The organism is Pseudarthrobacter sp. J1738 (genome assembly GCF_050490315.1).
Classification (GTDB): Bacteria; Actinomycetota; Actinomycetes; order Actinomycetales; family Micrococcaceae; genus JBNPEO01.
Genome location: NZ_JBNPEO010000002.1, coordinates 115,344 through 230,686 on the forward strand (window position 1 = coordinate 115,344; position 115,343 = coordinate 230,686).

Below are 115,343 nucleotides of genomic sequence, written 5' to 3' on the forward strand. Positions count from 1 at the left end.
TCGAGTTGGCCGGATTCGATGGCCCCTTTAATGGCCGTGAATACGGCTTCCGCAGCACTGACACGCACAATCTGTTGCTGTCCGGCTGTCCAGCTGTCTGACAAGTTCACGCAACGAATATGACATGACTCACAGCCCAATGTCAACGCTGCAGCCCCTCTTAAGGTGCTGCTAACAGCCCGCACTGACCATACGCAACGGCGCCTGGCGGTAGATGTAACGGCCAGTCTCAACGAATCCAGCCTGGGTATAGAGGGCCTGAGCCCCTTGATTTGCAGCTGTGACCAAAAGCCACATCACGCTGTGCCCTTGAGCCTGACTTGCAGCGGTCAGTGCCTCAAGAACCCGGCGAGCGTGGCCTTGGCGCCGGAATTCCGGGTACGTTGCCAGAGAATACAAACCGCCATACGAGTGACCTTCCACCTCACCTAGGGCAAGACGTCCGACGGCGGCGGCTGCCCCTCCAGGTTCACGCACCAAGGCGTACACGGACGGACTTGAGGTCAAAATCCGCCGGGCAATGGCACGTTCCGCAGCACCTCCGCGGCCGTCCACGGACCACCACAGATCCATCCATTCCTCGCTCGGCTCAGAGGAAAATTCAGCCCCAGAATCACTCAGCGCCTGGTCCTGGGCCGGCTGTTCAGCTCCACTCTCAGGAAATGCGCCGCTGTCAGGAAACGAGCTACTGTCAGGAAAAGATTTGACCATAATGATGGTCTCGCTCTGACGGGTATAGCGCTGGCCATCCAAAACCTTGTTCAGGGAATCGTTGGCGGGTGAATCGGTGAGCTGGAAAATCAACGGAAGTTTGCGGTCCCGGTACCACAAGCGCGCCTCTTCAATGGCAGGTTCCACCGGGGTAACTGCGGTTCGTGGCCACACCGAATTGGCGCGCTGGGTGACACCCTCTGCTGCCCGCAGCAACCAGGCTCCCGTGTCCTTAACGTCCAATCCCGGCCACGCTGCATTCATCAGTTGCTCGATGGGCAGGGTGACCGGGACAGAGGACATATTTTTTTGGGCCCTAAATTAGTTCTGGGCGGAAGCTTCGCCTGAGACCGATGCCTTGACTGTTGCCTTTGCTTCGGGTTTGAAGTCCACACCAGCTTCCTTGCGCTGCTGCGGGGTAATCGCAGCAGGCGCACCGGTTAGTGGATCAAACGCACCAGCCTTCGGGAACGCAATAACGTCGCGGATGGAAGCTGATCCGGTCAGGATGGCCATAATGCGGTCCCAACCGAAGGCAATTCCACCGTGCGGCGGGGCGCCGAACTTGAAGCCCTCGAGCAAAAAGCCGAAGTTGCGCTCAGCGTCCTCTTGGGACAGGCCCATAACTTCGAATACCCGCTCCTGCAGCTCACGCTGGTGGATACGGATGGAACCGCCACCAATCTCGCTACCGTTGCAGACGATGTCGTAGGCCTGAGCCAATGCCTCGCCCGGGTTGGTATGGAAGGTTTCAGCTATCTCAGGCTTCGGTGAGGTGAAGGCGTGGTGCAGGGCAGTCCATGCACCCGCACCCACCGCAACGTCTCCTGCGGCCGTGGCAGCTGCTGCAGATTCGAACATCGGGAAGTCAACAACCCACAGGAACGCGTATTCGCCTTCCTTGATCAACCCAGCACGCTGAGCAATCTCTACACGAGCTGCCCCAAGCAGCTCACGGGCAGGGTTCGATTCGCCAGCCGCGAAGAACACACAGTCGCCGGGCTTGGCGCCAACAAATTCAGCCAAGCCGGCCTTTTCGGTCTCGGACAGGTTCTTAGCCACCGGACCGGCGAGCTCGCCATCTTCCTGAATCAGCACGTAAGCCAAGCCCTTAGCACCACGCTGCTTAGCCCATTCCTGCCATGCGTCCAGCGCACGACGAGCCTGAGAGGCACCGCCGGGCATCACCACAGCGCCGGTGTATTCGGCCTGGAACACACGGAAAGTGGTGTCCTTGAAGAACTCCGTCATGTTGGTCAATTCAAGACCAAAGCGCATGTCCGGCTTGTCTGAGCCGTACTTCTCCATGGCATCCGCGTAGCTCATACGCGGGAACGGAGTCTGGACCTCGACGCCGATCGTCTTCCATACGCTTGCCAGGATGCGCTCGGCCAAAGCGATAACGTCATCCTGCTCCACGAAGCTGGCTTCGATATCGAGCTGGGTGAATTCGGGCTGGCGGTCAGCGCGGAAGTCTTCATCGCGGTAGCAGCGGGCGATCTGGTAGTACTTCTCGAATCCACCAACCATCAAAAGTTGCTTGAACAGCTGCGGGCTCTGCGGCAAGCCGTACCAGTTACCCGGGGACAAGCGGGAGGGAACCACAAAGTCACGTGCACCACCGGGGGTGGATAGCGTGAGCGTTGGGGTCTCGATCTCAACGTAACCGTCAGCATCAAGAACCTCGCGGGCAGCCTTGTTGACCTGGCTGCGCAAACGAATGTTGTGGGCCATGTTCGGGCGGCGCAAATCAAGGTACCGGTGTTTGAGGCGCGCTTCTTCGCCCACCTCAACGTGCTCGTCAATCTGGAACGGAAGCGGCTCGGAGGTGTTAAGAATGGTGACCTGATCAGCGATCACTTCTATCTCACCCGTTGCCAGCGCGGGGTTTTCGTTGCCTTCAGGCCGCTTGGACACTGTGCCGGTGACCTGCAGAACGTATTCGTTGCGCAGACCGTGGAAAACTTCTTCTTCACGGACAACCACTTGAGCCACGCCGGATGCGTCGCGGAGATCCACAAAGGCCACCCCACCGTGATCGCGACGGCGGCCCACCCAGCCAGCCAAGGTAACGGTTTGTCCAATGTGCTCGGAACGAAGGGATCCGAGGTCATGTGTGCGCAGCACAGCATTCCTTTCCGCAAAGTTGAATAGGATCAAAGCAGCGTTCGATCCCGTTCGAGTTTACCCGTGATCTTGTCTCAGCACGGCAACCCTAGAGAGAGGCCCTACTGATGCCCGGCACTGGAGAGCTTCGCCGCAGCCTAGGGGTGCGCGATGCCACGGCGATCGGCCTGGGTTCAATGCTGGGTGCTGGGGTCTTTGTTGTTTTTGCACCTGCAGCAGCCTTGGCCGGTCCTTGGTTGCTGTTTGCGGTCGTTTTGGCCGGGGCCGTGGCCTATGCCAACGCGGTTGCGTCGGCACAATTAGCCAGCGTCTACCCGGCCAGTGGCGGAAGCTACGTTTACGGGCGCAAACAGTTGGGCCAGTGGCCAGGATTTATTGCCGGCTGGGGCTTTGTCACCGGTAAAACAGCGTCGTGCGCTGCCATGGCCCTCGTTTTCGCTGGGTACCTTGCACCGGGCTTCAAAATCCCAGTGGCCATTGCGGCCGTGGTGGCGCTGACCGTAGTCAACCTGTTCGGAATAACCCGCACGGCCCTTTTAACCCGAATTTTGCTTGCACTCACCCTAGCCACCTTGGTCTTCGTCCTGATTGCCTGCCTACTCCCCTACAACCAGTCAGTCCCCGCGGCCGCCAGTTCGGCCACAACTGAAACGCTCGGTAGTTTTTGGGGAATATTTCCGGCCGCAGGGTTGATGTTCTTCGCCTTTGCTGGCTATGCGCGGATAGCAACGCTAGGTGAAGAGGTGAGAGACCCTGCGCGCACCATCCCGAAGGCGATCTTGGGCGCGCTGGCAGGGGCCCTTTTGCTGTACCTCGTAATAACCATTGCTCTGTCAGCCCATTTAGGCACAGCGCAACTGGCTGGTAGCAGCGCGCCGTTACTGACCGCCGTCGAACATTCACCCTTGAGCCCCGCAGCGCCGATTGTTCAGGCCGGTGCTGCAGCAGCCAGCCTCGGAGCGCTTTTGGCGCTCGTCACCGGTGTCGGCCGCACTAGCCTAGCCATGGCTCGCGAAGGGGATCTGCCCAAGCCTTTAGCTCGGGTCAGTCACCGCCTAGCAGTTCCGTATGTCGCCGAGATCAGTGTTGCGGTGGTGGTGATTCTGCTGCTGCTCGGGGGAACCACCAATAGCATGATCGGTTTCTCCAGCTTTGGCGTTTTGGTGTACTACGCCGTCACCAATTTAGCCGCAATGACTCTGAGCGAACGGCCTAGCTGGGGACCCAAGTGGCTCAACCTTGTGGGCCTGTGCGGCTGCGTACTTTTGGCGCTGACCCTGCCTTGGCAATCCAGCCTGGGTATGACAGCTGTGCTGTTGCTCGGAATTGCTGCGCGGTGGGTTCTCCGCACAGTTGCTAATCTACGCAATCCGTAAACAGGGAACCCACCACTAAGGACTTAGCTGGCGTCTGCTGTTTTCACCACAATTTGTGGTGTGAGATCCTCTGCAGCCGGCATCCACGTTGTGGGATCGGCGTCGTACTGCTCGCCTGAGCGAATGTCCTTGATCTGGTGCGTACCGTCCTCGGAAGTGAACCAGACAAAGGGAATGCCTCGACGGTCAGCAAACTTAATCTGCTTACCGAACTTGTCTGCCTTGGCAGCCACCTCGGTGCTGATACCTCGTGAACGCAAAGCCGCCGCAACGTCTTGTGCTGAACGCCAGCTATCCTCATCACTCAACGCCACCAAAACAACAGTGGGCACTGCGCGGCTGGGAGAAGCAAACTCTTGGCTCAAAATCCTAGAAACCAGACGAGTCACACCAATGGACAATCCAACCCCCGGGAACTTCCGGTTGCCTTTGGTCGCTAGCGCGTCATACCGGCCGCCGGAGCAAATTGAGCCTAGCTGTTCGTGCCCAACCAGGACCGTTTCAACCACCGTTCCGGTGTAATAGTCCAGCCCACGCGCAATGCTGAGATCCGCGATGACCTTGCCCGGTGCTCGGTCAACCGCCGCTGCCACCACTGCTTCAAGTTCGCTCAGGCCCTCTTCGAGGAGATCGTCAGTGACGCCCAGGGCACGAACTTTCTCCACAAAGGAAGTGTCGGTGGTTTGGATACTTGCCAATGAAAGAGCCGCATTGGCCTGCTCATCTGTGGCACCCAACTCAGACTTGAGCAGTTCAGCAACTTTCTCAGCACCGATCTTCTCAAGCTTGTCAATGCTGCGAAGCACCCCAGCTGTGTCAGTCAATCCGATACCCCGGTAGAAACCCTCGGAGAGTTTGCGGTTGTTGATGCGCAAACGGAAATCGGGGATCGGCAGTGCCGAGAGCGCTTCGGCGATGACCAACGCAATCTCCACGTCGTAGCGGAACGGCAGTTCGCCGTCACCCACCACATCAATGTCTGCCTGAGTAAACTCGCGGGCGCGGCCCTCTTGGGGACGCTCGCCGCGCCACACTTTCTGGATTTGGTAGCGGCGGAACGGGAAGGCCAAATAGCCCGCGTTCTCAACCACGTAACGAGCAAACGGAACCGTGAGGTCAAAGTGCAAAGCCAAAGCATTCGGATCGGATTTGGCGCCCGCGGCTTCCTCATCCTGCAAACGGCTCAGACCGTAGACCTCTTTATCGATCTCGCCCTTGCGCAGCAACTGCCCCACTGTTTCGACGGCACGGGTCTCAATGGAGGAGAAGCCGTGAAGCTCAAAAATTCTCCGCAAAGTGTCCAAAACATGCAACTCCACGAGCCGTTCCTCAGGAAGCCATTCGGGGAAACCGGACAGTGAGGCGTTGCGTGCCATGGTGGGAGTACTCCTTAGGAAATGTGCTTAACAAAGTGCAAGCAACACGGGTCCGCGTGTTGGCCTAACGGCGGGCACACAGCGGACCGTGCATAAACTATGTGCGGCAGTCAGTTTATGCGTTACGCCGGTGAAACTCTAATGTGCCCTGCGGCAACGCCAATGGTTCAGGAGGGCCCATGGCCGGCACCGGCAAGCAATTACGCGAGCAGAAGCGTCGAATCGCGCAGATGGAAGCCAAGCGTGCCCTCCGTACAGACCAACTGGCCAGGCGCAAGCGGGATAACTTTCTGATCGGTATTGTGGCTGCAGTAGCCGTGGTTTTGGCGGTTGTTCTTCAGCTAACAGCATTTGCCTCCAACCCCACGGAGGCAGAATTTGCCGCGGCCGAGGCCGGCCTGGGTGGCGCCTCGGCTAGCCCCTCGGCCAGCGCGTCCCCAACGAATGGGGCCAACATTCCCAAGCCTGAAACCGCCGCAGGCAAAAAATTTACCGGACAGTTGAGCCTTAACGGCAAAGCAGTGGGTGTTGAACTTGACGGCACCACAGCACCACAGGCCACGGCAGTTTTTGCTTCATTAACCCAACAGAACTTCTTTAAGGGCCTCAGCTGCCACCGGCTCACCACGGGCTCGGCAAGTATTTTGCAGTGTGGTTCAAAGGACGGCAAAGGCAGTGCTGACACCAGCTACGAGTGGGGACCGGTAGAAAACACCCCGGCAGACGGGAAGTACCCAGCTGGCAGCATCGCCGTAGCCCGAGGCGCCACCACCGCCAGCAATGGGACGCAGTTCTTTATTGTCTACAAGGACACCGTGTTGGATCAAAGCACTGGCGGCTACACCATTATGGGCAAGGTGACCTCTGGCCTTGATGTGGTGACACAGATTGCTGCTAAGGGCATCAAAGGCGGGGGCACAGCCACAGACGGCGCCCCTGCTGCGGCCGTCACGATAGACTCGTTCTCTCTGAAGTAAATCTGGGCGCAGCAAGCCAACTACGCACCGGCAACTCGGGCATTATCCTCCAAGCGAAAGACTTTTAGCGGTGACCAACAGTCAGCAATCCGACGAAACACGTGAAGCAGCCAGCACTGAAGAGCAGGTGACTTCTTCCCAAACCGATGCACCCGAGAGCGCAGCGACAGCAACGCCTGCTGCACCAGCTCCTTCTGCGCCTGCTGGCCCTCGGCCCAGCCCTGCCGCCTTTGCAGCACGCCCCAAGCCCGCCGCAGTGGTGCCAGCACCAGCTGCCGCAGCACCCACTGTCAACCTCGTAGAGGCAGCAAAGTGGGGTCGAGTTGAAGGGGACGGTCACGTCTTTCTAACGGTCGACGGCGTTGAGCAGCCAGTGGGTCAGTACCCGGATGTTAGTGCCGACGAGGCCCTGGCATATTTTGCGCGGAAGTACGAAGACGTTGCAGCTCAGATTCTCTTGCTGGAACAGCGTGTGGAATCTAAGGCACCCACCACAGATATGAATAAAACCGTGGGTCACTTGCGTGAAGTCCTCGCCGAGCGACACCTGGTGGGAGACGTCTTGGGTGCTGAGGCCCGCTTGGACGCCTTGTCCACCAAGATTGCTGAACTTGAAGCTGCTGAAAAAGCAGCTCATGAAGCAGCCCGGGCCCAAGAGATTAGCTCCCGTGAGGCGATCGTCGCTGAGGCAGAAGAAATCTCTTCGCAAGACCCGGCTTCTATCCAGTGGAAGACCTCAAGCGCCCGGATGAACGAACTCTTCGAGAGCTGGAAGACGGCACAGAAGTCCGGTTTGCGATTGGGCCGTGCCACTGAGGACGCTTTGTGGAAGCGATTCCGCCATGCACGCACCGTCTTCGACAAGCACCGCCGCGCATACTTCTCTCAGCTGGACAGCACCAACGCGGCCGCCAAAAACGCTAAAGAGCAACTGATTACTCAGGCCGAAGAGCTGGCTAGCTCAACTGACTGGGGTTACGCCGCAGGTGAGTACCGTCGATTGATGGACCAGTGGAAGGCCGCTCCGCGTGCCAGCCGCAAGGAAGATGACGCTCTCTGGGCTCGTTTCCGTGCCGCCCAGGACGTTTTCTTCAAGGCTCGCCAGGCAGCCAATGACGAAATCGATCAAAGCTACGCCGCCAACCTTGTGGTGAAGGAAGAGCTTCTTGTGGAAGCTCAGTCCATCCTCCCGGTGAAGGATCTGGCTGCAGCTAAGAAGGCTTTGCAGTCCATTCGTGACCGCTGGGAAGCTGCCGGAAAGGTTCCGCGCGCAGACATGGGCCGGGTGGAGGCTGGGCTGCGCAAGATCGAAGATGGAGTACGTCAGGCGGAGGACGAGAACTGGCGCCGTACCGATCCTGAAACTAAGGCACGTACCAACAGCATGCTGGACCAGCTTGAGGCTACGATCGCTGGACTGAAGGAAGATCTGGCAGCGGCCGAGAAGTCTTCAGACCAGCGCAAGATCAAGTCGGCTAAGGAAGCTCTTGAAGCACGCGAAGCTTGGCTCGAGACCATTCGTAAGTCAGCTGATGAACTGGCCTAACAGCTTTTTGCAAGCCCCCACGGCGGCTCTGAGCCGCTGAAGATCAAACATTCGCAGGGATCCTGCCCCGTTTTCCACATACGGGGCAGGGTCCCTGTACTCGTTGGCGGGCACACGCCAAGATGTAGTAATGAATTCCGCCTCCGCCACCAGCGCAGCTGACCCGCCTCCCCCAGCATTCGTTCCAAACCCGGACGCAGTGCTGATGCCGGGGACACCGTTCACTTCTGCGGAACTTCAGTCCATGGCTAACGACGGCGTCCTGCAGGCGCTTTACGGGATGAGTTACGTTTCTGCCGCTCTGCCTAAGGCTGCTCGCCTACGTGCCCGTTCGGCCAGCCTGCAAGTGCCAGAACGCGTGCGCCAAAAGGTAGTAGCCGGCCGAATGACAGCTGCGTGGATTCACGGGTGTGCTGATGTTCCAGAGCGGCTAACACTCCTTGTAGACGCCAACCGGAGGCTCTCTAGTCTGCGTCCACACATTCGCTGCAACCTCCACGAAGTTCATCTGGGGCAAATGGATGTTCAGAGCTTGGGCGGGCTGATGGTCACAAGCCCACTGCGAACAGCAGTTGATCTGGCCATGCACGTCCGGGCAGAGGACAGTCTCCCTGCCCTGCGATTGTTCTTGGACAACCCAGAATTTGGACTAAGCCAACGATTGCTGGTGAGCGCTGTCTCTGCCACACCGCGTGTGCCCAACAAACTCAAGGCCCTCCAAGCACTCTGGTACCTCGAAAATGAAACCGAGCCCTTCACCGCGAAGAAACTGCACCATTGCCAGTCGGTTTAACGCCGCCGATTTCCAGTGGTGCGGTAGACATCAAACACACCGTCGATCCGGCGCACTGCGCTAAGCACGTGGCTGAGGTACTTAGGATCTCCCATTTCAAAGGCGAACTTGGAAATCGCAACACGCTCGGTGGAAGTATGGACACTAGCCGCCAGGATATTCACATGGTTCTCGGAGAGAACGCGTGTCACATCGGAAAGAAGGCTCTTACGGTCCAAGGCTTCAACTTGAATCTCCACCAGGAACACACTCGATTGGGTGGGTGCCCACTCAACTTCCACAATGCGGTCCGGCTGCTCACGCAAACCTGAGACGTTAGTGCAATCAGTGCGGTGCACAGAGACACCCGAGCCACGCGTCACAAAACCCAAGATGGGATCCGGCGGAACGGGGGTGCAACAACGTGCCAGTTTGACCCACACATCGTCCACACCGCGGACCACCACGCCGGAGTCTGAGACGCGCGCCCTGGCTTTGTGGACCGGGACTGTCATCTCCACGAGGTCATCGTCTGGGCTCTCGTGACCACCAAGATTGTCCAGGATCTTTTCAACCACAGACTGGGCTGAAGTGTGCCCGTCGCCCACGCCTGCGTAGAGGCCGGAAATGTCTACGTACTTGTAGTCTTCGGCTACTGCCATCAGCGCGTCGTGTGTCATGAGCTTTTGAAGCGGCAGGTTTTGTTTGCGCAAAGCGCGGGTCAGGAGATCCTTGCCCTTTTCAATGGCTTCTTCACGGCGTTCTTTGCTGAACCACTGACGGATCTTGTTACGTGCCCGTGCACTCTTAACAAAGTTCTGCCAGTCCTGGCTGGGCCCGGCGCCTTCTGCCTTGGAGGTGAAGATCTCTACCCAGTCGCCTTGGTTGAGTTCACTGTTGAGCGGCACCAATTTGCCGTTGACGCGCGCACCAATGGTGCGGTGACCAACATCGGTGTGCACGGCATAGGCAAAGTCCACGGGCGTTGAACCAGCCGGCAAAGCCATCACTTCACCCTTGGGGGTGAAAACAAATACTTCTTGAGTTTTGATCTCAAAACGCAGCGAATCGAGGAACTCGCCGGGATCCGAGGTTTCTTCTTGCCAGTCAACTAGGGACCGCAACCAGCCCATGTCGCCGTCGCGCGGACTACCAGGGCCTTGGGCCGTTCGGTTGGGCTGGTCTTTGTACTTCCAGTGGGCCGCCACACCGTACTCGGCGCGGCGGTGCATCTCGTGAGTTCGGATCTGGATCTCAACGGGTTTACCACCCGGCCCAATCACCGTGGTGTGAAGTGACTGGTACATATTGAACTTGGGCATGGCGATGTAGTCTTTGAACCGCTCAGGCAAGGGATTCCAACGCGAGTGCATGGTGCCCAAGGCCGCGTAACAGTCTCGAACGGTATCCACCAAGACTCGGATACCCATCAAATCATTGATGTCATCAAATTCTTTGTTCCGCACAATCATCTTTTGGTAAATCGAATAGTAGTGCTTGGGGCGGCCGCTGATGGTGGCCTTGATTTTGGACTGTCGCAGATCCTCCGTGATCTGGTTGCGGATAACCGCAATGCTCTTTTCGCGTTCCGGCGTCCGGTCCCCCACCATGCGCACAATTTCCTCGTACACACGCGGGTACAGAGCTGCGAAGGACAAGTCTTCGAGTTCCCACTTGATGGTGTTCATACCCAAGCGGTGTGCCAGAGGTGCAAAAATCTCAAGAGTTTCGCGGGCTTTCTTCGCTGAAGACTCAGCCGAAACAAAACGCCATGTGCGGGCGTTGTGGAGGCGGTCGGCAAGCTTGATCATCAGCACACGAATGTCTTTGGCCATGGCCACAACCATTTTGCGCACAGTCTCGGACTGGGCAGCATCACCAAAGGTGACCTTGTCTAACTTGGTGACCCCGTCCACGAGCATGGCAACTTCAGGACCAAAGTCCTTCGTCAGCTGCTCAAGGGAGTAGTCCGTGTCCTCCACCGTGTCATGCAATAGGGCTGCTGCCAGAGTAGTGCCGGTCATACCCAGTTCAGCGAGGATTGTTGCCACCGCCACCGGGTGAGTGATGTACGGGTCCCCACTCTTGCGCTTTTGGCCTTGATGTTGGCGCTCAGCCACCAAGAACGCGCGCTGGAGTTGTTCTAGGTCCTCTTTGGGGTTGTTGGCCCGCACAATACGCAGGAGTGGTTCCAGAATGGGCGAATAGCCCACCGCTCCCCTGCCCGTAAGTCTTGCCAAGCGAGAGCGGGTACGTTCGCGGCGGCCCGGGAAAGTTGGGCGCATACCGGATCTATCCACGGCTACACCTATGCTTGTGGGCGCAGCGGCAGCGGCGTTTGCTGCGGCATTCGCCGTAGCCTCGCCCGCACTGGAACTAGCACTCTGCCCAGGCGTACGGGACGTGCCCGCACCGCTGTCCTGAGCTGCCGCCGTCGTACTATCTTTCACAGTTGAGCCCTCCGCGCCTGACTTAATTTACCCAGTCTATTCCGCAACAGGGACTAGTGCAGAATGAAGACACCAAAGGGGCCGGTGACTGAGACTTTACCCAGTCACCGGCCCCTTCTGCGCCTGTTCTAAAACGTGTCCAACTACACCGTTGCAGCTTCTGATTCGCGGCGAGCCTCAACCTTGTTCGCCTGCTTGACGAGTTCCGGTTCACCCTCGCGCAGCCACGCGTAGAGCGGGGCGGCGATGAAGATGGTGGCCAAGGTACCGATGAAGATGCCCACAAACAGGGCCAAGGACAGGTCGCGCAGGGTTCCAGCACCCAAGAGCCCGGCACCGATGAACAAAATCGCACCCACCGGAAGGATTGCCACCATCATGGTGTTGATGGAGCGCACCAGGGTTTGGTTGACGGCCAAGTTCACTTCTTCGCCAAAACTACGGCGCATGGATGTGGAAATGTGTGCGGTGTTCTCGCGAATCTTGTCGAAGACCACCACTGTGTCATAGAGCGAGTAGCTGAGAACCGTCAGAAATCCGATGATTGCCGAGGGAGTCACCTCAAAATCACTCAAGGCGTACACACCGGCTGTGATGAACATCGTTACCAGCATGCCCGCCAGAGCGGAGACGGACATCTTCCACGTACGGAAGTACAAAGCCATCAGCACGGCGGCGAGCACCACAAAGACCACCAAACCAAGGAGTGCCTGTTGGGTGACGTCCTGACCCCAGGTGGGGCCAACAAAGCTTGAAGTGACTTCGTTTTGGGTCACACCGTAGGCCTTGGCCAAAGAAGCTTTCAGATCCACTGTCTGTTCAGCAGTGAGCTTGTCCGTCTGAATGCGCATGGTGTTGCCAGCAACATTGGCAACACGCGGTACGGAACCGGACACCACATCATGAACCGCTTTTTCGCCCAAGAGAGAGTCGGTGGTTTTGACCTGGGAAACCGTGAATTCGGATCCACCGCGGAACTCGATGCCAAGGTTAAAACCACCCTTGAGGATCGGGACCAAGATGGAGATGAGAACCAGCACCGCTGCGATCGCGAACCAGATCTTTTTGGAATTCACAAAGTTGTAAGAGCGCTTTCCGGTGTAGAGCTCGTTACCGAAGGTTGAAAAGAAGCTAGACATTACTCGCCATCCTTCGCAGTGTTCTTAGCGGAACCGGAAAGCTGGTTCTGCCGTTCGGCCAAGCGTCGCTCGGCAATGGTCATGCGTCGCTCAGCCTCAGCTGCAGCTCCAGCGTTCTTGGGGCGTACGACGGCGGGACGATCGCCCGGTTCGCGTAGCCGGCCAGCGCCACGGTACAGCGGCACAGCGCCCAAACGTTCCGGGTCAAGTCCCGAGAAGCGGTGGCCCTCGCCGAAGAACTTGGTGCGAGCCAAGAGCTGCAGTGTGGGGTGCGTGAACATAAAGACCACCAAGAGGTCAGCCAGTGCTGTCAGACCCAAAGTGAAGGCGAAGCCTCGGACGCTACCTACAGCCACAAAGTAGAGGACCACGGCTGCCAGAAGGTTCACTGCTTTGGACGCTAGAACCGTACGCTTGGCACGCTTCCAACCATTTTCAACGGCGGACACTAGTCCGCGGCCCTCGCGTAGCTCATCACGAATACGCTCGAAGTAGACAATAAACGAGTCAGCTGTCTGCCCGATCGCCACGATGATACCGGCCACACCAGCCAATGACAGACGGTAGTTTTCCGTCCAGCCCAGAATCGCGATAGCGAGGTAGGTGAGGACACCAGCCACCACAAGGGAGGCAATAGTGACAAGACCAAGAGCACGGTACTGGAAGAGAGAGTAAACAACCACCAGCAGCAAACCGATCAAACCGGCCAAGAGACCCATCTTAAGTTGCTCGCCACCAAGGGTTGCCGATATCTGCTGATCAGACTGGATCTCGAAACTGATCGGCAAAGCACCGAACTTCAGCTGATCCGAAAGTGCCTTAGCGGAAGCCTCTGTGAAGTTACCGGTGATCTGCGGCTTGCCGTCGGTGATAACAGCCAAAGAACGCGGGGCAGAGATGACCTTGTCATCGAGAACAATCGCGAACTGAGAACGCGGATCTGTTCCTTGCTCGCCACCAGCAGCAATGTAGAACTGGTTCAAGCGCTGAGTAACTTCTTTGAACTTAGCGGTACCTTCAGCGTTGAACTGAATGTTGACGGCCCAGTCATTAGTCACTGCACCTTGGCGTCCCTGCTGGAGTTGGAACGATGAACCGGAAATATCCTGGCCCTTCACTTCAACCGGTCCAAGGATGTACTTGATCGCAGGTGTGGTAGCCGTTGCTACTTCACAGGTGACTAGTGGTTTGGCCGGATCTGACCGGGCAGCCTTTTGGGCTCCGGTCAGGGTGGAGCAATCCAATGCCTCGAACTGCTTATAAACGTCTGCTGTCACCCAGTTCTGATCGCTGCCATTGGTGGGCTTGGCAGTTGGCTGGGGCAGCTTATCTGCGGCCGTGCGTGAAGCAGCAGGCACAGCTGCCCCGTCGCCGCTCTGAATGACGGGACGGAAGTTCATGTCGGCAGAAGCCTGAATCAAGGCACGAGTCTCGGCGCTGGGAGTGCCGGGAAGGCTCACTACAACATTGCGGCCAGACTGCGTGCTAATTTCAGCCTCGGAAACACCTGAACCGTCAACGCGTTGGCGGATGATTTCCACCGCTTGGTTCAGTTGTTCCTCGTTGACTGATCCGCCGCCCTCTACCCGCGGTGCCAGGATCATCTGGGTTCCGCCTTCAAGGTCCAAAGCGAGCTTGGGCTGCCACGTAGCATTGTTAGTAACCACACCGCCGGTCAACACCGCCGCGAGGGCCAACAAGATAACGCCCAGCCACAGCAGCGTGCGCCGCGCGGGGTTCTTCGGGCCTTTTCGTGCCATCATCGATCTTTCTTTTGGGTGCCGTCAGAGCGGCAGGATACTCAGAGAATCTTGGACCCATGGAAATTCGACGGCGCGTTCTCGCACCGCCGAATTCCGATCCAGATTGCTGGGTTGACTACTTGTCCTTGTTGCCTTCCTCGTTGAGACGGTTGATGGTTTCCTCAGGCGTTTCATTGGCAACCGGCGCATCTGCAACGGGGCCCTTGTTCAGGGTTGCATCGTTAGCAGTGGTGTTTTCCTCGGCGACAACCTCATCGGCGGTCAGCGAGGAAGCGTCGTTGGGAACAGCGGCGGTTTCCGGCTCAACAATCTTGGTAACGGCCTGACGGTGAACGGTGGCTAGGTTACCGGGGGAAAGTTCCAGCACTACCTTGTTGTTCTCTTCGTCCATGGACACGATGGTGCCGTAGAGACCAAAGCTAGTCATAACGTCCACACCCGGGGCGAACTGGGACTGAAGAGTCTGTTGAGCCTGCTGCGCCTTCTTATTGCGGCGGAACATCATAAAGATGAACACGGCGAAGATGACAAAAAGCAAGATGGTGGTGATATCCACAGGGAAAATTCCGTTCTTAGATGCAATTCGGTGGTGATACTACCCGTAGATTCCAATGGATCGCAGGTCAAACGGCCGGACAACGAGGCGAAAACGTGCCGAGCGTCATATCAGTCTAAGCGGAAACCCCGTACACAAGGAGTTCCAACAACCCCTAGCCGCGTCGAAATGTCTGGCTATCACCGTAAGCAATGGGTGTCTGCGGCTCGATTGAGCCCTCGGCAGAATCCTCGAACACTTCGCCAAAGAGCTCTGCTTGACGTGCCGCCGAACCAGCCTGGCCAAAACTCCCTTCGGGGGCAGTGAGACCTAGGTGTTCCCACGCGGCCGCCATAGCTATACGACCCCGAGGGGTTCTACCGAGGAGTCCTTCGCGCACCAAAAATGGTTCGGCCACGGTTTCTACAGTTTCGGGTTCTTCACCAATGGCGATGGCGAGCGTGGACAGGCCCACTGGACCGCCACCAAATTTGTGAACCAGAGCTTCTAGGACTGCACGGTCCAGACGGTCCAACCCCTTGTGGTCCACTTCGTACATATCCAACGCGGCAGAGGCCGTGCGGGCATCGATCTGCTCGATTCCGTGAACCAACGCCCAGTCACGGACACGGCGCAAGAGCCGGTTCGCGATACGCGGTGTACCACGTGAGCGGCCCGCAATCTGGGAAAAGCCAGCGGAGTTCACCTTCAGGTCCAGCAAACCAGCTGAACGGCGCAAGACCAGTTCCAGTTCTTCCACCGCATAGAACTCCAAGTGCCCGGTAAACCCGAAACGGTCGCGGAGAGGGCCAGGCAGCAAACCGGCGCGCGTAGTTGCACCCACCAGAGTGAAGGGCGGCAGTTCTAGTGGGATGGCCGTTGCGCCTGCGCCTTTGCCCACCACAATGTCCACCCGGAAATCTTCCATGGCCATGTACAGCATTTCCTCGGCCGGACGGGACATCCGGTGGATTTCATCGAGAAACAGCACTTCGCCATCGGAGAGCGAAGACAGAATGGCTGCTAAGTCGCCCGCGTGTTGAATCGCCGGACCACTACTGATGCGCAGTGGGGCATTCATTTCGGCAGCAATGATCATAGCCAGAGTGGTTTTACCTAAGCCTGGCGGGCCGGAAAGCAAGACGTGATCAGCGCTGCGCCCACGCATACGGGAGGCTTGCAGGACCAAGTCCAGTTGTTTGCGGACACGGTGCTGGCCCACAAAGTCATCAAGGTTTTTGGGCCGAAGAGCTGCCTCAATGAGCCGCTCCTCCGGTTCCTCTCCCCCGTTCATCAGGGACGGTTCACTCACGAGTGCCTACCCCTGCCTTGCCGCAGGTGCGCGGCTTGAGGTTCGGGCGCCATCTTGACCCAACCAACGCAAGGTGGCTCGCAAAATTTCGGCAACATTGCCGCCCTCTGCGATCTCGGGGGAATCCGCCATCGCCTTGTCCACACTGGCGCCAGCATCCTTTTCCGACCAGCCAAGCGATGCCATGGCGGCCACAACTTTGGGTTTCCACAGCGCTTCGCCCACAACGGCAGGCGTTGCTGGGGCGCTGGCCGGTGTGCCGTGAGGGACAAGCTTTCCAGCCAGTTCCAGCACAATCCTGCCGGCGACTTTGGGCCCGATGCCAGGAACTTTGGTAAATGCTTTGCCGTCACCAGAATGGGCAGCCACCCGAATGGTCTCTGGATCGTGAACGGCGAGCACTGCCAACGCCAAGCGCGGCCCCACACCGCTAACGGTGAGGAGAATATCGAAAACTTCGCGTTCGTCGTCGTCCTTAAACCCGAACAGCGTCAGTGAATCCTCGCGGACAATCATCGACGTGAACAGCTTGGCTTCCTCGCCCACCCGCAAGGTCCCAAGGGTTTGCGGGGTGGCGTTCACTGACATACCCGCACCGTTGAGATCGATGACCGCAGTGGACAAACCAAGGTGCGCCACGGGGCCGCGTAGAAAACTGATCACAGAGTTTCTCCTGAACTGCTATCCGAACATATCTACGAATAGCGTAGCGTGCGGCCCTGACAGAAAGAGCCATTCAGTGTTTGCGGCGTGCCTTAGCTTCGGCCTCAGCCCAAGCCCGCTGGGCTGGTGTGAGCGAGTCACTGCCGGGTCCCGTCGTCGAAATCGCTGCGCCGCTTCCAGCCCGCCAAGCGTGCGTAATCGCCAAGGCTAAGGCGTCAGCAGCGTCAGCTGGACGCGGCGAATTTTCCAGCCGCAGGATCTTGGTGACCAGTTTGGTGACGGCTTCTTTATTGGAAGTACCGCTACCGGTCACAGCAGCTTTAACTTCCGACGGCGTATGGAGAGCCACCGGGATACCACGACGCGCCGCCGCCGCAATCACCACGCCTGACGCCTGGGCCACACCCATCACAGTGCTCACGTTGAGTTGGGAGAACACTCGCTCCACGGCAAGGACATCGGGCTGGTAGCGGTCTAACCACTCATCAATGGCGTTGGCAATCACGAGCAATCGCTGATCCAACGTCTGGTCAGGCGTGGAGCCAACAACTCCCACGTCCACCATGGTTGCGCGGCGGTTACGTTCGACATCCACCACGCCCAAACCGCAACGAGTAAGGCCCGGGTCAACTCCCAAAACGCGCAGGGTCAACTCCGGGCCTCCTCAAATTGTTTGCGATTAGTGCACTGTGTTAAGTCCTACTCCGCTTCGAGGGCGGCCTGAACTTCTTCGCTCAAATCGGCGTTGGTGTAGACGTTCTGAACGTCATCCAACTCCTCGAGAGCATCAACGAGCTTCATAAACTTCTTGGCACCCTCAACGTCCAAAGGAACTTCCATGGACGGAACAAACTCGGCTTCATCGGTGTCATACTCGATGCCAGCTTCTTTGAGTGCGTCACGGATAGCCTGCAGGTCCTGCGGCTCGGAGAGGATTTCCCAGGTGTCGCCGTCGTCTTTAACTTCCTCGGCACCTGCGTCCAAAACAGCCATCAGAACGTCGTCTTCACTCAGACCGTTCTTCTGCAGCGCTACAACACCCTTGCGGCTGAAGAGGTAGCTGACCGAGCCGGGATCTGCGATGGTTCCGCCGTTGCGGGAAATGGCCAAGCGAACCTCAGAGGCTGCACGGTTCTTGTTATCGGTAAGGCACTCAATCAACAGTGCAGAACCCTGCGGGCCGCGGCATTCGTACATAATCTCGGTGTAGTCAACAACCTCACCGGTGAGGCCAGCGCCGCGCTTGATGGCGCGGTCAATATTGTCAGCGGGCACCGAAGTCTTTTTTGCCTTGGTCACGGCAAGTTCCAAACCAGGGTTACCGGAGAGGTCCGGGCCGCCCATACGTGCAGCAACTTCAATGTTCTTGATCAGCTTGGCAAAGGACTTCGCGCGGCGGCTATCGAGGATGGCCTTCTTGTGCTTAGTGGTTGCCCATTTGGAGTGGCCTGACATGCTTTACGCTTCTCCTCTGATCATGCGAATAAAAAGTTCGTGGACGCGCAACTCCCCCGTCACTTCCGGGTGGAAGGAGGTAGCCAGCAATTGGCCGGAGCGCACTGCCACAATTCTAGCCTTTCCATGCAAAGTCTCGGTGTGTGCGGCGTTTCGCGGTTCAACTTGGGCCAAGATTTCTACCCCGTCGCCCACACGTTCCACCCAAGGCCCACGGATAAATACTGCATGGACTTTCTCTACCTCGGGGTTGCCGTTACGGCCAGCGCTGAATTCAAGACCAGCGAAGTCTAGGTCCGTTTCAAAGGACTCGCGTTGGCGGCCAAAGGCGTTGCGCCGGACCGTAATATCCAGTCCACCAAAGCTGCCTTGTGGGACACCTTTAAGGTCAGTGGTGGGATCAGCGATCTCATCTGCCAACAAAATCATGCCCGCGCACGAGCCGTAGACCGGTAGCCCCTCACGGATCCGTTCCTTGATGGGCTCAGCCAGATCAAAGATCCTAGCGAGTTTGTCAATGGTGGTGGATTCCCCGCCCGGGATGATCAGCCCGTCAACGCTGGCCAGTTCGCTGGGCCGGCGGACACCAATGGCTCTGGCGCCGGAACGCTCTACGGCCTGGATGTGTTCACGAACATCGCCTTGGAGGGCAAGAACTCCAACAAGTGGATCAGCAGTGTGTGCAACTTTCACCTGAACATTCTAGGCGTGTGGTGCGCCCCGGAGCTGCGGAGCACTGAACCCAGTAGCATTGACAAGGATTCAAAAGACGAGCGAAGAGGTAGGCACTATGTGCGGAATCGCCGGTTACCACGGTTTTGGTGAAGATGAAGCGATGTTGCGGGTTATGAATGACTGCATCGAGCACCGCGGCCCCGACGGCGAGGGCTACTTCACCGAAGGCAACGTGGGTTTGGCCCACCGCAGGCTCTCGATTATCGACGTCGCGCACGGCCAAGAGCCGATGATTAGCGCCGATGGCGACACCGTTTTGGTGTACAACGGCGAGGTGTACAACTACCAAGAGTTGCGCGCCGAGCTCGAGGCTTTGGGCCGGTCCTTCCGTACACAATCGGACACTGAAGTGGTGCTGCAGTCCTATGAGCAGTGGGGCACTGAAGCGTTTGACCGCTTTAACGGTATGTTCGCTTTCGCCATCCTGGACAAGAAAAAGAACGTCACCGTTCTGGCACGCGACCACTTTGGTATCAAACCTCTGTACTGGGCTAACGCCGGAACCGATGCAGCGCCCAAGATCATTTTTGCCTCAGAAATCAAGCCGATTCTTCAGACCGGCAAGGTGGCCCGCAAAGCCAACGAGCGCATTTTGTACCGCTACTTGCAGTACCGCATCCACGATGACTCTTCAGAGACCTTCTTTGACGGCGTCTCCAAGTTGCAGCCCGGCGAGATGATGCACATCAACAATGAGACTGGCACCTTCCAGATCAGCTCATTTACCCGCCTGCGTGAAGAACTCGAAGAGCTCTCCACGGTCAACCGCGAATACACACCGGCTGTGACCGAGGAGTACCGTCAGCGTTTCACCGAGGCCATTCGCCTGCGCCTGAAATCTGAAGTTCCTGTGGGCTCGGCCCTCTCCGGTGGTTTGGACTCTTCGGCGGTGGTGGTCGCCATCAACAAGCTGATGCAGGAGAACGCCGAGTCAACCTCTTCGATTGGTGCAAAGCAGAATACCTTCAGTGCTGTTTTCCCCAATTCGATCAACGACGAAGAGCACTACGCTGACGCAGCTATTGCCAAGTGCAGCGGCAACATCCAAGCCCACAAGATCCTTCCCAAGGCAGAGAATTTTGCTGCTGACTTGGATGACTTTGTGCGGACCATGGAAGAGCCCATCATTTCCTCCGGCCCGTACGCGCAGTACTGCGTGATGAAGGAAGCCTCCAAGCACGTCACTGTGTTGTTGGATGGCCAGGGTGCCGACGAGATGATGGCCGGCTACATTCCGTATTACTTCGCTTACTTGCGCCAGCTCAAGGCCAAGGGTGACTACAAAACCTTCCTGAAAGAAGCCACGTCCTCGCTGGACATCTTCTACCGCTTGGGCCGTTTCCGCCTACAGTCCAAGCTCACCGCCAAAAAGACTGTGGCCATGAGCTCGCTGCTGAACAAGTCCTTCACTGGCCAGTACAAGGGCGAGTCTTTCAGCAACATTGCTGACAACATGAAGCTGCGCCTGATTGACGATTTGTTCCACAAGTCCTTGCCGTCGCTGCTGCGCTACGAGGACAAAAACACCATGCGCTTCTCCCTGGAGGGCCGTGTGCCGTTCTTGGACAAGGAAGTGGTGAAGTTCCTGTTCAGCCTTTCCGATGAAGCGATCATCAAGGGTGGTTGGAACAAGCGAATTCTCCGGGACGCAACGCGTGGTTTGTTGCCTGAGAAGATCAGCAACCGCCGCAACAAGATCGGTTTCACCACCCCCGAGGCGGAGTGGTTCAAGCTGATGAAGGAGCGGATTTACCAGGTCTTTATGTCTAATTCCTTCGCTGAGCGTCCGTATTGGAACCGCGAAGCAGTTCTGACGGCTTTTGAGGAATACCTCAATGACAAAAACGACGCCGACACCATGATTTTCTGGCGTCTGCTTAACGTTGAGTTGTGGTTCCGTGAGTTCATTGATCAGAACGAAACCCCGGCTGACGTTAAGGAAAACAAGAGCGACTACGAACCGAACCCGGGCAAGAACCTGGACATCACGGTTCCGGCTGAGGCTGGTGGGGCAACCTTCCGCCGCTACCCGCTTCAGACTGGTGTTTTCAAGCGTGAAACGGATCTGGATCCCGAGGTTTTGGGTTACGTTCAGCGCTTCTTCAGCGGCCTGGCGGAGGCAGACGAGGCGACTCGAACCGCCGTCGCACAGCAGCCTTGGTACCTACTCGTGAGCGAAAAGATCGTAGCTATAACTCAGGGCCGTTCCTTCCCGGTCTGGGAGATCAATGTTTCCCCCGCAGCCCGTGTACTCAGCAAGTTTGTGAAGCGCACCCCGGCAGGGATCGGTTTGGGCAGCCCGTGGTCCATGCAGATCGCCATCAACGAGGTGGGTTTGCCGCTGATTGTCAAAGCTGCTGCTGCCAGTGTTGTGGGCAAGTTCCAGGGCAAGAGCGGCGTATTCTACAACGTGGTGGGTAACAACATCAACGCCATCGACGGCGCCACCCCCTACTCCTTGGGATCTTCGGCTAACTCGGTGAAGTTGGCTCCCAAGGATCCGGAGCTGGTGGCTCAGCGCTTGAGCAAGCTGATTCGCGCGAGCGTCCCGGCCGAGTTCGCTGCAACCTTCGCTGGCACTGCAATCATGGATGCCAACGATCTCGGTGTAGTTGCCATGGGTCATGACACTGACTTGCCCAAGGAAACCATCCAGGCGATCTTCAAGGACAACCCGCAGGGTCAGGGCGCGCAGGCCACCCCGATGTCTTTGGTCTTCAAACAGAGCTAATTACGCCGAACTAGCTCGCGTTTGTGGCTCTACCCAGCTTAGGGTGGAGCCACAAACGCGAGCTTTTTTGTTTACTGTCTTGTTTCTTTAGGTCCTGGTTTCTAGAGGCTCTAGGCACGAGCACCTTGGGTATGAAAGTCTTATTTCATGACTAATCCTCTCCTGAGCCCCAGCACGCTGCCGTACCAGCTTCCCCCGTTTAACGAAATCACCACCGCACATTACGCCGAGGCAGTGGAAGCCGGGCTTGCTGAACATCTCAACGAGATTAACGCGATCACTAGCAATCCTGACGCCGCGAATTTTGAGAATACTGCGCTGGCTATGGAGCGTTCCGGAACCCTGTTGCAACGTGCCGCAGCAGGGTTTTTTACTCTAGTTTCGGCGGACGCTACGGATCAGATTCGCGAGCTCGAAACCAAGCTTTCCCCCCTGTTCTCCCAGCACCAGGACGCAGTGTTTATGAATCGAGATCTCTATGACCGGTTCGCAGCAATTCCTACCCAGAACATTGATCCTGAGTCAGCACGGCTCGTGGAGGATTACCTCAAGGAGTTCCGTCAGTCCGGCATCCAGCTCGAGACCGGTGCTCAGGGCCGTTTACGCGAGTTAAATACCGAGCTTTCGCACCTTGGCACCGACTTCGGCCAGCGGGCCAAGGAAGCCATGAAAAAGGCTTCGTTAATGCTCGACGACGTTGCAGACTTGGACGGTCTGCCCGCCGACGATGTAAACACCGCAGCCGAGGCAGCAAGCGCCGCAGGGCACCCAGGCAAATACCTCCTCACGCTGATCTTGCCCAGCAACCAGCCAGCCATGGCCAGCCTGAACAACCGTGAGGTCCGTCAGCGTCTCTACCAAGCTTCGATCGGGCGTGGGATTGATGACTCGGACTTGGACGTAAGGGCCACTGTTCTGGAACTCGTCAAGCTCCGCGCCGAAAAGGCAGCACTTCTTGGGTTCGCAAATTACGCGGAACTGGCCCTCGAGGACCAAACTGCTCCTGGCATCAACCAGGTTCAGGAAATGCTCCAGCGCTTAGCGCCGGCGGCTGTCCGCAACGCCAACGGCGAGGCAGAGGCTCTCGCCGAAATCGCTGGCCATCCGCTCGAGGCCTGGGACTGGGCGTACTATTCGGCCAAGGTCCGGAGCAGCCGTTACAACGTGGATGAGCAGGCGTTGCGGCCCTACTTTGAGCTGGAGACCGTCCTGCGCGATGGTGTGTTCTACGCTGCCGAAAAGCTTTACGGTGTCACCTTCACCGAGCGCCCGGACCTCAAGGGCTACCACCCCGACGTTCGTGTGTGGGAAGTCTTTAACGCTGACGGTAGCGGTCTCGGCCTGTTTTTGGGTGACTACTACACCCGTGAGTCCAAGCGCGGCGGTGCGTGGATGAATTCATTGGTGGATCAGTCTGAATTGCTCGGCGGAAAACCAGTGGTGATCAACAACCTGAACATCTCCAAGCCGGCCGCCGGTGAGCCAACTTTGCTCACTTTGGACGAGGTGCGGACGGCGTTCCACGAGTTCGGTCACGCCTTGCACGGACTGTTTTCCAACGTCACCTACCCGCGGTTTTCCGGGACCAGCGTGCCACGTGACTTTGTGGAGTACCCCTCGCAGGTGAACGAAATGTGGATCCTGTGGCCGGAGGTTTTGGCCAACTATGCCAAGCACTACCAGAGCGGTGAGGCTTTGCCGGCTGCAGACGTTCAAAATCTGGTTGATTCCCAGGTATGGGGCGAAGGCTTTGGCACCACCGAATACTTAGGTGCTGCACTGTTGGACTTGGCCTGGCACACCGTCACGGCCGCTGACGTTCCGGGCGATGCCCTTGCTTTTGAGGAATCTTCGCTCGCCGCTGCCGGGTTGGCCCACGATCTCATTGCCCCGCGTTACCGCACGGGCTATTTCCAGCACATCTTCGCCGGCTCCGGCTACTCTGCCGGCTACTACTCCTACATTTGGAGCGAAGTCCTGGACGCTGACACCGTGGAATGGTTCAAGGAAAACGGCGGCCTCACGAGGGCCAACGGCGATCACTTCCGCAAAGAACTACTCTCCCGCGGAAACAGCCGCGAACCGTTAGACAGCTTCCGCGCCTTCCGCGGCCGCGACGCAGCCCTACAGCCGCTGCTAACCCGCCGCGGTTTGGACTAGAAAAATACGACGGCGGCCGGTCACCTCATGAGGTGAGCGGCCGCCGTCGTTATTTAAGGCTTTTTACCAGCCGCGATCAGCTAAACGGGTGAACGCGGTGTTGGTCAACTGGCTGGGGTCCTGCGGAGCCTGCGACGGCGGCACGTTGATGCCCACCATGGCCTCGCCCAAACCGCGGGAAACCTTGGCAATAACGTCAGGGTCGTCGTAGAAGGTGGTGGCCTTCACAACCGATGCTGCACGCTCTGCCGGGTTGCCTGACTTGAAGATACCGGAGCCAACAAATACACCATCGGCGCCGAGCTGCATCATCATGGCTGCGTCAGCGGGGGTAGCAATACCACCAGCGGTGAACAGCACCACGGGAAGCTTACCGGTGGCGGCAATTTCCTTAACCAGTTCATACGGTGCCTGAAGTTCCTTGGCGGCAACGTAAAGCTCGTCTTCCGGCATGGAGGAAAGCTTGGCGATCTCAGCGCGGATCTTGCGCATGTGACCCGTAGCGTTGGAGACGTCACCGGTACCGGCTTCGCCCTTGGAGCGAATCATTGCGGCACCTTCATTGATGCGACGCAGTGCTTCACCAAGGTTAGTGGCGCCACAAACGAAGGGAACAGTGAAGTTCCACTTGTCGATGTGGTTGATGTAGTCGGCCGGGGTGAGAACCTCGGACTCGTCGATGTAGTCAACACCGAGGGACTGAAGGACCTGAGCCTCAACAAAGTGACCGATGCGGGCCTTGGCCATGACCGGGATGGAAACGGCATCAATGATGGCGTCGATCATGTCCGGATCAGACATACGAGACACGCCACCTTGAGCGCGAATGTCAGCTGGCACACGCTCGAGGGCCATAACGGCTACGGCACCGGCGTCTTCGGCGATGCGCGCCTGCTCTACGTTGACAACGTCCATAATGACGCCGCCCTTGAGCATTTCCGCCATGCCGCGCTTAACACGGCTGCTGCCGGTAACTGCGGCAGCGGCGTTGCCGGATTCGCCGGTTACTTCAGGTGTAGACACAAAAACCCCTATGGGTAGAAAAATTGGACTTCGCTGGTGCCGAGCAGCAGCAAAAAGCTGGACGCACCGGATGATCTGACCGAGAAGCCAGACACAAACCATAGTAGTCCCCGCCACACTCCGGGGCTGAATCAGATTACCGAGATTGCTTGTACACGGTAGAAATGCGCTGAACCACTGTCACCAAGCTGGCCGCACCGAGCAGGCAGAGTGTCACAAACAGGACGACTTCCGGCAAGCCCAGACCGGTAAACCCGGTCACCACCAGCACCGAAACCAAACGTTCAGCCCGTTCAGCAATACCAACGTTGGCGGTGAATCCAAGCGATTCCGCTTTGGCTCGAGCGTAGGAAACCACCATGCCAAGGACCAAACAGACGACGGCGGCAATAGCAATCGCGTGATTGTCACCCCGGGTGAAAAACCAGATGGTCACACCAGCAAAGAGAGCACCGTCGGCAATGCGGTCCAAGGTTGAGTCTAAAAAGTTGCCCCAAGGGCCGCTGCGTCCCTGAATTCTGGCCATCATGCCGTCAAGGACGTCTGAGAAAATGAACGCCGTTATAAACAGGGTCCCCCACCAGAGCTGACCAAGTGGGTAGAACACCAAGGCGCCCACCACAACCCCCAGTGTGCCCACGATCGTCACAGCGTCAGGAGAGACGCCGATCTTCAGGAGCCAACGCGCAAGAGGGCTAAAAAGTCGCGTGAAAAAGCCACGCGCATAGCGATTAAGCATCAGCTGGCCACGCCTCGGCCACTAGCTGGCGTACCTCGCCAAGTGTTTGAGTGATGGCTTTGGTTTGGGCGATGATGGGGAAAAAGTTTCCGTCCCCACCCCAGCGCGGAACCACGTGCTGGTGCAAGTGAGCCTTGATTCCGGCGCCGCCCACCGCCCCTTGATTCATTCCGAGGTTAAAGCCGCCCGGGTTAGACACTTGGCGCAGTACACGCATGGCCGTCTGGCTTAGTGCTGCAAACTCTGCCGTTTCTTCCACCGTGATGTCAGTGTATTCAGGAACGTGCCGGTACGGGCACACCAAGAGGTGACCAGGGTTGTACGGGTACAGGTTCAAAACCACGAAGCAAGTTTTGCCCCGGTAAACGATCAAGGAATCTTCGTCGCTTCGTGATGGCGCAACGCAGAACGGGCAGTCGTCCTTGCCCTTGAACTGGTCCTGCCCACCTTTGATGTAGGCCATACGGTGTGGGGTCCACAGGCGCTGAAAAGCGTCAGGAACGCCGGGCAGCTGAAAGTCATCGCTCACTTCAGCATCGCCCGGATACTGTTGCTGTGCGCCTGTGGACTCCACCATGTACTTAGGCCGTTCGATTCTTGACGGCGTCCACAATGCGCTGCACGGCTTCTTCAACCGGCACACCATTATCTTGGCTACCGTCACGGAAGCGGAAGGAGACAGCTCCGGCTTCCGCGTCTTCCCCACCGGCAATTAGAACAAATGGAATCTTGTCCTTGCTGGCGGTGCGGATCTTCTTCGGGAAGCGGTCCGAGGAAATATCCACCTCGGCACGGATACCCGCAGCCTTAAGGCGAGCGACGACGTCGAACATGTAATCGTTGAAGGCCTCAGCCACGGGTATACCTACCACCTGGACTGGCGCCAGCCAGGCAGGGAACGCACCGGCATAATGCTCGGTCAAAACACCCATAAAACGCTCTACCGAACCAAACAGCGCGCGGTGAATCATCACCGGACGTTGACGGGTTCCGTCGGCAGCCTGATACTCCAATTCGAAGCGCTCCGGCAGGTTAAAGTCGAGCTGAATCGTGGACATCTGCCAAGTACGCCCCAGCGCATCCTTGGCTTGTACCGAGATCTTGGGACCGTAGAACGCAGCTCCCCCGGGATCCGGAACCAGTTCCAGTCCTGACGCTTCTGCTACCTCGGACAGAGTGCGAGTTGCTTCTTCCCAGATGGCATCATCACCAACGAACTTTTCTTCATTCTTGGTGGAAAGTTCCAGGTAGAAGTCGTCCAAACCGTAGTCCTTGAGCAAACCAAGAACAAAGTTCAGCGTGGTGGTGAGCTCATCCTTCATCTGCTCTTTGGTGCAGTAGATGTGAGCATCATCCTGTGTCATACCGCGCACACGAGTCAGACCGTGCACCACGCCTGACTTCTCGTAGCGGTACACGGAGCCGAACTCGAACAATCGCAGCGGCAGTTCACGGTAAGAGCGGCCGCGTGAGCGGAAGATCAGGTTGTGCATGGGGCAGTTCATCGGCTTGAGGTAGTAGTCCTGGCCGGGCTTGCGAACCGTGCCGTCCTCGTTGAGTTCCTCATCCACGTGCATGGCCGGGAACATTCCGTCCTTGTACCAGTCAAGGTGCCCGGAAACTTCGTAGAGGTGGCCCTTGGTGATGTGCGGGGTGTAAACGAACTCGTAGCCTGCATCAACGTGGCGCTGACGGGAGTAGTCCTCCATGGCCTTGCGGATGATGCCGCCCTTGGGGTGGAACACCGGCAGGCCGGAGCCCAGCTCGTCCGGGAAGGAGAACAGGTCCAGTTCCACACCGAGCTTGCGGTGATCGCGGCGCTCGGCCTCGGCCAGACGCTCTTGGTACTCCTTGAGGGCTTCCTTGGTGGGCCACGCTGTACCGTAAATGCGCTGGAGCTGCTGGTTGTTCTGGTTTCCCAGCCAGTAGGCAGCCGAAGAACGAGTCAGCGCGAAAGCGTTGGAGATCATCTTGGTGTTGGGCAGGTGCGGGCCGCGGCACAAATCGCACCACACACTGTCGCCGCTCTTGCGGTCAACGTTGTCGTAGATGGTGATCTCGCCAGCACCAACCTCAACGTTCACACCTTCGGCGGCGTCGACGTCGTCACTGTTGTTCTTTTTGCCCAGCAGTTCGAGCTTGTACGGCTCGTTCTTCATGGCTTCGCGGGCTTGGTCCTCGGTGACCACACGGCGAACGAACTTTTGGTTTTGGTTGACGATCTTGAGCATCATCTTCTCGAGGGTTTTCAGATCCTCGGGAGTGAACGGCTCAGCAACGTCAAAGTCGAAGTAGAAGCCGTCACGGATGTACGGGCCAATGCCCAGCTTGGCATCGGGACGCAATTGCTGCACGGCTTGGGCCATCACGTGGGCAGTTGAGTGGCGCAAAACGTTCAGGCCATCGGGAGAATCAATGGTGACGCCTTCAACCGTTGCACCTGCAGGCAAGGGCTGGTCTAAATCTTTGAGTTCACCATTAACCCGGGCCACAACTACATCGCGGCGCTCAAAAAAGAGTTCCGCGCCGGTGGTCCCGGTAGTCACCATTTTCTCTTCGCCGTCGACGTTAAGGGTGATCTGCTGGACTTCTGACACGGGTGTCTCCTATTCATGTTGAGGCTTCATAGCTTGTGGCATACGTTGACCACAGCCAGCCTCTGTAATCGTATCGGTTCCAGTTGGAGGCGACCAACCGAGCAATTGCCGGAGTTTGAGCCCGGGTTAAAGCCCGACGGCGGTTCGCTTCAGTTCAGGGCTCGAGGCACGGATGCCGCTCAGCTCGCTGGTATTCAATGCGCTGTTATTCAGCTCAGCAAGGTCCCATGCCATGGATGCGGACAGGCTAATCCCCCGGTCCCCTGTCCGGCGTGTGGTTCCTCGAATCAGGAGCAAACGGGTGCCAAAAAGTAACGGTCCCGCCTGTTCTTGGGCTTCGTGGAAGAACACTGAATCCACACACCCTGTGCCGTCATCAATACTGATAAACACCACTCGGCGCCCACCGCGCATGGGCGGGGTTTGGGTGGCCACCCGGATACCAGCAACCAATACCTCGGTTCCGTTGCGCAAGGCCAAAAGCTGGTTTGCGGTGGTGACACCCAGCTGTTCAAGCAACGGTTTGTAGCTTTCCAGCAAGTGGCCGCTGACGTCCATGGCCATAAGGTCCAGTTCGGAGCGGACTTTTTCTCTTTGGCTAGGTTCCGGCAGTTCTGCTTTGAGATTGCGTAGCTCAACATCGCCCAGTGGAAGAGACAGTTGCCCTTCGATGGGGCCGTGCCCCCGTGCGGAGGTGGTTTTGGTGGATAGCTGCTGCAAGTGCTGGACCAAGTCCGCCCGGCTAGAGCGCCCGCCGGACTCTTTATGCAAGGCGTCAAAGGCACCCAACTGGGCGAGGCGTTTGATGTTGGGTTTGGAGATGCGTGCCCGCACCCGCAAGTCCGCCAAAGAATCGTAGGGTTGCCCGGCCACTAGCCGTTTAAGCTCGGCACCAGAGAGTCCGTAGATCCCTTTGAGACTCAGACGGATGCCCAGTTTGCCAGCATCCGGGCCGGTGTGGACCCGTTCTACCCGGTATTCTTCACCGCTTGAATTGATGTCCAAAGGGAGGATGGGAATACCCAAACGTCTGGCCTCAGCCACAAGGAGCCGTTTGGGGTACATGCCTGGATCGTGTTCCCACAGGCCAGCCAAAAATGCTTCTGGGTGGTGAGCTTTAAGCCACGCTGATTGGTAAGTGGGCACGGCAAAAGCAGCTCCGTGGGCTTTGCAAAAACCAAAACTGCCAAAGGCCTTCAGTGTTCCCCAGACTTTGTCCACTACTTCAGGGGTGTAGCCGCGTTTGCGGGCTTCTCGACGGAAAAATTCCTCCACCGCGGGTTCACGATTTTCATTGCCGAGCGCCCTGCGGAACTCGTCAGCTTGGGCCAGATCACAATCGGTCATCACGTTGAAAGTTCGGATGATTTGTTCGTGAAAAACCGTCACTCCGTGGGTTTCTTTGAGCACCTCGCGCAGATCAGGGTGCGGGTATTTTTCTGGAGCGAAGCCGTGCCGGTATTCCAAGAAGGGCCGCACCATGTCAGATTTCATGGGGCCTGGCCGGAACAAGGAAATATCGATGATCAGGTCATTAAAGTTTCGGGGTGCTAGCTTCCCCACCAGCTCACGCTGACCCGGGGATTCGATCTGGAAACAGCCCAAAGTGTGAGTACTGCGAATGAGTTCAAAAGTGGGTTCATCATCCAGCGGAACATCGTTGAGCTCAATGTGCCCGTCTTCGCGGATAAAGCCTGGCGGGTTTCCGTGTTGATCCTTGGGGTGGTTTCCGGCGGCCATCACTTCTTCCCGGGAGGGGTGCAACCGAATCACTTCCCGGACGGCAAAAGCCATGGCACTTTGCATCCGGACGCCCAACACATCGAGCTTGAGCATGCCCATCGGGTCCATGTCATGTTTGTCGAACTGACTCATGGGCAGGCCTAAACCACTGGGTTGCACGGGCGTCCGGTCTAAAAGACCAGCATTTCCCAGGATCACCCCACAGGGATGCATGGAGATGTGGCGAGGTAGGCGGTCCAACCTTTCAGTGAGGTCCACCAACAAATCCAGTTGGGGCTCCCGCACATCCAGATAGTTGCCGTCCCTTGTGGGCACACCGGCACCACCTACGCGTGCAGCAAAGTCCCGAAGTTCTGGTTTTTCTACAAGTGCTTCGCGGAAATTACGGGCCGAAAAACGCCAGAGCTGTTTAGCGATCTCACCGATTTCTTCCTCCTCCATTCCCAAGGCCAGCCCGGCATCACGAACAGCACCGCGAGCGCGGTAGCCGTTTTGCATGCTCATGAGGGTGACTCGTTCGTTGCCGAAGCGGGAAAAGATCTTCCGGTAAACGTTGTGCCTTTCGGCGCTTTCCACGTCGATGTCTATGTCCGGGAGGGTTGACCTATCCCGGGAGAGGAAGCGTTCAAAAAGTAGATCGTGGTGGAGTGGGTTTACGTGGCTGATACCGGTGAGGTAGTTGACCAAGCTGGACGCTCCGGACCCTCGGGCTGCGGCTCTGACGCCCATGTCCGTGATCATGGTGGAGACTTCGGCAACGGTGAGGAAGTAGGAGGCGAAGCCTAGTTTTCCGATGGTCTCTAATTCCATCCCCATACGTTCTTGGACGTGTTCGAGTTCCTTGGCGGATGCGCCGGCAAAGCGCCGCCCTATTCCGCCTTCACAGCGTGCTCGGAGTTCGGTGAGTGGATGGTTGGTGATTCCGAGTACTGAGGCTTCGGGCACTTGGGGTTGCTTCCAGCCCATGTCCGTTACGGGGTCTATCCGGCAGCGATCTGCGAGCGCCTCTGTGGTTTTGAGGAGTGCTGTGAGTTCTTCGGTTCCGGCTGAGGCTGCGTGCATGATTTCTTGGGCGAGGTCACGCATTTGTGCGCTGGTTTTGAGCCATGCTTGCCCGTTGGGTTGCAGGAGCGGTGCTTGGGATAGTTCGGGGAGGGATTTGAGGGCGCGTGCTGCGTCTAGGACGTCTGCGGTGGCGGCGCCGTCTTCTTCGAGGTACCGGACGGCGTTGCTGAGTACTGCTGGGGTGCTGTGTTCGCGGGCTAGTTTGAGCATTCGGACTGCGTGGGCGGTGCTGTAGGGGCGCCCGGGCGCGCTGAGCTGTGTGACAACTTCGGCGGCGAGTGTCCCGATGGGCATAATGCTGAGCCAGTGTTTGAACAGGCTGCGTGGGCGCAGGTATTTGCGCCCTGCCATGGCGCGGCCTACGTCTGAGTCTGGTCCCAGGAGGACGGTGAGTACGGGCTGGAGGGTGTTGGGGTCTAGTGTTCTGGAGGCCAGTTCTCTTCGTGTGACGGCTACGGCGATGCTGCCACCGGCCTTGCCTGAGGTGTGGGCGTGCGCGTCGGAGATCAGCCGGCACAGTGCCTTGTAGCCAGCCCCATTGTTTCCACCGTGGGCTAGTACAACGACGCGTCCGGCTACGCGGGTTCGGTCGCCACCGTCGTCGTCTTCTAGGACCGCAAGGTCCACCCCGACGATGGGGTCTATCCCTGCATCCATACATGCTTTGAGGTGTTTGACTGTGCCGTAGAGGCCGTCCCTGTCTGTGCAGGCGAGCGCGCTTGCACCATCTGCGGCGGCTGCTGCGGCGAGTTCTGCCGGCCAGGAGACCCCGTAGTGGGCGCTGAATGCGGTGGAGACGTGAAGGTGGGTGAAGCTCATTGACGTTTTCGCCTCTAGGCGCTGCGGGAGTCGAGGGTGTGGTGTGTTTTGAGTAGTCGCCAGCGGTTGGCCGCTACGTAGTGGACTAGTTCTACGGTGATTTCTTGAGTGCCGGCCTGTAATTGCAGTCGCCAGATTTTGTGGTCAACCAGCCCGGCGCCGCTGCCCAGTGGTGCCCGTGATTCTTCTGCCCACCATTGGCGGCGTTCAAACCATCGCAGGGGTTCGGCACAAACGAGGTATTCCGTTCCTGCCCAGGTCACTGTGAGCGGCTGGCCGGAGGGTGCACATTCAACATGTAGTCCCTCTGAAAAGACGCCCATGGCCTTCTCCTCCTATCCGTGTGGTCTCAGATAACTCATACATTCGAACGTATGTTCGAATGCGTTAACTGTACCCCTCGGGTCAGACAAGAGCACCCGGCTTTTCAGAAAAGAGCTTCTTCCGGGGTGATCAACTCGGCGGAATTATTGCGTACATTCCCCACTGCGGAACCTACTGCATCCAATGTCCACGTTGTTGCAACCTCGTTGGCTTGGGCTCTGATAAGTTCCACAAGTCCCGGAATGTCCTTGGCTTCTGGGTCTAACCAGTCACCGAGCGCCTCTTTGCTTAGCGGAACGGGAAGCCGGTCGTGTAAAGCGCCGAGCTCTGCGAGGACCGGGTCCTGCGAGTCCGGGCTGGGCGCCGCCGTCGTAATAATGGACGTAGACAAGACCCAACGGTCCGGTGCACCGTCTTCTTTGGCCGGGTCTTTCCACCATTCGTAGAGCCCTGCAAAAACGATCCCTGAACCGGTAGCCGGGTGAACGTAATAAGGCTGCTTGGTTTTCCCTTCGCCCTTTTTCCATTCGTAATAACCGTCGGCTGGCACGGCGCAGCGGCGAGATTTAATCGCCGCCCGGAAGGACGGTTTTTCTAGGACCGTCTCGCTGCGGGCGTTGAACATTTTGACGCCGATGCCGGGATCTTTGGCCCAGCCAGGGATCAGACCCCAACGGGCAACGTGTAACTGGCGGTGCTTCTCGCCGTCCACTAAGCGCTCTAGCAGGATAGGCACGTCAGTGGTGGGGGCAATGTTCCAACTGGGCTGCAGCTGGAACTCTTCTTCGAGTTCGGCGCCGAAATCCGCCACCAAATCCCCTACCGCACGGGCCATCACGTAACGTCCACACATGTCACCAGCATAGGCTTTCACCGCTCCGAAGACCCGGCCTAAAGAGTGGCTGCGTGGAATACTAAGCCGCCGGATATCGTTGGGCACCAAGGAAGCGAACCATCAACACTAAGGAGTTCTCATGGATTTCACCCCAGAGGCCGGCACCATCACCATGTTTTCCACCACGTGGTGCGGATACTGCAACCGTCTGAAGAAGCAATTGGATGCTCAGGGAATTGGCTACACCGAGGTCAACATTGAAGAGGTTGAAGGCACCGCGGCCCTGGTTGAGCAGCTCAACGGCGGCAACCAGACAGTTCCTACCGTGTTGTTCCCGGATGGCACGGCCGTTACCAATCCTTCCGCGGCTGAGGTCAAAAAGCGCCTCGCCGTCTAAGCGCGATTCCCCACGACAAACACGTCCGGGCGGTTGTTTTAGATACTTGCCTGAAGCGTCTAAGGCATCCGCCGGGGCTCTTGTGATAGACAAGCAGAGGTATTGCTGTCGTCGAAGGGACCAATCGTGGCTCACAAGGTCAAGGGAATTATCGCCAAGTCCAAGGGCGCTCCCGTCACTCTAGAAACCGTTATTGTTCCGGATCCAGGGCCCGGCGAAGCACTCGTAGACATCATCACCTCCGGTGTCTGCCACACAGACTTGCACTACAAGCTCGGTGGCATCAGCGACGACTTCCCCTTCCTCTTGGGACACGAAGCCACAGGTGTTATCGCCGCTGTAGGCCCAGACGTTACAGACTTAGTTCCCGGGGACCGTGTGATTCTGAACTGGCGTGCCGTGTGTGGCAGCTGCCGTGCTTGCCTCAAGGGCCAGCCGCAGTACTGCTTCAACACTCACAACGCCACCCAAAAAATGACTCTCGAGGATGGCACCGAGCTCAGCCCCGCTCTGGGCATTGGTGCCTTCATTGAAAAGACTCTGGTGGCCGCCGGCCAGTGCACCAAGGTTGATCCTGAAGCTGACGCAGCTGCCGTGGGACTCCTCGGTTGTGGTGTGATGGCTGGAATCGGCGCAGCCATCAACACTGGAAACGTCAAACGCGGCGATTCGGTGGCCGTGATCGGTTGCGGCGGGGTGGGCACTGCTGCCATTGCCGGGGCTGCGCTCGCCGGTGCAACCACCATCATCGCTGTGGACATTGATCCGCGGAAACTTGAGCGCGCCAAAACCTTGGGCGCCACCCACACCATCGATTCCTCTGGCACTGACCCGGTTGAGGCCATTCAGGCGTTGACCGGCGGTTTTGGTGCAGACGTGGTCATTGACGCAGTGGGACGGCCTGAAACCTACAAACAAGCTTTCTACGCCCGTGATCTGGCCGGGACGGTGGTGCTTGTGGGTGTTCCCACCCCTGAGATGAAGATCGAGTTGCCGCTCCTGGATGTGTTTGGTCGGGGCGGTTCGTTGAAGTCTTCGTGGTACGGCGATTGCCTGCCCTCCCGCGACTTCCCCATGCTGGTGAGCCTGTACCAGCAAGGCAAGTTGGATTTGGATGCGTTTGTGACTGAGCGGATTGGCATCAATGACATTGAAGCCGCGTTCGAGAAAATGCACAACGGCGACGTGTTACGTTCGGTGGTGGAGCTCTAGTGGGTGCCCGTATCGACAACGTGGTCACCTCAGGAACGTTCTCCCTGGACGGTGGCACGTGGGACGTTGATAACAATGTATGGATTGTTGGCGACGATTCGCAGTGCCTGATCATTGACCCGGCGCATAACCCGCAGAAGGTGAGTGACGCCGTCGGGCAGAGAAAAGTCACGGCAATCCTGCTCACTCATGGGCACGATGACCACGTCCGTGCAGCACTTGAGGCACAGAAGCTTTTTGATGCTCCCGTGTATTTGAGCCCGGCTGACCGGATGCTGTGGGACACGGTTCACCCAGATACCGCTCCGGACGCTGAGATGAGTGACGGGCAGAAGTTTGAGGTGGCAGGAACGGAGTTGGTGGCTCTGGCTACGCCGGGGCACTCACCAGGCTCGGTGAGCTTCTATATCCCGGAGTTGAGTACCGTCATTACTGGCGACACTCTCTTTAAGGGTGGGCCCGGAGCCACGGGGCGTTCTTTTAGTGATTTCCCCACCATCATCGAATCCATCAAGAGTCGATTACTAACCTTGCCAGGTAATACCAAGGTGCTGACCGGGCACGGGGATTCAACAACCATTGGTGCTGAGGCGCCGGATCTGCAGGACTGGATAACCCGCGGGCACTAGCCTGCTTCTTATCCGCAGGCGTTTCTCACCCGCAAACGGACTATTCACCGCGGGATTCCCAGGTGATTAGTCCGTTTGCCGGTGAATACCTTCGAGCCAGTCGAAGCTTTTGAAGCTCAACTGGGTGGTGGCTGCGTAGGCGGCGATCACTGCTTCTTCAATATCGTCCACACCAACATGTGGCACCAAGTCATCCACGGACCCGGCTGTGGTGGGATCCCAATCAAGCCCCAGCTCCGAGTACACGTCTTCTAAAACTCGTCGGATGGGCTGGGAGCGTTCCACCACAATCACCGAGCTGAACAGCCACCCTCCGGAAACAACACGTTGGGCAGTGCCCACAAGTTTGAGCCGGTGCTGGGGGAATATCGGGTCCACCCCGTGAACGCTGAACTCACCGGGGCAATATTCGCCCGGGATCTCCCCCACCCCGGCCACAACTCCGGTGGCCACCAGCGAGTTGGCGAGCAGTTCGCCAAACTGGGCGAACCGTCGTCGTGCTCCAGCAATAGCATCCGGACTGGGTTCCACGTGGTCCACCACTAGGCAGCCTTGGTGGTACGCGGCAGCGCGGCCGCCGGCGCGCCGGACTAGTGGCTCAAATCCGGCGTTGCGTGCGGCAATTTCGGCGGCGGGGAAACCGGGAAGTTTGGTGTCTCGCTGCCCAAACGCCAACGTTGGCTGGGGGCGGTAGAGCCGGACGGTGGGGCCCAACTTTTCTTGCCGGGCGGCGGCCAGCATTTCCAAGGCAAAGTCTAGGTCGGCTTCGGCACCCAGGCTCCGGTCCTGACGAACGATGGAGAGCACTGTTACTTAGACCTTTCGCACGGTAAGAATTTGCTCGGAACGGCCAAAGGGTCCCTGCTCATCGTGCAGGACAGTGGAGGTCAGGCCAATTCCATCGGTGCCAAAGGTAACGGAATTATCCAAGCCCAACCATTCGCCCTCCGGTATCCGGTACATGTGGATTTGCAGGTCCAAGTTGGGGAACGCATAGGTGTTTTCGCCCGGAGCAACGCGGGCAGCGATGCCGTTAGAGGTGTCCACTAGGCCGATGAGTCGCGCGAGATCGGTGCTATCTGCAGCGTCGGTGAGCGGGTATCCGGGTTTGATCCACACTTGGCCGCTGCCTGGCCGGTGATTGGGAGCCACCGCCATCTCGAGGGATTGGATGTATCCGCCTGGCCACACGGTGCTTCCGTCCCAAACTTCGCATTCGCTGCGCGGCGCCATGGTGGTGTCCTCCACAGCTGCAACCTCGCTGGTGTCGCTGGTCATCATGCGCCATGCGGTGGCGCGGATGGCGGTGCGCCCGTTGGCGATCATTTCTGCTTGGATGAGTTCGATGGTTTTGCCGGGCCGCAGAGTGGTGGTTTCAAGGTGGAATTCGCCGCCGGGGATGAGACCTAGAATTTCGTAGCTGATGCGGGCCATGCGCAGATCTTCGCGAGGCTCATGACGAAGTAGCGCTTCGGCGAGCAAACCGGAAGCGGGAGCCATGTGTTGTTCGTGGGGATTCCACGCGCCTTGAACGTGAATCGTGGAGCGATATTTTCCGTCCCCCAGCGATTGGTAGTAGAAGTCACCTTCGGCCAGTTCTGGCAAATCCACCGTTTGCTCCTTCGCTTGTGCAGTATTTACGGCTCCACTCTAGCGTCAAGTGGTTCGCTTCTTTCCGCAGGTGTTGCGCGTCTGCGGCGGACAATAATGGTCAGCGCAATCACTACTAGCAGGAGCCCTAAGCCAGCGAGTGTCCACGGCGATTTGCCCGCCAAAGTGATCCACGCGTCGATCGCGGCCAGCCCTACGGTGGCGTACAGAAACGCCCACATGAGTGAACCTACGACGACGGCTGGCACGTAGCGTTTGAGTGGCATCTTCCCTGCCCCGGCGGTGAGGTTCACCGCGGTTTGGATGCCGATGGTCAGGAACGAGAACATCACGGCCCAGGGCCCCCAACGGGCTATGAGTTTGCGTGCCGTATCGGCTTTGGGACCGGTGAGGTGACGGCCAAGTTTGCTGCGTGCAGCCCCGGCGGTGGCGCCTCGTCCTAGCCAATAGGTGGCGTTGGCGCGCAGCATCACAATCACAAAGAGCGCTGCGACTGCCACTTCGAAGGGCAAGGACATGATCTGATCCACCAATACAGGCTACCGACACTGAGGTAGGTAGACTCAAAAGCGGTCCTTCACACACAACGGGAAGAGGTGGCCAGCTGATCCGGGTCATTAGCTATAACTTGCGCAAACATGCGGCCAGCGGCGAGCTTGAAGAGTTGGTTTCAACGTTTAAGGTCGATGCTTTGTGCATTCAGGAATGCACCACCGCTGACATGCCTGAGGCGATTGGCCACTTGCGTTTGGCGGATGCCACCCGTGGGAATCGTTTGGGTTTGGCGATTTATTACGACGCCGAACGCTTCACTGACGCGCACACCAAGGCTTTTTCACTCAAAAAGTCCATGCATGACCATGTCCTCTCCCCCGCCCATGAGCGGCTTTTGGGGACTCGGCTGGTGGATATCGCCACGGGCCATGAACTGGTGCTGGGCTCTTTCCACGCCGCACCGCTGACCGCATCGAACTCTTTGCGGCGTAAGCAGATCCATGCCGCGCATGCGGAACTTTTGGGTTTGGGTGGCGAGAAGATGACACTGATGGTGGGCGACTTCAACTATCCGCTGTTCACCAATAGCCTGACGCGGCACGTGCGGGACACCGGCTTTGATCTTTCACTCAGTGACCGGAAAACGTACACACGATACCGGGTGTTTAAGGGTCACTTCGACTTCGCAACCTCGCAGGGTTTGAAGATCAGTAAGGTCCAGACGCTGCCTCGTGGCGCGTCAGATCATTTGCCGATTATGGTGACGGCCGAATTCGGCGACTAGCTCTTCCGCACAAAAAGCGAGTGGGCTACTTTCTCTGAGGTGGCGAATTCGGCCAGTTCCAGCGCTGTGGTGTCCACGCCGTCGAACAGGCTGGCGCCGCCGCCTAGAATCACCGGGACTGTGGCTACGTGCAGTTCGTCCAAGAGTCCGGCGTTGAGGTATTCGCGGACTGTTTCCGCGCCACCGCCTAGGCGCACGTCTTTTCCGGCTGCGGCTTCCATCGCTTGGTCATAGGCGCTCTGGATGCCTTCGGTGACAAAGTAAAACGTGGTTCCACCTTCCATGGGTAGCGGGTCCCGGGCGTGGTGGGTGAGCACAAATACGGGGTGCCCGTAGGGTGGGGTTGGGCCCCACCAGCCGTCCCAGGTTTTTGATTCAGGGGTGTCCCAAGCGCCACGGTATGGGGTGAACATGTTCCGGCCCATGATGGTGGCCCCAATGTTTTCTTCTCCCCGGCGCAGCCACTGATCATCAATGCCTGTGGTTCCGCCTTCTTGGCCCATCATGCCCCGGCCAAAGGAGGTTTCAAACACCCATGCGTGGAGATTCTCGGTGCCGATGCCTAACGGGGCTTCCAGGCTCTGTTCCGGTCCGGCCATGTAGCCGTCTAGGGACGTGGCCAGGCTGTGGGCGCGTAGTCGGGGCATTAGTGTTTCGCCTTTGAGTTGGTGTTGGGTGCTAGAAATTCGAGCAGAAGCGGCGCCAGTGCAGCGGGGTCGGCGTTGTGGGTCTGGTCTTCGAGTTCCGCTGTGGAGCCGTGTTGAACGGCAGCGGCAACTTCCCGGGCAGATTGTTGGGCCCACGCGGGACTATTTCCGCCGTGGACAACTAATACCGGGGCCTTGATGCGAGCTAGCCGTTCCTGAGGGACTACCGCGTCGCCGACTATGTGAAGGTCGTAGAACAAGGTGTGAGCAACGGCAGTGAGTTGGGGCCACCACGGCGCCTTGACCATGTCAGGATCGGTGGGCGCTCCAACGTGTGCCATAAATGCTTGGACGGCTTGGTCTCGTTGATCGTTTTCCACTAGTTGTTGTACACGTTGGGCGAAGGCATCCCACGGTTCATCTGGGTCCTGCGGTGTGCAATAGGGCGGTTCGTAGGCAAGTATGCCACTGAACGGAACGCCTGCGGCTGCGGCCTCGAGAGCAAGAATTGCTCCAGAAGAGTGTCCGTAGACTGCAACGTTGCCGCCGATTGCCTGGACAACTGCGGCGATATCTTCAATTTCACGGTCGACGGCGTAGGGCTGAGTATCGGTGCTTTCTCCCCTGCCGCGCCGGTCCAGTCCGTAGACGGTGAATGCGTCCTGGAGGAACGGTACATAGGGCTGTACGGCGTGGCGGTTGCTGAGCGCCCCGCCGATGATTAGCAACGGATCACCGCTTCCGGCAGCCTCAAAGGCAATCGAGCTCCCATCAGAGGAGGTGACGTGCTCAACCATTGTCTGACCTGCCTTTGGCGTCGGTGAAGTACCCAAAGAATATGTCTACGCCTGGGTGGGCTGTTGGGCAAGACCCAGCCAGGCGTAGCCACGAATCGGCTTAGGCCAATACGGTGTTCTCGACCTTCCAGCGGGTCAGGCGCGGGTAGACCCAAAAGTTGTGGTGCAAACTAGGCGGCGGCCCGGCCGTGGAACTCGTAGATCTGGTGCCCGGGATTGGCCCCGAAGACAAAGTTCCTGGTTGTTGTTGCTGGATGGCTTTGATGTTTCCCTTACTTCTTAGCCAACGTAACGATGAGTTTCACACCTGAGTCCGGGTGATAAGTCCATGATGCTTCCAATCCGTCCCATTCGGCGGTTTGGCGTCCTTGCAGGGAGCTCGTTGAGTCCATCTGCTCGATGACGGCATCGGGCGTATGGAGTGCCTTGACGATGCATGCATAGTCAGCGATAGATGCTCCGTCCGAATCATCCTGGCCTTTGGTGTCCACACTGAGAGAAGTGTTTTTATCGCCCAGACTCACACCAGACTGATCGGTCAGATTGCAGCTTTTGACAGCATCAGGAAGGACAGTGGACACGGTTGATGTAGCTATGACACCAGCAATTCCAGCCACCAAAACGCTGAACAAAACCCCTCCGGCGAAGCCCGAGGCTAACCCAATCCAGAGCAACTTCTTACTTTTCTTGGGTTCGGGTTGCGGCCCTAGCCAGCTAGGCAGCTGGTTCTGATTCGGCTGCGCAAATGGCGCCTGGGCTGGGTACGTGGCCGGGTACTGCGGCTGACCTTGCGGGCCAGCCGGGTATTGCGGCTGGTTATTCGTTGGAGTGGGTTCACTCATGATGCTGTTCCCCTGACTAAATGTGCGAGTTACTGCTGTTTTTCCCAGGTGCCGCAGCGGCTTGACTTGAAGTCTTGACCTTGGGTGAGCACCACAGATGGACGGCCACCGCCGGGAATGTCGTTCTCAATGATGTCGTCACCGTTGCTTCCACTGGTGTAGATGCCCCAGTAGCAGCTTCCCCCTACATCACTGGTGGCCCGGTACGTTCCTGCAGTGATGTCTTTGCCCACCGTCCACGTGCCGTCACTGATGGTATTCGCAGCTTTGGTTTTCTCCGCTGCCGTTACGGCGTCTTCGCGCTTTTTGACAGCAGCCTCTGCAGCTTTCACGGCGGCGCTGGAGGCATCGAGTTCTGCGTTGCGTGTGGCTAGGGTAGCTTCGCGGTCGGTGATGCTGCCGTATAGCTCGTCGTAGCGGGAATTCAGGTGTTCATAGTCAGACTGAAGTGTGGCCTTTTCGCCGGATAGTTGTTGGTATGCGGCGCTTGCTTTCGGGTCGGGAAGCGTCGAGCCAAAGAACGTACCGCCGGCCAGTAGTGCCACCCCGGCCATGCTCAGCCAGAGCGCTTTCTTCCGTGGCTTCCTGGGCTTCGGAGCGGTGCGGTTCCGCTCGGCTGATGGCAGGGACGGCGCATCCGCGGGCAACGGTGGAAAGTTCAGAGTGCTTAGCTCGGCTTGTTCCGGTGCCGGTTGCTGGTCTTTTGCGAACATCGTGGGTTCCTCCGTTGTTGGATGGCGCTTGTGGGTTGGCGGGAGATCGCCCCCCAGGACTCGTTCTCCCGCCAACTTTTCAACCGCAGGAGGTTCCTCCGTGGGCTGCTCCATCAAGGTAGATCGATTCAGGGAACATATAGTGTGAATGTTCTGATAACACCCCTTATCAACCGATTCGAAGTCAGTGTCCTGAGCGGTCTATACGCTGGAGCCACACCGAGAAAGGAGGCCATAATGGCAGACCGCAAAGCACTCCACATGACTTTGGCGGACGTGGCGGCGTTGACTCGCGTTCAGCGCCCAGTGGTCTCCATGTGGCGGACACGTAGTGCTGGCGGTCCGCTACCGTTTCCGGCTCCCGTTTCACTGGTGCGGGGCGTTGAAATGTTCGACGCCGGCCAGGTCGGCGAATGGTTGCAGGCAACAGAACGCGGCAATAACCCTGAGGCCGCGGCAGACGTCGCAGCTTTCGCACGCCCTGCCGCCGCAAGCGCGGGAATCGGCGCCGAGCCAGAGCATCTTCCCGGACTAACAGCACTCCTTGTTCTCAAGGCCAAAACGGGATTGGCACTGGCATCAGCATCTACTGATGAGTTGCTTGATAGTGCGGATGAAGTGGACCCGGACAATGCGTTCCTCTATTCAGAAATTGCATCCATAGGTGAAACCATAGGCGATCTGGCAGCATTCACCGATGCCCTAGTTGATAGCGCCTACAACGCGCCCGCAGCATTCGAACAGCTCCTTGAAGGGCGTTTCCGTTCTGGTTTGAAGCAGCTGGCCGTCACGTCGTTGAACCAGGTGGCCATCGAACTGGTGACTTCAACGGCAACCGAATTGGCCGTTTCTATGCCTCAGCCACTCTGCTTTGTGGACTCGTCAGCTGCAGGCAGCGACCTGCTGATAAACATCGCCAATGTCCTCAATGACACGCAGGATGTTGAATTCCGTATCCCTTATGCGGCGGATCCCGTTTCGCGGCTAGCTCGACGGCGTTTTGAAGTCCATCGCATCCCTACTACGGAACTTCTTGAAGTGAAGGACGGCGGTTGGGGACTGAGTAGTTCGGCTATCCACATCTCTCAGTTCCCTTCGCCCGGCACACCAGTGATGAGCGCGCAGAGCATTCTCGAAGCAATAGATGCCATCGCACTGGACATGGACGATTCCCAGCGGGCGGTCATCATTGCGCCGGCATCTGCGCTGTGTGATCCTCTCGCTGTCAACGAAGACTCCGCCGTGCGGGATGGCTTGTTGCGGGCAGGCCGGGTCCGGGCCATCGTTCGTCTGCCCCAGGGTTTACTGCGTACCAAGCCCCGCGAGCACCAAGCCTTGTGGGTGCTCGGACCGTCTTTTGAGGACGTCGCTATTGCTGACAAGTGGACGGTGGTTGCTGATCTCAGCACGGCGACACTAACTCGGGACGTCATTCAGGACTTGATCAGCGATGTGGTCGCTGCCATGGACAGTGCTGTGAGCGTCCGGCGGCATTCCTTCCGTTTTGCGCGGCTCGTCCGCACCAGTGCCCTTTTGGCTAGTCATGATTCTTTGGTGGCATCTAGCGGCAAGCGCCGGGCAGCTGGCCAGACAGCTGCCCGGGCAAAGCCAGAAAGTGCCGCTGCGCTCGCAGTTCGAGTGACGGATCTGATTCAGAACCTCTCTACCCAGGACTCGGCAAGTGTGTCCGTGAGCGGTATCTCTACCACCCCGGTCAGCAAAAGTGCAGCCGGAAAAGCAAAGAACTCTCTGACCATTCAGGACCTCATCTCGGCTGGAACGTTGAGTTACCGGCAGGGAAACCGCATCAGTACCGAATCTTTGGAGCCCGGTACCGGGCCTCGGGTCATCCGAGTCACGGACCTCACGGGCCCCAAAAGCAGGGAACCTTTGAGACTTGATTTACTAACACTCTCGGCAGCGCATCCGGGTGTTCGCCTCACGGACCCCGGCGACGTTGTCTTTTCCACCACACCCCGGCCGGCGGCAATAGTTGATCGCCAGGGAGGTTCTGTGGTGGCTTTCCCCGCCCGGTCCTTGTCTATCAACGGCGCGGACCCCGGCGGTGTCCATGCGGAGGTTCTTGCTGCAGAAATCAATGCGCTTCCGCCCGGGGATAAAGCCTGGCGGCATTGGATAATTCCCCAAATCTCTGACGCTGACCGCAATCCGCTGTCTGAAGCATTGAACCTGCTCCGTAAAGAACAAGACAGCGCGCGCCGCAGGCTTGGTCAGCTCGAAGAACTGACTACGCTAATCACAGACGGTGTGGCCAGCGGAAAGATTACGCTGACCACCCATGACTCACCCACCGAAGGACCCAAATAATGCCTCCAAAATCTAAGGCTGCAGCCAACGCGGCCCCTTCAACCATGAAGGAGCTCAAGGACACCTTATGGAAGGCCGCCGACAAGTTGCGGGGGTCTATGGATGCGTCCCAGTACAAGGACGTCATTCTGGGTCTGGTGTTCCTGAAGTACGTCTCGGATGCTTTTGATGAACGCCGCGGGATCATTGTCGCGGAGCTTGAGGCCGACGGCTTGGGTGAGGATCAGGTGGCGCAGCTGATCGACGACTTGGACGAGTACACCGGCCATGGGGTCTTTTGGGTTCCTGCCCGGGCGCGTTGGGCTTACCTCGCCGAGCATGCCAAGGGCACGCAGGCCTCTAGCGACGAACCGGCCAAATCAATTGGCCAACTGGTAGACGACGCCATGGACCTGATTATGGGTTCAAACCCCACCCTCGCGGCAACACTCCCCCGAATTTTCAACCGGGACAGCGTGGATCAGCGCCGCTTGGGCGAGCTGATCGATCTATTCAACTCGGCACGCTTTACCGGTATGGGTGCTGGCCGTGCCCGGGATCTATTGGGCGAGGTGTACGAGTACTTCTTGGAGAAGTTCGCCCGCGCTGAGGGTAAGCGCGGCGGCGAGTTCTACACCCCTGCTGGTGTGGTGCGTGTGTTGGTGGAGGTTTTGGAACCGCACAGTGGCCGCGTGTATGACCCGGCCTGTGGGTCGGGTGGCATGTTCGTCCAGACTGAGAAGTTCTTGGATGCGCACAACGAGGACCGCACTGCGATCTCGGTGTATGGCCAGGAGCTCAATGAGCGTACCTGGCGTATGGCCAAAATGAACTTGGCTATCCATGGCCTGAACGCGAATCTGGCGAGCCGTTGGGGCGATACTTTTGCCCGCGATCAGCACCCGGACATGCAGGCCGACTACATCATGGCCAACCCGCCGTTCAACATCAAGGACTGGGCCCGCTCGGAGTCCGATCCGCGCTGGAAGTACGGTGTGCCCCCGGCCGGTAACGCCAACTACGCGTGGATTCAGCACATCATTTCTAAGCTGGCGCCCGGTGGCACTGCGGGCGTGGTGATGGCGAACGGCTCTATGTCTTCGAATTCGGGTGGCGAGGGAGATATTCGTGCCCAGATCGTGGAGGCCGATCTGGTCTCTTGCATGGTGGCGCTCCCGACCCAGTTGTTCCGTAGCACTGGTATTCCGGTGTGCACGTGGTTCTTTGCTAAGGACAAAACAACAGGTAAGCACGGCTCGGTGGACCGCACCGGCCAAGTGTTGTTTATTGATGCCCGGAACCTGGGTTACATGGTGGACCGTGCCGAGCGTGCTTTGAGTGATGAGGACATCGCAAAGATCGCGGACACCTTCCATGCGTGGCGCGGATCCGAGTCTGCGGTGGCGAAAGGCTTGAAGTACGACGACGAAGCCGGCTTCTGCTATTCGGCCACCCTTGCGGAAATCAAGGCAGCCGATTACGCCCTCACTCCCGGCCGTTACGTGGGTGCCGCTGAGGTTGAGGACGACGGCGAGCCCATCGAAGAGAAGATCGCGAGGTTGTCTTCTGAGCTCTTCGCCCAGTTCGACGAGTCTGAACGCTTGGCTCAGGTTGTTCGTGAGCAGTTGGGGAGGGTGTTGTGACTTCTAGAAGTGTCGTGAATCTTTCCGACGTCGCAAGGGTGAATTCCGGATACATGTTCAAGAGCACTGACTGGAGGCCCGAGGGCGTGCCCGTCATCAAGATCGGAAACGTAAAGGCTGGATTTGTCGACTTATCCGGCTGCTCTTATGTGGACGAGCAGGTAGCTGAACAAGCTCGAGAATATGAAGTAAGCAGTAGTGACATCGTTATTGCTATGACCGGCTACGTCGGCGAAGTTGCAGTCGTTGGCAACATTGGGAAAGCCCTTTTGAATCAACGCGTCGGCCGCTTCGTCGTAACATCCCCCGATAGATTGAGCGAGCAATTCCTCTTCTACTTTTTGCGACAGACCTCGATTAAAGACGAGCTCATTGCACGGGCGCACGGCTCAGCACAGCCCAATCTAAGCAATTCCGCGATACTGGCCTTGGCTATCAACCTGCCCGAATTGTCGGAACAGCAAGCCATCGCAGAGGTGCTGGGCGCTCTCGACGACAAGATCGCCGCCAACACCAAACTCGCCGCCACCGCCGACGAACTGGCCGCGTCGCTGGTTCGGCGGGCTACAGACGGTGCTGAAACGATTTCCTTGGTCGAAATCGCGACTCTTGTGATGGGGTCGTCCCCGGCGGGAACGACACTCAATGAATCCGGCGAAGGCGTGGTGTTCTACCAAGGCGTCCGAGATTTCGGCTTCCGTTTTCCGAGTAACCGAATTTGGACGACCAGTCCCGTACGAATGGCAACGGCCGGAGACACTCTGATAAGTGTCAGGGCTCCCGTTGGGCGCGTAAACAGGGCGAATGAAGACGTCTGTATCGGCCGTGGCGTAGCGGCCGCGACAAGCAAGACGGGACATCCGAATCTGCTGTTCCACCTGCTGAATGCTTCCAAATCGATTTGGGAACCTTTCGAAGCAGAAGGCACTGTTTTTGGCTCCATTAACAAGAAACAACTGGAGAGTATCCAGCTACCTCAAGTTGAGGACGAATCAGTCATGAAGCTCGAATCGTCACTTCAGGCTATCGAAGATTCGATCAGCTCCGCTCTAGCCGAGGTAACGGCTCTTAGATCCATCAGGGACTCGCTGCTCCCCCAGCTTATGTCTGGCAAGCTCCGTGTCAAGGAAGCTACGGAGCAACTTGAATCCCTCGGCGTGTAGACCATCCACCAACTAGGACTGTCAGTGGCAACCGCTAGATTCATGGTGAAATGACCGCCAGGAAAGGAACCGATCAGCATGTCAGAATCAGCGTCGTTTGAAGCAACGCCCACCAAGTCCGGCATGCCGCATTGGTACCCGGAGCTACTCGCATCGGTCGCACAACAAGTAGATGCGGGTAGATCCCGTGCTGTGTCTGCGGCCAATCAGGAACTTGTGAGCGCCTATTGGAACATCGGACGTGAGTTGGTTATCCGCGAGACCCAAGAGGGTTGGGGAGCCAAAGTGGTCACACTGCTTTCTGCAGACTTGCGGGACAAATACCCTGATGCCCGCGGGTTTTCCCCACGAAACCTGCGCTACATGAAGTCCTTTGCCGCGGCCTGGCCTGAGTTTGCAATGTTGCAGACACTGTCTGCAACATTGCCGTGGAGCCACCATGTGCTTCTTATAGAAAAAGTTTCGGCCCCTGAAGACCGGCTCTGGTACATACACCGCACCATTGACGAAGGCTGGTCACACAGCGTCCTTGCCCACCAGATCGAGACGAAGCTACTCGAACGCTCCGGCAAAGCGGTCACCAATTTCAATGCGACTCTGCCGTCGTCGGAATCTGAACTGGCACAACAGTCGTTCAAGGACCCGTACGTCTTTGACTTCTTGTCCATGACGGATGGGCGCAATGAACGTGAGCTCGAAAACCAGCTGATTCAGCACGTGGAAAAATTCCTTTTGGAACTCGGGCAAGGCTTCGCCTTCGTGGGCAGGCAGGTGAGGTTGAGCATCGGCAACGACGAGTTCTTCACTGACCTTCTGTTCTACAACTTCAAACTTCGCTGCTTCGTGGTGGTCGAGCTCAAAGCCACTGCATTCAAGCCTGAATACCTAGGCCAGATCAACATGTACATGTCGGCCGTGGACGATCTGCTGGCGCATACGGACGATCAGCCAACCATCGGGCTTTTGCTCTGCAAGACCAAAAACAACGTGGTGGCCGAATACTCTCTTCGCGGATTCTCCAAACCGATCGGCATCGCCGAATGGGAGTCTCAAATCGTCCGGTCGCTACCTTCAGAATTCGCGTCCACGTTACCCAGCATCGAGGCCATCGAAGCCGAACTATCGCAAGACATCACAGACCCAACGGTCAACCAGGGGGAATCACCATGACAGCAGCACCGGCAATGACGTTCTCAGAAGACGATTGGGAGGCATTGGCCCTCGACCGTCTGGGCGATCTGGCGTGGCGCACGCGCCCCGGGCAGGAGATCGCACCGGGATCAGGTGAACGCGATTCATGGGATGAACTACTGATCCGTCCACGTCTCTTGTCTGCTCTGCAAAAGTTCAACCCCACGGTTCCGGCGCAATACTTGAAGCAGGCGCTCGCCGAGATCGCCGCACCAAAATCCAATGACGCTCTCACTGAGAACCACCGCAACCACACTTATTTTGTGGACGGATACCGGCTCACCTACATCGACTCCGATGGCGCCGAGGTCAACCCCACCATCCGGCTCCTGAGCGAGAACCCAGACGAGAACGATTGGCTTGCCGTCAACCAAGTCACGGTGACCCAGGGCGATTACAAGCGCCGCTTCGACGTCGTTCTTTATTGCAACGGGATGCCCGTCAGCATCATCGAGCTCAAGAAGGCCGGCAACGAGCACGCCGACCTTCCCGCGGCACACGCTCAACTGCAGACATACTTGCGTGAGTTCCCCATGGCCTTTCGCTTCTGCGTGATGACTCTGGCGTCCGACGGAATTCAGGCGAAGTACGGAACGCCTTTTACCCCCCTCAATCACTTCTCGCCGTGGAATGTGGACGACGACGGCACACCCGTTCCGCTCGGAACGGTCGTGGCCGGCGACGCCATCACTGCACTGGACACCACGCTGGATGGTCTCTACAACCAAGAACGATTCCTGCAACTCACCAGATCCTTCACGGCCTTCGACGGCGGAGCGGACGGGCTGACCAAACGCATCGCCAAACCCCACCAGTACTTTGCCGTCAATAAGGCCGTAGCCAGCACCATTCTTGCCGTTGAAAGCAACGGTAAAGCAGGCGTAGTTTGGCACACGCAGGGTTCGGGTAAGTCCATGGAGATGGAGCTTTACGCCAACCTCGTCGCTAGAACTCCGCGGCTCAAGAACCCCACCGTGGTGGTGATCACAGACCGTAATGAACTCGACGGGCAACTATTTGAAGGCTTTGACCGCAGCCTCTTGCTGGCCGAATCCCCTCAACAGATTAAACGGCGCGCTGAACTCCGCGAAGAGCTCAGCAACCGCACCACTGGTGGCATCTACTTCACCACCTTGCAGAAGTTCGGACGCAGCCAGGCCGAGAAAGAATCCGGCGCCGAGCACCCATTGCTGTCAGATCGCCGCAACATCATCGTGGTGGTGGACGAGGCACACCGCTCCCACTACGACGATCTCGACGGGTACGCACGGCACCTTCGAGACGCGCTGCCCAACGCAACGCTCATCGCATTCACGGGAACGCCCATCAGTTTCGACGACCGCAATACGCAGGATGTCTTCGGCGATTACATCGACATCTACGACCTCACACGGGCTGTAGACGATGGCGCCACGGTTCCTGTCTACTTTGAACCCCGGCTCATCAAGATCAGCCTCGCGGAAGAGCTCACTGAACAGATTTTGGACGCGGCGGCTGATGAGTACACTGCCGGTTTGGACGAGACTGAACGTTCGCGCATCGAGGCGAGTGTCGCCGTCGTTAATGCAGTTTACGGTGCGCCAAAGCGCATTGCCGCACTGGCCCAAGACCTTGTGGACCATTGGGAAAACCGGCGCGAACGCATGGGCAAGTTCATCGAAGCGCCGGGTAAGGCGATGATCGTGGGCGGCACCCGCGAGATCTGCGCCAATCTGTACACGGCGATTGTGACCTTGCGTCCGGACTGGCACTCGGCCGATTTGGGCAAGGGGAAGATAAAGGTGGTGTACTCCGGCAATGCCTCCGATGCGCCGCCAGTGTCCGACCATGTTCGCCGTGATTCTCAGAATGCGACGATCAAGGAACGCCTCAAAGACGTAGACGATGAGTTGGAGCTGGTGATCGTCAAGGACATGATGCTCACTGGTTTTGATGCGCCGCCGCTGCACACTCTGTACCTCGACCGTCCGCTGAAGGGCGCGCTGCTGATGCAGACGCTCGCCCGGGTGAACCGCACCTTCCGCGGTAAGCAGGATGGTCTGTTGGTGGCGTACGCGCCGCTGGCGGACAACCTTGCCAAAGCGCTGAGTGAGTACAGCAAGACTGACCAAGAGCACAAACCTGTGGGTAAGAATATCGACGAGGCTGCCGGGATGACACGGACCCTTGTTGATGAGTTGCGCGGGCTGTTGGCTGGGTTCGATTGGAAAGGCGTCCTGATGAAGGGCGGACCGAAGTCGTTTATCAATGCCGTGACCAGCTCGGTGAATTATCTCCGGTCTGCCTCCACAGCCGGGAACCAGCCGGCTGAGGGCGAGGAGTCTTTGGCGTCCAAGTACCGGCGGTATTCCGGTCAGTTGTCGCGGGCCTGGGCTGTTTCCTCTGGTTCCGAAACGCTGGCTGACCTTCGTCCTGAGATTCAGGTCTACGAGGAGATTCGGGTCTGGATGGCTAAGTTCGATGCTGCCGAGAGGCAGGGCCGCGGCGAGCCTGTCCCCGAGGATATTCAGCGACTCCTTGGCGAGCTGATTGCTTCTGCCACGGCTCCGGGCGGTGTTCTTGACATTTATGAAGCCGCCGGAATGCCCAAGCCGTCCTTGAGCGATCTGACCCCGGAGTTCATCAGCAGGACCCAGAAGGCACCGAACCCGCACCTCGCTATTGAGGCGCTGCGCAAGCTGATTGCTGACGAGTCCGCCACGGCGATGCGCAACAACGTGATTCGGCAGCGTGCATTTTCCGAGCGCATTGCGGAGCTCATGAAGAAGTACACCAACCAGCAGCTCTCCTCGGCCGAGGTGATCGCTGAGCTCGTGGCGTTGGCTAAGGAAGTTGCAGCTGAGGCCACCCGGGGTCAGCACTTCACTCCCCCACTGACCTCTGACGAGCTGGCGTTCTATGACGCTGTGGCAGCCAACGAATCGGCGGTGGAAGTTCAGGGTGAAGGCATCCTGGCCGACATTGCTCGCGAACTGGTTGAGGTAATGAGGCGCGATGTTCGGACTGACTGGACTGTGCGCGACGACGTGCGGGCCAAACTTCGCTCATCCATCAAACGTTTACTGGTCCGCTTCGGGTATCCGCCGGACAAGCAGCCGGAGGCCATTAAGCTCGTGATGGAGCAGATGGAATCGATGGCGCCGCGGTTTGTGGAGGCACAAGCGCGAATGACCTTGCCTGCATAGACACCGGCCGCTATGGCAAAGTACCTTTAACAACGTCCGCGATTTAGATTAACAACATTTCAAGAGTTGGCATTTCAGAAAAGGGGACTTGAATGGCATACGCAAATGACCTTATCTTGGTCGGGGACATATTCACGGCATGGCACGAGGATAACTATCCGAACGAGACCGTTGGAAGTGCTTTTGAGATTTTCAGCGCCGAGCTTGTGATGAAACATTGGGACTTAAGCATACCCGATGTCGTTCAAGGTATAGTTGGTGGAGGAAATGATGGTGGAATCGATGCCGTCTATACCTTTTTAGATAAAGAGCTAGTTGGAATAGACCATCGTGCACTTGATCGCAAAAACGCTCGAAATTTCGAACAACCTAAATTGACTTTGGTATTAATTCAAGCAAAGCAGAAGAAGGGATTCGAAGAGACAGCCATAGATAAGGTGGTGTCTTCATGTCGAGCATTTCTGGATCTTTCCAAAACCACGGAGGACCTCAGCATTCACTTTAACGAGGATGTAGTGGAACAGATTGACATCTTTCGGCGACTACTCCGAAATTTGGCCCCCCAAATCCCGAACGTATGCATCGAGTTCAAGTTCACGACGCTCGGATCCACGACCAACGTTTATCCCCAGATAATGAACAAGGCCGAAATCCTGAAAAGGGACTTCGCTTCTGTTGTTTCAGGAGCGACCGGCGCGGTGTCGCTTCTGGGTGCGACCGAGCTCTTGGAACTATACAGAGAGCGACCAAAAACCGCGTTTGAGCTAACCGTAGAAGAATCTTCCAAGAGCGGAGATGGTTTGGTCGTCCTCGCTTCCCTTGCTGACTACTTTAATTTTCTTACAGAATCTGATGGGCACGGAGATACCGAAGCATCGGCTGACGACCCAAAGCTTTTGAGCAGAATATTTGAATGGAATGTACGAGACTACCAAGGGGACGTAGCGGTAAATCGCGAGATACATGAGTCTCTCCTCAGTCAAACGGGTGCACCCTTTTGGTGGAAAAACAACGGTGTAACGATTGTCGCCACGAGGGTAAATATCGTGGACAGAATAGTGTCCGTCGTGGATCCCCAAGTGGTGAACGGACTCCAAACGTCAAACACGATTTTCGAGACGCTCAAGAGACTGCCGAAAGATCATTTTGCATTCCAACAAAAAGTCCTCATCAGGATACTAATGACAGACGACGAGGACCAACGAGATCAAGTCATCCGTGCAACGAACCGACAGACTGCAGTGACAGATGCCTCCCTATACGCAACGGAGACTATCCAACGCGACATCGAACAATTCCTCCTGAGCGCAGACTGGTTCTACGATCGACGCAAGAATTTTTATAAGAATTCCGGGAAAAAGGTTAGTAGAATTATTGGGATCCTCGCCTTGGCCCAGTCCCTCATGGCAGCTGGTCTTAATCGTCCAGATGATGCTCGGGCACGTCCAGGAAGCCTCATCAAGAAAGATGAGGTATACCGGAGTATTTTTGACGCGGGCATTCCTCTAGAGCTCTATCTCTGGGTGATAGAAAGTCAAGCAGCTATCGATCGCGAGTTAGCTAACCAAGTTGAAGAACGAGCGATGCGGAATAACCTCCGATTTCATGCTTTGAACGTTGCCACAACTTTGATGTCAAAACGCGTTGTCGAGTCTCTCGGCTCACTCAAGCCAGTTGCCACGCGGCCCAATTTTCCGAGCGACGACATAATCGGGCTTGCCGTCACGACCGCCAAGAGTGCGTTCGATGATTTCGTCATTGAATCCGGGCTGCGTGGCGAAGCCGTTGCAAAGGGGCGGGAGTTCGTCGGGCATCTGAATGCGGCCGCCTTGAAGGCGGCAACACAAACGCCACAATTGCCTGAGTCGGGACCCTCAGCGAATTAGCGCGCTCGACGCTAGCAAAACGGCTTTGCCGTTGGTTCTTATTGAGGCGCCTCCACGAATTTCGTGGAGGCCCTCCTGCCATAGACCATGTGAAAGGAGCTGGGCCAGTTCAGACTACTGTGCTGGCCCAGTGTCCGGCCTCAATTGTGACTAATCTCAGGTCGACTGAACGATTCTCCGACTGAGTGCTGCCAAAATTCGTTCAATATCAAGTACGACGACAGCGCCCGGGGCGATTCCATGACCATCCGTCCTCGGGGCCTCCGAAATGGCTTTGGACAGCTTGGTGACTGCGGCGCGAGCCGTGTCCACGGACACGGCGGTAGCTTCGCAGTCGCCCCATTGCTGAAGTACCTCAGCGGTCGCGTGCAGGCAGTTGCTCACGGGCGCGCGCAGCTCGACTGCCAAATCCACATCCACCGGTCGGGTCTGCTGAAGCTTTAGTTGACCCACCCGACGTAACTCCTGCCGTGTTCCGGTCGCCCTGATCGTGGTTAATCTAGCCCACAGCGCCCCAGCGGCCAGCGCGCTGCTTCCTGGGCGGAGGTGCAAATCAGCTGATGGCGAGAAGATGGCCTCGGACACCGATTGAGTTTGAGACGATAAACAAGACAGAGCAACCGGCCGCCAAAATATCAACCCAAACTGCCAAGGAAACCTTGGGAGGAGACTTAGCATGTTCCGCCCGAGCCGTTCAAACTTGCCCACGTCCGAAAGCAGGGCTCTCGCTCGGGCCCAGAGTGCCGGTGGCAGTGAAGCCACCGGCCATGAATGTCGGAAGTATCGGGCAGCCGGAATTGCCGTATTGGGCTCCGTCTAGTCGGGTTTCACAGTCGCCATCACCGATTCATCCTCCGGATCGATCACCAAGGCCTCAGGAAGTGGAATCCCATACTTGTCGCATAGGAACCGTGTCTGGCAGTAACGTTGCGCGTCTGCGGCTACATTGCCGAGGGCTATGGAATTTGCCCCCGCGCCTATGATGACACCCACGTATGGCACGGCCTTGGCAACGTCCTGAACGCGGACCGCAGCGCCGGCTTTGCCGCTCTGCTGCATCAACTTCTCAAGGGCTGCCAAGAGACGGTGGTCCTGTCGGAGCTTCGGGGACCAACGGACGCGATCCTTGATGGCGCCAGCGGCACGGGCTGCGTCGCGGAGCGGCTTTACCTTTGTCGCCTGTGCCACGAACGACCTCCGTACCAACCTTTGGATAAAGACCTGCTCACTCGGATCCTTTGCGTCGAAGCCGTAGGAATAGGCGATGCGAGTTGCGATAGCCGTGCTCAGAACCTGGATTACCAAGATATCGGCGGTCATTGCCGCGAACGACCCGGCGACAGGAACAGTGGCCAAGAGGCCCATGCCCGCACCCTCAATCGCCCCAGCCGTCCGCCATTTGAGGGTGTTCTGGCTCAATAGCCGATCGCAAACCTTGAGATCTTGAGACTGCAATTCCTTGAAGTTATTAATCTGGATCCCCCGTTTCCGAGCCAGCGTCTCTACGCCCGTCGAATCGTTGAGCTCAAGCGCCCAGTCGTTGACGAGATCAAGTAGCCCTGTCACGGCGCTGATCGCAGGCCGCATTGCCATATCACTTACCGTATCGCCAGCGCGACGCATGGGTTCCTTGACGACCTCCGGCACTGCGTCCTTGACCCTGTCGGCCACATCAAAGGCGAACTCCCCGCTTCGCTGGAGGCTACTGCTCGCCCAGTTCGGCAGACCGTGGCGGTTGTTCCGGCGCCGCCAGTGGTCGTTTAGCGTGTGCCAGGTCTGCGATTCATAATCGCTCATTTGAGCTGAGCGCGCCGCTGGATTTGTATCGGCACTCATTGGGCTCCCCTTTTCCAAATGTTGATTGCTGGATCCATGATGTCGTAACCACCAGCCGGCCAACTAAACCCACGGGCACCGAGGTTTAGCCGACACCTAGCATCCAAGTGTGAGACGCGCTTTGTGGACGGATTAGCCGCCGGTGAGACATCAACACTCGCCTGTCGAAACCACTCTGGACCTTCGATAGGACCCCTGTCTGCCGTCCAGTTCGATTTTCGCACGTCGGATTGATCGAACATACCAATCAACCGTGGCGCTCAAGTCGGCTCTGCAACCTCAGGTCATCGTTAGAGTCCGAAGACGTGCGTCCAAACGGTGCAAGATTAGAACCCCCGTGCCAGCTACTCAGTCTTACAACCACGCCATCGAGGCTCCGTGACCGTGCGTCCATGCGACAGCCTGACCATTGAGCCCAAGGACGAACGTGGACCGGTCCCGCGGGGCCTCTGGGGCTGTTGCAGTGATCTCGGGCAAGACGTTACTGGCCTCGTTTGAAACCCAGCGGCACGCTCCTTCGGCAACCAGCTCCGTCATGAGCGCGTGGAACTGACCCCGCTCTTCCGCAGTGAGGTAGGCGATCACAGCACTGTGGAAAACGACAACTTCGCCATAAGGTGCAGCAGCGTCAATCTGCGCGCGGAGATCGCTGAGAATGTTTCCCCTCACGAGGTATGGCGGATCGTTCCGAGCAATATCGATCGCTGATTTGAGCCTGCTGCGGCGTTCCTCTTGCTCCGGCCACACGAGGTTCGTGAGCCAGGCCATGGCATCGTCGTCGTTGACATCGAGTGGATTGAGATCGAGGCCGCTGCGCCACGCAATGGCTGGCAACCTGACGGGCTGCGGCGGCTCACCGCTCACCTGGCAGACAAGCAGCGGGCCGTCTGCACCCTTAAGGCGATGATGCGGACTCCAGTCGTAGTTATACCTATCCGGATACAAGCACAGCCCAGCGCTGGCACCGGCCTCAACAAGAGCCAGCGGTCTGCCAGATTCAGTCCCGATCTGCGAAAAGACAGGCGTCAGGGTTGCCAGCCGTCCCACTTCATTTGTTTGCGTTGCGCGCTCCATGATGGTCCTGCGAATGGGACTTGGATTGTCCAAGAGCGCCGACCGCAAACCGGAATATGGGCCGGGCGCGGCCACCCCGTTCCACCGTGCCGCAGCAAATACCAAGTTCGGTTGCTGCTTGATTTGAGGCAAGGTAGCAATCCAGGCCTTGACCTCAGTATCGCTAGCAACCGAAGTGGCCCACTCTTCAAAACATGGCGAATCTCTAGCGTCATGAGCGAAGGCACTGTACTGGTCAGCAACGTCTGCAAATAAGTTCATGGCCTCATTCTGCCCCAGCCGAAAAACCAGCAGTGCCCGGCGCTCAAAAAGCGCCGGGCACTACTGAACTCAACTAAACGAAGCCGACTTCCCGCCGTCGTTCTCTAGAAAACGAAAGACTAGAACTCCCAGTCCTCATCCTCAGTGTTCACGGCCTTGCCGATCACGTAGGAGGAGCCCGAGCCGGAGAAGAAGTCGTGGTTCTCGTCCGAGTTCGGGGACAGTGCCGAGAGGATGGCCGGGTTCACGTCGGTGACGGAGGCCGGGAACATGGCCTCGTAGCCGAGGTTCATCAGCGCCTTGTTGGCGTTGTAGTGCAGGAACTTCTTAACGTCCTCGGCCAGGCCAACAGAATCGTAAAGATCGTGCGTGTACTGAACTTCGTTCTCGTACAGCTCAAAGAGCAGCTCGAAGGTGTAGTCCTTGATTTCCTGCTTGCGCTCCTCGGAAAGTCCTTCCAGACCCTTTTGGAACTTGTAGCCAATGTAGTAACCGTGAACTGCCTCATCGCGGATGATCAAACGGATCAAATCAGCGGTGTTTGTCAGCTTGGCCCGGGAAGACCAGTACATGGGCAGGTAGAAGCCCGAGTAGAACAAGAAGGACTCCAACAACGTGGAGGCAACCTTGCGCTTGAGCGGGTCATCGCCCTGGTAGTAGTCCATAACGATCTGCGCTTTACGCTGCAGGTTCTCGTTCTCCACCGACCAGCGGAATGCCTCGTCGATCTCCTTGGTGGAGCACAAGGTGGAGAAAATCGAAGAGTAGCTCTTGGCGTGCACGGATTCCATGAACGCGATGTTCGTGTAAACGGCTTCCTCATGCGGGGTGATCGCATCCGGAATCAGGGCTACAGCGCCGACGGTTCCCTGGATGGTGTCCAGGAGGGTCAAGCCGGTGAACACGCGCATGGTGAGTCGCTGCTCATCCGGCGTCAGCGTGTTCCAGGACTGGATGTCGTTAGAAAGCGGCACCTTCTCCGGCAGCCAAAAGTTGTTGACCAGTCGGTTCCAAACGTCCACGTCCTTATCGTCCTGGATTTTGTTCCAGTTGATGGCCTCAACGTGGTGAAGCAGCTTGACCTTCTCGGTCATCTCGTCCCCTTTGGTGTGTGGTTCTGGGAGTAAGGCGCACGACGGCGGGTGCGTACCCGCCGTCGTACTGTTTAGTTTGTTGATGCGCTATTTAGTTGAAGGATCAACTAAAGCATGCAGCTAACGCAACCATCCACCTCCGTGCCCTCCAGCGCGAGCTGGCGGAGACGGATGTAGTAAATGGTCTTGATGCCCTTTTTCCATGCGTAGATCTGGGCCTTGTTGATGTCACGCGTGGTGGCAGTGTCCTTGAAGAACAACGTCAAGGACAAGCCCTGATCTACGTGCTGGGTTGCAGCAGCGTAGGTGTCGATGATCTTCTCGTAGCCAATCTCGTAGGCATCCTCGTAGTACTCGAGGTTGTCGTTGGTGAGGTACGGCGCCGGGTAGTAAACGCGGCCGAGCTTGCCTTCCTTGCGGATCTCAATCTTGGACGCCACCGGGTGGATCGAGGAGGTGGAGTTGTTGATGTAAGAGATGGATCCGGTCGGCGGGACAGCCTGAAGGTTCTGGTTGTAGATACCGTGCTCCATGACAGAAGCCTTCAACTCACGCCAGTCATCCTGTGTGGGGATGTGCATGTGGTTGAACAGTTCCTTCACACGATCCGTTGCCGGAACCCATTCCTGCTCGGTGTACTTGTCGAAGAACTCCCCCGATGCGTACTGCGAGTTCTCAAAACCACCGAACTTCTGACCGGTCTCAATGGAGAGACGGTTAGAAGCACGCAAAGCGTGGAAGAGCACCGTGTAGAAGTAGATGTTCGTGAAGTCGATGCCCTCTTCAGAGCCATAGAAAACACGCTCGCGGGCCAAGTAGCCGTGCAAGTTCATCTGACCCAAACCAATGGCGTGGCTCTGAGCGTTACCCTGCGCAATGGAGGGAACCGAGTTGATGTAAGACATGTCAGAGACGGCGCTCAAAGCACGGATGGAAGTCTCGATGGTCATGCCGAAGTCCGGTGAATCCATGGCCTTGGCAATGTTCAACGAACCCAGGTTGCAAGAAATGTCCTTGCCCACGGTCTCGTAGCTCAAGTCCTCGCCGTAAACGGACGGGGTGGAAACCTGGAGGATCTCAGAGCACAAGTTGCTCATGGTGACCTTGCCGGCGATCGGGTTAGCCCGGTTTACGGTGTCCTCGAACATGATGTACGGGTAACCGGATTCGAACTGGATCTCTGCGAGAGTCTGGAAGAACTCACGAGCGTTGATCTTCGTCTTCTTGATCCGAGAATCGTCAACCATTTCGTAGTACTTCTCAGTCACCGAAATGTCAGTGAACGGAATGCCGTAAACCTTCTCGACGTCGTAAGGCGAGAACAGGTACATGTCCTCGTTCTTGCGGGCCAGTTCAAAGGTGATGTCCGGAACAACAACACCCAAGGAAAGTGTCTTGATACGGATCTTCTCATCGGCGTTCTCGCGCTTGGTGTCCAAGAAGCGGAAGATGTCCGGGTGGTGAGCGTGCAAGTACACGGCGCCTGCACCCTGGCGGGCACCGAGCTGGTTTGCGTAGGAGAAGCTGTCCTCGAGAAGTTTCATCACGGGGATAACACCGGAGGACTGGTTCTCGATCTGTTTGATCGGTGCACCGTGCTCGCGGATGTTGGTCAAGGACAGAGCAACACCGCCGCCACGCTTTGAGAGCTGCAAAGCGGAGTTGATACCGCGGGCAATGGACTCCATGTTGTCTTCAATGCGGAGCAAGAAGCAGGAAACCAGCTCGCCGCGCTGAGCCTTGCCAGCGTTCAAGAAGGTGGGGGTTGCCGGCTGGAAACGGCCCTGGATGATCTCGTCAACCAACTGGGTTGCGAGCTCTTCGTTGCCACGAGCCAAGTGCAGTGCAACCATGCACACACGGTCCTCGTAGCGCTCCAAGAAACGCTTTCCGTCAAAAGTCTTCAGTGTGTAAGAGGTGTAGAACTTGAAGGCGCCCAAGAAGGTTTCAAAGCGGAACTTAGCCTTGTACGCACGGTTGAACAGGCCACGAATGAAGTTCATGGTGTACTGATCCAGCGTTTCGCGCTCGTAGTACTCGTTCTTTACCAGGTATTCGAGCTTCTCTTCCAAGTCGTGGAAGAACACCGTGTTGTTGTTAACGTGCTGCAAGAAGTACTGGTGTGCAGCTTCGCGGTCAGCCTCAAACTGAATCTTGCCGTCCGGACCATAAAGGTTCAGCATGGCGTTCAGCTCGTGGTAACCCAAACCCTTAAATGCTTCTGGCATGGGAGTTTTCGCCTGTTCCAAAAGATCAACAGCGCTAGTCACCTCAGCGCCCTTGACCTGTGAAGGAGACGCCGCAGCTGAGACCTCCATGCCCGGTGCAGTGGTTTGCACGCCGGATTCTCTTACTTCGGTGTCTGCGACAGTCGTGTCCAAAACATGTCCAATCCTTGATTGACCCGGTCGATGTCTTCCGGAGTCCCCATAAGTTCAAATTTGTAGAGGTGCGGCACTTGGCACTTCTGGGAAATGATTCGCCCAGCCATGCAGTAGTTATCACCAAAATTAGTGTTGCCGGCACTAATCACTCCACGAATCAGTGAACGGTTCTGCTGGTTATTGAGGAACCGAATCACCTGCTTAGGAACCGAACCTTCGCCTCCAGTGCCCCCATACGTGGGCAACACCAGAACAAACGGCTCTTGCGCTAGCAGCGCATCTTCCCTTGTATATAAAGGGATGCGAGCAGCATCCCGGCCCAGCTTGGCCACAAAACGAGCAGTGTTGCCAGAGCTGGATGAAAAGTAAATGAGGTGACTCCCGGTGGTGTTCAGACCCTGGGCCTGAGCACTAGCACCGTCTAGCGTCAGCGATGCCATCGGAGCCACCTCACATACTTAATACTGAAAATACTGAAACTGAAATTAAGCTACAGAGCTAGCGATTACGCTACGGAGCTAGCGGCCTGGCCAGCCAGCTCGGCGATCTTGTCCGGACGGAAACCTGACCAGTGGTCCTGATCGGTGACAACCACGGGAGCCTGCATGTAGCCCAAGGCCTTCAAACGCTCCAAAGCCTCGGCATCCTGAGAGATATCCACGCTCTGGTAGACGATGCCCTTTTTGTCCAAAGCTCGGTATGTTGCGTTGCACTGAACACAAGCCGGCTTCGTGTAAACCGTGACGGTCATGATCGATGTCCCCTTTGTTGACGTCTTTTGTACTGTTTGACCCGGGTGAGAACGGTTGGCCCTCAGGCTGGCCGCTTCCTACCCGAATCCGCCCAAACTAGTTGCTGTACTAGCTGCGGCACCCCCGGTGAGGACTCCCACTCAATCTGTATTTAGATACTACATGTAGTGCAAGGGCCCCGAGCGGACCCCTAGATGATGTATTACAAGTATGTCATTTAATGCACCGGTAGTCCACAGGCAGCGAGGGGTAAATTGTCCGGATTTCTGCAGTTTTTACCCTCGTCATCCACACCCTGTGGAGTAGTTAGACACATTTAAAACTCTGCGTGTCGCCGGCCGCGCGGCGTGTCGCCCACAGCTGTGGAAACTACGACGCCGGGTGGTGACCACTACATGTAGTGGTGGGCAGTAAGGTGGTCACCAGCCCCATCCGAGAGGCAAAGGAATACTTATGGTCAACCCGCTTCATCTGCGCACCTTGCTCGAAGTGACGCGATTGGGCTCGTTTGCGGCAGCAGCAAACCGGCTCGGCTACACAGCCTCCGCCGTCTCGCAGCAAATGTCAGCACTAGAACGTGACTCTGGCGTGGTGCTCTTTGACCGCTCCGCCCGCAGCATTCAACCCACTGACGCTGCCCTGGTGATGACCCGCCACGCCGTCAAAGTACTAACAGACCTAGACGCCTTACTGGCCGCAGCAGCCAGAACCCAAACCGCAAGTCATCAAGAACTTCGCCTCGGCCTGTTTCCCTCACTTGCCACCCATATCCTCCCCACGCTGATGCAGGGCCAGCCGTGGCGGGATCTGGGGCTTAGCCTCAAAGTCTCCGTAGCTGAGCCAGCCCAAACCATCCAAGGCCTACGCGAAGGTGGAGAACTCGACGTTGCACTGGTGTACCAGGTAGGCCAATCAGGGCTTGCCTGGCCGCACAGTGTGGACCGGCAATGGATTGGCGACGATCAGTTCCGAGTAGTCCTGCCTGCCTCATGGGGATTTACCGAAGGCGCTCCCGTGGCGGCGCACCATCTCTCTGACACTCCATGGATTATGCACCACCCCGGTACCTCTGACGCCACAGTGATCGAACGGCTTTTTGCCAGCTGCAATCTGCATCCGCGTGTAGTGGCCTACAGCGATGACTTCCAAGCAAGCCTAGAACTCGCTGCGGCAGGCCTAGGCGCAGCACTGGTCCCAGATCTAGCGCTGCGCAAACGCCCAGAGGGTTTAGTGGTTCTGGACGTTCCGGAAATCCGCCTGGCAAGGAACATTTTTGCGCTCCTGATCAATGACAAACAAACAGCGCGAGTCCGGCTATTTATGGACCTACTGGCTCAAACAATGCAGCTTGAGCCAGCTGCGACAACTACACAGAAGTCCGGCGCCTAAATAATTTGCCCGCCGGTGCAACAACAGCCTTAATGGCCGCCTTGCGGACCTTGTTGTACGGCGGGTAAATCAACTCGAGCGTATCTGGGAACAACGGCTTGTCCAGAACTGACTTGTGGTGGGAGAACGTCCGGATGGAATGCTCCCCGTGATAACCGCCCATTCCGCTATTGCCCACTCCCCCAAAGGGAAGCCCCGGAACCAAAAGATGTGCCGCCGGGATACCAAACACCAAAGCGCCGGAGGACGTTCGCTGCGTAAATGACTTCCGCGTTGAGTCCTGTCCGCTAAAAACATACAAGGCCAATGGTTTTTCGCGCTGGTTGATGAACTCAATTGCCGCATCCTCGCTGGCAACTTCAACCAGCGGCAACACCGGGCCAAAAATCTCTTCCTGCATCACTTCAGCATCCCCTGAGGCGCGCACCACGGTGGGTTCAATGTACTTACTCTGCGCATCCTTTGTGCCACCGTGCACCACCTCGCTGCCCGCGATCAGCGCAGACAAACGCTCAAAATGCTGCGCATTAATAATCCGACCATAAGCATCTGCCGCCGCCGGATCTTGGCCCAACTGACGTGCTATCGCATCCACTAACAACGGTTCCAAACGGCGCAATACGGTGGCCGTGCCCAACACATAATCCGGGGCAACACACGTCTGGCCCGCATTCAAGTACTTAGCCCACGCGATTCGACGTGCCGCAATGGCCAAGTCTGCGGATTCGTCCACGTACACGGGCGACTTTCCGCCCAGTTCAAGCGTGACTGGAGTCAAATACTCTGCCGCAGCACGCATCACAATCTTGGCCACGGCCGGTCCGCCGGTGTAAAAGATGTGGTCAAAGCGTTCCTTCAGTAACGCCGTCGTAGTTTCTACAGCGCCCTCCACCACCTGAACCGCATCACCTAAATGCTCCGGCACCCAACGCGAGAGAGCTGCGGCCGTGGCCGGTGCGTGTTCGCTGGGCTTAATCACCACCGTGTTTCCCGCTGCGAGCGCACCGGCAGCCGGAGCCAGCGCCAGCTGCAGTGGGTAGTTCCATGGCGAAATAACCAGTACAACGCCGAGGGGCTCGCGTTCGATTCGGGCAGTGGCCGGCTGAAGTGCCAAAGGGACCGACACTTTTTCCGGTTTGAGCCAATCCTCAAGGTGGTCTGCGAGGTGGGTGATTTCCGAGGTGACAAAGCCGGTTTCAGTCAACCACGCTTCGGTGGCTTCCTTGTGCAGATCCTCGTGAAGTGCAGTTGCGAAGTCATCGCTGTGCTCCACCAACATTTTGCGCATGGCTTCAAGCTTTTCAAGCCTCCACGGCAGCGCTCTGCTCACTCCCGAGTTGAAGATGGTCCGGGCTTGGCTTACAACACTGTTCGCAGTCATGTCTCTAAATCTACATTCCTGATCTGGCAATCACATCAGAGAGAAAATGCTCTGGATGCTGGAATGGCTGCGCTGCTAGGTCTATGTTGAAGACATGAGCAAGGTAGCGAGCACCCATTTTGGAGAAGTCGAGCTCAACCACGGCCGGGACCACAATCTCGCCACGGTTCATCAGCTGTCCGGGAAGCCGGTGGAACTTGATCTGAGCATCAAGGCGCACGACCACTTTGACGAAGCAGGTATGCACAAAGTGGATTACCGCTTACGCTTCCTGCCCGAGCTCGTTGACGAGGTGCGCGAAATGATCGCTACCGAGCTTGAAGAAGAAGGCACAGCGCCCCGCCAGTACCGGGACTTTCACTGTTGTGAACTGGCGCCAGAGAAACTTCAAGAGATTTTTGGGGTTGAAGACACCAAAGACCTCACCAATAAAGTTTTCCTCAATGCCCTCAAGCTGGGGCATGTGGGGATTTTCCCAGGCGATCCTGAACGGTACTTTGTTCTGGACTTTACGCTGGGGAGTCACTTTACTGATGAGGTCCTTGTGGCCTCCGCCGATCAGGACGGCGTGGTTGACGACGAGATTGAGTGGACGTCCTAGACTGCTGGATCCAGCAATGAAGCACGAACCTGCTGAGCTGCCTTGACCAAGTTCCGCAAGGAGTCCTCTGTCTCGGCGTAGCCGCGGGTTTTCAGTCCACAGTCAGGGTTGACCCACAGTTGGCGTGAAGGAACATGTTTGACTGCTGTTTCCAGCAGCTCGGTTACTTCCGCTTCGCTGGGAACACGCGGTGAGTGAATGTCGTACACACCCGGGCCCACACCACGACCAAAGCCGTGATCTTCTAGGTCATGCACAACTTCCATCCGCGAGCGCGCAGCTTCAATGGAGGTTACGTCGGCGTCGAGCCCGTCGATGGCGTCAATGATGGCACCAAATTCTGAGTAGCACAGGTGCGTGTGGATCGATGTGGCATCTTGTGCACCTGCAGTGGACAGGCGGAAAGAATTCACTGACCAGTCAAGGTAGGCGGCCTGATCTGCACGGCGCAACGGCAGGAGTTCGCGCAGGGCTGGCTCGTCAACTTGGATGACCTTGATGCCTGCAGCTTCCAGGTCCGTGATCTCATCCCGCAGTGCCAAAGCAACTTGGTTGGCGGTCTCCCCTAGCGGCTGATCGTCACGGACGAAGGACCACGCGAGGATGGTCACCGGTCCGGTGAGCATTCCCTTGACGGGCTTATTGGTCAATGACTGTGCGTAGCTGGCCCATTCGACGGTGATCGGTGCCGAACGGGTGACATCACCCCACAAGATGGAAGGACGTGTGCACCGTGAACCGTAAGACTGCACCCAGCCGTGGACTGTGACGTCAAAGCCTTCAAGGTTCTCGGCGAAGTACTGGACCATGTCATTGCGCTCGGGTTCGCCATGGACCAAAACGTCAAAATCAAGCTCTTCCTGCAGGTCGATGACGCGTTTGATCTCTTGCTTCATCAGCTGCGTGTACTGCTCATTGTTCAACTCACCCTTGTTGTTCCGGGCCCGGGCGGAGCGGATCTCACTAGTCTGCGGGAAAGATCCAATGGTGGTGGTGGGCAGTGCCGGCAAATTGAGCGCCTCGGCCTGAGCGCTTTCCCGTTGCGCATAAGCGGAGCGGTTGAAGTCCTTTGCGCTCAACTGTCCAATACGGTCCCGCACCTCGGCGCGGCGGACACCGGTAGCTTGGGCGCGGGCCGCGATGGTGGCGGTAGCTGCGTCAATGGCTGGCTGAACGCTTTCTGGGTTTTGTCCCAGTAGCCCCGCAAGGGTGAGGACTTCAGTGGCTTTCTGATCCGCGAATGCCAACCAGCTGCGTAGTTCGGCGGAGAGCTGTTGCTCTTCTTCAACATCGTGTGGGACGTGTTGAGTTGAGGTCGAGGTGCTCACGGCGAGGTTCTTGACTGCCGACTTAAGCGCTGTGATCTTGTCAGCAGAAGCCCGCAGATCATTGATCCAGATGTTGTGACCGTCCACCACGCCGGCAACAAGGGTTTTCTCCCCTAGGGCCGCAAGTGCCGCCTCTGAAGGAACAGCTCCCTTGAATACATCCACGTGAAGCGCGTCAATGTTTGTAGCTGCCAGCGTTCCCAAGTACGTATCCAGTGATCCGTAGGGGCTGGAGACCAACAGTTGAGGGCGCTGGGCTGTGTTGGCCAGAACTTCGTAGGCGCGGGCCACTGCTGCCTGAATTTCCGCTTCGCTCACGTCCTGATCAGCAACCAGTGCAGGTTCATCCAGCTGCACCCAGCTGGCGCCAGCTTCAGCCAATTTGGCCAAAAGCTGTGCGTAGACCGGAAGAACATCCTCGAGCCGGGACAAGGGGTTAAAACCGGCCGGTGCGTCATCGCTGGCCTTGCTGAGCAGCAAAAACGTTACCGGTCCTACCAAGTACGGCCGGGTTTCAATTCCCTCGCCCAAAAGGTGAGCGAACTGTTCCACAAGGCGCGTCGAAGTCAGGGAAAAGTTGGTCTCTGGCCCAATCTCCGGAACCAAGTAGTGGTAGTTAGTGTCGAACCACTTAGTCATTTCAAGCGGCTGCTGCTCTTCCGTGCCCCGGGCCAGCGTGAAGTAACCGTTAATGTCCAGCTGACCATCGGCGTCGAGAAGTTCACCAAAACGGGCCGGGATGGCGCCCAGGTGAGTGGCGGCGTCGAGCACTTGGTCGTAGAAGGAGAAGGTGCCCGGCACTGCGGCCGGTTCCACCAAACCCAGCTCTTGCAGCCGGCGGGCTGAACCGAGCTGGATGTCCTTGGACACCGCATCGAGTGCGCTGGCATCGATGCGGCCAGCCCAATAAGACTCGATGGCCTTTTTGAGTTCGCGGCGGCGGCCAATACGGGGGTAGCCCAAAAGAGAAGCGGAAGGGAAAGCTGTGAAAGTCATGATGTGTCCTGACGTGGTCTAAAAAGTGCACAACAAAGGTGCAGAGTAAGAAAAGTGAAAAGAGAACTAACGGGGCAAAAAGCCAGTTAGGAAACGAGCTCCGGAGCAGGCCGGACTGCGGCACGGTTGGGACGTGGGAGATCAAGACGATCCAGGACGTCCAGAGCGTGCCGATGCTCATTGAAGGTGTAAAGGTGGATGCCAGGGGCTCCTGCATCCAAGGCAGCATTGGCCAAGTCGACGGTGGCTTGAATGCCAATCCGTACTTGTTCAGCCTCGCCGCTGGCGGACGCCAATTGGTCCATTAAGTGCGCCGAAGGCGCAACTCCGCTCAGTTCGCCGAGCCGGTTGAGCCGGCGAACACTCGTCATGGGCATAACGCCCGGAATGATCGGGATGGTCACCCCTGCCCGGCGGGCACGGTGGAGCAACCCAGCATATTGATCGGCATGGAAGAACACTTGAGTGATAGCAAAGTCAGCACCCGAGCGTTGCTTTGCCAAGAGCACTTCAATGTCGTGTTCTTCACTGGGTGATTCAGGGTGACGTGAGGGGTATGCGGCCACCCCAACCGCCACTTTGCCGGCGCACAGTAGAGCTGAGCGGCGCTGTTCTACTCGGCGAATCAGATCAATCAGATCCTGGGCGTACCGCAAAGCCCCGGCAGGGGACGGTTGGGCGTCCTTTGGTTTGTCGCCGCGCAGGGCCAAAATCCCACGCACACCGATGTCTAGGAGTTCGCCGATCACCAGCGCCAACTCATGAGGTGTATTGCCCACACAGGTCAGATGAGCCAAAGGGCGCAGCGTTGTTTCGCTTTGCAAACGGCTAATCAGTTCAATCGCCGTGCCCTTATTGGAACCGCTAGCACCATAGGTTACTGAAACATAGTCCGGGGACGTGGTCTCTAGTTCTTTGATGGTGGTCCACAAAGATTCGGCAGCCCGCGGAGTGCGCGGCGGAAAAAGCTCGTAAGAAAGTGCTACGGGCGTTGTAGGGGTCAGAGATGGATGTTGTTCAATCACACTTGGTGGAGACATTTGCGTCCTTGGCTGTTGCTTATCAGCTGGCCGCTTGAGCTATGGGGTTTGTTCTTTGTGACCCGGCTGGCCACAAAACAAATCACTCAAGCTGACGACTGCGCTGAAAACGATTATGAGGAAACACGTGAACAAGCCCAACCCAGCGCAGAAGCTTCCATACGCTGGTACTAAAGGTGTTCCGTGTGCAAATGTCAGGCCCACATGGGGGCACCCACACCCTCTCTCAGAGGATCGCTGACACGTTACCGCGGTAACTTGTTTACGACTCTAGGTGCCAAGAGACGGTCCGCGCAACACGGTGACCGAATTAAGACGCCTTTTTACACGACATCCGCCGATGCTAGACAAATTTTCTTCGAGTCATTCCGGCTTTATGCCATTTTGATGCAGGGGATGCTTACCAGGGCTTGTCCGTATACGGCACGGACGGCGATTGTTGGAAGTACTCATCATCTTGCTGTCCGTTGGAACGCTGACGCATTGAGTCCTCGTTTTGTTGCTTAAGCTGATCAAGCTTCTTTTCCTGCGGCGTTTGCGGCGGGGCGCTCCCCTCAGCCGGTGGAGAGCCGGGCGCATCCCTTGAGGATCCTGCCTCGCCATCCTTTTCCTTCTGCTCGATGCGCTTCTTCCCCTCCTGCAATTTGTCCCCTTCACCGTTCTGGTTACCCTCAGACTTGGCCTGGAAACATTGCGCCGGGGCTGCTTTGATCACTGCGAGCGCCTGGTCATAAAGCGTTTTGGAAGCGGGCACGTCTTTGGCAGCAACTCTTTGATCTGCGAGCTGTTCAATGCTCAGCACTAGGTTGACGCTGACCATACATTTCTCTGATTCTGGGGCTTGCCGCAACGACTCTTCAAAGTACGCGCGGGCCGCCGTGAAGTCTTTGCGGACCACCTTGGCCGTACCCATGGTGAACGGAGCCCGGAACGGTTCAATGACGTTCACAATGCCCATCTTTTGCCCATCACGTTCTACTTGTTCCGCGTTGCCGACCGCGTAGGCACTTTTTGCGTCTTGGGCAAGGAACCCGACGCTCAGAAATTTCACGCCCACTAAGAGGAGCAGCAAAACAATTGGCGCAGACCAGAGCAGAAGTCGACTACGTAGACCCGCAGTAGAACGCGAAGGCACCGATTTTAGGCTCATAGGGTTTTCCTCTCAGGTGCGCTACCCAAGGCCTTGCGCAACCGCTGCCCAGACCGGGTCAAGGACCATACGTAGGCCAAGCCCAAAAGTGCGGCAAGGCCTGCCGGGATCCAGTAGAGCTCCGCACGCCCCCGGAGCCCGGAATCGCTGCTACCCGAGTCACCCGTAGCGTGTGTGCCAGCTAGCGCCTGACTCACTGGGTCCCCTGCTGAACGGTGAACATAAGGAACACCCAAGTCGCTTGCAATGGACTTGAGCTTGGCAGGATCTATTTTGGAGACTGCGTCCCCGGGAGTGTCTCCGCTGAGATCTTTGATGTAACGCTGAGGGGGCGAGGAATCGTAGGAGAGATACTGTTTCATCCGCCCTCCCTGCTCCGTGCCATAACCCAGCACTGCCCCACCTTGGACCAGCGCCTGATCTACCTTCATAGGGCCAGCCTTGCCGGTGCTAGTCTGCTCACCGTCGCCCAAATAAAACACCACGTTGGCGCGTTCCGGGTGTTGTTCATGAGCTTTCTTGAGCCGCTCAGAAAGCAGCTCGCTGGCCACCGTCACGGAAGTTCCCTTCGCGAACAAAGAGTCCTGCGGGGAAAGAAGTTCAACGCTCGTTTCCAAGGCTGCACCGTCAACGGTCAGCGGCAGTTTGAGCCGCGCCCTCGAATCAAAGGTAATCATGGAGTACCGGGCACCAGATAGTTGCTCGGCAATGCCCAGGATGTCCTTCTGAATCCCCTCAAGGCGAGGCTTGGCGCCGTCGTAATCTTCAGCGGCAACACTGCTGGTGGTATCAACCACAAAAAACACGTTGAGATCATTTGTCTGTGCTTGCTGACCGGCGCCTGGAAGCCCTGGCCGGGCGGCAGCTAGGGCTAGCAACAGGACGGTGAGGACTCCTGAACCAACATGGAGCAGCTGACTTCTGCGCTCGCCGTGATCCGTAGCCGAACGTTTCCAGCCGCCAAGTCCTGCCAAAACTGCCAAGCACAGCAAAACAAGTATGCCAGCGGTGAGCAGCCACCCAGGAACCAGTGGGATAAACGTCATCGTCGTAACCTCCACTGCGCCACCAGCAACAGACTAAGACCCAGGAATGCAATGCCCAATGGCCACTGAGGGTGATCGGTGGTGATGACCTGCGGGGAGCCTTGAATCTTTGTTTTTTCCGTAGCCTGGATGCCTGTCACAATGCCGTTGACGGCGCTGGCGCGCTCCAGCGGGAAGTATCCGCCTCCCGTGAGTTCAGAGATTCGTTTCAATTCGGCAGCTGCGCTCTCCCGGCGTGCTGACACTGTAATGTCTGCTGGATTTAGCCCGTACACACGGATGCCTTTTTGCCGGGCCAAGTCTCCGGCTTCCTGTAAGGAAACCAGTGGTTGCCCGGACAGGAGATTGTCCGTGGCCAAGATGATGGAGCGGGAGCGTTTTTCTTCATCCAGTTTGGGGAAGCTCTGCACACATGAAGCCAAACCGTCCCCGATCAAAGACGAACCCTCGCCCTCCCACGTCCCGTCAAAAAAGTTGAAGGTACCCTTTTTGCCGTTGAATGCGTCTTGAGCTTCACCCAGTTGCTCTTCGATGAAGTCGTAGTCATCGGTCAAGGGGAACACTTGCACCGAGGAACTATCAAAAATGACCAAGCCAATGCGCTCGCCATCAAATTTGCGGGACAAGTCTTGGAAAACGGAGACGATCGTGGCATCTGCCCGGCTCATGGAGCCCGAAGAGTCTAGGCACAGCATCACATCGCGGTTGTTTTGCTCTGGGCGGGTTGTGCTTTTCTCTGCAGGTCGGGCTGCAGCAAATACAGTGCCACCAAGCATCAGCAAGGCACCAACTATCGCCACGATGAACCATGTTCGTTGAGCCCTCAGTGCTGCTTGGTACGCCGGCAGCCGGCTGAGCCTGTCGCCATGGGCTACTAGGGTGGGAGAGCTTTGTCCCTTCCGTGCACCGGCCACCACCACAACGGCAATCAGGCCGAGCAGTCCTATAACGGGGATCCACCAATAGGTCAGTTCCATCCCCAAATCACCTGCCTAAAAGCCTGTGCGGAGCTTTCAACTTCTCCGCGCCCGTGCACACCAAACTCGGCCGGGTACACCAATGCGACAGCATCGGCCACCGCCGCGGGGACTGCTGAACGCAATTCCTGCAAAGTCATGCGGGGCGCATCCACGCCGGTAACTTCGTGGACAAAGGAACGCAACAACAAACTTAGCCGTTGGTGCGCTTCACGCTCGGATATCTTGCCACCGCGGGCCAACGCCTCAACCTCATCAATTTTTTGCAGATAGGCGTTCTGCACGGATACCGGTGCCGGTGGAATCGCTGGCACAGCCGCCCGGCCAGACTTTTTGCGCGTCAACCAAAACACCCACAAGATCCAAAGAATCACCACACCAAGCGCGCAAAGGCCCAGAAGCGTCCACCATTGCGCGTAAAGCTGTGGCGGGTAGAAATCGCCACTATTGTTTTGCACGCCGGTGCCTTTCCAAAAGATCAAAAATGGCGCGCAAAACGTCGCCACTGCCACCAACCCTGCCCTCAACAACGCCAACACGGCGTAGAAGAGCTTTTCGCTCAGCATCACGGACCGCCACGTGCTCGCGGTACTGGGCAGCGATAGTCTCCCGCCTGCTGAGGCGAGTCAAAAGCGGCCGCCCCTGTCCGACGTCGTGCACGTCACCACTGGTTGCACGGGCGGCTCCGGTGGTTGAAGCGCTATCGATAAGCTCGGCGTCTTCAAGCGTGAGCCACAAGATCTCGTGTTGTGCCGCTAGGCGGCGCAACACTTGCTCCAACCCCGGCGTTGCTTCAAGTTCGTCAGCCACCACAAAAATCAAGTTCCGCTGACGGACGCTGCGCGCAATGTAGCGCAGCTGGTTTTTGATGTTGCTGGGGGCGGAGTCTGCGCTAGTGTGCCGGTGCACTGTACGTAAAAGGAGTTCGAGGTGCCCCTCACTCCCCCTCGCAGGCACGGCTCGGGTCTGGACTGAATCACCGCACACTAACGCCACGGTGTCCGAGTGGCGCACCGCCAGGTAACCCACCACGCCCAGCGCCATCACCGCCACGTCTCGCTTGAGTTCCCCGCCGCGAGACAGCGCAGCCATGTTGGTTCCAGTGTCAGTTACCAACAGGACGTTTTGTTTCCGGACTGCAACGTAGCGTTTGATCAGTGGCGAACCGTGGCGTGCCGTGGCTTTCCAATCGATGTCCCGGACTTCGTCGCCGGCAATATAGGCTCGCAGATCGTCAAAGTCTAGGCTCCGGCCCTTAAAGACCGAACCGTACTCGCCGTCCAGTAATCCCTTGGCCCTGCGGTGCGCGAAGATAAACATCTTCGACTTAACCTTTTGCAGCAGGCTCTCCATAACAGGGGTTAAGGAATCTGGACGGAGGCCAAAATAGCGTCGATCACCGTCTCCACTGGGACTTGTTCAGCAACCGCCTCGAAGCCCAAGATGATTCGGTGGCGTAGCACTCGGTGGGCCAAGGACTTGATGTCTTCAGGGATCACGTGGTCGCGGCCATGAAGCAACGCCAAGGCCCGTGCTGCCTGGCTAAAGGCGATGCTGGCGCGTGGGCTGGCGCCGAATTCAATGTAGCCAGCCAGTTTGGGATCAATGTATTGCTCAGCATGGCGGGTGACGTAAACAATTCCCACAATGTAGCGAATAATCGCTGGGTCAATGTAGATCCGCCGCACAATATCTTGGACTTCTTTGATGGCGTCCAAAGATGCTGCTGCAGCTGGTTTCTGCTCTGCCGTGAACACACCTGTATCAATACGCCGGATCACTTCCGCTTCTTCGGCAGGTGTGGGGTAATCCAAGACATCTTTGAGCATAAACCTGTCCATTTGTGCTTCCGGCAGCAGGTAGGTGCCTTCTTGCTCAATGGGATTCTGCGTGGCCAGCACCAAGAACGGTGAAGGCAAGGGGTAGATTTCACCGCCGATGGAAGTTTGACGCTCTTGCATGGCTTCAAGCATGGCGCTTTGGGTTTTCGCGCTGGACCGGTTGATTTCGTCAAGGAGCACAATATTGGCGTGAACCGGGCCTAGCTGGGTGACAAAAATGCCCTTGGCCGCATCGTAGATTTGGGTACCAACAATGTCGCTTGGCAACAAGTCTGGAGTGCATTGAATCCTGCGGAACTCTGCGCTGACCGCCTCGGCTACCGTTTGGGCGGCAGTGGTTTTCGCCAAGCCGGGAACACTCTCCAAAAGAATGTGCCCACCGGTCAGCAAACCCACCAGTAAGGTTTCGCGGAGCCGATTCTGCCCCACCACTTTGGCCTCGAAGCTGCGAGAGATGCTTTGCACCACTTGCTGTCCCCGGGCAAGTTCGCTCGCGTCAATGGTGTTGATGGCCGGATTCTGCAGCACTCGATATTCCCTCGGTAGGCTTCAGTGAATTGCGTAGGTTCGCCATCCTATCCAAGCTAACGCAGCAACCCGCCGCAATGGGCACAGCTACCCATGTGGAAAACCCGGGCGAAACGGCCGGGTGTCCGCACCTAGTTTTGGAGCAACAAGCGCTGAGCTTTGGGAGCCAAAACGTGTTCCAACACTAGGCAGGCTGCGCCTACGGCACCAACGTCTTCGCCCACACCGGAGCTGGCGATCTCAATCTCGTGAATGTCGCGGGTAGCGCTGGAGGTGTTAACCAACTCCGGCAACCGGTCAAGGTAGTACGGTGCCAAGCGTGACCAGAAGGGGCCGCCAAAAACGGCCCGTTCTACGTCTAAAACATTGGTGATTGCCGAGACCGCCCGGGAAATCAACACGGCAGACCTATCAATGATGGCTAGCGCCTCATCGTTACCTTCATCGGCCAAGTCTAGGAGGGCAGCGAAACGCTCTTGCAAGCAGGTCCCACTGCCAATGCTCTCATCCTGACGTGCGTCCGGAACTAGGCCGGCGGCAACTGCAGCAGCCACCATAACCGGGGGAATGCAGGCAACTTTGACGCAACCTCGTAGCCCACAATCACATTCGGCGCCTTCCGGGTCCACCATAATGTGGCCCATTTCGCCGGCGTTGCCTGAAATGCCACGCACCACTTCATCTTCGAGAACTATCGAGCAGCCAATGCCGGTTCCGATGTAAAAGAAAACAAAGCTTCCGGTGCCGGTATCGCCACCAGCCCAGGTTTCGGCCACGGCAGCGCCAGTGACGTCCTTGTCCAAGATGGTTTCCATACCGGTGGCCTTGGCCACGGCATCACGCAGAGCTACCCGGTTCCAGCCGTCAAGAAGCGGCGGGTCCACTACCGTTCCCTGATCACGATCAATCGGTCCGGGTGCGGAGACGCCCAAGCCAGCGATGCTTTCCGCGTTAACCCCAGAGTCGCTGACAAGTTTGGTGACTGCAGCGGCAAGTGAGTCGACGACGGCCCTCGGGCCACCGGCGTCGGGCGTTCCGAAACTCTCCTGTTGAACCACGTTCCCCACCAAATCAAGCAAAACGCAAGTGGTGACGGCCGGATCCAGGTGGACGCCCACTGCATACATTCCCGCGGGGTTCAGCCGCAGAATAGTGCGTGGTTTACCCGGCCCGTTGCCGTACTTACCAGCCTCCACAATGAGGCCTTGATCCAGCAAACGACGCGAGATATTGGAGATGGTTTGCGGCGAAAGCCCCACGATCTGAGCGAGTTCAACTCGGCTAAGGCCACTCGTGGAACGGCGGATGGCGTCCAGAATGACAGTCAGGTTGAAGTCACCCATCTTGGGCAGGTTAGTACCGCGTCGTGGTGCTGGCGGGCGGAGCTCAGACAATGCTTCCCCTTGAATCCTTGGATTTTGGCTGGTGACTGAATAGTACCGTTATGCATTTGAACTTTGTGGACCAAACCCGGTACATGGCCATCAGTTCTCCTTATGTGAACGTTGGCGAGAAACCGTAACCGTAAATTTGTTGTTCCGGCCAACCACTCGTGTGGCGCCTATTTTGCGCTCAAGTTCCTTAACATAGTCCAAATGTGTATTGAACACAGTCCATAGTTCACCGCCGGGCACCAAAACCTTGGACGAGGCATCGAAGAGCTTGGTGGCTGCACCGGCGTGAACGCTAGCGCCGAGATGAAAAGGCGGGTTGAGCAAGATCAAATCAGCACTCTGGGGTGGAAAACCCTCCATGGCGTCCGCTTGGATGCATTCAACACGATCAGCCAAATTGTTGGCTTCCATGGTGGCTTGGGCTGAGGCAACTGCTGCTGCAGACTGATCCGTGGCAATCACATGAGCCTTCGGCTGCCGCCTCGCAACCATCGCAGCCAGTACACCGGTGCCACAACCTAAATCGATAATGTGTTGAGCCGGTGCCATTTTGGGGAGAAAATCCACCAAAAAACGCGTTCCGATATCTAGTTTGTTGCCAGCAAATACGGCGCCATATGCAGCAACGGTCAAATCCAAATCCGAATGATGTTCAGTGAAGGGAAACTGCTTTGTTTCCGGCACTGGCAACGGAGTCTGCGCAATCAAGAGCCTAGACTTTTGTTGCGCTAATTGGGCTTGCACGGTTTTAAAGTACTTGGCCAAAACTTGGTTCATGGCTGGCGTCATGTGTTTCACCCGGCCACCAGCAATCAGTATGGCGTCAGGGGCCGCGTAGCGAGCAATCGCGTCCGCTATTTCTTCAAGCTCTGCCAGGCTTCGGGGTAATTGCAACAACACTAGTTTGGCATTTTTCAGCAGCTCCTCCCCCAATGCGAGCGAGGTGAAAGTTCCGTTCAACCCTAAGCGTCCAGCATTAAAAGCTAGTGCCTGTTGTCCCGAGGCGAGGTCTTGTGAGGTCCGTAGACCGGTGTGGCCTGCCGCAGCTAAAGCCAGAGTCAGAGCGCCGTATCGGTCTCCGATGATGGCAATCTTGTTTTCTTCTATGCCCTCGAGCTCAAAGGCCTTTTTTATGAGCAGCCGGTCCGTGGCGTCATGGGCGTGGAGGTTTTGAGCCTCAACATCGGGGAATCTGCGTAACCGCGAGAAAACGTCCTCGATGCTGAGCTGGACCACGTTGTTCCTCCGCCTAAAAGTAAATGCCGTCCCCGCCATGGTAGCCACTTGCGGCCTGTAAGCCAGTAGGACAGGCGTGATGAAAACAGAAGTGGCCCTCTCCTGAGGGAGAGGGCCACTTGTTTGGTGGAGCTGAGGGGACTCGAACCCCTGACCCCCTGCATGCCATGCAGGTGCGCTACCAGCTGCGCCACAGCCCCAAAACTTTAGATATTCATTCTCAAAAAACCGCTGAATCCTGCCTCGGCCGAATCCAGCGGTCAATTGGTGGAGCTGAGGGGACTCGAACCCCTGACCCCCTGCATGCCATGCAGGTGCGCTACCAGCTGCGCCACAGCCCCAACTTGCGATGTTTTTTCCTTGGATTTTCAGTAGTTTCCTACTGCTTCTCCGCGAAGCAACTCAAATATCTTAGAACAGCGCTTCCACTAATTCCAAATCGACATTTACCTGCAAGAAAGGCGAATCTGCGGGCCTGAGCTACGCTTCTGCCTGCTCGGCGTCGGCATTTGCTTCGGCTGGTTCTTCAACGCGGGCCGGTGCTGCAGAAGGGTCCTCACCCAGCTGGAGATCCACTACAGGGCAGTCCTTCCAGAGGCGCTCAAGCGCGTAGAAAACACGGTCTTCCTCGTGCTGAACGTGAATCACGATGTCCGCGTAATCCAACAGGACCCAACGTCCGCCAGAGCGGCCTTCACGCCGAATCGGGCGACGGTCCAGCTTGCTCAGTTCTTCTTCGATGCCATCAACAATGGAGTTGACCTGGCGTTCGTTGTCAGCCGAGGCAATGAGGAAGATGTCTGTGAGCGCCAATCGTTCGCTCACATCCAGAGCAACAATGTCTTGGGCAATCTTGTCTGCCGCAGCACGGGCTGCTGTACGGGCGAGGGCTACGGATGCTTCCGTGGCGGTCATGGTTCTCCTAATGTTTGGTCAAGCTTTGTTGGATCCGGCTCAAGAGTTGAGGCCGGTAATGAGCATGATGATGCCAGCGACCAGCGTGATAATTCCTACCGCGAATACCGCAAGTTGCATCAAACGGACGCGTTGCGCGTGGGCCAATCCGGCCGTGGCAGCGTCCAAGGGGTCAAGCCCGTAGGCAGCGCGGGCCGCTACGCGCGGGCTCTGCAGTTCGGCGTCGTTGTGAGGTTCAGCGCCGTCCCTTGCCGGTTCGTCCACAACCTCACCATTGGCACGGGCTACTGCTTCGGCCCGAGCCAAGATTTCTGAGCGGCCAGATACCGGAGTTCCTGGTTTATCCGTACTTGACGTATCGGCTCCACGCTTTGGTGCCGCAGTTCTCGGGAGCAATGCTGGGACCACCGGAACATGTGAGGTGGCCGGCCGTCGAAGCACGGGGTGACCCACACCAGGGACCTGTACCGTCTCTTGCGGCGCCATCATGGCCAAGTTATTGGTAGCCGTTGGGTCATGGCTGGGCTGAGTACGCTGCTGATGTTCTTCGGCAAGCTTTTGCTTAGCCCGGGCCCGCCGATTCAAAATGGCGGCGCGCTCTGCCAGAGCAATTTGCTGGGCCAAGATTTCTGGATCCACGGTTTCCGGATCCTGCGGGCCCAGGTTCTCGAGCGCAGCAAAGTGTTCCTGCGCAGCTTTCTCAAGCTTGCTACGTTCGGCCAGAGCCTCTTCCACGCTCATGTCCGCCGGATTCACAGCATCGCCGGGCGCGGGTGCTGGGCTGTCCGCACCCCGAACCGCGGGAGAAACCAGGCCTATCCCAGCGGTAACACCCATCGACGGTGGTTCTACCGTTGGAGGGTTGGTACCTGCCGTGGCGGCCTGCGCTTTGAGCTGTTGAAGGCGCAGCTGCCGGCGGGTAGGTAGTCCCCCGCTGAGTTGCTCTTCCTTTTCAGCGAGTTGCTTGATGGTCCGCAAAGCAGCACGGTCTCTCGCCCGAATTTGCGAGGAACGTTCAGCAGGCTTGCGCTCTGGAATTGCATCAACTGGCACATCAGCCACACGACGGATTCGCCCCGTAGCAACAGAATCTGATTGAGCAGAACTCTGAGAAGTAACCGGGGTCGGCGCATCGCCGGACGGTGTTTCGCCGTCTTGGACCTCGGTCTGTGCCCTCGTTGCCCTCAGTTCCCTGCGGCTGCGAAGTGGCTTGTCTTCCTGGTTCATCAAAAACTCATTCAGTACTGGCTGTTATTGCTGTCCGTTCGGCGTTCACCGGATGATTCTCCGTGGTGTTCGCCGCCCCGTATAGATCGTATTTTGCGATGTACTGCACCACACCGTCTGGCACGAGGTACCAAACTGGGTTTCCTCCAGCCACACGGGCTCTGCAGTCCGTAGAGGAGATGGCCATGGCTGGCACTTCCAACAGGCTGACGTCTTGACGACCAAGGTTATGGAGTTCGTGTCCGGGCCGTGTGACTCCCACAAAGTGAGCCAAGTTCCACAACTCGTTGACGTCTTTCCAAGACAAAATCTGCGCCATTGCGTCTGCTCCAGTGATAAAGAACAGGTCCGCGTCTGGCCGTAAACGGGACAAATCCCGCAAAGTGTCAATGGTGTACGTGGGGCCAGGGCGGTCAATGTCCACCCGGCTTACCGTAAAACGTGGGTTTGCCGCCGTAGCAATCACCGTCATCAAATAACGGTGCTCGGCTGGACTTACGTCCTTTTTGACCTTTTGCCAAGGCTCACCGGTAGGAACAAAAACTACCTCGTCCAAGGCAAACTTGGCTGCAACCTCGCTGGCTGCCACCAAGTGACCGTGGTGGATGGGGTCAAAAGTTCCACCCATTACACCTAGGCGAAAGCGGCGTTGTTGCTCTACCACTGGGGAAGCTCAGTGGCCGTGGTGTTCGTTGTGGTTATTGGGGTGCTGACGGTGCGGATCCTCGGATTCCTCCACAACATCATGGCGGTTACCCAAGTTCGTGTAGGAGAGGGTCACAAACATCATCACCAGCAGTACTGCGAACATGCAGATTCCAAAAACCCACGGTTCAGCCAAAAGCGGCGCAGGCTCTTCGTGGGCAACCTCTGCGGCAGCCAGGACGGTAGTGGCAAGCTGAGTCAACATTTTGACCCCTTCTGTTCCAAGAACTTCATTGGGCGCGCTAGCAACCCGGACACTTCATGCAGTCCACAAGCAGAGTGCGTTCCGCTCAAGAGACGTCTCCCATGTTACCGCGTGCTCAGGCGCGGATTTGGCCCTCACCTTGGACTATCCACTTTGTTGTGGTCAATTCACCCAAACCCATAGGACCACGAGCGTGAAGTTTCTGCGTAGAGATGCCAACTTCCGCGCCTAAACCAAGTTCACCGCCGTCCGTGAAACGCGTAGACGCGTTAACAATCACGGCTGCCGAGTCGATCTCTGCGATGAATCGTTCAGCGTTGGCCAGATCGTTGGTCAGAATTGCTTCAGTGTGTCCAGTGGTCCAACGCCGAATGTGATTCAGCGCTTCATCCATGGAATCAACCATTCCCACGGCGAGGTCCAGATCCATGTATTCGGTGCCCCAATCGTCGTCGTCCGCGGGACTCAAGTCATTCCCCGCAGGCAACAAAGGCATCACGCGTTCGTCCACGTGCAGTCTTACACCGGCGGCGCGCAAGGCACGAGCTACGGCGGGGAGGACCGTGGAGTCTTGGTGCACCAGCAGCGTCTCAACCGTGTTGCACACGCTGGGACGCTGAGTTTTGGCGTTGAGGAGTATCTCCACAGCCATATCCTCGCTAGCCGAGGCATCAATGTAAATATGGACGTTGCCCTCCCCCGTTTCAATCACAGGAACTGCGGCATTTGTCACCACTGACTGAATGAGTTCGCGGCCACCTCGAGGAATCAACACATCAACCCGGCCCCGGGCCCGCATCAAAACGTCAGCGCCGGCGCGGCCGTACTGATCCACGGATTGAACAGCATCGGCAGGTAGTCCCACCGAGTCCAAAGCCTCACGCAGCACGGATACCAGCACTTGGTTGGTCTGCGAAGCAGCGCTACCACCTCGCAGGATCACGGCGTTGCCTGATTTTAGAGCCAAGCCAGCAATATCTACCGTCACGTTAGGACGTGCCTCGTAGATAGCTGCAACTACACCTAGGGGAACATTAACCTGACGCAAGCGCAGGCCGTTAGGAAGAGTCTGGCCACGTACCACGTTTCCTACGGGATCGGGCAGACCTGCAAGGTTTTCCAGGGCCGCAGCCAACGCTTTGATGCGGTCAGTGTTTAGGCTCAAACGGTCCAGCATGGAAGCGGAAATCCCCTTGGCTTTGCCGTTTTCAACGTCTACGGCGTTAGCTTCCAGGATGGCCGGTGCTGCCTCCACAATGCTGGCTGCAACTGCCCGCAAGCCCTTGTCTTTCCATGCCCGGTTGGCCCGTGCCATACGCCGACCAGCCAGCCGTGAACGGTCCGCGATGGCGTGTACCGCTGCCTCCAACTGCACTGGATCCAAAGCGCCGGGCAGCTCAGAGCTATCTTGACGCGATGAATCTAGGGAAATGTCAGCAGTTGTCATAACCCAAGTTTAGAACAAAGCGCAGTCTAGAGAACCACCAGGTCATCAACATGAACAACTTCGCGTTGATATTCCGGACCAATGCTTTCCGCAAGCTCCATAGTGGAGTGGCCCAGCATTTGGGGAAGCTCGTGAGCCGAATAATTGACTAGCCCACGAGCAACCACTTCGCCGTCCTTGCTGGCCAACTCAACTGGGTCGCCAGCTTCAAAGTCCCCAGTGACTGCAACAATGCCAGCCGGAAGCAAAGACTTGTGCCTATCGCGGATCGCGCGGACGGCGCCGTCGTCCAAGGTGAGGCGCCCACGAACCGATGCCAAGTGGGCAAGCCAGAGCAAACGGATGGGTTTGCGCGAGCTACTTACGGCGAACCACGTTCCAACATCCTCCCCAGCAAGGGCGGCACGAGCATTTGCCGTGGAGGTCACCAGGGCGTTGATACCGGATCCAGCGGCGATACTTGCTGCCTCGATCTTGGTTGCCATCCCACCGGTACCAACGCCTGCGGCGCCGGTTTTGCCGATGACCACTTCTGCAAGATCCTCGTAGGAATCAACACGCTCAATACGTTGCGCGCCGTCCTTGGGTGGGCCATCGTAAACGGCGTCTACGTCTGAGAGCAGCAAAAGGGCATCAGCACGGACCAAGTGCGCTACCAAAGCAGCAAGCCGGTCATTGTCACCAAATCGGATCTCATGAGTGGCCACCGTGTCATTCTCATTGACCACCGGAACTACACCAAGGTGCAGCAGCCGGTTGAGCGCACGGAAGGCATTGGCGTGCTGCGTGCGGCGAACTAGATCCTCGGCCGTCAAAAGAACTTGACTGACGTTGATTCCGTGCGCGCCGAAGGCATGGGTGTACTTGGCCATAAGCCGGCCCTGACCCACGCTCGCCGCTGCTTGCTGGGTAGCAAGATCGCGGGGCCTGCGGACTAGGCCAAGCGGCGCCAAGCCCGCGGCGATGGCACCAGAAGAGACCAAAATGATTTCGGCTCCCGCATTTTTGCGTTCCGCGAGTGCGTCCACCAGCGCGGTCAGGGCAGATTCGGAAATACCACCCTTGATACTGGTCAGGGAGGACGAACCTACCTTAACCACAATGCGGTTGGCCGCAGCTAAAACTTCTCGGCCGCTGAGGGCCTGAGGACTAGTGCTCATCCCCGTCGGCAAAATCGTCTTTGTCCAGTGCGCTCTCGGTCAACGGTGCAGGTGTACGACGGCGGTTCGTGGACTCCGTCCAAATTCCCGCCTTACGCTCGGCTTCTAGCTCAGCACGTGCTGCCGCCTTCGCGTCACGACGTTCGATCTGCTCTTCACGCTTCTGTGAACGGGTGGGGCGATCGCCAATGTCGGCAATACGAACGTCAGTACCGCGAGGTGCGGCAAGAAGTTCTGCACCGGCCATCATGGTGGGCTCCCAGTCGAAGACAACGCCGTCGTCTTCACCAATAACCACTGTGTCTCCAGGGGTGGCACCCATCTTGAACAGTTCGGTTTCAATACCGAGCTTGGCCAGACGGTCACCCAAGTAACCAATAGCTTCTTCGTTGGTGAAGTCAGTCTGCTTGACCCAGCGCACAGGCTTGTCGCCCAATACGCGGAACAACGGCTCGAGGTTCTTCTCTTCACGACGGATCTTAAAGCCAGACTCGTTGACTGCGCGCGGGCGCAATACAGGTGCCTGAACCTTGGGCGGCGCAGAAGCTAGTGCATCCCGAGCGGCCTGAACGATCTCTGCCATGGCAAAGCCCAGTTGACGCAAGCCTTCGTGACTGGTGGCCGAGATTTCAAATACCCGGTAGCCCTTGGCTTCAAGCTCGGGGCGAACGAACTCTGCCATGTCCTTACCGTCAGGCAAGTCAACCTTGTTCAGAGCAACAAGCTTGGGGCGTTGATTGAGGGGAATCACTTCGCCGTCTGCGCCCGCGTAGCTCATGTCTACGGCGTAACGGTCAAGCTCTTGTTCAATGGTTGCCAAGTCGCTGAGCGGATCGCGGTCAGCTTCAAGCGTTCCGCAGTCCAGAACGTGTACCAGTGCAGCGCAACGCTCAACGTGGCGCAGGAAGTGGTGTCCCAATCCCTTTCCTTCGCTGGCGCCTTCGATGAGGCCCGGGACGTCTGCAATGGTGAAGCGAACGTCACCCGATTGGACCACGCCCAGGTTCGGGACCAAGGTAGTAAAGGGGTAGTCGGCAATCTTGGGCCGGGCCGCGGACATCGCAGCGATCAGGCTGGATTTACCGGCCGAGGGGAAACCAACCAACGCAATATCTGCAATGGATTTGAGTTCTAGAACGATGTCTCGAGCGTCGCCTTCAATACCCAAGAGTGCAAAGCCGGGCGCACGGCGCTTTTGTGATGACAGCGAAGCGTTACCCAAACCACCCAGACCGCCTGCTGCGGCCATGTATTCGGCGCCAATACCTACCAGGTCAGCGAGTACTTCGCCGTCCTTGTTTTTGACTACCGTGCCGTCTGGTACGGGCAGGATGAGCGTCTCACCGCTCTTTCCGCCGCGCCAGTCACCCATACCCGGTCCGCCGTTGCTGGCGTGACGGTGGGGTGCGTGGTGGTAGTCCAAAAGCGTTGTGGTTTGGCCGTCAACGCGAAGAATCACGTCACCGCCATCGCCACCATTACCGCCGTCGGGTCCGCCCAAAGGCTTGAACTTTTCGCGGTGGACGGAAACACAACCGTGGCCGCCGCTACCGCCGGATACGTGAAGTACTACCCGGTCTACAAAGCTGGCCACGTGGATCTCCTCAATGCTCTAGAACTCAATACCCTGCGGGCACCTTGTTCGATTCTAATGCTGTTAAAAGCACAGTGGAGCGGACCCGAGGGCCCGCTCCACTGGCAAAAACTATTTATTACTCTGCGGCAGCAGCAGCAACAATGTTCACTACGCGACGGCCACGGCGAGTACCAAACTCAACCGAACCTGCCTCGAGTGCGAACAGGGTGTCGTCGCCGCCACGTCCCACACCGGCACCCGGGTGGAAGTGGGTGCCACGCTGGCGAACGATGATTTCGCCTGCAGAAACAACCTGGCCGCCGAAGCGCTTTACACCCAGGTACTGGGCGTTGGAGTCACGACCGTTGCGAGTGGAGCTCGCGCCTTTTTTATGTGCCATTTGAAATGCCTACCTTTACGACTATGTGAAAACCTGGAAGCAACCCGAAAGTTACTTGATACCGGTGATCTTTACCTTGGTCAGTTCCTGACGGTGACCTTGGCGCTTCTTGTAGCCGGTCTTGTTCTTGAACTTCTGAATGACAATCTTCGGGCCACGGAAATCTTCTAGGATTTCAGCAGTAACCGTAACCTTGGCCAGGTCAGCTGCAGCAGTGGTGAGCTTGTCACCATCTACCAAAAGCAGTGCGGGCAGCTCAATGGTGCTACCTGCTCCACCGGCGACGCGGTTAAGGGTTACGTAGTCTCCAACGGAGACCTTCTCTTGGCGGCCGCCGGCGCGGACAATCGCGTACACCACTTGGGAACTCACTTCTCTCGACGTTTCTTACTAAAGTTTGCGTGAAGGATCTGCATTGAATGCTGTTGACCCTTGCTGTGCCTCAACGCCGTGGAACTCAAAAGAGCTCCGTGTGGGAATCCGTGGATAAATACCACCAGGATCAAACCCAAGTGTTGGCGTAAGCACCGAAGAACTAGAATACGCTAATTCCGCTACTCGCTGCAAATGAGGCTGGCTTCGACACGCTTCCCGTGGTAGACACCACATTCTTTCCGGACCTAATCCGTTGGCCGAAGCCAACTTTCATCCGAGTGCACGTCGAAACCGCGCTTGACTATTCTAGCCTGACTCTATGGCCAGAAACCTATCCGTGGCGGCGTGGCGCGTCGAAGAATTCCACCTCATACTGGCAAGCCGCCGCAAAAGCAGTCTTCATAGCTTCCCGCTCGGGCGCTGAAGCACCAACTGCAGCCTCATCCGCCAGAGTAATTGCCGTCCGGGTTGCCTCGGCAAATTCCTCATCCGCATAATTCTTTAACCATTGGGCATAGGGATGTGTGGCCGGCTCCCCCGCATCACAAAATTGTGCGTAGAGTACTGCGCCCACCTCGGCATAAATCCAGAAACACGGCAGAACTGCCGCAACCACCACGGGATAGTTGCCCTGGGCAGCAGCCGCATCCAAATGATCCAAATAGGTCTGCGTTACGGGCCCGGGTGGGGTGATACCGATTGGAGAGCCGACGAAACCACCATCTGCGTAGGAGGACAACCAGTTGCGGTGAAGTTCTGCTTCGACCTCAATGCACTGAGCAGCCGAATGAGCCCAGAAGTCTTTTGCCCCTTGGTGTGGCGCAAGCTCGCTGGCTCTTTGCAACACTCGTGAATACCCGTTGAGGTACAGGGCGTCTTGCGAGAGGTAATAGGCGAAGTCTTTGGCACTCAAGGAACCATCGCTGAGCTCCTTGATGAAGCCGAGCTTGTAGATGGCACTCAAGGACTCCGCTGCGAGCCGCCACCACTCACGAGCGTGCTCCCCCGCCGTCCCGTTCGGTGTTGACGTGGGTTGATGACCGCTCCAAGCCTGGCCATTCCATAGGGCGTGAAAGTGGTTCACCGGTCCGTGGCCGCTCCCAACGTTGAGCTGGTCGGCACTTTCAAGGGCGTCAACCAGCCATGATTTGGCTTCCCGAACGGAAAGTACCCAATCCTGTGTGGAGACAAAGATGGTGGCTAAGGCTGAGGAGAGGGAGCATCCGGTCCCGTGGGTGTTGCGAGTATCTACCCGCGCCGATTCAAAGAGCACCACCTCTTCAGCAAGAAAACCAACGGTGTTGATTAGTGCGTCAGGGCATACCGGACCGTCCAAATGGCCGCCTTTGACCAGCACCGTAGAACCCAGTTCTGCAGCTAAGCGCTTTCCTTGCTCGAGGGCCTCCGCCCACGATTGCACCACAGGCTCGCCTAAAAGCGCTGCCAGTTCAGGAATATTAGGGGTGATCAAATCCGCCAACGGTAAAAGCTCACGCATGGCTGCTTCGGCGTCCGGATCCAATAGCCGGTCACCGCTGCTGGCCACCATAACAGGATCCAGTACGACGACGGCTGGCTGCGTTCTCGTCAACCAAGCAGCGACCGTACGGATCACCTCAGCGTTGCCGAGCATCCCGATTTTGACGGCGTCAACGTCAATGTCAGCGGAAATCGATTCAAGCTGTTGATTCAAAAAAACTGTTGGTGGCACGTGCACACCCTGAACACCTCGAGTGTTTTGTGCCGTGAGCGCGGTGATCACAGCCATTCCGTAGCCGCCGTTGGCTGCAATACTTTTGAGATCTGCTTGAATTCCTGCCCCGCCCGAAGGGTCTGAGCCAGCAATGCTTAACACCCGTGGAATCCGCTGTTGCCCATTGTGTGCCGCCTCAGGCGTCGAGGCAGGATGATCCGTTAGGGCAAAGTGGTGCGGAAAAATGCTGGGCTGAGTCAATTCTGTTGCCATTCCGTGGAACCCCCTTCAAGATTTGCCCCCAATCTATAGCAAAAGAGGAGCACCCCTAGCAGGGATGCTCCTCTTGTGACGCTAGCTCAGAACCAGCCCCGAACCTCTAGAGTTCCGAGCCGTTAGAGTTCAGAGGCCGGGACACCAACACCCAAGATCACCGGTGCTTGCTTAGCCGGCGCTTGAACGCTTTTGGTGAGCTCTCGAGCTTCAGGTGCCTTAGCTTCGTGAGTTCCGGAGCTTGCTGGTGCAACATTGCTCTGGAGCTCGACGTTTGTTTCCAACGCTGCGCCCTGTGCACGGCTTGCGCTACGGCGGCGACGTCCACGACTGGTGCTGCTACCAACGGGTGCTGCCACAGCTGTAGCCGGTTCGTCAGTAGCTGCTTCGAGGTCCGCCGGTTCAGTGGCCGCAGAGTCATTACCGCCAAGCGTAGCGAAAGCTGCGTTGAGCACGTCCAAACTCAGAGCCGGTGCAGCACTGACTGCCGCTGCCGTGCTTGTTGCCACCGGAATGACTACTTCTTCACCGTCAAAACGAAGCACAGCGCGAGCGGCACCTTCGTTCTCCACAGCTTCCGTGCCCTTCTCAGCGCTTGTCGCCTGAGTAGCGGCAGTCGCGTCGCTCTCATAAGCGTCCGCGCTATGAGCGTCCGCGTTATGAGCGTCGGCGCTATGAGAGTCGGCGCTCTGAGCATCGTCGTAATGAGCATGGGCTGCGTGAGCTGCAGCGGCGATGTTAGCCAGCGCGTGGCGAACCGCTTCAGCCTTAGCCTGGCGATCCTCGTCAAACTCTTCTTCAACCGCTACCGGGTTCGCCGGGATCAGTTCGAGCTGCTGCTGTTGCTGCTGCTCGCCTGCCACGTTTCCACCCTTGCCACGACGACGGCGACGTTCGCTCCGTACGCTGGGCTGCTGGTTTTCCGAGCGGCTTTGATCCCGATTCTGCTCACGGTTTTGATCACGCTGGGCCTCCCGGCTGTGATCCCGGTGCTGGTGATCAGCGGACGAGGTGCTGGAACGGCGGTGTTCAACGGGTTCGTCGTGAGTAACCACACCACGACCGTCGCAGACCTCGCACTGCTCACCGAATACCTCAAGCAAGCCTGTGCCCATACGCTTACGCGTCATCTGCACTAGGCCCAATGATGTCACTTCGGCCACCTGATGCTTAGTCCGGTCCCGGCCCAAGCACTCAACCATACGACGCAGCACGAGGTCGCGGTTAGACTCCAAAACCATGTCGATGAAGTCGATCACAATGATTCCACCGATGTCACGCAGGCGAAGCTGACGAACAACTTCCTCAGCGGCTTCGAGGTTGTTCTTTGTCACCGTTTCTTCAAGGTTTCCGCCACTGCCGGTGAACTTACCAGTGTTGACGTCCACCACGGTCATGGCCTCGGTGCGGTCAATGACCAAGGAACCACCAGAGGGCAAAAAGACCTTACGGTCCAGAGCCTTGTGGATCTGCTCATCAATGCGCCATGCGGAGAAAATGTCCCGGTCCTCGGTCCACTTTTCCAAACGACCCACCAAATCCGGCGCCACGTACGTAACGTAGGCCTCAATGGTGTCCCACGCTTCTTCACCGGAGACGATCAACTTGGAAAAGTCCTCGTTGAAAACGTCACGCACTACCTTGATGGTGAGGTCAGGTTCGCCGTAGAGCAGTTCAGGAGCAAGGATCTTGGTGGAGGTGGCTTGTGACTCGATACCTTCCCACTGAGCGCGCAGACGATTGATGTCATGCGTGAGCTCTTCCTCAGAAGCACCCTCAGCAGCCGTGCGAACAATAACGCCCGCGTTTTCCGGCAAACGGTCCTTCAGAATGCGCTTGAGACGGTTACGCTCAACGTCCGGGAGCTTACGGGAAATGCCCGTCATTGAACCGCCCGGCACGTACACCAAGTAGCGGCCCGGCAGCGAAATCTGGCTCGTCAGTCGAGCACCCTTGTGCCCTACCGGGTCCTTGGACACCTGAACTAAAACGGAATCGCCGGACTTCAAAGCATTCTCAATGCGGCGAGCTTTTCCTTCGAGATGAACTGAATCCCAGTTGACTTCGCCTGCGTACAGGACAGCGTTACGGCCACGTCCAATGTCCACAAATGCAGCTTCCATGGACGGCAAAACATTCTGCACGCGGCCCAAGTAAACGTTGCCAATCAGCGAGTCCTGCTGCGTTTTGGAGACAAAGTGCTCTGCCAATACGCCGTCTTCGAGGACGCCGATTTGAATCCTGTCGTCGCGCTGACGAACAATCATTTGGCGGTCTACGGATTCACGGCGAGCCAAGAACTCGGCTTCCGTGATGACTTGGCGGCGACGGCCAGTCTCGCGAGACTCCCGGCGACGCTGCTTCTTAGCTTCCAAACGAGTGGAACCCTTGACACTGGTAACCCGGTTTGACGGTGCAGACTCAGTGACGGCACGCGGAGCACGCACACGGGTCACCGTGTTAGGCGGATCGTCGTCTCCACCACCGGTCAACTCAAGATCCTGGTCACCGCGGCGGCGACGCCGACGCCGACGTGAGGTCACGCCGTCGTTATTGCTGTCGTTGTCCGGCTCAACCTCTTCCTCGTTGGGATCCTCAAACTCGTCCGTGTCCGGATTCTCAGAGGATTCGTTCCGGGAACCACCGCGGGAGCGGTTGCGGCGGCTACGGCTACGACGACGACGGCGTGAACCGGCGTCGCCCTCTTCCTCGTCGAGGTCCTCAGCTTCATCAATGTCGGCACTGACCTCGGCGGGGGTGCGAACAACCACGCTCAAGTCAGGGGCCTGGAAAATCACCGAGCTCGCCGAGACGGGCTCCATAAACAGCGAAGTAATAGACGGGGCAGGTTTCTCTTCTGCCGGAACTGCTCCGTCCTCCGTGGTGACAGACGGCGCAGCTTCCTTGACCTCAGGTGTTGCCGTTCCAGCTGGCTGGGTTTCCTCGGTGAGCTGGGGTTCTTCGGCTGGCTGGGAAGCTGCCTCATCGGTGACTGGCTTTTTGCTGCGCGAATTACGTGAGGTGTTGCGTCCTGAATTTCGGCGACTAGCTCCTCTGGTGGTGGCTTCAGCAACCGGTGTTTCAGACACAGTTGCATCAGGCACAGGTGCTTCAGACACAGGTGCTTCTACAACAGGGGCTTCAACGACGGCGGCTGAAGCTTCAGGCTCTGAAACTTCAGGCGCAGCGGCTTCTACAGTGGCTGCTGCGCGGCTGGCGCGTTGGCGGCTAGCGGCCGGTTGGGCCTTCATTTTGGTGGTGCGGGTGCGGCGGGCCGGGGCAGCAGTTGCGGCTTCCGACGTCGAACTTTCTACCTGCAGAGGTTCCACTGGCGCTGCTTCAGTGGTTGGCTGAGCCGCTGACTCACCCGGAGCAGCTGCTTTACGTGTCCGGCGAACTGGGGCTTTGCGCGTCCGTTTGGGCGCTGGCTCGGCGGTAGCTTCCGCTGCATTCGTTACAGCGGCCGGTGTAGCGTCGATTGCTTCGCTGGCGTCAGCTTCAGAGGTATTAGTGGCTGCTGCGGCTGGCTTGCGGCGGCTACGCGTGGGGCGCTTTGCGGGCGCTTTGGCTGATTCATTGGTATCAGCGTTGGTGTTTTGCTGTGGTGCTGACGTTGATTCGTCATTACCCGTTGTTATTTGGTCACTGTCCATAGTGGCAATACTCCTGCCCCGGTAGCCGCCCCACAGCCAGCGCCCCATAGGGCCAATAATTGTCAAAACCCGCAGGCGTTAACAGAAGTCAGTGGTTTGTCTTTGGGTTCGCACCATCATCTGGGTGCGGCAAGTCCCTAAGACCGTCAATCGCATCACAACCCGCCATGTCACGTGTAGCAAACTTGCCACGTGCTATAGCCAGGTGCCGCCTGATGGCTATCAGGTCCGTTGCTAAATCCGGAGGATTCGTGTGCGGACCGATTCTTCATCAGCAGTCTTCTTGACGTATTGCCGGACTGGAGACCGAGTGTGGATCGGTAACCAGACAAGCACATTCTCTCACAAGCCGAACGCTTCAGCGCGTCACGGCACGGTAGCCGGTGCCCTAGCCCAGAACACTATTCAGGGAAGTGCCCATCTACGGGCGCTACAATCACCGAAGGTAATCCCAACGAAGGACGAATAACCCATGCCCTCCCCAGCACCACAAACCATTCCCACCATGACTCGAGACAAACCGTTTGCTTGGCTTCTCCTGATCACCGGAATCGTCGGATGGATCGCCTCGGGCTGGTTGGTCTTGGAGAAGCTCGAAGTACTCAAAGACCCTAACCACATCACAGCGTGCGACGTTAGCCCTTGGGTTTCCTGCGGCCAGGTGATGAAGACGTGGCAGAGCTCATTGTTCGGCTTCCCCAACATGTTTATTGGGATTGTGGCTTTTGCCATCATCATCACCACCGCCATGGGGATTCTGGCCGGAGCCAAGTTTGCGCGTTGGTACTGGCTTGGTCTTCAAGCTGGCGTAACGCTTGGATTCATCTTTGTTTGCTGGCTCTTTAGCCAAGCGCTCTACGCAATTGGAATTCTCTGCCCGTTCTGCATGGTGGTCTGGGCCATGATGATCCCCATGTTTATTTGGGTGACCACCCGGAACCTGATACACGGCGTGATCCCCGCACCTGCCGCGCTGACCAAGTTCCTCGGCGAATGGGGCTGGGCCGTTGTGGTACTGCTGTACGTCGGTGTTATTGCCGCTGTGTTCTTCCGATTCATCGCCGTCTTCATCGGCACCTCCGGCTACTGAGCCAAGAACTTCATAAACAAAAAAGCTGTGGCCGGGGACAACCCGGCCACAGCTTTTTAGTGGAAAGTTTTAGGAGAACCAGATGCCGATCTCGCGCTCGGCTGACTCTACTGAGTCCGAGCCGTGAACCAAGTTCTGCTGGACCTTCAGGCCCCAGTCGCGGCCAAAGTCACCACGAATGGTGCCCGGCGCTGCTGTGGTTGGATCAGTGGTTCCCGCCAAGGAGCGGAAGCCTTCAATAACGCGGTGGCCTTCAAAGATCGCTGCCACTACCGGGCCGCTGAGCATAAATTCAACAAGCGGCTCGTAGAACGGCTTGCCTACATGCTCCTCGTAATGCTGCTCCAACAATTCGCGGCTCGCGTTGACCTTCTTGAGCTCCACAAGGGTGTAACCCTTGGCCTCGATGCGGGCCAGGATGGCGCCGCTCAGGTTGCGTGCCACACCGTCGGGCTTGACGAGTACTAGTGTGCGTTCAATGCTCACAATCGCTCCAAAAGTTGGGTTTGGGATATCAACAAAAGCTTACGTGCTTTCAGCCACTTCTTGCTTAGCTGGCTGCGGTTCCGCCGGGTGCTACGTCGCGATGTTCGGCATCCCACGCGGCCTGCTCACGCTCGCGTTGGGCGTTCTCAGTGTCAATCCGGATGCCCGTCCGAATGCCGTACCACCAGGCCACAGCAAACAGAACACCCACCACAAACATCATTGGCTCAACAAAGCCGGTGAGAATCAACACCACTTGAAGCAGCCACCCCAGCGCAACGCCCCAGGGCTTACTCAAGAAAGCACAAGCCACCACCATAATCACGGCCACAGCAATACCAACCGTGAGGATCAAAGCGGGGTTGAGTTCATTGCGCTTGAGACCAAACACCACAAGCGTGGCAAAGAACGCCACAAACGCCTCAAGCAACAACACGGTAGAGGCAAACATCACTTTGGTGGAACGCCGTTTTTTAGGCATTCCGGGGCGCCACTCGCGCTGAGCCTTGGTCAACTTAGCCATAACCTACTCCCCTGCCTTGGCGAGGAGCATCCTAGCCTCAGCAACTAGCGTGATTGAACCGGTGACCAACACACCGCCAGCCAAATCCTCATTGGATTCAGAGCGTTCAACAGCCCACTCAATAGCATCGTCCAAAGACTCAGCAATCTTGACGTTCTCTTCACCAAAGCCAAGGTCAATTGCCAATTCAGCGAGTTCCCCGGCCGGAATCGCACGCGGTGAGGTGGACTGTGTAAAGCAGATCTCGCCCAATAGCTCGCCCAAAGACTCACGCAATTGCTTGAGGATTTCCTCGGCATCCTTCTCGCGCAGAACACCCAAAACCACCACTAGCTTGCTGAAGCTAAAGGCCTCCGTGATGGCCTCTGCACTAACTCGAATTCCTTCAGGGTTATGGGCAGCATCCACGATGATGGTTGGAGCTGTGCGAACAACTTCTAGACGCCCTGGAGAAGTGACGTTTGCAAAGGTTTCCGCCACAATCTCAGCATCCAGTTCACGCTCTCCGGCACCAAAAAACGCTTCAAGGGCGGCAACGGCCACCGCAGCATTTTGCGCTTGGTGCGCACCATGGAGTGGCAGAAGAATGTCTTGGTAGCGGCCAGCGAGGCCTTGGATGGAGAGCACCTGACCACCAACGGCGATCTGGCGGGACTCCACCCCAAACTCAACACCTTCAAAGCGGAACGGGACGTCCACTTCCCGCGCTTTTTCCAAAAGCACTTGGGCTGCTTCAACGTCTTGAACGGCGCTAACCAAAAAACCACCAGGCTTGATGATGCCAGCCTTCTCAAGGGCAATGTCCTGCGTAGTGTCGCCCAAAAGATCGGTGTGATCCAAGGAAATTGGTGTGATCACCGAGACTTGGCCATCACCAACGTTAGTAGCGTCGGTGATGCCGCCAAGACCCACCTCAATAACGGCCACATCAACCGGCTGATCGGCGAAGATAGCGAAGCCCAGAATGGTAACGCATTCAAAGTAGGTGAGTTTCGGCTCGCCCTTGCCATCCAATTCGGCATCAACAATGTCCAAATAGGGGTGAATCTCATCCCAAATTCGCACAAAGGTTTCATCGGCTACCGGCTCGCCATCAATCGAAATGCGCTCCGTCACTTTGGCCAGGTGCGGACTCGTGTACCGTCCAGTACTCAAGCCATGCGCACGCAAGCCGGATTCGATCATGCGGGCCGTAGAGGTCTTTCCATTGGTGCCCGTGACGTGGATGATCGGGAATGCCTTGTTAGGCTCACCCAAAACCTCCATGGCCCGGAACAACGGAGCCAAACGCGGCTCCATTTTGTTCTCCGGGGCACGGCTCAACAGTTCTGCGTAGACACTCTCTACTGAGAATTCGTCGCTCATACCTTTACCTTCTCCACTACAACGTGCGCGTCACTTGCATCAGAGCTGTTGGAAGAATCCGCAACAACCAGCTCCCACTCCTCGGTGAGAGTCTCAACCTTGACCAACTCAGCGTTAGATTCAAGCGCTGCGATAACTGCTGCAGCGGCTGTCACAGTGGTGCGGATCCTGTCGCTGACGTTGAGGTCAGCATCCTTACGGGCCTGTTGGATTGTGCGAACCATGTCACGAGCAAGTCCCTCAGCTTCGAGCTCCGGGGTCAGCTCGGTGTTCAGCACCACGAAGCCACCACCGGGCAGTACTGCAACTGCTTTGCCCGAACCCTCACCAGCGCCGGCCACCACCGTTTCTAGCGTGTACTCCTGCGGTTCAAGTTCCAAACCACCCGAGGTAACAACACCGGCGTCGGACACTGACCAGTCCCCCGACTTGGAACCCTTGATGGCGAGCTGAACGTTTTTGCCCAAACGCGGGCCCGCGGCCCGTGCGTTCACCACCAGTTTCTGCTCGATCCCAAACTCTTCAGGGGAGGCAGTCTCCGCGTCCAGAAGCTTGACCGAACGGATATTCAACTCTTCCCCGACGACGGAGGCAAAGTCGCCCAGTGATGCAGCGTTGGGTGCCACCACAGTGAGTTCCTGGAGCGGCAAACGAACGCGCAACTTCGCGGCTTTTCGCAAGCTCGAACCAACCGAACAGATCTGCTGGATGCGGTCCATAGCCTGGACCAAGTCAGGCTTGGCCGGGAACAAATCAACGTTGGGCCAGTCCGTGAGGTGAACCGAACGGCCACCGGTGAGTCCACGCCAGATCTCCTCAGTCACCAGCGGCAACAGCGGGCCAGCAACACGGCACACGGCTTCCAGGGCCGTGTACAAAGCGTCAAAGGCGTCAGTGCTCTCGTCAAAGAACCGCTGGCGGCTACGGCGCACATACCAGTTGGTCAGCATGTCCAAGTAGCTGCGCAGGGCATCACACGCCCCTGAAATGTCGTAGCTGTCCAGAGCCTCGGTGACATCGCGGACTAGGTCCCCGGTGTTGGCCAACAGGTACTGATCCATCGTGTCTTGGTAGCCGTCGTAGCGCAGCGTAGCCTCGTAGCCAGCGCCACCATTGGCAGCGTTGGTGTACAGGGTAAAGAAGCTGTACACGTTCCACAGCGGCAAGATCACTTGACGAACACCGTCGCGGATACCCTGTTCGGTCACTACCAAGTTGCCGCCACGCAGGATGGGGCTGGACATCAAGAACCAACGCATGGCGTCTGAACCGTCACGGTCCAGAACCTCTGAAACGTCAGGGTAATTCCGCAAAGACTTGGACATCTTCTGACCGTCGGAACCCAGCACAATGCCGTGGCTGATGACATTGCGGAAAGCTGGACGGTCAAAGAGCGCAGTGGAGAGGATGTGCAGCATGTAGAACCAGCCGCGAGTCTGTCCGATGTACTCCACAATGAAGTCAGCCGGGTTGTGAGAATCAAACCAATCTTGGTTCTCAAAGGGATAGTGCACTTGGCCGTACGGCATGGATCCGGAATCAAACCACACGTCCAGTACGTCCTCAACACGACGCATCACGGACTGACCTTCTTCTGGCGTGCGCGGGTCATCCGGGTTGGGGCGAGTCAGCTCGTCGATGAAGGGACGGTGCAGATCGGGCTGGCCCTGGTGGTTGAGCGGGATCCGGCCAAAGTCAGCTTCGATCTCAGCCAAAGAGCCGTACACATCGGTGCGCGGGTACTCCGGATCAGAGGACTGCCACACGGGGATGGGGCTGCCCCAGAAACGGTTACGGCTGATTGACCAGTCGCGGGCGTTGGCCAACCATTTGCCGAACTGGCCGTCCTTGACGTTATCCGGGATCCAGTTGATCTCCTGGTTGAGCTCCACCATACGGTCCTTGAAAGCCGTGACGGAGACGTACCACGAGGACACCGCGCGGTAGATCAGGGGGTTACGGCAACGCCAGCAGTGCGGGTAGGAGTGCTCGTAGCTGGCCTGGCGTACCAAACGGCCTTCAGCGCGCAGCAAAGCGGTGATGGGTTTGTTGGCCTCGAAGACCTGCAAGCCCACAATCTCGGCAAGCGGGCCGTTAGCAAAAAGTGGCAAGAACTTTGCGCCCTCATCTACCGAGAGCACCACCGGAATGCCAGCCTCTTCACAGACCTTCTGGTCATCTTCACCATAGGCAGGAGCCTGGTGAACAATACCCGTACCGTCGGTGGTGGTGACGTAGTCAGCCACGAGGATCCGCCAAGCGTTCTCGGTGCCGTACTTCTCGGTGTCCGCGAAGTCGTTCCACAGTGGTTCATAACTGATTCCGGCGAGGTCTGCACCACGGTGAGTTGCCGTCACGGCGGCAGTCGCGGCAGCGCCGTCGTCGTACCCCAAATCCTTGGCGTAAGCGCCCAGCAAGTCAGCGGCGATCAGGAACTTAGCGTCAGCTGCAACAGCGGAGGCCTTAACACCGTTGGGGCCGGCCGGCACCACTACGTAATTAACCTCAGGCCCGACGGCGAGGGCCAGGTTGGTAGGCAAGGTCCAGGGTGTGGTGGTCCAGGCCAAGGCGAGAACCCCTGCGAGCTCTTGGGAGAGCGCCGAACTACCAGCCTTGAGCGGGAAAATCACTGTGACTGTCTGGTCCTGACGGTCCTTGTAGACGTCGTCATCCATCCGCAGCTCGTGGTTGGACAGCGGTGTCTCGTCCTTCCAGCAGTACGGAAGGACGCGGTACCCGTTATACGTCAGTCCCTTTTCGTGGAGCTGTTTAAATGCCCACAACACGGACTCCATGTACTCAACATTGAGTGTTTTGTAGTCGTTTTCGAAGTCAACCCAGCGGGCCTGGCGGGTGACGTAGTTCTTCCATTCATCCGCGTACTTCATCACTGAGGAACGGCAAGCATCGTTGAACTTGTCGATGCCCATGGCCACGATCTGGGTTTTGTCAGTCATACCCAGTTGCTTCATGGCTTCGAGCTCAGCAGGCAAACCGTGGGTGTCCCAGCCGAAGCGTCGCTCCACCCGGCGGCCTCGCTGAGTCTGGTAGCGGCCCACGAGGTCTTTGGCGTAACCGGTCAAAAGGTGACCGTAGTGAGGCAGGCCGTTGGCGAAGGGCGGGCCGTCATAGAACACAAACTCGTTGGTTCCAGGAGCTTCCCCGTCCAGTTGTGCAGGGCGCTGATCGATACTCGCTTGGAAGGTGCCGTCTTGGTCCCAGTACTTGAGGATCCGCTCTTCGATGTGCGGGAACTTCACTGAGGTGGACACGCCTGAAGCGTCGGGGGAAGTGGTGGCCTTGGGATACTTTGGCATCTCTAACATCCTGGTATGAGCAACGTGACTGACAGGATGCAAGGACGAATTTGTTTCTCAGCACTTGGCCAAAAAACAGAACCGCGGTACCACCTCGCTTACCAAACGTGCGCCCCGGGGGAAGCGCGTTTGGCCGCTCATTATCTGCTGTAACGGGCTTACCCGTCCGGTTCTACTGACATCCACGCATAAAAGATGTTCTGGTGTGGTTGTGTTCTTCCGGAAGCTCACCGGTGATGGCCGGGTCAATGCATGTATTACTAGTCTAACAGCTAGCTAGGATTTGCGGATCACCTTGTGATTGGCGGCTTGTGCCACCGGCCGGATGGTGATCAGATCCAAGTTGACGTGGTGCGGCAAAGACACAGCGTGCTCAATAACTTCGGCAACGTCGTCCGCGGTCAGTGGCTTATCCACGCCGGCGTAGACTTTCGCGGCAGCACCGGCGTCACCCAAGCGGTTGAGCGAAAATTCCTCGGTCTGCACCATACCTGGCGCAACTTCAATCACGCGCACGTTGTGCTCGGCTTCTTCGAGGCGCAGCGCACCGGTCATGGCGTGCTCAGCGAATTTGGCGGCGTTGTATCCGCCGCCACCCTCATAGGCTGACTGCGCCGCAGTTGAGGTGAGGTTCAAAACGGTGCCCTCGCCGTTTTCACGCAGCATCGGCAAAAACGCACGTGTGAGCTTCATGGTGCCCACCACGTTGACTTGGAACATCCATTCCCAGTCTTCCGTTTTCGCGTTGGCAACACTGTCAACGCCGCGGGCACCGCCGGCGATGTTGACCAAAGTATCAATTCCTCCCGCTTCGGTGACCTGTGCCAGCAAAGCTGCAATTCCGGCGTCGTCAGTAATGTCCAGACTTACGGGAACGGCGCCGGTTTCAGTGGCCAGCGAAGCGAGACGTTCTGCGCGGCGCGCTACAGCGAAAACGCGCCATCCGGCAGCGGTGAGACGGCGGACTGTGGCCTCACCAATTCCCGTGCTTGCACCGGTTACTACTGCCGCTCTACCGCTTGCTGCCAAAGTCATGATGCAAGCCTAGCGCGCAAGAATTCACTCAAAACAATTGCATGGTTCACGTCTGGATTTTTTGCCCCATATAACAACGTCACGTGCTCACCGTTGCGGACATGCGCCAGGAGAAGGTCGACGGCGGCACTCTGCTCCGGAGCTTGACTCAACTCGTGCAAGTACTGGCTTTTGAAATCAGCGAAGCGATCCTGCATGTGAGCGAATTCCTTGCGTAGCAGTGGTGACGGCGCAATCTCCTTGAGCCAGAGATCGAGTTTGGCGCGTTCCTTACTCACGCCGCGGGGCCAAAGCCTGTCTACCAAAACCCGCGTTCCATCCTCATCCGCGGCGGGCTCGTAGACACGCTTAACCACCAGTTCTTGGCCCAAGTCACTCATGTTCGGATGCTACTGCAAATGGCGGCTACAGAACATGAAAGAATTGACCCATGGCTGAAGACACGCAGGGTACAGACACGCCCACCACCGCCCCTATCAATGTTCCAGACAAGCCCGCTTTGGAGGGTTTGGAGACCAAACTTTCTCAGCGTTGGCTGAGCGAAGGAACGTACAACTTCGACACCGAGACCACGCGCGAGCAGGTCTACTCGATTGACACTCCCCCGCCAACAGCATCAGGTTCACTCCACGTGGGCCACATGTTCTCTTACACTCAGACGGACGTGTTGGCTCGCTTCCAGCGAATGAACGGCAAAAACGTTTTCTACCCGATGGGTTGGGATGACAACGGTCTGCCTACTGAGCGCCGCGTGCAGAACTACTACGGTGTTCGTTGCGATCCTTCAGTGCCCTACAACGCCGACTACCGCCCGCCCGCGGTCGCTGCGAAGAACCAGCGCGACTTTGATGTGGTGTCCCGCCGAAACTTCATTGAACTGTGTGAAGAGCTCGCCGTTGAGGACGAGAAGATCTTCGAGAACTTGTTCCAGACTTTGGGGCTTTCCGTGGACTGGAAGCTCACTTACCGCACCATTGATGATGTCTCCCGTGCTGTGTCTCAGCGCGCTTTCTTGGCGAACCTAAGCACTGGCGACGCTTATATGGCTGAAGCCCCCACGTTGTGGGACGTGACGTTCCGCACCGCTGTGGCTCAAGCTGAGCTGGAAGACCGCGAAGTTGCTGGCGCTTACTACCGCTATCCGTTCTTCACCGAGGACGGCGAGAAGATCTTCATCGAGACCACTCGCCCGGAGCTCCTCGCGGCTTGTGCTGCATTGGTTGCCAACCCGGATGACGAGCGCTACAAACCGTTGTTCGGCAAAAAGGTCACCTCACCGATCTTCGGCGTAGAAGTAGAAGTATTGGCTCACCCGCTGGCCAAGGCGGACAAGGGTTCCGGCATAGCCATGGTGTGTACCTTCGGTGACCTGACCGACGTCACCTGGTGGCGCGAACTTCAGCTGCCCACACGCGCCATTATGGGCCGCGACGGCCGCATCATCGCCGAGGTTCCCGAATGGATCACTGAGCCTGCTGGACGCGAGGCTTATGCCTCAATTGCCGGTAAAACCGCGTTCTCAGCCAAGGAAGCTGTGGTTGAACTCTTAACCGCTGCGGACCTGCTGGACGGGGAACCGAAGAAGATTATGCACCCGGTGAACTTCTTCGAAAAGGGTGACAAGCCGCTCGAAGTGGTTACCTCGCGTCAGTGGTACATCCGCAATGGTGGCCGCGACGAGGACCGCCGCGAACGCCTCATTGGCCGTGGCGAGGAGATCGATTTCCACCCGGCCTTTATGCGTTCACGTTACGAAAACTGGATCTCCGGCCTCAACGGTGACTGGCTAGTTTCCCGCCAGCGCTTCTTTGGTGTTCCCGTTCCAGTTTGGTACCCGCTGGATGCTCAGGGTAACCCGAACTTCGATAGCCCCCTTGTCCCCAGCGACGAGATGCTTCCCGTGGATCCCGCTGCCGACGCAGCTCCCGGTTATACCGAAGATCAGCGCAACGCACCCGGTGGTTTTATTGGCGACGCAGACGTGTTGGACACTTGGGCAACGTCATCCCTGACACCGCAGATTGTGGGTGGCTGGAGCCGCGACGAAGAACTCTTCTCCAAGGTTTACCCCTTCGATCTGCGTCCTCAGGGCCACGACATCATCCGCACCTGGCTGTTCTCCTCCGCAGTGCGTGCCGATGCTTTGCAGGGCTCGGCTCCGTGGAGGCACGCCGCCATCTCCGGCTGGATCCTGGATCCAGACCGCAAGAAGATGTCCAAGTCCAAGGGCAACGTGGTGGTTCCTACGGACGTGCTCAACGAATACGGTTCTGACGCTGTCCGTTACTGGGCAGCCTCGGCCAAATTGGGGGCGGACACCGCTTACGAGATTGCACAGATGAAGATTGGCCGCCGCTTGGCGATCAAGCTCCTGAACGCTTCCAAGTTTGTGCTGAACCTGGGCGCCACCGAGAACTCCGTTTTGGGTAACGATCTCTCAGTAGTCACCAACCCCTTGGACCGCGCACTGCTCACCCAACTGGCCAACGTCACGGCGGCAGCCACGGCGGCCTTCGAGAAGTACGACTACGCCCGCGCTTTGCAATTGAGCGAATCGTTCTTCTGGCAGTTCACCGATGACTACGTTGAGCTCATCAAGGACCGCGCCTACGGTGCTGCAGGCGAAGCCGAACAAGCTTCAGTTTTGGCTGCCCTAGCCACCACCTTGGACACCTTGTTGCGACTCTTTGCTCCCTTCTTGCCCTTCGCCACCGAAGAGGTTTGGGGCTGGTGGCGCACCGGTTCCGTTCACCGCGCAGCATGGCCCACGGCCTTGCAGGGTGTTGACGGAGATCTGTCCATGCTTGCCACCGTGGGACTGGCGCTCAGCGGTGTCCGCAAGGCGAAGTCCGAGGCCAAGGTGAAGCAACGTACCGAGGTCCTCTCAGCGACGATCACGGCGCCGGAGCAGCTGGTCAAGCAACTCGAAGCAGGGCTGGTTGACCTCAAGGCCGCCAGCAACGCCCGGGAAATCATGCTCGTTGCAGGCGAGGGTGAACTGAGCGTCTCGGCTGTTGAATTGGCCCCGGCCGAGGAAGCCGCACAGAGCTAGGCACACTAGACAAAACCCCGCACCGTTAGTTCGGTGCGGGGTTTTTGTTGTGCTCAGCTTTATTTGATCAAGGCTTTTGGAGTAGTGTTCCAGCGGACGTCTTAGTCGAAGGACGGCATCTCGGTCCGGCTGCGCTTGATCTCAAAGAAGTACGGGAACTGCGCCAAGGTGACCGTAGCGTCCCAGATCTTGCCCGCCTCTTCACCCCGCGGAATACGGGTCAGCACGGGGCCAAAGAATGCAGTGCCGTTGAAAGACACCACCGGTGTTCCAACGTCCTGGCCCACAAGCGAAATGCCGGACTCATGGCTAGCCCGCAACGCATCGTCATACTCGTTGGAATCAGCAAAGCGTGCCAAGTCAGCCGGCAGTCCGGTGCTGGCCAGGGCCTTGCTAATCACGTCAGCGTGGTCTTTGTTGCCGTTGTTGTGAATTTCCGTGCCCATGGCATCGTAGAGCGGCTTGATGTACTCGGCGCCGTGCAATTCCTGAGCTGCGATGATGACACGAACTGGTCCCCATGCCTTGTCCATAAATGCGCGGTACTCTTCGTCCAAGTCGCGGCCGTCATTGAGCACAGCCAAGCTCATTACGTGCCAATTGGTGGTGATGTTGCGGACACTCTCCACTTCGCCGATCCACCGCGATGTCACCCAAGCAAAGGGGCAAACCGGGTCAAACCAAAAATCGGCAGTGTTGGATTCTGGAAGAGTCAAAACAGCTCCTGGGTTCAGTTCTTCACCACCAAAAAGCGGTGCGGGCACGACGGCGTTGACCTCCGTCGTCGTCAATCACAGCAAAAGATTACGCGGACTTATTCCGCCGTTTGGCCACCACATCATGGGCGATCAGCGTGGGCTGGGCCTTGTTCAGAACAACATCCTCGGTGACAACTGCTGTAGCGATGTCCTCACGGCTGGGGAGGTCAAACATCACCGGCAACAGCACTTCTTCCAAAATGGCGCGGAGACCACGAGCACCGGTCCCCCGCTCGAGTGCTTGATCAGCGATCGCGTCCAAGGCGGCGTCTTCAAATTCAAGTTCCACACCGTCCAGCAAGAACATTTTCTTATATTGCTTGATCAGTGCGTTCTTAGGCTCCGAGAGGATCTGGATCAGCGCTGTGCGGTCCAAGTTGGAGACGGTCGTGATCACGGGAAGCCGGCCAATAAACTCAGGGATCAGACCGAACTTGAGGAGGTCCTCGGGCATAACCTCCGCGTAGGAATCCACTTGGTCCCGTGCTTCATTGAGCGGGGCACCAAAGCCAATTCCCTTACGGCCCGAGCGCGAGCCAATGATCTCTTCCAGACCGGCGAAGGCGCCAGCCACAATAAAGAGCACGTTGGTGGTGTCGATCTGAATAAATTCTTGGTGCGGGTGCTTGCGCCCACCCTGCGGCGGAACCGAAGCAACGGTGCCCTCCAAGATCTTCAAAAGTGCCTGTTGAACACCTTCTCCTGAAACGTCACGGGTGATGGAAGGGTTCTCAGATTTACGCGAGATTTTGTCAATCTCATCGATGTAGATGATTCCCTGCTCAGCCTTTTTGACGTCATAGTCTGCGGCTTGGATCAGCTTGAGAAGAATGTTCTCAACGTCCTCGCCCACATAACCGGCCTCGGTGAGCGCCGTCGCATCGGCTACCGCGAACGGAACGTTCAAGCGGCGGGCAAGGGTTTGTGCAAGATAGGTCTTTCCACAACCGGTGGGGCCGATCAGCAAGATATTGGACTTGGCGATCTCAACGTCGTCGTGATGGCCCTCGGCCAAAGCGCCGCCCTTAGGAGCATGACCGGCCTGAATGCGCTTGTAATGGTTGTACACGGCGACGGCGAGTGAACGTTTGGCTGGTTCCTGACCAATAACGTATTCCTGCAGGAAGTCGAAAATCTCCCGCGGCTTAGGCAACTCGAAGTTTCCGAGGTCCGCTACTTCCGCGAGCTCCTCTTCGATGATCTCGTTGCACAATTCGATGCATTCGTCACAGATGTAAACACCAGGGCCAGCAATGAGCTTGCGCACTTGCTTCTGGCTTTTGCCACAAAAGGAACACTTCAGCAGATCCGTGCTTTCGCCGATCCGAGCCATAAATGAATCCCTTCGTGTACTACTGCTATTTACCGTCCACCTCGTAGACGACTATTTCTACTCTAAGACACCATGACGCGGGCGTCTGGTAAACAAACGCCGGTGGAGTCCAGATGAAGGACGCCACCGGCTTAAGTTTTTACAGTTCTTACTTGCTGATCGCCGTCGGCTTGATCTTCCGGGTCTCGAGAACCTGGTCAATCAGACCGTAATCGAGGGCTTCTGCCGCCGTCAGGATCTTGTCGCGCTCAATGTCATTGTTGACCTGCTCCGAAGTCCGGCCGGAGTGCAGGGCAAGAGTGTCCTCAAGCCAGGTGCGCATACGCATTACTTCGTTGGCCTGGATTTCCAGGTCAGAAGCCTGACCTCCCTGACCACCTGAGAGTGCCGGCTGGTGAATCAAAACGCGAGCGTTCGGCAGTGCCAGTCGCTTACCCGGAGTACCAGCTGCGAGCAGTACCGCTGCAGCCGATGCAGCCTGACCCAAGCACACCGTCTGAATTTCAGGGCGGATGTATTGCATGGTGTCGTAAATTGCCGTCATCGCGGTGAAAGAACCACCGGGCGAGTTGATGTACAAGGTGATGTCGCGGTCTGGGTCAGTGGACTCAAGGACCAAGAGCTGGGCCATGATGTCGTCTGCCGAAGCGTCGTCAACCTGAACACCGAGGAAGATGATGCGGTCCTCAAAGAGCTTGGTGTAAGGGTCTTGGCGCTTGAAGCCATAGGGTGTGCGCTCTTCGAACTGCGGCAATACATAGCGGCTCGTCGGCAAGTTGCCAGCGGACCATCCGAAGTTGTGGTTCATGTTCATTACTCCTGAATCTAAAAGTTTCGCTTCGGACGGTTACTTAGCAGCCGTACCGCCGCCACCGGATACCGTTCCAGCGCTTGCGGAGATCTTGTCGAAGAAGCCGTAAGCCAAGGCCTCTTCTGCTGTGAACCACTTGTCGCGGTCATTGTCCTTGAGGATGGTCTCCACGGTCTGGCCAGTCTGGTCTGCAGTGAGCTCGGCCATAACCTTCTTCATGTGCAAAATAAGTTCGGCCTGGATCTTAATGTCAGAGGCGGTACCGCCAATGCCGCCGGAAGGCTGGTGCATCAGGATACGAGCATTCGGTGTGGCGTAACGCTTGCCCTTGGTACCAGAGGACAGCAAGAACTGTCCCATGGAAGCGGCAAGACCTGTTGCCACTGTGACAACGTCATTCGGAATGAACTGCATGGTGTCGTAGATAGCCATACCGGCAGTCACTGATCCACCAGGCGAGTTGATGTAGAGGTAAATGTCCTTCTCAGGATCCTCAGCCGAGAGCAACAGCAATTGCGAGCAAATGGCGTTGGCGTTCTCGTCACGAACCTCTGAACCAAGCCAGATGATGCGCTCCTTGAGCAGGCGGTTGTAGATGTAGTTATCCTGGGCGGCCGGATCTACGCTGGCCATCCGGGGGCTGGATGCTTGCTGTGTCATGAGTGCTTACCTCTCGCTGGTGATGCTTTCATCACGAAAATTCACTACTTGGACACTAACTGTTTTGACCGCGCATTTGTTCGCCAAAAAGCCCCTGTTCGCTGACGGCGCACGATTGGCCAAACACAAAAGTGCCGCCCCAGATCAAAGGATCTGGGGCGGCACTTTAGACCTAGAAGGAACTAGCCTTCCACAGGACTACTAGAACTTGGCGGATGCAGGATCATCCGAGGCAACAGTCTCAGACTCTTCGCTGGCCTCATCAGTTGCCTCGGCTGCAGCAGCCTCAGCGGCGATCTCTTCACCGGAGCGTACAAAGTCGCTCAGGTCAACAGCGTTGCCTTCGGAGTCAGTAACCTCAGCCTTGCCCAAAACAACTGCAAGAGCCTTGCGACGGCGAACTTCAGCAACCATCATCGGAACCTGGCCGGACTGGTCGATCATCTGAGCGAACTGGTTCGGGTCCATGCCGTACTGGCTTGCAGTGCTCACGATGTAGTCGATGAGCTCGTTCTGGCTGACACCAACTTCTTCCTTGTCAGCAATGGCGTCAAGGATAACTTCGTTCTGGAAAGCACGCTCCGTGTTGGCCTTGACCTCTGCGCGGTGCTCTTCGGTGTCGTGCTCGGTGTCGCCGTGTGCGTTCTCAGAGGAGAAGTGGGACTCGAGCTGCTCTTCAACAACAGAAGCCGGAACCGGAACCTCAACCAGCTCAACGAGCTTGTCCAGGACCTTGTCGCGAGCCTCTACGCCCTGCTCAACAATCTTGGACTCAGCAGCCTGCTTGGCCAAGTCTTCGCGCAGTTCAGCGAGGGTGTCGAATTCGGAAGCCAGCTGAGCAAAGTCGTCATCAGCGGTGGGAAGCTCGCGCTCCTTGACAGTCTGGACTACAACCTTGACCTGAGCTGCTTCACCAGCGTGCTCGCCGCCTACCAAAGTGGTGTCGAAGATTGCGTCTTCGTCAGCGGACAGGCCGGTTACGGCCTCATCGAGGCCGTCCAGCATGGTGCCCGCACCGACCTGGTAGGAAAGGCCGGTTGCTGAGTCAACATCTTCGCCGTCGATGGTTGCGGTGATGTCGATGGTGAGGAAGTCCCCATCCTTAGCGGGACGGTCAACGGACTTCAGGGTACCGAAACGGCCGCGAAGTTCGTCCAAAGCGGTGTCGACGTCTGCGTCGGAAGACTCTGCTGCAGCTACATCAACTTTGATGCCTGCGTAGTCCGGGAGTTCGATTTCCGGGCGAACATCTACCTCTACGTGGAACTTCAAGACGCCATCGGTGGAGGTGGGGTCCGGAACTTCGGTGATTTCAACCTCAGGGCGGCTCAACGGACGGATTGCGGTTTCTTCGACAGCAGCCTGGTACCAGCCGTTGAGGCCGTCGTTGATAGCTGTCTCCAACACGTAGCCACGACCCACGCGCTGGTCAATCATTTTCGAGGGAACCTTGCCCTTACGGAAACCCGGCACCTGAATCTGGTTTGCAACAGTCTTGTAGGCCGCGTCAATGCTTGGCTTCAATTCCTCAAAAGGAACCTCAACGTCAAGCTTGACCCGAGTGGGCGTGAGGTTTTCGACAGCGCTCTTCACAGCGTAGAACTCCTGATTGGTTTCTGGGATAAGGTTCTGCGCCGCCGGACCGCAATCCGATACCGGCGGCAATAATGCCTCGCAGAGTCGGGGTGACAGGATTTGAACCTGCGACTTCCTGCTCCCAAAGCAGGCGCTCTAGCCAAGCTGAGCTACACCCCGTAAGTGCACAGGACAGTCTACGGGCAATTTGGCCGCAAATGCACATCTGTGTTCTACGAGCATCAACTTTACACGGTAAAGCAGCTTGCTTTGACCCATCCATTGCGTCCCAGCGAGAGCGCTACAACGCCGCTTCGAATGAAGTCAGCGGAAATACCGGAGGATTTCAGCGGCTGCGTAACAGCCACACCATCAGAGTGGATTTGCGCGGGAATCTGAGACGTTGCTATGCTCAGGGGGTTGCCGCGAGCCAGGCTCTGGCGCTCGGGGACGTAGCTTAATGGTAAAGCCTCAGTCTTCCAAACTGATTACGCGGGTTCGATTCCCGTCGTCCCCTCTTTTGCCTTATCGAATCGTTGAGATAATGCAGTATTGAGGAATTTGAATCACTTGCTCAATAGTCATTCCGGTTTATCCGGGATGACTATTTTCGTTTTTCGGCTCGTCTGCGCACGATCCTCCGCCCTTGGTTTCAGCTGGCACAAGTTTGAGCTGGCACACGTTTCAGCGGGCAAAAGGGTTTACGCCCCGTAGTCAGCGGCGTAGCTTGAGGATTGCAAACTCATTGGATTCTGTGGCCCGGGGGTCGCCATGTCTTCGCTTGGAAAACTTACTCGCACACTCACCACCCTTGGCACAGCTATGCTCTTGAGCGCAGGGTTCATAGCCGGCCCTGCCATGATCAGCACCGCAGAGGCCGCATCAGCCGGACCAGCCGCCATTGCCGCCGTCTACGCCAAGCCGGGTGTTGCCAGCAGACTCGGCGCCTCGAAGGCCCCCACCGCATGTAACTTGGTGAACTCCGGCTGCTATCGTTCCTTCACCATGGGGATCATCATCTGGAGCTCCAGCACCGGTGCGCAAATAGTGCACAGAGGAGCCATCCATACTCGTTGGGTGGCAGAGGGCTCAGAACACGGTACTTTGGGCTACCCCACCACCGCTGAATACTGCGGCCAGCGGAATTCAGGCTGCTATCAAAAATTTGCCAAAGGAAGCCTGTATTGGAGCGCCGCGTCTGGGGCAGTCCCCGTCCATGGCGCCATGTTGACACGCTATGCCTCCCTCAAGCTACACAACGGCTTTCTCGCTTACCCCGTTGCCACACAGAACTGTCGCTTGGTTCGCGGCGGGTGCAAGCAACAATTTCAAGGCGGTGTGATCTGGTGGCAGTCCGGGACCGGCGCGTGGAGCACTCATGGTGGTGCGATCCAGACAGCCTGGATCAACCAAGGCGGCGAGAAGGGCCGCCTTGGTTACCCCAAGACCAACGAGAACTGCACCAACGGCTACTGCAAACAGAGTTTTGAAGGCGGATACGTCGACTGGACTGCAAAGGCTGGGGCGCGCACGCATTTCAATGCCGCTGCTGCCCCCAGCGTGCCTGTGATCAACAAACGCCGTCCGCTCTCCCCCATCACTTATGGGCCGGCAGCCACTATCAACGTCTACGGTGCCACGATGGAGCGCACTGCTGGTTTAGCTATGCAGCGACTCATTGCTGCCGCCCGTGCCGCTGGTGCTGGAATGACAGCGGTTAGTGGTTACCGCAGCTACGCCACGCAGAAATCGCTCTACTACAACTATGTGGGCATGTACGGTCAGGCACAGGCTGACCTGATTTCAGCCCGGCCTGGTTATAGCGAACACCAAACCGGGCTGGTCCTAGACATCGGCGATTCGAGCGGCCAGTGTGGGCTGTTGCCGTGTTTTGAAAACACCCGTTCCGGTGCTTGGGCAAAGGCCAATGCGTGGCGGTACGGCTTTATTGTTCGCTACCCCAACGGCTATACCAACATCACCGGATATTCCTACGAACCATGGCATTTGCGATACGTAGGCACGCCATTGTCTACGGATATGCACATCCGCAAGATTCCCACACTTGAACAACGTTTCAGCTTGCCAGCAGCTCCCAGGTACTAAAACTAGTGCTGGCAGCTAGGGCACCAGTAGAGTTTCCGGGCGGCCGCTTCAGTGAGTGCCACAGCTGTGCCGCACTTTCTGCACGGTAACCCGATGCGTTTATAGACAAAGTGGGAGTCTTCTGGCGCGGCAAGGCCGTCAACCGCCAGCAACTCAGGTGACCAAAAGTCCGGTGGTGTGGTGATAATCCGCCCGTCCTTGACGCCGTCGGACATTAACCGTGTGGCATCTGCCCACAGCGCCGAGGCGGCGCTTTCACTCACCTCGGTACCTGGCACAAACGGATTAATACCGGCCCGGAACAACAGCTCTGCCCGGTAAATGTTGCCGATACCCGCGACCACACTTTGGTCCATTAACAACTGTCCGACGGCGGTACGTCGCCGCCGGAGACCGCCCACAAACCGCTGTTCGTCACCAGTTTGACCATGCAGCCCCGTTTGGCTGTGCAAGGGATCTGGCCCCAGCTTGGCCCGGCGCTCCGAGGCTTCCGGTTCAGTAATAACATCACAACGGCTGGCACCGCGCAGATCCGCCCAGCCGTGCTCAGAGACTAACCGGACACGAATAGCACCCCGCGGTTCTGGTGGCCCCTTATAAGGAGCACTGGACGTGTCCTCAAAAGATTCGCTCTCACCGATTTTCCGCGGCGCACCGATACTTGAAGCACCACTGAAAGTGGCGTCACCACCAAACTCCCAAGCACCGTAAAGTCCCAAGTGCACGTGCAAAACCAGCTGGTTCTCGAAGCCCAAAAAGAGTTGTTTGCCGTGCGCTTGAGCGTCCACTAGACGCTGGCCGTCAAGGAGTCGCGCGCCGTCCTTGAACCTGCCCTGCGGGCTGGAGGCGGCTAGCTGCTCACCTGCAAAAACGTCTGCAAACTGAATGGCCAAGCGTCGGACTGAATGCCCTTCAGGCACTAAGCGATGACCTCGCCAGTGGTCTCATACTGGGCAATCTTGCCGATTCGGCGCATGTGGCGTTCGTCGTGGCTGAACGGTTCTACCAAAAACGCTTCAATCAGTTGAGTAGCTTCCTCAACAGTGTGCTGACGCCCACCAACCGCAATAACGTTTGCGTCATTGTGCTCGCGAGCCAGACGTGCCGTGTCCAGATTCCAAGCCAGCGCTGCACGGATTCCCTTGACCTTGTTTGCGGCGATTTGTTCGCCATTACCGGATCCGCCCAAAACAATTCCGAGGGCGTGGACTCCGGCGCTTTGATCAGCAACCACTGCGAGCGCAGCGTTGATGCAGAAGGCCGGGTAGTCATCCAATGCGTCATATTCGGTGGGTCCGTGGTCAACCACTTCGTAGCCTTTGGCACTGAGGTGGCTCATGAGGTGGGCGCTAAGCTCCATCCCTGCGTGGTCAGTGGCAATGTGTACGCGGGGTGTGGTGGCAGTTGAAGTCACGGAACAATCCATTCGTTGAAGCCTGTGGTGTTGGTCTATAGCCTACTAGCGCCAAGCATTCAGATGCGCGGCGAGGGATTCTGCGTCCTCTGGTGTTTTGGTGCCGAGGACAGCGCTGCGTCCATCTGTGAAGTTCAGCATCACTCCAGCTCCGCTGCTGACCAGGATGGAGCGGCTGTTGTGGTGTAAGCGCGGCCCCCACCCGCCGTGATTGTTGGCATCCAGTGTTGTAGCCGTGGCCGAGTCGAGATGGCCGGCTTGGCTTTTGAGAAACGGCAGCACCCCGGCAATACGAATCTGCAGACGATCCTGATCCGCATAAATGCGGTAGAACAAACAGGCCGCAATCACTAGCGCTACCACGACCAGTAGCCCCGAAAGCCAGGGAACCAGCGGGACAAGCAGGGCTGCTGGCATCAAAAAACCAATCCCCAGCATCACAAAGATTGAGCTGCGCGCATGAACCCAAGATGACCATTGGTCATCTTCTGCTTCTGGATTCGCTTCCAAAAGGAGTTCACGTTCCAGTGCGCGGTCATCCGCTGGGCTCCATTTCTCGTCCGGTTTGTAGAGCATGCCCATCACCAGCGCGAGGGTCACGGCGGCTCCACTACCGAGCAGCAGCACCATGGTGTCAACGTGGGAGTTGCGGGCATCTGCCACATTGAGCTGGCCTACCAGTCCGGCGGCAAAAACTGTCACCAGGAAGAGGTCAGCAGCAATCCCTAGGGCCATCAGTATTCGTCTCATGACCACTGGTCTGGCTAGCGAGACGGTCTGCAAAAGCAGTGCCACCCCCACTAGAAGGATCGTGCCAACAGCCACCAGCATGTATGTTCCAAAGGGCACAAAAGCACGCGCGCCAGCACCGTCCCACATGATGGCTACGGGTGAGGGCAGCCTCGAGGAAAGGCTCGAGGTCGCAATAACAAACGCCGCACTCAACACCACCGGAAACCCGATGGCAAAACGCAGTGCACGGTGATCCCAGCGGGGTGCGCTGTTGATGCTTGGAGAGCTCATATGTCCACGTTATTCCAGCCGGGCTTGCTTGGCGCCCGATCAATGAAAGAATGATTTCATAGTGCCGCAGATCACTTGACTACGGCCCCACTCCCACTATTGGAGGAAGCCTTAATGCCAGGAATGAATCTGACCCGCGAGGAAGCCCGCGAGCGCGCCGAGCTACTGAACGTGGAGCAGTACAACGTCACGCTCGATTTGAGCCGCGGCGACCGTGTTTTCGGTTCCACCACGGTGGTTCGGTTCAAAGCAGTGGCTGGTTCGTCGTCGTTCATTGATGCGGTGACCGATTCCGTTGCCTCGGTAACGTTGAACGGCCGCGAGCTGGACCCGTCGGTGGTTTCCGATGGTGTGCGGATTGCTTTGCCTGATTTGGCTGCCGAGAATGAACTGACCATTGTGGCTGAGGCTCCGTATATGAACACCGGTGAGGGCCTGCACCGCTTTGTGGACCCCGTGGACTCAGAGGTATACCTCTACACACAATTTGAAGTCCCGGACTCTCGCCGCATGTTCGCCGTGTTTGAACAGCCCGATCTCAAAGCATCTTTCCAGTTCACCGTTACGGCGCCTTCCTACTGGAATGTCATCTCCAACTCCCCCACTCCAGAGCCAGTAGGCGCCGAGGCACGGGCCGACGGCGTTGCTTACTCAACGTGGGAGTTCGCACCTACCCGGCGTATTTCCTCATACATCACGGCGTTGATTGCCGGTCCATATGAGGGTGTTCACAGCGAAGTCACCAGCGCGGACGGCCGCACCGTTCCCTTGGGCGTGTTCGCCCGCAAGTCACTCATGCAGTACCTCGACGCCGAAAACATTTTTACGTTGACCCGCCAAGGCTTCGAATTCTACGAAAAGCAGTTCGGCACCCCGTACCCCTTCGAGAAATACGACCAGCTTTTTGTTCCGGAATTTAATGCTGGAGCCATGGAAAACGCTGGTGCCGTGACCATTCTTGAGGGCTACGTATTCCGCGGAAAAGTTACTGGTGCTCAGGTGGAACGCCGCGCCATTACCGTCCTGCACGAACTTGCACACATGTGGTTTGGCGATCTGGTCACCATGCGTTGGTGGAACGATCTGTGGCTCAACGAATCCTTTGCCGAGTACATGTCCCACTTGGCTGCTGTGGAGAATACAGAGTTTGAAGGCGCGTGGACTACTTTCGCTTCCGTGGAGAAGTCTTGGGCCTACCGCCAGGACCAGTTGCCCACAACGCACCCGATTTTCGCTGACATCAACGACTTGCAGGACGTTGAAGTGAACTTCGATGGCATCACCTACGCTAAGGGCGCATCAGTGCTTCGCCAGTTGGTTGCGTGGGTTGGACCGGAAGAGTTTATGTCTGGTGTGCGCGAGTATTTCCGCAAACACTCGTGGAAGAACACTGAACTCAGCGATCTGATGACCGAGTTAGAAATTTCTAGCGGCCGCGACCTGGATTCTTGGGGCAAACTCTGGCTTGAAACCGCTGGTGTTAACACACTCACACCTGAAATCACCGTTGACGCTGATGGCACCATCACCGCCTTTGACATTGTGCAGAGCGCGACGGCGGATCAGCCAACCATCCGGCCGCACCGTTTGGCAGTGGGCGGCTACTCCCTTGATGCCAAGGGCAAGCTGCGTTCGGTGAGCCGGGTGGAGCTGGACGTTGACGGCGAGCGCACGTCCGTCACCGAGCTGATCGGTACCAAGCGTGCCGAACTGATTCTGCTCAATGACGGCGACCTCGCCTACGCGAAGGTTCGCTTAGATCCTGAATCATTGACAGTGGCTAAGGCACATCTAAAGGACTTTGCTGATCCGTTGCCGCGCACCCTGGTATGGGCCTCGGCTTGGGATGCAGCCCGCGACGGCGAAACACCAGCACGTGAGTATGTTGACCTGATCTTGGCCAACATCGCCCACGAGTCTGATTCCTCAGTAGTTATGGTTCAGTTGCGGCAGCTTGTGACCACCTTGACCTTCTACGTTGCTGCCGAGCACCGGGCTGCAACCAAGGACAAGGCGGCGGGGGCGCTTTGGGATCTGGCACGGGCGGCTAAGGCTGGTTCGGATCACCAATTCCAGTTCGTCAAGAACTTCGCGCTACTGGCCAGCAACAGCACTCACTTGGATACTGTTGCAGCGCTCCTTGAAGGCACGGAGTCTCTGGAGGGCCTAGACATTGAGCAGGACCTGCGGTGGGAACTGCTGACCTCTTTGGTGGTTGGCGGGCGCTTAGGCGAAGCGGACATTGCCGAAGAGCTCACACGAGACAACACGGCAAGCGGCCAGAATGCTGCAGCTTTGGCCACGGCGGCTATCCCCACAGCCGAGGCCAAGGCCAAGGCGTGGAACTCAATTGTTGTTACTGGCGAGCTTTCCAACGCCTTCCAGGCCTCAGCGGTCAGCGGCTTCACTCGGGTACCAGACGTTGCTTTACTTGAGCCGTTTGCCGGCAAGTACTTTGCCTCGATCGAGGGAATCGTGAAGAACCGCACACTGGCTCTGGCACAGCAAATTGTGGTGGGCCTTTATCCCGCACAGCTGACCACTCAGGAAACCGTGGACGCGTCAGATGCTTTTATCGCTGGCCTCAGCGCTGATCAGGCACCGTTGCGTCGCATGATGCTTGAGAACCGCGACGGCGTTGCCCGAGCTTTGCGAGCCCGCGCGGCTGACGTCTAGGCCGCCTGACGGCTGACTTATCAGGAGCCGCTGGCCACTGGAATCTTCCGGCGACCAACGGCTCTTAGCGTCTGGCTCTTGGCATCTGGTGATAGTTCTAGACTGTCCCCATGAGTCTTGATCAGCACTACTATGCGGCAACCGTAACTTGGACTGGTAATCGTGGAACGGGAACCTCCTCCTACCGCGACTACGGGCGGGATCATGACATTGAATTCGCGGGGCTTCCCACTCTCAAGGGATCGGCCGATCCCACGTTCCGGGGCGATCCTCACCGTTATAACCCGGAGCAGCTCTTGCTCGCGGCACTGGCTCAATGCCACATGCTCTCCTACTTGCATGTTGCGGCTCAGAATGGTGTGGTGGTCACCGCTTATAGCGACCGCGCTGAAGGCGTCATGCGATTGAACCGTGATGGCAGTGGCGAGTTCACCTCAGTAACCCTTCATCCGCAGGTAAGCGTTGCTGACCCGGCCCACGCGGAAATAGCGCAGTCTTTGCATACGCGGGCCAATCAGTTGTGTTTTATTGCCCGCAGTGTAAATTTCCCCGTACATCACGAGCCCACCACTGACGTAGCTTCGGCTCCCGTCCAGGGCTAGGACTGGTCTCCAATTATCAGGATGTGCCTGGGCGAACGCCACGGCGCTAGGGTTGATATTGGACGGGTTCTCCCCGCCCGGCGAACACAAGACTGAAGACAAACTTGAGGAGTTGCTGCCCGGAATGCATTCCGTACTCAAAGCCGAACAAATGACCGCTCTCGGTGCCGCATCCGCTGATTTTGTGGGTGCAGTGATTGCGATCGTTGCTGGACTTCTGGTGTGGGCGATAGCAAGATTTTTGATCGCACGCATTACCAAACGGGCGGCCAACGGCACGGAGTTCTTCAAGAAGCGGCATTTTCGCTGGGCAGCTCCGGCGCTACGTGCGCTTGACCACGAGCGTCGGGTTCAACGAGCAGAGACCATTGGATCGTTGCTCAGCAGCGTTGTTGGCGTTCTTATCTCGATCATTGTGATCATCTACGTTTTGCAATCCCTAGGTGTAAACATTGCTCCCCTACTCACCAGCGTCGGCATTTTGGGTGTGGCAATTGGTTTTGGTGCCCAGCAGTTGATCCGAGACTTCCTCGCCGGAATTTTTATCACCATTGAGGACCAATACGGCATTGGGGACCTTATCGAGACCAGTGAAGTAGTGGGAACTGTTGAAGCGGTGGGTCTCCGCATCACACGCGTTCGTGGCGAAGACGGTGCTGTCTGGTATCTGCGCAACGGCGAAATCCTCCGAGTGGGTAACCGTTCGCAAGGAACCTACTCCCCGGTGATTGAAGCCACAGATAACCAACCCCATGAAGGACAGAAGGCCAGCGAATGAGCCAGCAATTGCCAATCCAACCTCAAGGAACCCCTGCACGGCCGAACCTGATGCAAAACGATCCGTTCAGCAAGCCTGGGTACACCGACAGCTTCTACGATGCCGTTGGCGGGCACCCCACCTTTGTGAAGTTGATCGACGTTTTTTACGACGGCGTGGCCGATGACGAGCTGTTGCGACCCATGTATCCGGAGGAAGATCTAGCTCCCGCCAAGCGCCGCTTTTTGATGTTCTTGGAACAATACTGGGGCGGGCCCACAACGTACGGCGAGGAACGTGGCCACCCCCGATTGCGTATGCGGCATATGCCCTTTGAGGTCACGCCCGAGGCGAAAGACCGATGGCTCAAGCACATGCACCATGCCATTGATTCTTTAGAGCTTTCGCCACTGCACGATGCAACCCTGAGGGATTATATGGACCGTGCTGCGTTGTCCATGGTTAATGCTGCAGCGCCGCGCACCAACACGTGACCCTGAGGGCTGCTCAGTCGCTGCCACCTGCCAGAGCTGAGCATGCTCAACTCTGTGCCGGGTACCAAGAAGCCCAGCGAGAAAGCGGCGAACGCAGCGCCGAGCGGTAGCTCACTCGTTTCCGAGAGTGGCCGGCTCCACACTGTGGCGCGGGCATTGTTCACGATTAGCGCCCCAGGCTGATCGGGGATGATCTCGGCAACCTCTTTCATGCCCGCCATAGCCAGGGCTTTGACGTCCTCAGACATTACGGCGCCCTGGGGCGTCCACGGACCGCGAGGTGCTGACACGCCAGCCCACGACGCAGCGGCTGTGACAACGGGAAGCGGCAATTCGACGTCGTTCTCCCCCAGCCGCGCCAAACGGTCCAGGACAGCCGAGATCGGTACGGTGATGTCCACTTGGGCATCAGAGGTGAGCGCCATCGTGCGTAAACCCAAAATAGTCGGGGTACCTTCTCCCAACAGCGTGGGTTTCAACACGCATACGTAGCAGGCCAAAACCCGTCCTTGAGCGAAGAGACGTACAGCACCGTCATCTACGGCTCGGGCGCGGGCCATGTAAGTCTGCAGGTCCCGAAGGTCGCCAGCATCGCTAAAAATCAAGGATTCGGATGGCAATTTCTCGTCGATTGGCACTATAGGACTCTAGCCGAGTACAGCAGCCAGACGCGAAGTAGGCCGTAACCAGCGTTCGAGGAACCAGAGGTTTACGGGCAGACACGAACTTTTGGGTAATCAGGCACTTTCGCGTCATTAGCCGCGGCGGCGCCGGAACGGTACCGGCTCCCCGGACCAAACACCCAGAGCGTGGCGTTGGGCCGGCGTCAAGCGCACCGGCCGGCCGGATTCGCGATTGACCAAAACCATCGACGAACTCGCCAAAGCATAAGTCTTCGACCCATCAGCCTCAGCCACTGAGTAGCCGAATTCAAAACTCGATCCACCCATAGCTGTCACCCAAATATTCACAAAGATTGGCTCGGTGCGAAAGTGCAACGGCAACAGATATTCGATCTCGTGTCGGCCAACAAGCGTGAAGTTCTCCACTCCCACTAAGTCGTCAAAGGTGTCCTCTTCGGCGGCGCCATTACCGGCTGCCTGCCCCAGCGTTTGATGGATGAGCTGAACGCGTGCATCCTCCAAATAGGAGAGGTACGTAACGTTGTTTACGTGCCCATACGAATCAATGTCGCCAAACCGAATTTGGATGGGGAAGCTGAGACCTTGGTGTACTTGATCAGTCATCCATCCATTTTGGCAGTTCGCCGGGCGCTATTTGAGCGGGTTGAACACTGCCGTCTAAAGTCGTTACATGACCGAGCCCATCTCAGCACCACATTCCTCCGCCGCGGACAGTCAAGAACAGCAAACCGAGAAACTGTTGGACTTGCTTTCTCTACGGGGCTTAGAAGGAGCCCGCACGGATGAAGACATCTTTGTTGGGGACACCTACGAGCAGCCACGTGGCCGTGTTTTCGGCGGTCAAGTCCTAGCTCAATCCATTGCTGCTGCCAATGCCACAGTGGACCCTGAACGGCTGGTTCACTCGATGCACGGCTACTTCTTGCGTCCGGGCAACGCTGACCAGCCCATCACCTTTGGCGTTCAGCGTTTGCGCGATGGGCGGTCATTTTCGGCCCGACGTGTGCATGCGTACCAAGAGGGGGTGCCCATTCTCTCCATGATCGCCTCCTTCCAGGTCGAGGACGAGGGTGTGGAGCACCAGTCACAGATGCCTGACGGTGTGCCGGACCCGGAGTCTTTGCCCACGACGGCCGAACTGCTCAGTAAGTTCGATCACCCGGTGGCTCAGCAGTGGTCCTTCGGGCGCCCCTTCGACATTCGCCACGTG

Annotated in this window: 98 protein-coding genes and 4 tRNA genes (2 of these 102 cut by a window edge); 27 read left to right on the forward strand and 75 right to left on the reverse strand. The window is 57.4% G+C overall.

From position 1 onward, the window contains the following. The 3 genes from ACQR35_RS04185 to aspS form a co-directional block, all read right to left on the reverse strand. Positions 1–110, reverse strand: partial view of a FadR/GntR family transcriptional regulator gene (locus ACQR35_RS04185; RefSeq protein WP_430269308.1) — the beginning only. It extends 607 nt beyond the left edge of the window; 110 of the gene's 717 nt are visible here — the first part of the coding sequence; it begins with the start codon at positions 108–110; its stop codon lies beyond the left edge, outside the window. A gap of 61 nt (positions 111–171) precedes the next feature. After that, positions 172–1,014: a GNAT family N-acetyltransferase gene (locus ACQR35_RS04190; RefSeq protein WP_430269309.1), complete on the reverse strand. Its 843-nt coding sequence runs from the start codon at positions 1,012–1,014 to the stop codon at positions 172–174. An 18-nt stretch (positions 1,015–1,032) separates the two neighbouring features. Further along, positions 1,033–2,838: an aspartate--tRNA ligase gene (gene aspS, locus ACQR35_RS04195; protein ID WP_430269310.1), complete on the reverse strand. Its 1,806-nt coding sequence runs from the start codon at positions 2,836–2,838 to the stop codon at positions 1,033–1,035. A 107-nt stretch (positions 2,839–2,945) separates the two neighbouring features. Here aspS and ACQR35_RS04200 point away from each other — a divergent pair, with 107 nt between their 5' ends. Next, entirely contained in the window at positions 2,946–4,214 is a 1,269-nt protein-coding gene (locus ACQR35_RS04200) for an APC family permease (RefSeq protein WP_430269311.1), read from the forward strand. Between the two features lie 23 nt (positions 4,215–4,237). Here ACQR35_RS04200 and hisS read toward each other — a convergent pair whose 3' ends face one another. Beyond that, positions 4,238–5,590 carry a histidine--tRNA ligase gene (gene hisS, locus ACQR35_RS04205; RefSeq protein WP_430269312.1) on the reverse strand — a complete coding sequence of 451 codons (1,353 nt, stop codon included), beginning with the start codon at positions 5,588–5,590 and terminating at the stop codon, positions 4,238–4,240. Between the two features lie 179 nt (positions 5,591–5,769). Here hisS and ACQR35_RS04210 point away from each other — a divergent pair, with 179 nt between their 5' ends. From ACQR35_RS04210 to ACQR35_RS04220, 3 genes are all read left to right on the forward strand, one after another. Further along, positions 5,770–6,567 carry a peptidylprolyl isomerase gene (locus ACQR35_RS04210; protein WP_430267237.1) on the forward strand — a complete coding sequence of 266 codons (798 nt, stop codon included), beginning with the start codon at positions 5,770–5,772 and terminating at the stop codon, positions 6,565–6,567. 70 nt (positions 6,568–6,637) lie between these two features. After that, positions 6,638–8,113: a DUF349 domain-containing protein gene (locus ACQR35_RS04215; RefSeq protein ID WP_430269313.1), complete on the forward strand. Its 1,476-nt coding sequence runs from the start codon at positions 6,638–6,640 to the stop codon at positions 8,111–8,113. Between the two features lie 130 nt (positions 8,114–8,243). Continuing rightward, positions 8,244–8,906 (forward strand): type IV toxin-antitoxin system AbiEi family antitoxin, encoded by a 663-nt coding sequence (locus ACQR35_RS04220; RefSeq protein WP_430269314.1) that lies wholly within the window; start codon positions 8,244–8,246, stop codon positions 8,904–8,906. Here the strand turns inward: ACQR35_RS04220 and ACQR35_RS04225 are convergent. The 9 genes from ACQR35_RS04225 to pdxT all read right to left on the reverse strand — a co-directional run bounded on the left by ACQR35_RS04225 (position 8,903) and on the right by pdxT (position 18,895). Continuing rightward, positions 8,903–11,170 carry a RelA/SpoT family protein gene (locus tag ACQR35_RS04225; protein ID WP_430269484.1) on the reverse strand — a complete coding sequence of 756 codons (2,268 nt, stop codon included), beginning with the start codon at positions 11,168–11,170 and terminating at the stop codon, positions 8,903–8,905. The two genes, ACQR35_RS04220 and ACQR35_RS04225, sit on opposite strands and share 4 nt — an antisense overlap. A gap of 308 nt (positions 11,171–11,478) precedes the next feature. After that, positions 11,479–12,474 carry a protein translocase subunit SecF gene (secF, locus tag ACQR35_RS04230; RefSeq protein ID WP_430269315.1) on the reverse strand — a complete coding sequence of 332 codons (996 nt, stop codon included), beginning with the start codon at positions 12,472–12,474 and terminating at the stop codon, positions 11,479–11,481. Continuing rightward, positions 12,474–14,234: a protein translocase subunit SecD gene (gene secD / locus ACQR35_RS04235; protein WP_430269485.1), complete on the reverse strand. Its 1,761-nt coding sequence runs from the start codon at positions 14,232–14,234 to the stop codon at positions 12,474–12,476. The genes secF and secD overlap by 1 nt, the downstream gene beginning before the upstream one ends. A gap of 118 nt (positions 14,235–14,352) precedes the next feature. Continuing rightward, positions 14,353–14,742, reverse strand: a complete 390-nt coding sequence (locus ACQR35_RS04240) for a preprotein translocase subunit YajC (RefSeq protein WP_430269486.1) — start codon at positions 14,740–14,742, stop codon at positions 14,353–14,355. 205 nt (positions 14,743–14,947) lie between these two features. Next, a complete protein-coding gene (gene ruvB / locus ACQR35_RS04245; RefSeq protein ID WP_430267241.1) occupies positions 14,948–16,084 on the reverse strand; it encodes a Holliday junction branch migration DNA helicase RuvB in 1,137 nt (378 codons plus the stop codon). Positions 16,085–16,090: 6 nt separating this feature from the next. Beyond that, the gene (ruvA, locus tag ACQR35_RS04250; RefSeq protein ID WP_430267242.1) at positions 16,091–16,747 is read right to left on the reverse strand and encodes a Holliday junction branch migration protein RuvA; all 657 of its coding nucleotides are present in this window, start codon (positions 16,745–16,747) and stop codon (positions 16,091–16,093) included. Positions 16,748–16,820: 73 nt separating this feature from the next. Next, positions 16,821–17,399, reverse strand: a complete 579-nt coding sequence (gene ruvC, locus ACQR35_RS04255; RefSeq protein ID WP_430267243.1) for a crossover junction endodeoxyribonuclease RuvC — start codon at positions 17,397–17,399, stop codon at positions 16,821–16,823. Between the two features lie 47 nt (positions 17,400–17,446). Further along, positions 17,447–18,202 (reverse strand): YebC/PmpR family DNA-binding transcriptional regulator, encoded by a 756-nt coding sequence (locus ACQR35_RS04260; protein ID WP_430267244.1) that lies wholly within the window; start codon positions 18,200–18,202, stop codon positions 17,447–17,449. A 3-nt stretch (positions 18,203–18,205) separates the two neighbouring features. Next, complete coding sequence (pdxT, locus tag ACQR35_RS04265) at positions 18,206–18,895, reverse strand: pyridoxal 5'-phosphate synthase glutaminase subunit PdxT (RefSeq protein WP_430269316.1); 690 nt, start codon at positions 18,893–18,895, stop codon at positions 18,206–18,208. Between the two features lie 97 nt (positions 18,896–18,992). On the opposite strand from pdxT, the gene asnB reads away from it, so the two are divergent. Both asnB and ACQR35_RS04275 read left to right on the forward strand, forming a co-directional pair. Continuing rightward, positions 18,993–21,668: an asparagine synthase (glutamine-hydrolyzing) gene (asnB, locus tag ACQR35_RS04270; RefSeq protein ID WP_430269317.1), complete on the forward strand. Its 2,676-nt coding sequence runs from the start codon at positions 18,993–18,995 to the stop codon at positions 21,666–21,668. A gap of 147 nt (positions 21,669–21,815) precedes the next feature. Further along, positions 21,816–23,828: a M3 family metallopeptidase gene (locus ACQR35_RS04275; protein WP_430269318.1), complete on the forward strand. Its 2,013-nt coding sequence runs from the start codon at positions 21,816–21,818 to the stop codon at positions 23,826–23,828. Positions 23,829–23,891: 63 nt separating this feature from the next. On the opposite strand, the gene pdxS is transcribed toward ACQR35_RS04275, so the two are convergent. The 7 genes from pdxS to ACQR35_RS04310 form a co-directional block, all read right to left on the reverse strand. Then, positions 23,892–24,851 carry a pyridoxal 5'-phosphate synthase lyase subunit PdxS gene (pdxS, locus tag ACQR35_RS04280; protein ID WP_430269319.1) on the reverse strand — a complete coding sequence of 320 codons (960 nt, stop codon included), beginning with the start codon at positions 24,849–24,851 and terminating at the stop codon, positions 23,892–23,894. A gap of 136 nt (positions 24,852–24,987) precedes the next feature. Beyond that, positions 24,988–25,590 (reverse strand): phosphatidylinositol phosphate synthase, encoded by a 603-nt coding sequence (gene pgsA / locus ACQR35_RS04285; RefSeq protein ID WP_430269320.1) that lies wholly within the window; start codon positions 25,588–25,590, stop codon positions 24,988–24,990. Continuing rightward, the gene (locus ACQR35_RS04290; protein ID WP_430269321.1) at positions 25,583–26,167 is read right to left on the reverse strand and encodes an HIT family protein; all 585 of its coding nucleotides are present in this window, start codon (positions 26,165–26,167) and stop codon (positions 25,583–25,585) included. The genes pgsA and ACQR35_RS04290 overlap by 8 nt, the downstream gene beginning before the upstream one ends. A 4-nt stretch (positions 26,168–26,171) precedes the next feature. Next, positions 26,172–28,139 (reverse strand): threonine--tRNA ligase, encoded by a 1,968-nt coding sequence (gene thrS / locus ACQR35_RS04295; RefSeq protein WP_430269487.1) that lies wholly within the window; start codon positions 28,137–28,139, stop codon positions 26,172–26,174. A 174-nt stretch (positions 28,140–28,313) separates the two neighbouring features. Next, the gene (locus tag ACQR35_RS04300; RefSeq protein WP_430269322.1) at positions 28,314–31,814 is read right to left on the reverse strand and encodes a DNA polymerase III subunit alpha; all 3,501 of its coding nucleotides are present in this window, start codon (positions 31,812–31,814) and stop codon (positions 28,314–28,316) included. Positions 31,815–31,828: 14 nt separating this feature from the next. Further along, positions 31,829–32,137 (reverse strand): hypothetical protein, encoded by a 309-nt coding sequence (locus tag ACQR35_RS04305; RefSeq protein ID WP_430269323.1) that lies wholly within the window; start codon positions 32,135–32,137, stop codon positions 31,829–31,831. Between the two features lie 104 nt (positions 32,138–32,241). Then, complete coding sequence (locus ACQR35_RS04310; protein WP_430267295.1) at positions 32,242–32,991, reverse strand: SOS response-associated peptidase; 750 nt, start codon at positions 32,989–32,991, stop codon at positions 32,242–32,244. A 121-nt stretch (positions 32,992–33,112) separates the two neighbouring features. On the opposite strand from ACQR35_RS04310, the gene ACQR35_RS04315 reads away from it, so the two are divergent. From ACQR35_RS04315 to ACQR35_RS04325, 3 genes are all read left to right on the forward strand, one after another. Further along, complete coding sequence (locus ACQR35_RS04315) at positions 33,113–33,370, forward strand: mycoredoxin (protein WP_430269324.1); 258 nt, start codon at positions 33,113–33,115, stop codon at positions 33,368–33,370. Between the two features lie 126 nt (positions 33,371–33,496). Continuing rightward, entirely contained in the window at positions 33,497–34,582 is a 1,086-nt protein-coding gene (locus tag ACQR35_RS04320; RefSeq protein ID WP_430267254.1) for an S-(hydroxymethyl)mycothiol dehydrogenase, read from the forward strand. Next, a complete protein-coding gene (locus ACQR35_RS04325) occupies positions 34,582–35,211 on the forward strand; it encodes an MBL fold metallo-hydrolase (RefSeq protein ID WP_430267255.1) in 630 nt (209 codons plus the stop codon). The genes ACQR35_RS04320 and ACQR35_RS04325 overlap by 1 nt, the downstream gene beginning before the upstream one ends. Positions 35,212–35,277: 66 nt before the next feature. On the opposite strand, the gene ACQR35_RS04330 is transcribed toward ACQR35_RS04325, so the two are convergent. The 3 genes from ACQR35_RS04330 to ACQR35_RS04340 are packed head-to-tail and all read right to left on the reverse strand — an operon-like array spanning position 35,278 to position 37,352. Then, the gene (locus ACQR35_RS04330) at positions 35,278–36,018 is read right to left on the reverse strand and encodes a lipoyl protein ligase domain-containing protein (RefSeq protein WP_430269325.1); all 741 of its coding nucleotides are present in this window, start codon (positions 36,016–36,018) and stop codon (positions 35,278–35,280) included. Between the two features lie 6 nt (positions 36,019–36,024). Then, on the reverse strand, positions 36,025–36,822 hold the full coding sequence (locus ACQR35_RS04335) for a thioesterase family protein (protein WP_430269326.1): 798 nt from the start codon (positions 36,820–36,822) through the stop codon (positions 36,025–36,027). A 26-nt stretch (positions 36,823–36,848) separates the two neighbouring features. Then, on the reverse strand, positions 36,849–37,352 hold the full coding sequence (locus ACQR35_RS04340) for a DedA family protein (protein WP_430267258.1): 504 nt from the start codon (positions 37,350–37,352) through the stop codon (positions 36,849–36,851). Between the two features lie 77 nt (positions 37,353–37,429). Between ACQR35_RS04340 and ACQR35_RS04345 the strand changes: the two genes are divergently transcribed. Further along, complete coding sequence (locus ACQR35_RS04345; RefSeq protein WP_430269488.1) at positions 37,430–38,101, forward strand: endonuclease/exonuclease/phosphatase family protein; 672 nt, start codon at positions 37,430–37,432, stop codon at positions 38,099–38,101. Here ACQR35_RS04345 and ACQR35_RS04350 read toward each other — a convergent pair. From ACQR35_RS04350 to ACQR35_RS04365, 4 genes are all read right to left on the reverse strand, one after another. After that, complete coding sequence (locus ACQR35_RS04350; protein WP_430269327.1) at positions 38,098–38,748, reverse strand: dihydrofolate reductase family protein; 651 nt, start codon at positions 38,746–38,748, stop codon at positions 38,098–38,100. The two genes, ACQR35_RS04345 and ACQR35_RS04350, sit on opposite strands and share 4 nt — an antisense overlap. Continuing rightward, positions 38,748–39,545 (reverse strand): alpha/beta fold hydrolase, encoded by a 798-nt coding sequence (locus tag ACQR35_RS04355; RefSeq protein WP_430269328.1) that lies wholly within the window; start codon positions 39,543–39,545, stop codon positions 38,748–38,750. Before ACQR35_RS04355 ends, ACQR35_RS04350 begins: the two co-directional genes overlap by 1 nt. A 272-nt stretch (positions 39,546–39,817) precedes the next feature. Further along, positions 39,818–40,387, reverse strand: coding sequence for a hypothetical protein (locus ACQR35_RS04360; RefSeq protein WP_430269329.1), 570 nt, complete (start codon positions 40,385–40,387; stop codon positions 39,818–39,820). 29 nt (positions 40,388–40,416) lie between these two features. Next, positions 40,417–41,100: a hypothetical protein gene (locus ACQR35_RS04365; RefSeq protein ID WP_430269330.1), complete on the reverse strand. Its 684-nt coding sequence runs from the start codon at positions 41,098–41,100 to the stop codon at positions 40,417–40,419. 237 nt (positions 41,101–41,337) lie between these two features. Here ACQR35_RS04365 and ACQR35_RS04370 point away from each other — a divergent pair, with 237 nt between their 5' ends. From ACQR35_RS04370 to ACQR35_RS04395, 6 genes are all read left to right on the forward strand, one after another. Continuing rightward, the gene (locus ACQR35_RS04370) at positions 41,338–43,428 is read left to right on the forward strand and encodes a hypothetical protein (RefSeq protein WP_430269331.1); all 2,091 of its coding nucleotides are present in this window, start codon (positions 41,338–41,340) and stop codon (positions 43,426–43,428) included. Continuing rightward, positions 43,428–45,050, forward strand: coding sequence for a type I restriction-modification system subunit M (locus ACQR35_RS04375; protein ID WP_430269332.1), 1,623 nt, complete (start codon positions 43,428–43,430; stop codon positions 45,048–45,050). Before ACQR35_RS04370 ends, ACQR35_RS04375 begins: the two co-directional genes overlap by 1 nt. A gap of 14 nt (positions 45,051–45,064) precedes the next feature. Then, positions 45,065–46,213 (forward strand): restriction endonuclease subunit S, encoded by a 1,149-nt coding sequence (locus tag ACQR35_RS04380; RefSeq protein ID WP_430269333.1) that lies wholly within the window; start codon positions 45,065–45,067, stop codon positions 46,211–46,213. A gap of 78 nt (positions 46,214–46,291) precedes the next feature. Next, entirely contained in the window at positions 46,292–47,383 is a 1,092-nt protein-coding gene (locus tag ACQR35_RS04385) for a PDDEXK nuclease domain-containing protein (RefSeq protein WP_430269334.1), read from the forward strand. Positions 47,384–47,397: 14 nt separating this feature from the next. Beyond that, entirely contained in the window at positions 47,398–50,589 is a 3,192-nt protein-coding gene (locus ACQR35_RS04390; RefSeq protein WP_430269489.1) for a type I restriction endonuclease subunit R, read from the forward strand. Between the two features lie 92 nt (positions 50,590–50,681). Next, entirely contained in the window at positions 50,682–52,475 is a 1,794-nt protein-coding gene (locus tag ACQR35_RS04395) for an AIPR family protein (RefSeq protein ID WP_430269335.1), read from the forward strand. 156 nt (positions 52,476–52,631) lie between these two features. Here ACQR35_RS04395 and ACQR35_RS04400 read toward each other — a convergent pair whose 3' ends face one another. From ACQR35_RS04400 to nrdH, 7 genes are all read right to left on the reverse strand, one after another. Beyond that, positions 52,632–53,060 (reverse strand): hypothetical protein, encoded by a 429-nt coding sequence (locus ACQR35_RS04400; protein WP_430269336.1) that lies wholly within the window; start codon positions 53,058–53,060, stop codon positions 52,632–52,634. A 231-nt stretch (positions 53,061–53,291) separates the two neighbouring features. Next, entirely contained in the window at positions 53,292–54,311 is a 1,020-nt protein-coding gene (locus ACQR35_RS04405) for an EcsC family protein (protein ID WP_430269337.1), read from the reverse strand. Between the two features lie 354 nt (positions 54,312–54,665). Further along, positions 54,666–55,646, reverse strand: a complete 981-nt coding sequence (locus ACQR35_RS04410; RefSeq protein ID WP_430269338.1) for a DUF2332 domain-containing protein — start codon at positions 55,644–55,646, stop codon at positions 54,666–54,668. A gap of 119 nt (positions 55,647–55,765) precedes the next feature. Continuing rightward, positions 55,766–56,740, reverse strand: a complete 975-nt coding sequence (gene nrdF, locus ACQR35_RS04415) for a class 1b ribonucleoside-diphosphate reductase subunit beta (RefSeq protein WP_430269339.1) — start codon at positions 56,738–56,740, stop codon at positions 55,766–55,768. 107 nt (positions 56,741–56,847) lie between these two features. Then, the gene (gene nrdE, locus ACQR35_RS04420; protein ID WP_430269490.1) at positions 56,848–58,968 is read right to left on the reverse strand and encodes a class 1b ribonucleoside-diphosphate reductase subunit alpha; all 2,121 of its coding nucleotides are present in this window, start codon (positions 58,966–58,968) and stop codon (positions 56,848–56,850) included. 122 nt (positions 58,969–59,090) lie between these two features. Further along, positions 59,091–59,564 carry a class Ib ribonucleoside-diphosphate reductase assembly flavoprotein NrdI gene (nrdI, locus tag ACQR35_RS04425; RefSeq protein ID WP_430269340.1) on the reverse strand — a complete coding sequence of 158 codons (474 nt, stop codon included), beginning with the start codon at positions 59,562–59,564 and terminating at the stop codon, positions 59,091–59,093. Positions 59,565–59,629: 65 nt separating this feature from the next. Next, positions 59,630–59,875: a glutaredoxin-like protein NrdH gene (nrdH, locus tag ACQR35_RS04430; RefSeq protein WP_430267265.1), complete on the reverse strand. Its 246-nt coding sequence runs from the start codon at positions 59,873–59,875 to the stop codon at positions 59,630–59,632. A 454-nt stretch (positions 59,876–60,329) separates the two neighbouring features. Here nrdH and ACQR35_RS04435 point away from each other — a divergent pair, with 454 nt between their 5' ends. After that, the gene (locus tag ACQR35_RS04435) at positions 60,330–61,265 is read left to right on the forward strand and encodes a LysR family transcriptional regulator (protein WP_430269341.1); all 936 of its coding nucleotides are present in this window, start codon (positions 60,330–60,332) and stop codon (positions 61,263–61,265) included. Here the strand turns inward: ACQR35_RS04435 and ACQR35_RS04440 are convergent. Beyond that, positions 61,243–62,646 (reverse strand): aldehyde dehydrogenase family protein, encoded by a 1,404-nt coding sequence (locus ACQR35_RS04440; protein WP_430269342.1) that lies wholly within the window; start codon positions 62,644–62,646, stop codon positions 61,243–61,245. The two genes, ACQR35_RS04435 and ACQR35_RS04440, sit on opposite strands and share 23 nt — an antisense overlap. Before the next feature lie 94 nt (positions 62,647–62,740). Between ACQR35_RS04440 and ACQR35_RS04445 the strand changes: the two genes are divergently transcribed. Beyond that, positions 62,741–63,247 (forward strand): DUF2004 domain-containing protein, encoded by a 507-nt coding sequence (locus tag ACQR35_RS04445; protein WP_430269343.1) that lies wholly within the window; start codon positions 62,741–62,743, stop codon positions 63,245–63,247. On the opposite strand, the gene metE is transcribed toward ACQR35_RS04445, so the two are convergent. The 23 genes from metE to ACQR35_RS04560 form a co-directional block, all read right to left on the reverse strand. Next, positions 63,244–65,571, reverse strand: coding sequence for a 5-methyltetrahydropteroyltriglutamate--homocysteine S-methyltransferase (gene metE, locus ACQR35_RS04450; protein ID WP_430267269.1), 2,328 nt, complete (start codon positions 65,569–65,571; stop codon positions 63,244–63,246). The two genes, ACQR35_RS04445 and metE, sit on opposite strands and share 4 nt — an antisense overlap. A gap of 86 nt (positions 65,572–65,657) precedes the next feature. Beyond that, a complete protein-coding gene (locus tag ACQR35_RS04455) occupies positions 65,658–66,611 on the reverse strand; it encodes a methylenetetrahydrofolate reductase (RefSeq protein ID WP_430269344.1) in 954 nt (317 codons plus the stop codon). A gap of 400 nt (positions 66,612–67,011) precedes the next feature. Continuing rightward, complete coding sequence (locus ACQR35_RS04460; protein WP_430267271.1) at positions 67,012–67,761, reverse strand: hypothetical protein; 750 nt, start codon at positions 67,759–67,761, stop codon at positions 67,012–67,014. After that, positions 67,758–68,807, reverse strand: coding sequence for a VWA domain-containing protein (locus tag ACQR35_RS04465; RefSeq protein ID WP_430269345.1), 1,050 nt, complete (start codon positions 68,805–68,807; stop codon positions 67,758–67,760). The genes ACQR35_RS04460 and ACQR35_RS04465 overlap by 4 nt, the downstream gene beginning before the upstream one ends. Then, complete coding sequence (locus tag ACQR35_RS04470; RefSeq protein ID WP_430269346.1) at positions 68,804–69,784, reverse strand: vWA domain-containing protein; 981 nt, start codon at positions 69,782–69,784, stop codon at positions 68,804–68,806. The genes ACQR35_RS04465 and ACQR35_RS04470 overlap by 4 nt, the downstream gene beginning before the upstream one ends. Continuing rightward, complete coding sequence (locus tag ACQR35_RS04475) at positions 69,775–70,242, reverse strand: hypothetical protein (RefSeq protein ID WP_430269347.1); 468 nt, start codon at positions 70,240–70,242, stop codon at positions 69,775–69,777. Before ACQR35_RS04475 ends, ACQR35_RS04470 begins: the two co-directional genes overlap by 10 nt. Then, positions 70,229–71,137: a DUF58 domain-containing protein gene (locus ACQR35_RS04480; protein WP_430269348.1), complete on the reverse strand. Its 909-nt coding sequence runs from the start codon at positions 71,135–71,137 to the stop codon at positions 70,229–70,231. Before ACQR35_RS04480 ends, ACQR35_RS04475 begins: the two co-directional genes overlap by 14 nt. Before the next feature lie 8 nt (positions 71,138–71,145). Beyond that, positions 71,146–72,153: an AAA family ATPase gene (locus ACQR35_RS04485; protein ID WP_430267276.1), complete on the reverse strand. Its 1,008-nt coding sequence runs from the start codon at positions 72,151–72,153 to the stop codon at positions 71,146–71,148. A gap of 131 nt (positions 72,154–72,284) precedes the next feature. Continuing rightward, on the reverse strand, positions 72,285–73,496 hold the full coding sequence (locus ACQR35_RS04490; protein ID WP_430269491.1) for an ROK family transcriptional regulator: 1,212 nt from the start codon (positions 73,494–73,496) through the stop codon (positions 72,285–72,287). A gap of 141 nt (positions 73,497–73,637) precedes the next feature. Continuing rightward, positions 73,638–74,783, reverse strand: coding sequence for a class I SAM-dependent methyltransferase (locus tag ACQR35_RS04495; RefSeq protein ID WP_430269349.1), 1,146 nt, complete (start codon positions 74,781–74,783; stop codon positions 73,638–73,640). Between the two features lie 124 nt (positions 74,784–74,907). Then, positions 74,908–74,983: transfer RNA gene (locus tag ACQR35_RS04500), tRNA-Ala, on the reverse strand. A 65-nt stretch (positions 74,984–75,048) separates the two neighbouring features. Then, positions 75,049–75,124: transfer RNA gene (locus ACQR35_RS04505), tRNA-Ala, on the reverse strand. 139 nt (positions 75,125–75,263) lie between these two features. Next, positions 75,264–75,698, reverse strand: coding sequence for a ribosome silencing factor (gene rsfS / locus ACQR35_RS04510; RefSeq protein ID WP_430269350.1), 435 nt, complete (start codon positions 75,696–75,698; stop codon positions 75,264–75,266). Between the two features lie 39 nt (positions 75,699–75,737). Further along, entirely contained in the window at positions 75,738–76,925 is a 1,188-nt protein-coding gene (locus ACQR35_RS04515) for a hypothetical protein (RefSeq protein ID WP_430269351.1), read from the reverse strand. A gap of 7 nt (positions 76,926–76,932) precedes the next feature. Continuing rightward, complete coding sequence (nadD, locus tag ACQR35_RS04520; RefSeq protein WP_430269352.1) at positions 76,933–77,589, reverse strand: nicotinate-nucleotide adenylyltransferase; 657 nt, start codon at positions 77,587–77,589, stop codon at positions 76,933–76,935. A 9-nt stretch (positions 77,590–77,598) separates the two neighbouring features. Further along, positions 77,599–77,835 (reverse strand): hypothetical protein, encoded by a 237-nt coding sequence (locus tag ACQR35_RS04525; RefSeq protein ID WP_430268228.1) that lies wholly within the window; start codon positions 77,833–77,835, stop codon positions 77,599–77,601. A 115-nt stretch (positions 77,836–77,950) separates the two neighbouring features. Continuing rightward, positions 77,951–79,282, reverse strand: coding sequence for a glutamate-5-semialdehyde dehydrogenase (locus ACQR35_RS04530; RefSeq protein ID WP_430268227.1), 1,332 nt, complete (start codon positions 79,280–79,282; stop codon positions 77,951–77,953). A 26-nt stretch (positions 79,283–79,308) separates the two neighbouring features. Continuing rightward, entirely contained in the window at positions 79,309–80,442 is a 1,134-nt protein-coding gene (proB, locus tag ACQR35_RS04535; protein ID WP_430269353.1) for a glutamate 5-kinase, read from the reverse strand. Beyond that, positions 80,432–82,036, reverse strand: coding sequence for a GTPase ObgE (gene obgE / locus ACQR35_RS04540; protein ID WP_430269354.1), 1,605 nt, complete (start codon positions 82,034–82,036; stop codon positions 80,432–80,434). The genes proB and obgE overlap by 11 nt, the downstream gene beginning before the upstream one ends. 118 nt (positions 82,037–82,154) lie before the next feature. Further along, complete coding sequence (gene rpmA / locus ACQR35_RS04545; RefSeq protein WP_430268224.1) at positions 82,155–82,418, reverse strand: 50S ribosomal protein L27; 264 nt, start codon at positions 82,416–82,418, stop codon at positions 82,155–82,157. A gap of 51 nt (positions 82,419–82,469) precedes the next feature. Continuing rightward, entirely contained in the window at positions 82,470–82,778 is a 309-nt protein-coding gene (gene rplU, locus ACQR35_RS04550) for a 50S ribosomal protein L21 (RefSeq protein WP_430268245.1), read from the reverse strand. A 346-nt stretch (positions 82,779–83,124) separates the two neighbouring features. Further along, positions 83,125–84,759 (reverse strand): bifunctional hydroxymethylpyrimidine kinase/phosphomethylpyrimidine kinase, encoded by a 1,635-nt coding sequence (locus ACQR35_RS04555; RefSeq protein ID WP_430269355.1) that lies wholly within the window; start codon positions 84,757–84,759, stop codon positions 83,125–83,127. A gap of 122 nt (positions 84,760–84,881) precedes the next feature. Next, positions 84,882–88,412 (reverse strand): Rne/Rng family ribonuclease, encoded by a 3,531-nt coding sequence (locus tag ACQR35_RS04560; RefSeq protein WP_430269356.1) that lies wholly within the window; start codon positions 88,410–88,412, stop codon positions 84,882–84,884. Between the two features lie 472 nt (positions 88,413–88,884). Between ACQR35_RS04560 and ACQR35_RS04565 the strand changes: the two genes are divergently transcribed. Beyond that, positions 88,885–89,502: a vitamin K epoxide reductase family protein gene (locus ACQR35_RS04565; RefSeq protein ID WP_430269357.1), complete on the forward strand. Its 618-nt coding sequence runs from the start codon at positions 88,885–88,887 to the stop codon at positions 89,500–89,502. 69 nt (positions 89,503–89,571) lie between these two features. Here ACQR35_RS04565 and ndk read toward each other — a convergent pair whose 3' ends face one another. The 6 genes from ndk to ACQR35_RS04595 form a co-directional block, all read right to left on the reverse strand. Beyond that, entirely contained in the window at positions 89,572–89,988 is a 417-nt protein-coding gene (gene ndk, locus ACQR35_RS04570) for a nucleoside-diphosphate kinase (protein WP_430268220.1), read from the reverse strand. A gap of 64 nt (positions 89,989–90,052) precedes the next feature. Beyond that, a complete protein-coding gene (locus ACQR35_RS04575; RefSeq protein ID WP_430269358.1) occupies positions 90,053–90,511 on the reverse strand; it encodes a DUF4233 domain-containing protein in 459 nt (152 codons plus the stop codon). A 3-nt stretch (positions 90,512–90,514) separates the two neighbouring features. Then, positions 90,515–91,876, reverse strand: coding sequence for a bifunctional folylpolyglutamate synthase/dihydrofolate synthase (locus ACQR35_RS04580; protein ID WP_430268218.1), 1,362 nt, complete (start codon positions 91,874–91,876; stop codon positions 90,515–90,517). Continuing rightward, positions 91,873–95,193, reverse strand: a complete 3,321-nt coding sequence (gene ileS, locus ACQR35_RS04585; RefSeq protein ID WP_430269359.1) for an isoleucine--tRNA ligase — start codon at positions 95,191–95,193, stop codon at positions 91,873–91,875. Before ileS ends, ACQR35_RS04580 begins: the two co-directional genes overlap by 4 nt. Before the next feature lie 276 nt (positions 95,194–95,469). Next, entirely contained in the window at positions 95,470–96,228 is a 759-nt protein-coding gene (locus tag ACQR35_RS04590; RefSeq protein ID WP_430268216.1) for an SDR family oxidoreductase, read from the reverse strand. After that, entirely contained in the window at positions 96,225–96,608 is a 384-nt protein-coding gene (locus ACQR35_RS04595; protein ID WP_430268215.1) for a DUF488 domain-containing protein, read from the reverse strand. Before ACQR35_RS04595 ends, ACQR35_RS04590 begins: the two co-directional genes overlap by 4 nt. 50 nt (positions 96,609–96,658) lie before the next feature. Here ACQR35_RS04595 and valS point away from each other — a divergent pair, with 50 nt between their 5' ends. Further along, positions 96,659–99,280 (forward strand): valine--tRNA ligase, encoded by a 2,622-nt coding sequence (gene valS, locus ACQR35_RS04600; protein WP_430269360.1) that lies wholly within the window; start codon positions 96,659–96,661, stop codon positions 99,278–99,280. Between the two features lie 101 nt (positions 99,281–99,381). Here the strand turns inward: valS and ACQR35_RS04605 are convergent, their stop codons facing one another. The 6 genes from ACQR35_RS04605 to ACQR35_RS04630 all read right to left on the reverse strand — a co-directional run bounded on the left by ACQR35_RS04605 (position 99,382) and on the right by ACQR35_RS04630 (position 104,597). After that, on the reverse strand, positions 99,382–99,996 hold the full coding sequence (locus ACQR35_RS04605; protein ID WP_430268244.1) for a DsbA family protein: 615 nt from the start codon (positions 99,994–99,996) through the stop codon (positions 99,382–99,384). A gap of 88 nt (positions 99,997–100,084) precedes the next feature. Then, complete coding sequence (clpX, locus tag ACQR35_RS04610; protein WP_430268213.1) at positions 100,085–101,371, reverse strand: ATP-dependent Clp protease ATP-binding subunit ClpX; 1,287 nt, start codon at positions 101,369–101,371, stop codon at positions 100,085–100,087. Between the two features lie 148 nt (positions 101,372–101,519). Next, on the reverse strand, positions 101,520–102,179 hold the full coding sequence (locus tag ACQR35_RS04615) for an ATP-dependent Clp protease proteolytic subunit (RefSeq protein WP_430268212.1): 660 nt from the start codon (positions 102,177–102,179) through the stop codon (positions 101,520–101,522). 39 nt (positions 102,180–102,218) lie between these two features. After that, entirely contained in the window at positions 102,219–102,815 is a 597-nt protein-coding gene (locus ACQR35_RS04620) for an ATP-dependent Clp protease proteolytic subunit (protein WP_430268243.1), read from the reverse strand. Between the two features lie 228 nt (positions 102,816–103,043). Next, positions 103,044–104,435 carry a trigger factor gene (gene tig, locus ACQR35_RS04625; protein WP_430268211.1) on the reverse strand — a complete coding sequence of 464 codons (1,392 nt, stop codon included), beginning with the start codon at positions 104,433–104,435 and terminating at the stop codon, positions 103,044–103,046. Between the two features lie 87 nt (positions 104,436–104,522). Then, positions 104,523–104,597, reverse strand: a tRNA-Pro gene (locus ACQR35_RS04630). Positions 104,598–104,863: 266 nt separating this feature from the next. On the opposite strand from ACQR35_RS04630, the gene ACQR35_RS04635 reads away from it, so the two are divergent. Both ACQR35_RS04635 and ACQR35_RS04640 read left to right on the forward strand, forming a co-directional pair. Beyond that, positions 104,864–104,934, forward strand: a tRNA-Gly gene (locus ACQR35_RS04635). Between the two features lie 254 nt (positions 104,935–105,188). Continuing rightward, positions 105,189–106,523: a D-alanyl-D-alanine carboxypeptidase family protein gene (locus tag ACQR35_RS04640; RefSeq protein WP_430268210.1), complete on the forward strand. Its 1,335-nt coding sequence runs from the start codon at positions 105,189–105,191 to the stop codon at positions 106,521–106,523. Positions 106,524–106,525: 2 nt separating this feature from the next. On the opposite strand, the gene ACQR35_RS04645 is transcribed toward ACQR35_RS04640, so the two are convergent. The 3 genes from ACQR35_RS04645 to ACQR35_RS04655 are packed head-to-tail and all read right to left on the reverse strand — an operon-like array spanning position 106,526 to position 108,960. Further along, entirely contained in the window at positions 106,526–107,443 is a 918-nt protein-coding gene (locus ACQR35_RS04645) for an Fpg/Nei family DNA glycosylase (RefSeq protein ID WP_430268209.1), read from the reverse strand. Beyond that, positions 107,443–107,937 carry a ribose-5-phosphate isomerase gene (locus tag ACQR35_RS04650; RefSeq protein WP_430268208.1) on the reverse strand — a complete coding sequence of 165 codons (495 nt, stop codon included), beginning with the start codon at positions 107,935–107,937 and terminating at the stop codon, positions 107,443–107,445. Before ACQR35_RS04650 ends, ACQR35_RS04645 begins: the two co-directional genes overlap by 1 nt. 45 nt (positions 107,938–107,982) lie before the next feature. Further along, positions 107,983–108,960 (reverse strand): hypothetical protein, encoded by a 978-nt coding sequence (locus tag ACQR35_RS04655; protein ID WP_430269361.1) that lies wholly within the window; start codon positions 108,958–108,960, stop codon positions 107,983–107,985. Positions 108,961–109,074: 114 nt separating this feature from the next. Between ACQR35_RS04655 and pepN the strand changes: the two genes are divergently transcribed. From pepN to ACQR35_RS04675, 4 genes are all read left to right on the forward strand, one after another. Next, a complete protein-coding gene (pepN, locus tag ACQR35_RS04660; protein WP_430269362.1) occupies positions 109,075–111,636 on the forward strand; it encodes an aminopeptidase N in 2,562 nt (853 codons plus the stop codon). A gap of 110 nt (positions 111,637–111,746) precedes the next feature. Then, complete coding sequence (locus ACQR35_RS04665) at positions 111,747–112,238, forward strand: OsmC family protein (RefSeq protein WP_430269363.1); 492 nt, start codon at positions 111,747–111,749, stop codon at positions 112,236–112,238. Positions 112,239–112,389: 151 nt separating this feature from the next. Further along, positions 112,390–113,016 (forward strand): mechanosensitive ion channel family protein, encoded by a 627-nt coding sequence (locus ACQR35_RS04670; protein ID WP_430268242.1) that lies wholly within the window; start codon positions 112,390–112,392, stop codon positions 113,014–113,016. After that, positions 113,013–113,489 (forward strand): globin, encoded by a 477-nt coding sequence (locus tag ACQR35_RS04675; protein WP_430269364.1) that lies wholly within the window; start codon positions 113,013–113,015, stop codon positions 113,487–113,489. The genes ACQR35_RS04670 and ACQR35_RS04675 overlap by 4 nt, the downstream gene beginning before the upstream one ends. Here the strand turns inward: ACQR35_RS04675 and ACQR35_RS04680 are convergent. Together ACQR35_RS04680 and ACQR35_RS04685 are read right to left on the reverse strand one after the other, a co-directional pair. Continuing rightward, a complete protein-coding gene (locus ACQR35_RS04680; protein WP_430268241.1) occupies positions 113,429–114,049 on the reverse strand; it encodes a hypothetical protein in 621 nt (206 codons plus the stop codon). The genes ACQR35_RS04675 and ACQR35_RS04680 overlap by 61 nt on opposite strands. Before the next feature lie 195 nt (positions 114,050–114,244). Further along, entirely contained in the window at positions 114,245–114,736 is a 492-nt protein-coding gene (locus tag ACQR35_RS04685) for an acyl-CoA thioesterase (RefSeq protein WP_430268203.1), read from the reverse strand. Between the two features lie 67 nt (positions 114,737–114,803). Between ACQR35_RS04685 and ACQR35_RS04690 the strand changes: the two genes are divergently transcribed. Next, a protein-coding gene (locus tag ACQR35_RS04690) for an acyl-CoA thioesterase (RefSeq protein WP_430268202.1) crosses the window boundary here: on the forward strand, positions 114,804–115,343 show its 5' portion. 390 nt of this gene lie beyond the right edge of the window; only the first 540 of its 930 coding nucleotides appear in the window; it begins with the start codon at positions 114,804–114,806; its stop codon lies off the right edge, out of view.

Bases quoted from the DNA above. Each gene is read 5' to 3' on its own strand.
- rpmA (WP_430268224.1), bottom strand. From the start codon at position 82,418: ATGGCACATAAAAAAGGCGCGAGCTCCACTCGCAACGGTCGTGACTCC.
- ACQR35_RS04200 (WP_430269311.1), top strand. From the start codon at position 2,946: ATGCCCGGCACTGGAGAGCTTCGCCGCAGCCTAGGGGTGCGCGATGCC.
- ACQR35_RS04210 (WP_430267237.1), top strand. From the start codon at position 5,770: ATGGCCGGCACCGGCAAGCAATTACGCGAGCAGAAGCGTCGAATCGCG.
- ACQR35_RS04360 (WP_430269329.1), bottom strand. From the start codon at position 40,387: ATGAGTGAACCCACTCCAACGAATAACCAGCCGCAATACCCGGCTGGC.
- ACQR35_RS04440 (WP_430269342.1), bottom strand. From the start codon at position 62,646: ATGACTGCGAACAGTGTTGTAAGCCAAGCCCGGACCATCTTCAACTCG.
- ACQR35_RS04615 (WP_430268212.1), bottom strand. From the start codon at position 102,179: ATGAACCACAACTTCGGATGGTCCGCTGGCAACTTGCCGACGAGCCGC.
- ACQR35_RS04225 (WP_430269484.1), bottom strand. From the start codon at position 11,170: ATGCGCCCAACTTTCCCGGGCCGCCGCGAACGTACCCGCTCTCGCTTG.
- ACQR35_RS04435 (WP_430269341.1), top strand. From the start codon at position 60,330: ATGGTCAACCCGCTTCATCTGCGCACCTTGCTCGAAGTGACGCGATTG.
- ACQR35_RS04385 (WP_430269334.1), top strand. From the start codon at position 46,292: ATGTCAGAATCAGCGTCGTTTGAAGCAACGCCCACCAAGTCCGGCATG.
- ileS (WP_430269359.1), bottom strand. From the start codon at position 95,193: ATGCCAAAGTATCCCAAGGCCACCACTTCCCCCGACGCTTCAGGCGTG.
- pepN (WP_430269362.1), top strand. From the start codon at position 109,075: ATGCCAGGAATGAATCTGACCCGCGAGGAAGCCCGCGAGCGCGCCGAG.
- metE (WP_430267269.1), bottom strand. From the start codon at position 65,571: ATGACTTTCACAGCTTTCCCTTCCGCTTCTCTTTTGGGCTACCCCCGT.
- ACQR35_RS04530 (WP_430268227.1), bottom strand. From the start codon at position 79,282: ATGACAACTGCTGACATTTCCCTAGATTCATCGCGTCAAGATAGCTCT.
- ACQR35_RS04410 (WP_430269338.1), bottom strand. From the start codon at position 55,646: ATGAACTTATTTGCAGACGTTGCTGACCAGTACAGTGCCTTCGCTCAT.
- ACQR35_RS04445 (WP_430269343.1), top strand. From the start codon at position 62,741: ATGAGCAAGGTAGCGAGCACCCATTTTGGAGAAGTCGAGCTCAACCAC.
- ACQR35_RS04390 (WP_430269489.1), top strand. From the start codon at position 47,398: ATGACGTTCTCAGAAGACGATTGGGAGGCATTGGCCCTCGACCGTCTG.
- ACQR35_RS04395 (WP_430269335.1), top strand. From the start codon at position 50,682: ATGGCATACGCAAATGACCTTATCTTGGTCGGGGACATATTCACGGCA.
- ACQR35_RS04685 (WP_430268203.1), bottom strand. From the start codon at position 114,736: ATGACTGATCAAGTACACCAAGGTCTCAGCTTCCCCATCCAAATTCGG.
- ACQR35_RS04355 (WP_430269328.1), bottom strand. From the start codon at position 39,545: ATGGTTGAGCACGTCACCTCCTCTGATGGGAGCTCGATTGCCTTTGAG.
- ACQR35_RS04580 (WP_430268218.1), bottom strand. From the start codon at position 91,876: ATGAGCGACGAATTCTCAGTAGAGAGTGTCTACGCAGAACTGTTGAGC.
- ACQR35_RS04260 (WP_430267244.1), bottom strand. From the start codon at position 18,202: ATGTCAGGCCACTCCAAATGGGCAACCACTAAGCACAAGAAGGCCATC.
- clpX (WP_430268213.1), bottom strand. From the start codon at position 101,371: ATGGCTCGGATCGGCGAAAGCACGGATCTGCTGAAGTGTTCCTTTTGT.
- proB (WP_430269353.1), bottom strand. From the start codon at position 80,442: ATGAGCACTAGTCCTCAGGCCCTCAGCGGCCGAGAAGTTTTAGCTGCG.
- nrdF (WP_430269339.1), bottom strand. From the start codon at position 56,740: ATGACCGAGAAGGTCAAGCTGCTTCACCACGTTGAGGCCATCAACTGG.
- ACQR35_RS04565 (WP_430269357.1), top strand. From the start codon at position 88,885: ATGCCCTCCCCAGCACCACAAACCATTCCCACCATGACTCGAGACAAA.
- pgsA (WP_430269320.1), bottom strand. From the start codon at position 25,590: ATGCTTAATCGCTATGCGCGTGGCTTTTTCACGCGACTTTTTAGCCCT.
- ACQR35_RS04465 (WP_430269345.1), bottom strand. From the start codon at position 68,807: ATGACGTTTATCCCACTGGTTCCTGGGTGGCTGCTCACCGCTGGCATA.
- ACQR35_RS04300 (WP_430269322.1), bottom strand. From the start codon at position 31,814: ATGAGCTTCACCCACCTTCACGTCTCCACCGCATTCAGCGCCCACTAC.
- ACQR35_RS04620 (WP_430268243.1), bottom strand. From the start codon at position 102,815: ATGGCCAGCGTAGATCCGGCCGCCCAGGATAACTACATCTACAACCGC.
- ACQR35_RS04575 (WP_430269358.1), bottom strand. From the start codon at position 90,511: ATGGCTAAGTTGACCAAGGCTCAGCGCGAGTGGCGCCCCGGAATGCCT.
- ACQR35_RS04190 (WP_430269309.1), bottom strand. From the start codon at position 1,014: ATGTCCTCTGTCCCGGTCACCCTGCCCATCGAGCAACTGATGAATGCA.
- ACQR35_RS04670 (WP_430268242.1), top strand. From the start codon at position 112,390: ATGACCGCTCTCGGTGCCGCATCCGCTGATTTTGTGGGTGCAGTGATT.
- nrdH (WP_430267265.1), bottom strand. From the start codon at position 59,875: ATGACCGTCACGGTTTACACGAAGCCGGCTTGTGTTCAGTGCAACGCA.
- valS (WP_430269360.1), top strand. From the start codon at position 96,659: ATGGCTGAAGACACGCAGGGTACAGACACGCCCACCACCGCCCCTATC.
- ACQR35_RS04275 (WP_430269318.1), top strand. From the start codon at position 21,816: ATGACTAATCCTCTCCTGAGCCCCAGCACGCTGCCGTACCAGCTTCCC.
- ACQR35_RS04590 (WP_430268216.1), bottom strand. From the start codon at position 96,228: ATGACTTTGGCAGCAAGCGGTAGAGCGGCAGTAGTAACCGGTGCAAGC.
- ACQR35_RS04640 (WP_430268210.1), top strand. From the start codon at position 105,189: ATGTCTTCGCTTGGAAAACTTACTCGCACACTCACCACCCTTGGCACA.
- ACQR35_RS04490 (WP_430269491.1), bottom strand. From the start codon at position 73,496: ATGGGTGACTTCAACCTGACTGTCATTCTGGACGCCATCCGCCGTTCC.
- ACQR35_RS04515 (WP_430269351.1), bottom strand. From the start codon at position 76,925: ATGAACCAGGAAGACAAGCCACTTCGCAGCCGCAGGGAACTGAGGGCA.
- ACQR35_RS04315 (WP_430269324.1), top strand. From the start codon at position 33,113: ATGGATTTCACCCCAGAGGCCGGCACCATCACCATGTTTTCCACCACG.
- ACQR35_RS04365 (WP_430269330.1), bottom strand. From the start codon at position 41,100: ATGTTCGCAAAAGACCAGCAACCGGCACCGGAACAAGCCGAGCTAAGC.
- nrdE (WP_430269490.1), bottom strand. From the start codon at position 58,968: ATGCCAGAAGCATTTAAGGGTTTGGGTTACCACGAGCTGAACGCCATG.
- hisS (WP_430269312.1), bottom strand. From the start codon at position 5,590: ATGGCACGCAACGCCTCACTGTCCGGTTTCCCCGAATGGCTTCCTGAG.
- ACQR35_RS04305 (WP_430269323.1), bottom strand. From the start codon at position 32,137: ATGGGCGTCTTTTCAGAGGGACTACATGTTGAATGTGCACCCTCCGGC.
- nrdI (WP_430269340.1), bottom strand. From the start codon at position 59,564: ATGGCATCGCTGACGCTAGACGGTGCTAGTGCTCAGGCCCAGGGTCTG.
- ACQR35_RS04525 (WP_430268228.1), bottom strand. From the start codon at position 77,835: ATGTTGACTCAGCTTGCCACTACCGTCCTGGCTGCCGCAGAGGTTGCC.
- ACQR35_RS04290 (WP_430269321.1), bottom strand. From the start codon at position 26,167: ATGGTGGAGTCCACAGGCGCACAGCAACAGTATCCGGGCGATGCTGAA.
- ACQR35_RS04680 (WP_430268241.1), bottom strand. From the start codon at position 114,049: ATGGCCCGCGCCCGAGCCGTAGATGACGGTGCTGTACGTCTCTTCGCT.
- ACQR35_RS04560 (WP_430269356.1), bottom strand. From the start codon at position 88,412: ATGGACAGTGACCAAATAACAACGGGTAATGACGAATCAACGTCAGCA.
- ACQR35_RS04470 (WP_430269346.1), bottom strand. From the start codon at position 69,784: ATGGAACTGACCTATTGGTGGATCCCCGTTATAGGACTGCTCGGCCTG.
- ACQR35_RS04375 (WP_430269332.1), top strand. From the start codon at position 43,428: ATGCCTCCAAAATCTAAGGCTGCAGCCAACGCGGCCCCTTCAACCATG.
- ACQR35_RS04220 (WP_430269314.1), top strand. From the start codon at position 8,244: ATGAATTCCGCCTCCGCCACCAGCGCAGCTGACCCGCCTCCCCCAGCA.
- asnB (WP_430269317.1), top strand. From the start codon at position 18,993: ATGTGCGGAATCGCCGGTTACCACGGTTTTGGTGAAGATGAAGCGATG.
- ACQR35_RS04675 (WP_430269364.1), top strand. From the start codon at position 113,013: ATGAGCCAGCAATTGCCAATCCAACCTCAAGGAACCCCTGCACGGCCG.
- ACQR35_RS04240 (WP_430269486.1), bottom strand. From the start codon at position 14,742: ATGATGTTCCGCCGCAATAAGAAGGCGCAGCAGGCTCAACAGACTCTT.
- ACQR35_RS04460 (WP_430267271.1), bottom strand. From the start codon at position 67,761: ATGAGCCTAAAATCGGTGCCTTCGCGTTCTACTGCGGGTCTACGTAGT.
- rsfS (WP_430269350.1), bottom strand. From the start codon at position 75,698: ATGACCGCCACGGAAGCATCCGTAGCCCTCGCCCGTACAGCAGCCCGT.
- ACQR35_RS04350 (WP_430269327.1), bottom strand. From the start codon at position 38,748: ATGCCCCGACTACGCGCCCACAGCCTGGCCACGTCCCTAGACGGCTAC.
- ACQR35_RS04370 (WP_430269331.1), top strand. From the start codon at position 41,338: ATGGCAGACCGCAAAGCACTCCACATGACTTTGGCGGACGTGGCGGCG.
- ACQR35_RS04655 (WP_430269361.1), bottom strand. From the start codon at position 108,960: ATGAGCTCTCCAAGCATCAACAGCGCACCCCGCTGGGATCACCGTGCA.
- secF (WP_430269315.1), bottom strand. From the start codon at position 12,474: ATGTCTAGCTTCTTTTCAACCTTCGGTAACGAGCTCTACACCGGAAAG.
- ACQR35_RS04405 (WP_430269337.1), bottom strand. From the start codon at position 54,311: ATGAGTGCCGATACAAATCCAGCGGCGCGCTCAGCTCAAATGAGCGAT.
- secD (WP_430269485.1), bottom strand. From the start codon at position 14,234: ATGGCACGAAAAGGCCCGAAGAACCCCGCGCGGCGCACGCTGCTGTGG.
- ACQR35_RS04665 (WP_430269363.1), top strand. From the start codon at position 111,747: ATGAGTCTTGATCAGCACTACTATGCGGCAACCGTAACTTGGACTGGT.
- ACQR35_RS04480 (WP_430269348.1), bottom strand. From the start codon at position 71,137: ATGGAGAGCCTGCTGCAAAAGGTTAAGTCGAAGATGTTTATCTTCGCG.
- ACQR35_RS04595 (WP_430268215.1), bottom strand. From the start codon at position 96,608: ATGAGTGACTTGGGCCAAGAACTGGTGGTTAAGCGTGTCTACGAGCCC.
- ACQR35_RS04555 (WP_430269355.1), bottom strand. From the start codon at position 84,759: ATGGCAACAGAATTGACTCAGCCCAGCATTTTTCCGCACCACTTTGCC.
- ACQR35_RS04310 (WP_430267295.1), bottom strand. From the start codon at position 32,991: ATGTGTGGACGTTACGTGATGGCCCGTGCGGTAGGGGATTTGGTGGCG.
- ACQR35_RS04455 (WP_430269344.1), bottom strand. From the start codon at position 66,611: ATGTCTCCACCAAGTGTGATTGAACAACATCCATCTCTGACCCCTACA.
- thrS (WP_430269487.1), bottom strand. From the start codon at position 28,139: ATGGTGACTACCGGGACCACCGGCGCGGAACTCTTTTTTGAGCGCCGC.